The 113021-nt window shown below is 69.1% G+C and carries 108 protein-coding genes (2 of these 108 running past the window's edge); 59 read left to right on the top strand and 49 right to left on the bottom strand.

The features are described 5' to 3' along the window. The 6 genes from ACFYWJ_RS01055 to ACFYWJ_RS01030 all read left to right on the top strand — a co-directional run. Positions 1-623 carry the 3' portion of a helix-turn-helix domain-containing protein gene (locus ACFYWJ_RS01055; RefSeq protein ID WP_355271375.1) on the top strand. Its footprint begins 382 nt before the window's first position, so only the last 623 of its 1005 coding nucleotides appear in the window; its start codon lies off the left edge, out of view; its stop codon occupies positions 621-623. A gap of 103 nt (positions 624-726) precedes the next feature. After that, on the top strand, positions 727-1674 hold the full coding sequence (locus ACFYWJ_RS01050) for an AraC family transcriptional regulator (RefSeq protein WP_355271376.1): 948 nt from the start codon (positions 727-729) through the stop codon (positions 1672-1674). A 135-nt stretch (positions 1675-1809) separates the two neighbouring features. Then, positions 1810-2817 carry an AraC family transcriptional regulator gene (locus ACFYWJ_RS01045; RefSeq protein ID WP_355271378.1) on the top strand — a complete coding sequence of 336 codons (1008 nt, stop codon included), beginning with the start codon at positions 1810-1812 and terminating at the stop codon, positions 2815-2817. A gap of 99 nt (positions 2818-2916) precedes the next feature. Continuing rightward, the gene (locus ACFYWJ_RS01040) at positions 2917-3831 is read left to right on the top strand and encodes a nitrilase-related carbon-nitrogen hydrolase (protein WP_355271380.1); all 915 of its coding nucleotides are present in this window, start codon (positions 2917-2919) and stop codon (positions 3829-3831) included. 154 nt (positions 3832-3985) lie between these two features. After that, entirely contained in the window at positions 3986-4951 is a 966-nt protein-coding gene (locus tag ACFYWJ_RS01035) for a helix-turn-helix domain-containing protein (RefSeq protein WP_355271382.1), read from the top strand. A 222-nt stretch (positions 4952-5173) separates the two neighbouring features. Next, positions 5174-5461, top strand: coding sequence for a hypothetical protein (locus ACFYWJ_RS01030; RefSeq protein WP_355271384.1), 288 nt, complete (start codon positions 5174-5176; stop codon positions 5459-5461). Between the two features lie 6 nt (positions 5462-5467). Here the strand turns inward: ACFYWJ_RS01030 and ACFYWJ_RS01025 are convergent, their stop codons facing one another. Then, positions 5468-5803: a metal-sensitive transcriptional regulator gene (locus ACFYWJ_RS01025; protein ID WP_355271386.1), complete on the bottom strand. Its 336-nt coding sequence runs from the start codon at positions 5801-5803 to the stop codon at positions 5468-5470. Positions 5804-5947: 144 nt separating this feature from the next. Between ACFYWJ_RS01025 and ACFYWJ_RS01020 the strand changes: the two genes are divergently transcribed. Continuing rightward, a complete protein-coding gene (locus ACFYWJ_RS01020) occupies positions 5948-6757 on the top strand; it encodes an S-methyl-5'-thioadenosine phosphorylase (protein WP_355271387.1) in 810 nt (269 codons plus the stop codon). Here the strand turns inward: ACFYWJ_RS01020 and ACFYWJ_RS01015 are convergent, their stop codons facing one another. Then, on the bottom strand, positions 6758-7738 hold the full coding sequence (locus ACFYWJ_RS01015) for a GAF domain-containing protein (protein WP_355271389.1): 981 nt from the start codon (positions 7736-7738) through the stop codon (positions 6758-6760). Positions 7739-7854: 116 nt separating this feature from the next. Here ACFYWJ_RS01015 and ACFYWJ_RS01010 point away from each other — a divergent pair, with 116 nt between their 5' ends. Continuing rightward, positions 7855-8415, top strand: a complete 561-nt coding sequence (locus ACFYWJ_RS01010; protein WP_355271390.1) for an NAD(P)H-dependent oxidoreductase — start codon at positions 7855-7857, stop codon at positions 8413-8415. 4 nt (positions 8416-8419) lie between these two features. Here ACFYWJ_RS01010 and eccE read toward each other — a convergent pair whose 3' ends face one another. Further along, entirely contained in the window at positions 8420-10063 is a 1644-nt protein-coding gene (eccE, locus tag ACFYWJ_RS01005) for a type VII secretion protein EccE (RefSeq protein ID WP_355271392.1), read from the bottom strand. Positions 10064-10146: 83 nt separating this feature from the next. Here eccE and eccB point away from each other — a divergent pair, with 83 nt between their 5' ends. Further along, on the top strand, positions 10147-11634 hold the full coding sequence (gene eccB / locus ACFYWJ_RS01000; protein ID WP_355271393.1) for a type VII secretion protein EccB: 1488 nt from the start codon (positions 10147-10149) through the stop codon (positions 11632-11634). Here eccB and ACFYWJ_RS00995 read toward each other — a convergent pair whose 3' ends face one another. The 3 genes from ACFYWJ_RS00995 to eccD form a co-directional block, all read right to left on the bottom strand. Then, positions 11635-12399, bottom strand: a complete 765-nt coding sequence (locus ACFYWJ_RS00995; RefSeq protein WP_355271395.1) for a potassium channel family protein — start codon at positions 12397-12399, stop codon at positions 11635-11637. A 65-nt stretch (positions 12400-12464) separates the two neighbouring features. Beyond that, positions 12465-13865 carry a type VII secretion-associated serine protease mycosin gene (gene mycP, locus ACFYWJ_RS00990; RefSeq protein ID WP_355271397.1) on the bottom strand — a complete coding sequence of 467 codons (1401 nt, stop codon included), beginning with the start codon at positions 13863-13865 and terminating at the stop codon, positions 12465-12467. Continuing rightward, positions 13862-15328, bottom strand: coding sequence for a type VII secretion integral membrane protein EccD (gene eccD, locus ACFYWJ_RS00985; protein WP_355271399.1), 1467 nt, complete (start codon positions 15326-15328; stop codon positions 13862-13864). The genes mycP and eccD overlap by 4 nt, the downstream gene beginning before the upstream one ends. 185 nt (positions 15329-15513) lie before the next feature. Between eccD and eccCa the strand changes: the two genes are divergently transcribed. The 4 genes from eccCa to ACFYWJ_RS00965 all read left to right on the top strand — a co-directional run bounded on the left by eccCa (position 15514) and on the right by ACFYWJ_RS00965 (position 21794). Beyond that, a complete protein-coding gene (gene eccCa / locus ACFYWJ_RS00980; RefSeq protein WP_355271401.1) occupies positions 15514-19548 on the top strand; it encodes a type VII secretion protein EccCa in 4035 nt (1344 codons plus the stop codon). Beyond that, positions 19530-20996 carry a type VII secretion-associated protein gene (locus tag ACFYWJ_RS00975; RefSeq protein WP_355271403.1) on the top strand — a complete coding sequence of 489 codons (1467 nt, stop codon included), beginning with the start codon at positions 19530-19532 and terminating at the stop codon, positions 20994-20996. Before eccCa ends, ACFYWJ_RS00975 begins: the two co-directional genes overlap by 19 nt. Positions 20997-21119: 123 nt before the next feature. Beyond that, complete coding sequence (locus ACFYWJ_RS00970; RefSeq protein ID WP_355271405.1) at positions 21120-21446, top strand: WXG100 family type VII secretion target; 327 nt, start codon at positions 21120-21122, stop codon at positions 21444-21446. A gap of 42 nt (positions 21447-21488) precedes the next feature. Further along, positions 21489-21794 carry a WXG100 family type VII secretion target gene (locus tag ACFYWJ_RS00965; protein WP_316573568.1) on the top strand — a complete coding sequence of 102 codons (306 nt, stop codon included), beginning with the start codon at positions 21489-21491 and terminating at the stop codon, positions 21792-21794. Positions 21795-21854: 60 nt separating this feature from the next. Here the strand turns inward: ACFYWJ_RS00965 and ACFYWJ_RS00960 are convergent, their stop codons facing one another. The 10 genes from ACFYWJ_RS00960 to ACFYWJ_RS00915 form a co-directional block, all read right to left on the bottom strand. After that, on the bottom strand, positions 21855-23036 hold the full coding sequence (locus ACFYWJ_RS00960; RefSeq protein ID WP_355271407.1) for a hypothetical protein: 1182 nt from the start codon (positions 23034-23036) through the stop codon (positions 21855-21857). A gap of 4 nt (positions 23037-23040) precedes the next feature. Beyond that, on the bottom strand, positions 23041-24270 hold the full coding sequence (locus ACFYWJ_RS00955; protein WP_355271408.1) for a hypothetical protein: 1230 nt from the start codon (positions 24268-24270) through the stop codon (positions 23041-23043). Positions 24271-24285: 15 nt separating this feature from the next. Then, positions 24286-25875, bottom strand: a complete 1590-nt coding sequence (locus tag ACFYWJ_RS00950; RefSeq protein ID WP_355271410.1) for a serine/threonine-protein kinase — start codon at positions 25873-25875, stop codon at positions 24286-24288. Between the two features lie 92 nt (positions 25876-25967). Continuing rightward, entirely contained in the window at positions 25968-27182 is a 1215-nt protein-coding gene (locus ACFYWJ_RS00945) for a hypothetical protein (RefSeq protein ID WP_355271412.1), read from the bottom strand. A 3-nt stretch (positions 27183-27185) separates the two neighbouring features. Further along, positions 27186-28409: a hypothetical protein gene (locus tag ACFYWJ_RS00940; protein ID WP_355271414.1), complete on the bottom strand. Its 1224-nt coding sequence runs from the start codon at positions 28407-28409 to the stop codon at positions 27186-27188. Between the two features lie 11 nt (positions 28410-28420). Beyond that, positions 28421-29611 (bottom strand): hypothetical protein, encoded by a 1191-nt coding sequence (locus tag ACFYWJ_RS00935; protein WP_355271416.1) that lies wholly within the window; start codon positions 29609-29611, stop codon positions 28421-28423. Positions 29612-29842: 231 nt separating this feature from the next. Then, on the bottom strand, positions 29843-31378 hold the full coding sequence (locus ACFYWJ_RS00930; protein ID WP_355271418.1) for a serine/threonine-protein kinase: 1536 nt from the start codon (positions 31376-31378) through the stop codon (positions 29843-29845). A gap of 81 nt (positions 31379-31459) precedes the next feature. Further along, on the bottom strand, positions 31460-32701 hold the full coding sequence (locus ACFYWJ_RS00925) for a hypothetical protein (protein WP_355271419.1): 1242 nt from the start codon (positions 32699-32701) through the stop codon (positions 31460-31462). Next, entirely contained in the window at positions 32698-33912 is a 1215-nt protein-coding gene (locus tag ACFYWJ_RS00920; RefSeq protein ID WP_355271421.1) for a hypothetical protein, read from the bottom strand. The genes ACFYWJ_RS00925 and ACFYWJ_RS00920 overlap by 4 nt, the downstream gene beginning before the upstream one ends. A gap of 78 nt (positions 33913-33990) precedes the next feature. Further along, complete coding sequence (locus tag ACFYWJ_RS00915) at positions 33991-35196, bottom strand: hypothetical protein (protein ID WP_355271423.1); 1206 nt, start codon at positions 35194-35196, stop codon at positions 33991-33993. A 142-nt stretch (positions 35197-35338) separates the two neighbouring features. Between ACFYWJ_RS00915 and ACFYWJ_RS00910 the strand changes: the two genes are divergently transcribed. Beyond that, positions 35339-36655 (top strand): FHA domain-containing protein, encoded by a 1317-nt coding sequence (locus tag ACFYWJ_RS00910; RefSeq protein ID WP_355271424.1) that lies wholly within the window; start codon positions 35339-35341, stop codon positions 36653-36655. Here ACFYWJ_RS00910 and ACFYWJ_RS00905 read toward each other — a convergent pair. Beyond that, the gene (locus tag ACFYWJ_RS00905) at positions 36652-38097 is read right to left on the bottom strand and encodes a metallopeptidase (RefSeq protein ID WP_355271425.1); all 1446 of its coding nucleotides are present in this window, start codon (positions 38095-38097) and stop codon (positions 36652-36654) included. The two genes, ACFYWJ_RS00910 and ACFYWJ_RS00905, sit on opposite strands and share 4 nt — an antisense overlap. A 107-nt stretch (positions 38098-38204) precedes the next feature. Between ACFYWJ_RS00905 and ACFYWJ_RS00900 the strand changes: the two genes are divergently transcribed. The 6 genes from ACFYWJ_RS00900 (at position 38205) to ACFYWJ_RS00875 (ending at position 45293) form a co-directional block, all read left to right on the top strand. Continuing rightward, positions 38205-40739, top strand: coding sequence for an FHA domain-containing protein (locus tag ACFYWJ_RS00900; protein ID WP_355271427.1), 2535 nt, complete (start codon positions 38205-38207; stop codon positions 40737-40739). A 76-nt stretch (positions 40740-40815) separates the two neighbouring features. Further along, positions 40816-42150 carry a hypothetical protein gene (locus ACFYWJ_RS00895; RefSeq protein WP_355271428.1) on the top strand — a complete coding sequence of 445 codons (1335 nt, stop codon included), beginning with the start codon at positions 40816-40818 and terminating at the stop codon, positions 42148-42150. A 177-nt stretch (positions 42151-42327) separates the two neighbouring features. Beyond that, positions 42328-42771 carry a 50S ribosomal protein L13 gene (gene rplM, locus ACFYWJ_RS00890; protein WP_022567307.1) on the top strand — a complete coding sequence of 148 codons (444 nt, stop codon included), beginning with the start codon at positions 42328-42330 and terminating at the stop codon, positions 42769-42771. Then, positions 42768-43283 (top strand): 30S ribosomal protein S9, encoded by a 516-nt coding sequence (gene rpsI / locus ACFYWJ_RS00885; RefSeq protein ID WP_355271429.1) that lies wholly within the window; start codon positions 42768-42770, stop codon positions 43281-43283. Before rplM ends, rpsI begins: the two co-directional genes overlap by 4 nt. Before the next feature lie 165 nt (positions 43284-43448). Beyond that, entirely contained in the window at positions 43449-44786 is a 1338-nt protein-coding gene (glmM, locus tag ACFYWJ_RS00880; RefSeq protein WP_355271431.1) for a phosphoglucosamine mutase, read from the top strand. Between the two features lie 132 nt (positions 44787-44918). Beyond that, a complete protein-coding gene (locus ACFYWJ_RS00875; protein WP_355271433.1) occupies positions 44919-45293 on the top strand; it encodes a hypothetical protein in 375 nt (124 codons plus the stop codon). On the opposite strand, the gene ACFYWJ_RS00870 is transcribed toward ACFYWJ_RS00875, so the two are convergent. Both ACFYWJ_RS00870 and ACFYWJ_RS00865 read right to left on the bottom strand, forming a co-directional pair. Then, positions 45294-45725, bottom strand: a complete 432-nt coding sequence (locus ACFYWJ_RS00870; RefSeq protein ID WP_355271434.1) for a hypothetical protein — start codon at positions 45723-45725, stop codon at positions 45294-45296. Between the two features lie 8 nt (positions 45726-45733). Next, positions 45734-47374: an ABC-F family ATP-binding cassette domain-containing protein gene (locus ACFYWJ_RS00865; RefSeq protein WP_355271436.1), complete on the bottom strand. Its 1641-nt coding sequence runs from the start codon at positions 47372-47374 to the stop codon at positions 45734-45736. Positions 47375-47519: 145 nt separating this feature from the next. On the opposite strand from ACFYWJ_RS00865, the gene ACFYWJ_RS00860 reads away from it, so the two are divergent. The 6 genes from ACFYWJ_RS00860 (at position 47520) to ACFYWJ_RS00835 (ending at position 51980) form a co-directional block, all read left to right on the top strand. Continuing rightward, positions 47520-47711 (top strand): PspC domain-containing protein, encoded by a 192-nt coding sequence (locus ACFYWJ_RS00860; protein WP_355271437.1) that lies wholly within the window; start codon positions 47520-47522, stop codon positions 47709-47711. Positions 47712-47805: 94 nt separating this feature from the next. Beyond that, positions 47806-48114, top strand: a complete 309-nt coding sequence (locus tag ACFYWJ_RS00855; protein WP_355271439.1) for a DUF6802 family protein — start codon at positions 47806-47808, stop codon at positions 48112-48114. A 100-nt stretch (positions 48115-48214) separates the two neighbouring features. Beyond that, positions 48215-48547 carry a hypothetical protein gene (locus ACFYWJ_RS00850; RefSeq protein ID WP_355271441.1) on the top strand — a complete coding sequence of 111 codons (333 nt, stop codon included), beginning with the start codon at positions 48215-48217 and terminating at the stop codon, positions 48545-48547. A 9-nt stretch (positions 48548-48556) separates the two neighbouring features. Beyond that, a complete protein-coding gene (locus tag ACFYWJ_RS00845) occupies positions 48557-50323 on the top strand; it encodes a hypothetical protein (protein ID WP_355271442.1) in 1767 nt (588 codons plus the stop codon). A gap of 113 nt (positions 50324-50436) precedes the next feature. Continuing rightward, positions 50437-50799, top strand: a complete 363-nt coding sequence (locus ACFYWJ_RS00840) for a hypothetical protein (protein WP_355271444.1) — start codon at positions 50437-50439, stop codon at positions 50797-50799. A 62-nt stretch (positions 50800-50861) separates the two neighbouring features. Continuing rightward, positions 50862-51980 (top strand): serine/threonine-protein kinase, encoded by a 1119-nt coding sequence (locus tag ACFYWJ_RS00835; RefSeq protein WP_387160476.1) that lies wholly within the window; start codon positions 50862-50864, stop codon positions 51978-51980. Positions 51981-52001: 21 nt separating this feature from the next. Here the strand turns inward: ACFYWJ_RS00835 and ACFYWJ_RS00830 are convergent, their stop codons facing one another. From ACFYWJ_RS00830 to ACFYWJ_RS00795, 8 genes are all read right to left on the bottom strand, one after another. Then, positions 52002-53894: a hypothetical protein gene (locus ACFYWJ_RS00830; RefSeq protein WP_355271448.1), complete on the bottom strand. Its 1893-nt coding sequence runs from the start codon at positions 53892-53894 to the stop codon at positions 52002-52004. A gap of 3 nt (positions 53895-53897) precedes the next feature. After that, a complete protein-coding gene (locus ACFYWJ_RS00825) occupies positions 53898-54236 on the bottom strand; it encodes a hypothetical protein (RefSeq protein ID WP_355271450.1) in 339 nt (112 codons plus the stop codon). Positions 54237-54258: 22 nt separating this feature from the next. Then, the gene (locus tag ACFYWJ_RS00820; RefSeq protein ID WP_355271451.1) at positions 54259-54600 is read right to left on the bottom strand and encodes a hypothetical protein; all 342 of its coding nucleotides are present in this window, start codon (positions 54598-54600) and stop codon (positions 54259-54261) included. After that, a complete protein-coding gene (locus ACFYWJ_RS00815) occupies positions 54597-55388 on the bottom strand; it encodes an ESX secretion-associated protein EspG (RefSeq protein ID WP_355271453.1) in 792 nt (263 codons plus the stop codon). The genes ACFYWJ_RS00820 and ACFYWJ_RS00815 overlap by 4 nt, the downstream gene beginning before the upstream one ends. Then, a complete protein-coding gene (locus ACFYWJ_RS00810; RefSeq protein ID WP_355271454.1) occupies positions 55385-56557 on the bottom strand; it encodes a hypothetical protein in 1173 nt (390 codons plus the stop codon). Before ACFYWJ_RS00810 ends, ACFYWJ_RS00815 begins: the two co-directional genes overlap by 4 nt. Next, positions 56554-57060 carry a hypothetical protein gene (locus tag ACFYWJ_RS00805; RefSeq protein ID WP_355271456.1) on the bottom strand — a complete coding sequence of 169 codons (507 nt, stop codon included), beginning with the start codon at positions 57058-57060 and terminating at the stop codon, positions 56554-56556. Before ACFYWJ_RS00805 ends, ACFYWJ_RS00810 begins: the two co-directional genes overlap by 4 nt. A 45-nt stretch (positions 57061-57105) precedes the next feature. Further along, positions 57106-57675 (bottom strand): DUF3558 domain-containing protein, encoded by a 570-nt coding sequence (locus ACFYWJ_RS00800; protein WP_355271458.1) that lies wholly within the window; start codon positions 57673-57675, stop codon positions 57106-57108. A 242-nt stretch (positions 57676-57917) separates the two neighbouring features. Then, positions 57918-58367, bottom strand: a complete 450-nt coding sequence (locus ACFYWJ_RS00795; protein WP_355271460.1) for a hypothetical protein — start codon at positions 58365-58367, stop codon at positions 57918-57920. Positions 58368-58439: 72 nt separating this feature from the next. On the opposite strand from ACFYWJ_RS00795, the gene ACFYWJ_RS00790 reads away from it, so the two are divergent. From ACFYWJ_RS00790 to ACFYWJ_RS00780, 3 genes are read left to right on the top strand one after another with little or no spacing between them, the layout of a single operon-like run. Beyond that, positions 58440-59012 carry a YbaB/EbfC family nucleoid-associated protein gene (locus ACFYWJ_RS00790; RefSeq protein ID WP_355271462.1) on the top strand — a complete coding sequence of 191 codons (573 nt, stop codon included), beginning with the start codon at positions 58440-58442 and terminating at the stop codon, positions 59010-59012. Beyond that, on the top strand, positions 59000-59359 hold the full coding sequence (locus ACFYWJ_RS00785; protein WP_355271464.1) for a hypothetical protein: 360 nt from the start codon (positions 59000-59002) through the stop codon (positions 59357-59359). Before ACFYWJ_RS00790 ends, ACFYWJ_RS00785 begins: the two co-directional genes overlap by 13 nt. Positions 59360-59361: 2 nt before the next feature. Then, positions 59362-60240: a hypothetical protein gene (locus ACFYWJ_RS00780; protein ID WP_355271466.1), complete on the top strand. Its 879-nt coding sequence runs from the start codon at positions 59362-59364 to the stop codon at positions 60238-60240. A 46-nt stretch (positions 60241-60286) separates the two neighbouring features. On the opposite strand, the gene ACFYWJ_RS00775 is transcribed toward ACFYWJ_RS00780, so the two are convergent. Next, positions 60287-61144, bottom strand: coding sequence for a dienelactone hydrolase family protein (locus ACFYWJ_RS00775; protein WP_355271468.1), 858 nt, complete (start codon positions 61142-61144; stop codon positions 60287-60289). 36 nt (positions 61145-61180) lie between these two features. On the opposite strand from ACFYWJ_RS00775, the gene glmS reads away from it, so the two are divergent. Then, on the top strand, positions 61181-63061 hold the full coding sequence (glmS, locus tag ACFYWJ_RS00770; protein WP_355271469.1) for a glutamine--fructose-6-phosphate transaminase (isomerizing): 1881 nt from the start codon (positions 61181-61183) through the stop codon (positions 63059-63061). 36 nt (positions 63062-63097) lie between these two features. Here the strand turns inward: glmS and ACFYWJ_RS00765 are convergent, their stop codons facing one another. After that, a complete protein-coding gene (locus ACFYWJ_RS00765) occupies positions 63098-63523 on the bottom strand; it encodes a cupredoxin family copper-binding protein (RefSeq protein WP_355271470.1) in 426 nt (141 codons plus the stop codon). A 69-nt stretch (positions 63524-63592) separates the two neighbouring features. Here ACFYWJ_RS00765 and ACFYWJ_RS00760 point away from each other — a divergent pair, with 69 nt between their 5' ends. From ACFYWJ_RS00760 to tsaD, 7 genes are all read left to right on the top strand, one after another. After that, positions 63593-65032, top strand: coding sequence for an NAD(P)H-hydrate dehydratase (locus ACFYWJ_RS00760; protein WP_355271471.1), 1440 nt, complete (start codon positions 63593-63595; stop codon positions 65030-65032). A 127-nt stretch (positions 65033-65159) separates the two neighbouring features. After that, positions 65160-66296 carry an alanine racemase gene (gene alr / locus ACFYWJ_RS00755; protein WP_355271736.1) on the top strand — a complete coding sequence of 379 codons (1137 nt, stop codon included), beginning with the start codon at positions 65160-65162 and terminating at the stop codon, positions 66294-66296. Continuing rightward, on the top strand, positions 66293-67369 hold the full coding sequence (locus ACFYWJ_RS00750; RefSeq protein WP_355271472.1) for an alpha/beta hydrolase: 1077 nt from the start codon (positions 66293-66295) through the stop codon (positions 67367-67369). Before alr ends, ACFYWJ_RS00750 begins: the two co-directional genes overlap by 4 nt. Continuing rightward, entirely contained in the window at positions 67362-67817 is a 456-nt protein-coding gene (tsaE, locus tag ACFYWJ_RS00745) for a tRNA (adenosine(37)-N6)-threonylcarbamoyltransferase complex ATPase subunit type 1 TsaE (RefSeq protein ID WP_355271474.1), read from the top strand. The genes ACFYWJ_RS00750 and tsaE overlap by 8 nt, the downstream gene beginning before the upstream one ends. Before the next feature lie 65 nt (positions 67818-67882). Further along, positions 67883-68575, top strand: coding sequence for a tRNA (adenosine(37)-N6)-threonylcarbamoyltransferase complex dimerization subunit type 1 TsaB (tsaB, locus tag ACFYWJ_RS00740; protein ID WP_355271476.1), 693 nt, complete (start codon positions 67883-67885; stop codon positions 68573-68575). 29 nt (positions 68576-68604) lie between these two features. Beyond that, a complete protein-coding gene (gene rimI / locus ACFYWJ_RS00735; RefSeq protein WP_218717760.1) occupies positions 68605-69099 on the top strand; it encodes a ribosomal protein S18-alanine N-acetyltransferase in 495 nt (164 codons plus the stop codon). Continuing rightward, on the top strand, positions 69096-70142 hold the full coding sequence (gene tsaD, locus ACFYWJ_RS00730; protein ID WP_355271478.1) for a tRNA (adenosine(37)-N6)-threonylcarbamoyltransferase complex transferase subunit TsaD: 1047 nt from the start codon (positions 69096-69098) through the stop codon (positions 70140-70142). The genes rimI and tsaD overlap by 4 nt, the downstream gene beginning before the upstream one ends. A gap of 31 nt (positions 70143-70173) precedes the next feature. Here the strand turns inward: tsaD and ACFYWJ_RS00725 are convergent, their stop codons facing one another. After that, positions 70174-71688: an Hsp70 family protein gene (locus ACFYWJ_RS00725; protein WP_355271480.1), complete on the bottom strand. Its 1515-nt coding sequence runs from the start codon at positions 71686-71688 to the stop codon at positions 70174-70176. Positions 71689-72051: 363 nt separating this feature from the next. Between ACFYWJ_RS00725 and groES the strand changes: the two genes are divergently transcribed. Both groES and groL read left to right on the top strand, forming a co-directional pair. Next, on the top strand, positions 72052-72351 hold the full coding sequence (gene groES / locus ACFYWJ_RS00720) for a co-chaperone GroES (RefSeq protein ID WP_019045169.1): 300 nt from the start codon (positions 72052-72054) through the stop codon (positions 72349-72351). An 83-nt stretch (positions 72352-72434) separates the two neighbouring features. Further along, positions 72435-74045, top strand: a complete 1611-nt coding sequence (groL, locus tag ACFYWJ_RS00715; protein WP_355271482.1) for a chaperonin GroEL — start codon at positions 72435-72437, stop codon at positions 74043-74045. Between the two features lie 60 nt (positions 74046-74105). Here the strand turns inward: groL and ACFYWJ_RS00710 are convergent, their stop codons facing one another. From ACFYWJ_RS00710 to ACFYWJ_RS00700, 3 genes are all read right to left on the bottom strand, one after another. Then, positions 74106-74357: a hypothetical protein gene (locus tag ACFYWJ_RS00710; RefSeq protein WP_355271484.1), complete on the bottom strand. Its 252-nt coding sequence runs from the start codon at positions 74355-74357 to the stop codon at positions 74106-74108. 1 nt (position 74358) lies between these two features. After that, positions 74359-74976, bottom strand: coding sequence for a sigma-70 family RNA polymerase sigma factor (locus tag ACFYWJ_RS00705; protein WP_355271485.1), 618 nt, complete (start codon positions 74974-74976; stop codon positions 74359-74361). Between the two features lie 125 nt (positions 74977-75101). After that, positions 75102-75395, bottom strand: a complete 294-nt coding sequence (locus ACFYWJ_RS00700; RefSeq protein ID WP_022567299.1) for a WhiB family transcriptional regulator — start codon at positions 75393-75395, stop codon at positions 75102-75104. 713 nt (positions 75396-76108) lie between these two features. Between ACFYWJ_RS00700 and ACFYWJ_RS00695 the strand changes: the two genes are divergently transcribed. The 3 genes from ACFYWJ_RS00695 (at position 76109) to ACFYWJ_RS00685 (ending at position 78705) form a co-directional block, all read left to right on the top strand. Continuing rightward, positions 76109-76852, top strand: a complete 744-nt coding sequence (locus tag ACFYWJ_RS00695) for a hypothetical protein (protein ID WP_355271488.1) — start codon at positions 76109-76111, stop codon at positions 76850-76852. 157 nt (positions 76853-77009) lie between these two features. After that, on the top strand, positions 77010-77588 hold the full coding sequence (locus ACFYWJ_RS00690) for a sigma-70 family RNA polymerase sigma factor (RefSeq protein ID WP_110037079.1): 579 nt from the start codon (positions 77010-77012) through the stop codon (positions 77586-77588). Between the two features lie 109 nt (positions 77589-77697). Continuing rightward, positions 77698-78705, top strand: a complete 1008-nt coding sequence (locus ACFYWJ_RS00685; protein WP_355271490.1) for an anti-sigma-D factor RsdA — start codon at positions 77698-77700, stop codon at positions 78703-78705. Positions 78706-78835: 130 nt separating this feature from the next. On the opposite strand, the gene ACFYWJ_RS00680 is transcribed toward ACFYWJ_RS00685, so the two are convergent. Further along, complete coding sequence (locus ACFYWJ_RS00680) at positions 78836-79249, bottom strand: DUF5319 domain-containing protein (protein ID WP_022567296.1); 414 nt, start codon at positions 79247-79249, stop codon at positions 78836-78838. Between the two features lie 216 nt (positions 79250-79465). Here ACFYWJ_RS00680 and guaB point away from each other — a divergent pair, with 216 nt between their 5' ends. Together guaB and ACFYWJ_RS00670 are read left to right on the top strand one after the other, a co-directional pair. Then, the gene (gene guaB, locus ACFYWJ_RS00675) at positions 79466-81010 is read left to right on the top strand and encodes an IMP dehydrogenase (protein ID WP_355271492.1); all 1545 of its coding nucleotides are present in this window, start codon (positions 79466-79468) and stop codon (positions 81008-81010) included. A gap of 110 nt (positions 81011-81120) precedes the next feature. Beyond that, the gene (locus ACFYWJ_RS00670) at positions 81121-82275 is read left to right on the top strand and encodes a GuaB3 family IMP dehydrogenase-related protein (RefSeq protein ID WP_355271494.1); all 1155 of its coding nucleotides are present in this window, start codon (positions 81121-81123) and stop codon (positions 82273-82275) included. Here ACFYWJ_RS00670 and ACFYWJ_RS00665 read toward each other — a convergent pair. Next, positions 82272-83072, bottom strand: a complete 801-nt coding sequence (locus ACFYWJ_RS00665) for an alpha/beta hydrolase (RefSeq protein WP_355271496.1) — start codon at positions 83070-83072, stop codon at positions 82272-82274. The two genes, ACFYWJ_RS00670 and ACFYWJ_RS00665, sit on opposite strands and share 4 nt — an antisense overlap. 110 nt (positions 83073-83182) lie before the next feature. On the opposite strand from ACFYWJ_RS00665, the gene guaA reads away from it, so the two are divergent. Then, the gene (guaA, locus tag ACFYWJ_RS00660) at positions 83183-84757 is read left to right on the top strand and encodes a glutamine-hydrolyzing GMP synthase (RefSeq protein ID WP_355271498.1); all 1575 of its coding nucleotides are present in this window, start codon (positions 83183-83185) and stop codon (positions 84755-84757) included. Positions 84758-84761: 4 nt separating this feature from the next. Here the strand turns inward: guaA and ACFYWJ_RS00655 are convergent, their stop codons facing one another. From ACFYWJ_RS00655 to ACFYWJ_RS00635, 5 genes are all read right to left on the bottom strand, one after another. Then, positions 84762-84899 (bottom strand): hypothetical protein, encoded by a 138-nt coding sequence (locus ACFYWJ_RS00655; RefSeq protein ID WP_355271499.1) that lies wholly within the window; start codon positions 84897-84899, stop codon positions 84762-84764. 74 nt (positions 84900-84973) lie between these two features. Then, complete coding sequence (locus ACFYWJ_RS00650; protein WP_355271501.1) at positions 84974-85186, bottom strand: hypothetical protein; 213 nt, start codon at positions 85184-85186, stop codon at positions 84974-84976. Next, positions 85179-87080 carry a PspC domain-containing protein gene (locus ACFYWJ_RS00645; RefSeq protein ID WP_355271503.1) on the bottom strand — a complete coding sequence of 634 codons (1902 nt, stop codon included), beginning with the start codon at positions 87078-87080 and terminating at the stop codon, positions 85179-85181. The genes ACFYWJ_RS00650 and ACFYWJ_RS00645 overlap by 8 nt, the downstream gene beginning before the upstream one ends. A gap of 65 nt (positions 87081-87145) precedes the next feature. Further along, on the bottom strand, positions 87146-90982 hold the full coding sequence (locus ACFYWJ_RS00640) for an NACHT and WD repeat domain-containing protein (RefSeq protein WP_355271504.1): 3837 nt from the start codon (positions 90980-90982) through the stop codon (positions 87146-87148). Positions 90983-91065: 83 nt separating this feature from the next. Then, the gene (locus ACFYWJ_RS00635) at positions 91066-91695 is read right to left on the bottom strand and encodes an MspA family porin (RefSeq protein ID WP_355271506.1); all 630 of its coding nucleotides are present in this window, start codon (positions 91693-91695) and stop codon (positions 91066-91068) included. 655 nt (positions 91696-92350) lie between these two features. On the opposite strand from ACFYWJ_RS00635, the gene ACFYWJ_RS00630 reads away from it, so the two are divergent. Then, entirely contained in the window at positions 92351-93643 is a 1293-nt protein-coding gene (locus ACFYWJ_RS00630; protein ID WP_355271738.1) for a PspC domain-containing protein, read from the top strand. Positions 93644-93797: 154 nt separating this feature from the next. Continuing rightward, complete coding sequence (locus ACFYWJ_RS00625) at positions 93798-94439, top strand: response regulator (RefSeq protein ID WP_374104838.1); 642 nt, start codon at positions 93798-93800, stop codon at positions 94437-94439. Positions 94440-94445: 6 nt separating this feature from the next. Here ACFYWJ_RS00625 and ACFYWJ_RS00620 read toward each other — a convergent pair whose 3' ends face one another. Next, positions 94446-94985, bottom strand: coding sequence for a dihydrofolate reductase family protein (locus tag ACFYWJ_RS00620; RefSeq protein WP_355271508.1), 540 nt, complete (start codon positions 94983-94985; stop codon positions 94446-94448). 110 nt (positions 94986-95095) lie between these two features. Between ACFYWJ_RS00620 and ACFYWJ_RS00615 the strand changes: the two genes are divergently transcribed. Next, complete coding sequence (locus ACFYWJ_RS00615) at positions 95096-95779, top strand: TetR/AcrR family transcriptional regulator (protein WP_355271510.1); 684 nt, start codon at positions 95096-95098, stop codon at positions 95777-95779. Here the strand turns inward: ACFYWJ_RS00615 and ACFYWJ_RS00610 are convergent. Beyond that, positions 95763-96893 carry a serine/threonine-protein kinase gene (locus ACFYWJ_RS00610; protein ID WP_355271512.1) on the bottom strand — a complete coding sequence of 377 codons (1131 nt, stop codon included), beginning with the start codon at positions 96891-96893 and terminating at the stop codon, positions 95763-95765. The genes ACFYWJ_RS00615 and ACFYWJ_RS00610 overlap by 17 nt on opposite strands. A 211-nt stretch (positions 96894-97104) precedes the next feature. Between ACFYWJ_RS00610 and ACFYWJ_RS00605 the strand changes: the two genes are divergently transcribed. From ACFYWJ_RS00605 to ACFYWJ_RS00595, 3 genes are all read left to right on the top strand, one after another. Then, positions 97105-97854 carry a hypothetical protein gene (locus ACFYWJ_RS00605; protein ID WP_355271514.1) on the top strand — a complete coding sequence of 250 codons (750 nt, stop codon included), beginning with the start codon at positions 97105-97107 and terminating at the stop codon, positions 97852-97854. 10 nt (positions 97855-97864) lie between these two features. Next, a complete protein-coding gene (locus ACFYWJ_RS00600; protein ID WP_355271516.1) occupies positions 97865-99436 on the top strand; it encodes a DNA polymerase Y family protein in 1572 nt (523 codons plus the stop codon). 100 nt (positions 99437-99536) lie between these two features. Beyond that, the gene (locus tag ACFYWJ_RS00595; protein WP_355271517.1) at positions 99537-100460 is read left to right on the top strand and encodes a sucrase ferredoxin; all 924 of its coding nucleotides are present in this window, start codon (positions 99537-99539) and stop codon (positions 100458-100460) included. Here ACFYWJ_RS00595 and ACFYWJ_RS00590 read toward each other — a convergent pair. After that, on the bottom strand, positions 100440-101660 hold the full coding sequence (locus ACFYWJ_RS00590) for a cytochrome P450 (protein WP_355271518.1): 1221 nt from the start codon (positions 101658-101660) through the stop codon (positions 100440-100442). The genes ACFYWJ_RS00595 and ACFYWJ_RS00590 overlap by 21 nt on opposite strands. A gap of 82 nt (positions 101661-101742) precedes the next feature. Next, positions 101743-102714 (bottom strand): SDR family NAD(P)-dependent oxidoreductase, encoded by a 972-nt coding sequence (locus ACFYWJ_RS00585; protein WP_355271520.1) that lies wholly within the window; start codon positions 102712-102714, stop codon positions 101743-101745. Positions 102715-102846: 132 nt separating this feature from the next. Here ACFYWJ_RS00585 and ACFYWJ_RS00580 point away from each other — a divergent pair, with 132 nt between their 5' ends. The 5 genes from ACFYWJ_RS00580 (at position 102847) to ACFYWJ_RS00560 (ending at position 109148) form a co-directional block, all read left to right on the top strand. Beyond that, on the top strand, positions 102847-103302 hold the full coding sequence (locus ACFYWJ_RS00580; RefSeq protein WP_355271522.1) for a hypothetical protein: 456 nt from the start codon (positions 102847-102849) through the stop codon (positions 103300-103302). A gap of 61 nt (positions 103303-103363) precedes the next feature. Beyond that, a complete protein-coding gene (locus ACFYWJ_RS00575) occupies positions 103364-106882 on the top strand; it encodes an error-prone DNA polymerase (RefSeq protein ID WP_355271523.1) in 3519 nt (1172 codons plus the stop codon). Positions 106883-106960: 78 nt separating this feature from the next. Continuing rightward, positions 106961-107953, top strand: a complete 993-nt coding sequence (locus ACFYWJ_RS00570; protein ID WP_355271525.1) for a M48 family metalloprotease — start codon at positions 106961-106963, stop codon at positions 107951-107953. A gap of 54 nt (positions 107954-108007) precedes the next feature. After that, positions 108008-108961: a DUF4349 domain-containing protein gene (locus tag ACFYWJ_RS00565; RefSeq protein WP_355271526.1), complete on the top strand. Its 954-nt coding sequence runs from the start codon at positions 108008-108010 to the stop codon at positions 108959-108961. After that, positions 108921-109148 (top strand): DUF167 domain-containing protein, encoded by a 228-nt coding sequence (locus ACFYWJ_RS00560; RefSeq protein ID WP_355271528.1) that lies wholly within the window; start codon positions 108921-108923, stop codon positions 109146-109148. Before ACFYWJ_RS00565 ends, ACFYWJ_RS00560 begins: the two co-directional genes overlap by 41 nt. A 3-nt stretch (positions 109149-109151) precedes the next feature. On the opposite strand, the gene ACFYWJ_RS00555 is transcribed toward ACFYWJ_RS00560, so the two are convergent. From ACFYWJ_RS00555 to ACFYWJ_RS00545, 3 genes are read right to left on the bottom strand one after another with little or no spacing between them, the layout of a single operon-like run. Continuing rightward, positions 109152-109559, bottom strand: coding sequence for a type II toxin-antitoxin system VapC family toxin (locus ACFYWJ_RS00555; protein WP_355271529.1), 408 nt, complete (start codon positions 109557-109559; stop codon positions 109152-109154). Further along, positions 109549-109788: an antitoxin gene (locus ACFYWJ_RS00550; protein WP_189030755.1), complete on the bottom strand. Its 240-nt coding sequence runs from the start codon at positions 109786-109788 to the stop codon at positions 109549-109551. The genes ACFYWJ_RS00555 and ACFYWJ_RS00550 overlap by 11 nt, the downstream gene beginning before the upstream one ends. 32 nt (positions 109789-109820) lie before the next feature. Further along, positions 109821-110285, bottom strand: coding sequence for a tRNA (cytidine(34)-2'-O)-methyltransferase (locus tag ACFYWJ_RS00545; protein ID WP_355271530.1), 465 nt, complete (start codon positions 110283-110285; stop codon positions 109821-109823). A gap of 99 nt (positions 110286-110384) precedes the next feature. Between ACFYWJ_RS00545 and ACFYWJ_RS00540 the strand changes: the two genes are divergently transcribed. Beyond that, positions 110385-110711, top strand: a complete 327-nt coding sequence (locus ACFYWJ_RS00540; protein WP_019045205.1) for a DUF3017 domain-containing protein — start codon at positions 110385-110387, stop codon at positions 110709-110711. Here the strand turns inward: ACFYWJ_RS00540 and ACFYWJ_RS00535 are convergent. After that, positions 110704-111345, bottom strand: coding sequence for a nitroreductase family protein (locus ACFYWJ_RS00535; protein ID WP_355271532.1), 642 nt, complete (start codon positions 111343-111345; stop codon positions 110704-110706). The two genes, ACFYWJ_RS00540 and ACFYWJ_RS00535, sit on opposite strands and share 8 nt — an antisense overlap. A 69-nt stretch (positions 111346-111414) precedes the next feature. On the opposite strand from ACFYWJ_RS00535, the gene ACFYWJ_RS00530 reads away from it, so the two are divergent. Further along, complete coding sequence (locus tag ACFYWJ_RS00530; RefSeq protein WP_355271534.1) at positions 111415-111792, top strand: helix-turn-helix domain-containing protein; 378 nt, start codon at positions 111415-111417, stop codon at positions 111790-111792. Between the two features lie 17 nt (positions 111793-111809). Here the strand turns inward: ACFYWJ_RS00530 and ACFYWJ_RS00525 are convergent, their stop codons facing one another. Beyond that, on the bottom strand, positions 111810-112766 hold the full coding sequence (locus ACFYWJ_RS00525; protein WP_355271535.1) for an oxygenase MpaB family protein: 957 nt from the start codon (positions 112764-112766) through the stop codon (positions 111810-111812). 152 nt (positions 112767-112918) lie between these two features. Here ACFYWJ_RS00525 and ACFYWJ_RS00520 point away from each other — a divergent pair, with 152 nt between their 5' ends. Further along, positions 112919-113021, top strand: the 5' end (the start) of a protein-coding gene (locus tag ACFYWJ_RS00520) for a helix-turn-helix domain-containing protein (RefSeq protein WP_355271537.1). 542 nt of this gene lie beyond the right edge of the window; the window shows 103 of its 645 coding nt (coding positions 1-103); its start codon is at positions 112919-112921; its stop codon lies off the right edge, out of view.

The following is a 113021-nucleotide window of genomic DNA, read 5'->3' as shown; positions in this document are numbered from 1 at the left end:
GTTCCTGGTCGCAGGTGGTGGCCCGGGTGCCGCTGTCGGTACTCGGCGAGCACGTCCCGACCGGGCGCGGTGCGCTGCCCACCGCGACGACGGTGCACGCCGAGAGCCCGGCCGGCGTGGTCGCCGGGTTCTTCCGCGATCTGGCCCGCATCCAGCAGAGCGCGCCGGAGCAGGCGGTGGTGCTGGCCGACAACGGGGTCAAGCTGCTGGCCTCGGCGGTCACGCTGGCCGGTGGCACGCTGCCGATCGGGCAGTCGGCGCAGGCGCTGTCGCGGGAACAGGTGCTGTCGTTCATGCGGGCCCGATGTACCGATCCGGCGCTGACGGTGGACGAGATCGCGCGGGCTTGCCTGGTGTCGCGGCGCAGCCTGTACCGCCTCTTCGACGAGGCCGGTGACGGCCTGAGCACGGTGCTGCGGCGGATGCGGGTCGAGTGCGCGCAGGTGCTGCTCCTGCGCGACACCACCCGGGCGACGGCTTCGATCGCGCTCGCCTCCGGCTTCGCCTCCGAGCGGCACTTCTTCCGGGCGTTCCGGGTCGAGACCGGGATGACTCCGGGCGAATACCGCCTGGTCACCGGGCATATGCCCCCGGGTGGCGAGCCCCGGCTCCACACCGCGTGACCCCGCACCTCTTGGGCGTTATGTCCGTATTCCCGTGGCATACTGAGCGCACTCGGAGCCGAGTGACGGAGGGGGCTGAGCGGTCATGAGTCAACGGACGACGGTGGCTGTTCGAGCCGGCGGCGAGCTGTCCCAGCGCGGCGTGGTGGAGCGGTGGGAATCGTTGATGAGCGAGACCTACATTCCGCTCGCCGTCGCGCCGCATCGCACCGAGGTCTTCCGCGGCCGGATCGCGGCGACGGCCTACGACGACCTGCTGGTCACCTCGGTGCAGGCCGGCGCGCAGACCGTCCGGCGCACGCCCCGGCTGGTCGAGGCAGGCGCCGACCGGCACATCCTGGCCAGTATCTACCTGGGCGGGCGCGGGGTGATGCACCAGGACGGCCGGATCGCGCATGTGGACGCGGGCAGCATGGTCTTCTACGACAGCGCGCGACCCTATCGCTGGGAGATCGACGAGGACTTCGACAAGGTGGTGGTCCAGGTGCCGATCGACGCGCTGGCCGCGGTCGGCGCGCCCCTGGCCACGATCCCGTCGGCGGTCGCGCTCGGGCCCGAGCATCCCGCCGCGGCGGTGGGCGCGTACTTCCGCGGGCTGGCCCGCATGCAGCACGGCGACCCGGAGGTGGCCGCCGAGCTCGCGCGCCACGGCGTCGGGCTGCTGGCCTCGGCGCTGCAACTCGCGGCCGGGTCGGTGCCGCGCGGCCCGTCGGCCGCCGAGCTGACCCGCGCCAGGATCCTCGCCTTCATGCGGCGCCGGTTCGCCGACGCCGACCTCACCGTCGATACCGTCGCGCAGCGCTTCGCGATCTCGCGCCGCACCCTGTACCGGCTGTTCGAGGGTGAGGAAAGCCCGGCCCGCCGATTGCTCAGGATGCGTCTCGAACACGCGTGCGAGTTATTGCGCGACGGGCGTATGCGACCGATCGAAGAAGTGGCCGCGGCGGCCGGATTCGCCGCCGAACGTCACTTCTACCGGGCGTTCAACGCGGAATTCGGAATGGCGCCGGGGGAATACCGCGCCGGATATGCGATGTGTTCCGGTCTGTGACCGCCGAGTGGGGCCTGTCACCATCGATCCGTTTCTGAAAAGAATTCTTTTCCGTCGGTGATATCCTCTTCCCAGTCGAGGGGGGTACTCGACGAGTCTTACGTCGTGTGAATACGAATACGACGAGGTGTCCCCATGACAGTCGATGTTCCGGCAGCAGTTGATCGTTCCCGTCTTCCCGGGGTGCTCGCCGTCGGCGCCGACGCCGGCGCCGGGGAACAGTTCCAGCAGTGGGAAGCCATGCTGACGCAGACCTACGTGCCGCTGGCCGCCCGCCCGGCGGGCGCGGAATCGTTCCACGGCCGTATCGCGCACCACGCCTATCCGGATTTCGGCCTGTCCCGGCTGACCTCGACCACCCAGGAGGTCACCAGGACGCGGTCGCTGATCGCGCGGGCCGCGGAGGAGTATCTGCTGGTCAGTATTCACACCGGGGGATCGGCTGTGCTCAGCCAGCACGGCCGCAGTACCCGGGTCGGGGTGGGGGAAATGGTGTTCTACGAATCGAACGCGCCCTACGAATGGCGGGTCGGCGAGGATATCGAGCAGGTCATCGTGCAGATCCCGATGGACGCCGTGCGCCGCAGGCCGGGCATGTCGACGGTCCGGATCCCGACCGCCCGCACCATTCCCGCCGACGGGCCGGTCGCGATCGTCAGCGGGTTCCTGACCGACCTGGCGCGCTTGCAGGATCGCGATACCGTCCAGGCCGCCGCGCTCACCGAAACCGCCATCGACCTGCTCGCCTCGGCGGCCTCGCTGGTGGCGGGCAGGCCGCTGAACCGGCCCGCGGAGAATTCGCTGACGCGCGAAGGAGTGCTGGCCTATTTGCGGGCCAACTACACCGATCCGGCGCTGACGATCGATTCCCTCGCGGCGGCGTGTTTCGTTTCCCGGCGGTCGGTGTACCGCGTGTTCGAGGAGCACGGTGAATCACCCACCGATCTGCTGCGGCGGCTTCGTGTGCGGCGTGCGTGTGGAATGCTGGTCTCCAGACCGGACCTGACGTTCGCTGCCATCGGCGTGGCGTCGGGCTTCGCCACGGAACGGCAGTTCTACCGGGCCTTTCGTCGGGAAACAGGCCGGACTCCCGGGGAGTATCGCCGGTTTGGCACGGACGGTCAGTCGAGTGGCACGCTATGACAGTTTATGTCCGCGCTATCTGCGAGAGAGTGAATCGAACACCTTTCAAGGATTGAGCGACAAGGGGTCACGATGTTTGGTCGGGTACGCGTTGCTGCGGTGCAAGCCGAGCCGAAGTGGTTGAACCTGTCCGCCGGGGTCGAGCAGGCCATCGGGCTGATCGACGAGGCCGCTGACGGTGGTGCGCGGCTGGTCGCGTTTCCCGAGACATTCCTGCCCGGATTCCCGTGGTGGATGTGGCTCAACTCGGTCGATTGGGGCGAGGAGTTCCTCGCGCGCTATCTCGCCAATTCGCTCACCGCCGACGGCCCCGAGTTGCGCGCCATCGCCTATGCCGCGCGCCGCAAAGGGATTCACGTGTCGATCGGGTTCGCCGAGCGCGCGGGTCGTGAGGTGTTCATGTCACAGGCGCTCATCGACGTGCAGGGCGAGATCTCGGTCGCCCGCAAGGGGGAACCGACCGGCCTCGAGCGCACCGTCTTCAGCGCCGCCGACGACGAGGTGCTGGTGCGCGACACCGAACACGGCCGGATCGGCGTGCTCGGCGGCGCCGACCACATGCGCCCCGCGCTGCGCGCCCGCATGCAGGAGGAGCGCGAACAGATCCATATCGCGTCCTGGTCCGGCTTCACCGTGTACTACGGCGAGGGCAAGGAATGGGGTCCGGAACTCAATACCGCGGCCAGCGTGCGCTACGCGATGGACGGCGCGGCCTACGTGATCGCCCCCGTCGCCGTGGTGCCGGTCGCCGGCTGGGAAGTGGTCGACGCCCGCCTGCCCGATCGCCGGCTGCTGCGCGGCGGTGGCGGCGTCTCCCGCATCTTCGGCCCCGGCGGCCTGGAACTGGCCACCCCACTGGCCGAGGGCGCCGAAGGCCTCCTCTACGCCGACCTCGACCTCACCCGCGGCCTGCGCCCCGCCCCGCCCACCTGCGGCGAGCGCGACAATTTCCGGGTACCCAGCGGCCGGGTGGCCCGCCGGGAACCGGTGCGGGCCGAGCTGGCTGGCGCCTGACCGGGCGCACCGCCCGCTGGTCGAAAGAGGCTTGCGCAGCGAGATTTTCGCTGGTCCGGTGGCCTGCGATCGATGGGAGCGGCCGGAACGGACGGGTATCGTTGGTTCGTGCCGAATAGTCGGCCGTGCCGAAATCCGTTCCCGGAGGCTGCCGATGGCCATCGAACCGATGACGGCGGAGTTCGCCTCGGCGACGCCGCACAGCGACGCGTTCGGGCAGTGGGAAGCGCTCATGCAGCAGACCTTCGTGCCCCTCGCCGTCCACCCCTACGCGGATCGCCCCTTCTACGGCCGGGTCGTCACCAGGGCGCTCGCCGGCGCGCCCGACTGTCACCTGACGACGCTCACCGGCCGCAATCACGAATTCCGCCGCGACACCGGCCATATCGCCCGATCCGGTGAGCAGTACCTGCTCGTCGGCATTCAGACCGAGGGCCGCGCCCGGCTCGACCAGGACGGCCGCTCGGCCTTGATCCTGCCCGGTCAGATGACCTTCTTCGACACGTCGCGCCCCTATCGCTGGACCGAGGGGGAGCGGTTCGAGCAGGTGAACGTGCAGGTGCCGATCCGGCTGCTGCGCGAGCTGCCCGGGCTCGGTCAGCTGGCCATGCCGACCGCCGTCACGCTGCCGGCGACCGGCGCGGCCGGGGTGGTCGCCGCCTTCTTCCGCGACCTGGCCCGGCTGCAGCAGGACGCGCCCGACCAGGCCGACCTGCTGGCGCGCGGTGCCGTCGACCTCTTCGGCTCCGCCGTCCTGCTGGCCGCGGGCACCGCGCCCGTCGACACCCCCGGCGCGGCACTGCACCGCGAACACGTCCTGGCCTTCCTGCGCGAGAACTACACCGATGCCGACCTCACCGCCGACGAGATCGCCGCGGCCTGCCACATCTCCCGCCGGACGCTGTTCCGCCTCTTCGACGGTCCCGGCGAAAGCCTGCACACGACCCTGCGCCGGCTGCGTATCCGCCATGCCGAGAAGCTGATCGCCTGCGAGCGGTTCCACGCGCCCGCGGCGGTCGCGTTCGCGTCGGGGTTCGCCTCGGAACGGCATTTCTACCGGGTTTTCCAGCAGGAGACGGGGATGACTCCGCGCGAGTACCGGCGGACCCACCTCGCCTAGCCATCGGCTGGCACTGGTTGTCAGTGGGATGGCGCTGCCGGTCTGTGGATCGGCGCAGTCGCTGCACGACACTGGATCTCACAGGCGAGTACAGGGGAGCGGGGACATGGCGATTCGGGTTCGCGCCGCGGCCGTGCAGGCGGAGCCGACGTGGTTACACCTGCCCGACGGGGTCGCGCAGACGATCGGCCTCATCGAGGACGCGGCGGTGATCTGGCGAACGTGAGACCACCCGACGGCCGGGTCCTGGTGTCGCACAAGCGATCACCCACCTCGCTGGAGCGGGAGGTGTTCGCCGACGGCATCGCGCCGCCGGTGGTGCACCACACGGAGCTGGGCCGCATCGGTGTCCTCGGCGGCACCGATCATCTGTGCCCGGAAAGGCGCGTGGACCTGTGGCGGGAGCAGGTCCACGTCGCCGCGTTCTCCGGTTTCACCGTGTATCACGACGTCGACGACGAGTCGGCCAACCCATGGACGGACGGTCAGGGGTTCATGCGGGCCTGCTGAGGGCGATCAGGAGCGGACCAGGCGCGCGATCGCGTCGGTCGCCTCCTTGATCTTGGCCTCGGCCTCGGGGCCGCCCGCTACGGCCGCGTCGACGACGCAGTGCGAGATGTGGTCCTCGAGCAGGCCCATCGCGACGGCCTGGAGCGCCTTGGTCATCGCCGAGACCTGGGTGAGGATGTCGATGCAGTACTTCTCCTCCTCGACCATCCGCTGCAGGCCGCGTGACTGGCCCTCGATGCGGCGCAGGCGCTTGAGGTAGTCCTCTTTGGCGGTGATGTAGCCGTGGCCCGAATGGCCCGTGTGCTCGCCGCCGGTCGTGGTGTCGGGGGTGGGTGCGGTCACCGGAGGTCTCCTCGCCTGACGGGGTGCTCGGAGTACCGAGCTGATACCCCCCTAGGGTACAGTTTCCGGCGGGAAATGTCAGATGCGGCCGGTGTCGCGGTCCCGGTGATGCGCGCGACCTGCCCGGACGGGAGAATCACCGGTATGAGTTCGCTTCCCCGGCCCGCACTCGCCGTCATCGGCGGTAGCGGTTTCTATGACTTCTTCGACAACGACGCGGTGCACGTCGAGGTCGACACACCGTACGGCGCGCCGAGCGCCCCGGTCGCCATCGGCGAGGTCGACGGTCGCGCCGTCGCGTTCCTGCCGCGGCACGGCAAGCAGCACGAGTTCGCCCCGCACACCCTGCCCTACCAGGCCAACATGTGGGCGCTGCGCTCGCTCGGCGTGCGCCGGGTGTTCGCGCCGTGCGCCGTCGGCAGCCTGCGCGCGGACTGGGGGCCGGGCACCGTCGCCGTGCCCGATCAGCTCGTCGACCGCACCTCGGGCCGCCCGCAGACCTACTTCGACGGCGGCGGCGTGCACGTCTCCTTCGCCGACCCCTACTGCGACGACCTGCGCACCGCCGCGGTGAAGTCCGCCGGTGACGATCTGCGCGTCGAGGATTCCGGCACGATGGTCGTCGTGCAGGGCCCGCGCTTCTCCACCAGGGCCGAGAGCCGCTGGTTCGCCGGGCAGGGTTGGGACCTGGTCAACATGACCGGCCACCCCGAAGCCGTGCTCGCCCGCGAACTCGAGATGTGCTACGCCGCGGTCGCTCTCATCACCGACCTGGACGCGGGCCTCGAGGAAGGCGACGGCGTGCACGCGGTCGACGTCTTCGCCGAGTTCAAGAAGAACCTCGGCCCGTTCAAGGAACTGCTGCGGCGCGCGGTCGCGGCGGTCGACGGCGAGGACACCTGCGAGCGCTGCCGCGTGCACGCCGGGGTGTCGCTGCCCTTCGAACTGCCCTGATCACCGCGCCGGCGCGGTGACCTGCAACTGAGCCAGCACGAACGCGGGCGCCGCGCCGTCGGCGCCCGCGGGCAGCGGCGTCACCTCGACATCGGCGATCAGCCAGCCGCCCGACTCCGCCGCGAGCCGCACCCCGGTCATGCCCGCGCGAGCCGCGCCCGCCAGGATCTCCGCCCTGGCCGCGACGATCCGGGCCCGGTCCTCGGGGTGCGGGATCAGCCGCTCGTCGATCCCGCGCCAGCGCAGGCCGGGCACCGGCTCGGTGACCCAGCGCACCTGCCGGACCTGCGCGGTGTCGAGGATGCACAGATACAGACCCGGCTGGGTGTCGCGCAGCAGCGCGAGCGTGGCGGCCTCGAAGGACTTGGGTTGCGGGGCGATGCTGTCGGTGACGTCCACCGTGAGGCCACGCCACGAGAACCGCTGCGCCGCGGTCCCGTTGCGGGCCGCGACGAACAGCGACCGCGGCCCGGCCGTCGAATGCACGGTCGCGATGGCCGACCAGCGGCTGTCCGGTTCCGAACGGGTCAGGGCGGCAACGATATCCAGCGCGCGATCGAATCGCTCGATCCGCTGGAAGGCTTCGGCGCCGGTGAATTCGAGTGGCACGGAACCGAGATGGGCGCCGAGCCCGGCGGGCCGGGTGTGCACCACCCTGGCCTGCGCGTCGACCCGGAACATCCCGACCCCGAGATCCTCGGTGGGCGCCTGCTCGCCCACCCAGACCTTCACCGCGTGGGTCCCGGCGCCCGGCCAGACCACCGGCTCGGCCCGTAACCGCAACTCCGACCACGGCTGCCGGGATTTCGGCAGCACCCGGTCGACCGGTGTGCCGGAATCGTGGGCGGTGGCGATCATCGGTTGCAGTGCGGCCGGGATCGCGCGCTGATACGACGCCCACTCGCGCGGCGTCGTCCCCGTGCTCAGCATCGACCACGTCGCGCCGAGCGTCTCGACCAGCTGCCACTGCCCGATGATCACCTGTGCTGCCCCCTTCGTTCACTCCCCACCTGCGGATATCGAACCAAATCGCCTGCGCCCATCGTGCCCGATCCGCCGCGCGCCGCGGGGCGGGGGTCCATCGATAAGCTCGCGGTATGGACACACCGTTGCGGTTGGAGGTCGTCGTCGCCAGTACCCGCCCGGAGCGATTCGCGCCCGTGGTGGCCGACTGGTTCCTCGGTGTGCTCGCCGAGCGGCCGGAATTCGAGGTCGGGGTCCTCGATCTGCGTGACATCGCCTTGCCCGTCGAGCTCACCGAGACCCCCGAGGTCGACGCGTTCCGGGAGCGGCTCGCCGCCGCCGACGCCTTCGCAGTCGTCACCTCCGAGTACAACCACGGATATCCCGCGTCCCTGAAAACGGCCCTGGACAGCGCCAAACGGGAGTGGCGGGCCAAGCCGATCGGCTTCGTCTCCTACGGCGGTCTCTCGGGCGGCCTGCGGGCCGTCGAGCAGTTGCGCCAGGTGGTCGCCGAACTGCACATGGTCTCAGTGCGCGAATCGGTGAGCTTCGCCCAGGCCAAGCGGCGTTTCGGCGCCGACGGCAGCACCGACGACCACGCCGCGATCGACGCGAGTGCGCGGATGCTCGGCCAATTGGCCTGGTGGGGACGGACTTTGCGGGCCGCCCGCGGCGCCGACCCCTACCCGGGCTGACCGGTCAGGCCGGCGCCATCGTGCGCTGTCCGCGCGGCTGCCCGATGTAGGTCGCCTCGCGCGGGATCGACACCAGCGTGAGGTTGACCCTGGTCGTCCCGGTGCGCAGCACCACCCGGTTGCCGATCGCGCCCGGCTGGAAGATCTCCAGGTCGGGACGGGAAGCGGGCCAGCCGTTCGGATCGCCGGTCAGGTAGATGGTGGTGACACCGGCGTGCGGCGCCGGGGCCAGCACACCGTCGACGACGGTGGCGGTGAAACCCGCGTCGGACTGGTGCGTTTCGACCGCGATGGTCAGGCGCTCCGGGTTGCCGACCGTGCTGACCAGCTGCTCCCAGGCGTGCGCGCGATCGGTGCGCACAAGGACCCGCTCGCCGACGGCCAGCGCGCGGAACACCAGCTGCTGGGCCAGATACAGCTCGCCGGCCACATAGACCGAGGAGATACCGGCGCCGATGATCCTGGTGGCGACGCCGTTGCCCTCGTCGTCGGAGCCGAGCAGCTGGCCGCAGCCCGCCGACGGCAGGTGCAGCGCGCCGATGACATCGATCGGGTACTCGGTGGTCGGCACGGTGTCGTCCACGCCGGGCACCGCGAGCGGCAGGTGCGCGAGCAGCGCGTCGCGGTGGCGGCCGTTCATCGAGACCATGCCCTTGGTCGTGGTCTTCTCCGGCAGCTCACGCGCGGTCAAACGCCATGCGGCACCGACACTCACCGACTCGGCGTCGCTGCCGGGCCGCAGCCGCACCGCGACCGTCGTGCCGCGCGATGGCGCGACCCACAGCTGGGCGAGCAGGTCCGAGCCGAGCTGCTTGGGGTCCACCGCGCTGCCGATATTGACGGTGTTGCCGATCTCGGCGAACTTCCACCGCTGGGTCAGCGTGCGCGGGTCGAGACCGGCGGTGATCTGCTGGACGGCCTTGCGGATCTCCGGCGCGGTGAGGATGCGAGCGCTGCAATCGGCGTCTTCGAGCGTGCGCATGATCCGCTGGGTGGCGATGGTAACCGCGCGGGACGCGCCGTCGGTTCCGCCGCCGCGCCGGGCCGTCGCGTCGGGGCACTGCACCGAGTCGTAGCTGATCGCGAGCCAGACCGTGCGGTGCGCCGTCGCGGGCAGCGGGCCGAGCAGCGACTCGTAGATCGCGCCCGCCGGTGTGCCGGAGCGGCTGCGGTGCCCGTGGCTGATGATGTCGATGCCGCTGAGCAGGATGTCGTGCTGGTGCAGGCAGGCGGCCAGCTCTGGCAGGGGGAGCAGGTGGGAGGCGTGCACGGCGTTGCGGGCGATCCTGGTCAGCCCGCCCTTGGGCGGCAGCACCTCGACCACGGTGACCACCCGGCTGCCGTCCCAGTACAGGCCGAGCGAGCGGCCGTCGGTGTCGCGGAAGTCGACGGTGTCGCCGAGGGTGTATTCGCGCTTGCCGAGGTAGCGGCGGATCGTGCCGAGCCAGTCGAACACGGTGCGCTTGCCGATCGGGATCAGCGGGATGACCGCGACGACGACCGCAATGCCGAGGGCGGGGAAGGGTCCGAGGCCGCAGACCAGGGCGATGAGCCCGACGGTCAAGCCGAGCACCTGCGCGATGAGCAGCTGCGCCAACGAGATGCGACCGAACAGTGGACGTGGACCAGCACCGGTGTACTCGGCCATTGGTTCCTCCCCCGAATGTGAACAAGTGCTGCCGGGAACTGTACTGTGTTGCCCGGACGAGAGCACTGTTCGGGGGAGGAACCATGCCTTCAAAACCCACTACACGCTGGCAGGTCAGCGGCTACCGCTTCCTGGTGCGGCGGATGGAGCACGCCCTGGTGCGCCGGGATGTGCGCATGCTGCACGATCCGATGCGCGCCCAGTCCCGGGCCTACGCGGTGGGTTTGGTGCTCGGCCTGGTGGTGCTGGCGGGGTGTGGCATCCTCGCGCTGCTGCGCCCGCAGGACAAGATCGGCGACAACAAGATCCTGATCGGCAAGGAATCCGGTGGCGTCTATGTCGTCATCGAGAACGTCGTGCACCCGGCGCTCAACCTGGCCTCGGCCCGGCTCGCCGCCGGTGAGGCGGCCAAGGCCGTGATCGTCAAGGAGTCCGAGCTCGGCAAGAAGCCGCGCGGTCAGCTGATCGGCATCCCCGGTGCCCCGACGTCGCTGCTGTACGACAAGGACGGCAAGGGCCGTCAGTGGTCGGTGTGCGATCAGCTCAAGTCCGACGGCACCGCCGATCTGACCACCTCGGTGCTGGCCGGTTCGCTCGATCTCGGCGACAAGGCCTCGGTGCTGCCGTCGAACAAGGCGCTGCTGGTCAAGGCCAAGGATGATGTCTTCCTCGTCTTCGACGGCAAGCGCGCCAAGGTGAACATGAGCGACCCGGCGGTCACGCTCGCGCTCGGCATCGCCGGTGTCGCCCCGCGCACGATCAGCGAGGGTGTGCTCAACGCGATTCCCGAGGTGCTGCCTGTCATCTCGCCGGTCATCGCCAACCCGGGTGGCGTGCCGACCTACAACGTCAGCGGCCACCGGATCGGTGATGTCGTCCAGGTGTTCAACGCGCCGAACCAGGACTTCGTCGTGCTGCAGGACGGTCTGCAGCCCATCTCGGCCGTGACGGCGCAGATCATCCGCAACTCGGTCAACTCGACGATGGCGGGCACCACCATCCAGAACACCGAGCGGGTGAACGCGCCGGTGTCGCAGGCACTGAAGGTCGACAACTATCCCAAGGAACGGCCGACCCTGGTCACCGCCAAGGACCAGCCGGTCAGCTGCCTGTCCTGGAAGCCGATCCCCGGCGCCATCGACAACAACGACGCCACCGCGCGCGCCGAACTGACCGTGCTCACCGGCATCGACCTGCCCATCCCGGACAAGGCCAAGCTGGTCAGCCTCGCCCAGGCCGACGGCTCCGGCCCCAAGGCCGATTCGGTCTACATCCCGCCCGCCTCGGGCGCCTACGTCCAGACCACCGGCATCGAACCGGACAGCCGTCGCAAGGACAGCCTGTTCTACATCGCCGACACCGGAGTCCGCTTCGGCATCAAGAACTCCGACGCGGTGAAGGCCCTCGGGCTGGAGAACGTGAAGGCCGAGCCCGCACCGTGGCCGATCGTCGGGCTGCTCGCCGGCGGCCCGAGCCTGGGCCGGGAGGACGCGATGGTCGCGCACGACGGCGTCGCCCCCGACTCGGCACCGGCCAAGCAGCCGGTGGCCACCGTCGCCAACAGCAAGTAGTCAGCCGACGGGCGGCGGTTCCGACCGCGCCCGCAATTCGGCGACCTCCGAACGCAACTCGCGCACTTCGTCGACGAGTTCGGCCAGCGTGCGCTCGGCGCGGTCGGTCGCGTCGTCGACGGTCTTGAGCTGCTCGACGACCCAGCTGGTCATGGTGCCGATGGCGAAGGAGATCAGGCCGATGCCCAGCGTCATCAGGACCAGCGACACCAGCCTGCCCTCGGCGGTCACCGGGTAGACGTCGCCGTAGCCGACGGTCGTCACCGAGACCGCCGACCACCACAGCGCGTCACCGAAACTCTTGATCTTGCTGTCGGGCGCACCGAATTCGGCGTCGAAGAACGCCAGGCTCGACAGCAGCAGGATCAGCAGCGAACTGGTGCCGACGAAGGTGACCAGCCGGGTCCGCGGATGCGTCGCCCGGTTGAGCGTGTCGAGCAACAGCAGCGCGGCGCGCAGCAGCCGCAGCGGTCGAAACGGCGGGACCAGCACGACGAGCAGGTCGAGCGGATGCTGGCGGACGAACCGGCGCCGATCGGTGGACAGCCGCAGCCGGACCACGAAGTCCACCGCGAACACCGCCCAGATCCCGATATCGGCCCACACCAGGCAGGCGTCCAGCGTCGGCGAGGCATCGGTGTCGAGCACCCGCCACGCGTACAGCAGCAGGAACAGCACGGCCAGCACCATCATCGGCAGGTTGGTCGCCTGCTCCCACCGCTGTCTGCGGGTCTGCGGGCGCTGCTCTGTGGTCAACGGATCCATGCTGCTACCTGGGTCGACGGGCTGCGCGGAGTGCGCTCGACCAGGACGGTACCGCGTCCGCTACATCAGGTGTCCTCGCGGACGCCGAACCGACGCCGGATCGGGAACGAGGCGAGCATGCCGAGCACGAACAACAGCCCGACCACACCCGCGCCGATCAACCCGACATTCCTGGCCGTGTTGTCCGGCACCGGCGCCGGCGCGGGCACCGCGAGCTGCACCTGCTTGGCCGGTGACGGCTTCTTGGGCGGCAGCGGCCCGGTGACCTCGGCGGTGAGCGCCGCGATCGGATCGACGCTGCCGTACCCGATGTACTGGTTCCAGCCCTCGGCGGGCGCGTGCGCGGTCGCCTGGATCCGCTTCATCACCTCTTTGGCACTGAGCTCGGGGAACCGCGCCCGCACCAGCGCCACCACGCCGGACACCAGCGGGGTCGCGAAACTGGTGCCGCTGATCGGGCCGGTCTGGCCCTGCTGGTTCACCGTTCCGGTCGCGGTGCCGGGTCCGCGCGGGTTCAGCGACGTCATGTTCTCGCCGGGCGCGGCGACGCTGAGCCACGGTCCGGCGACGGTGAACTTCGACGGTGCGCCGTTCGCGTCGATCGAGCCGACGGCCAGCACGTAGTCGTCCCAGCGCGCGGGGCTGACGTTCATCGAGGTCTTGGTCCACGGGTCCGCGTTCGGCTCCAGCGGATCGATCACCGTGTTCGCGGTCTTGCAGGTATCCGAATTGCCCGCCGCGACAACGGGAACCGCGTTCTTCACCTCGACCGCGTATTGCAGCGCGGCGCCGATCGCCCGGTCGTTGACGTCCTTGTTGGTGCCACACCACACTTCGGAGACATTGATGACGCCCGCGCCCATATCGGCCGCGCGCCGGATGGCCGAGGCCATCGTGTTCAGGTTGCCGTAGCCGTCGGGCAGATCCTCGGGCGCCTTGTTCCGGTTGGCGCCTTCCTTCTGATACATCTTGCTGGTCTGCCGGATCGTGAGGATGCGAGCCTCCGGGGCCACCCCGGCGAAGCCCTGACCGGGCACCTGGGTCGCCGCGATCAACCCGGCCACGAAGGTGCCGTGCGCGTCGCAATCCTCGGCGCCGTCACCGGAATTGGCGACGAAGTCACCCGCCGCGATCATGTCGGGCAGGCGATCGTGCCTGCTCACGCCGGTGTCGATCACCGCGATCAATTGTCCGGCGCCGCGGGAGAACTCCCACGCCCGCGCCAGATCGAGGGACCGTTGCGCGTCCGGGATGGCGGGTCCGTCACCACCGGTGGCCACCGTGGTGCACACCGCGTTCGAACCGACCTCGGTCTTCTCCGGCGGCGCGGCCGGATCACCGGCGGGCAGGTTCGCTGGATCGGCGGCGGGCGGCCGGTCGGCCGAGGCGGGCGCCGCGCCCAGCCCGAACGACGCGCCGACACCGAGCGCCACGGCCGCCGCCGCGACGCGCAGGCTCGCGTTCACAGCCCGCGGACGAGGGAGTAGAGCTCGGCGACCCAGAACACCAGCGGCAGCACCGCGGCGACGAACGCGTACTCGAGCAGCTCGACCGCCCGGCGCATCGGCGGCGTCGCCGACTGATTCGGCACGATCAGGCCGATCACCAGCGCGGCGACCAGGATCGCCAGCGCGGCACCGAAAACCACCAGCGGCTGGCGCATTTCGAGCGCGACACCCACCAGCATGATCAGCACGATCGACGCGCCACCCGCGATCAGCACGATCGCCTGTTCGGCGCCCGCGTAGGTGCGGCTGCGGAACATCAGCACCGCCGCGCAGACCAGCGCGAGCGCGATGCCGGGCCAGTACGGGTCGTCCGCGGTCGCGTCGATCGCCAGCAGCGCGCCGACGACGGTGACCAGCGTGGTCGCGGTGACCAGTCCGGCGAGGTAGTTGCGGGCCCGCTCCGACCTGGCGCGCAGCGCGTCCAGGGTGGGCAGCGCGCGGTGGTCGTCCGGGTCGTCCTCGGTCGGGTCGATCGGGGTGCCGGGCGAGGGGACCGGCGGCAGCGGCAGCTTGGCCAGCAGCATCGACACCCGCGGCGACAGCGAGAGCCCCGCCAGCCCGACCGCCGCGACGACGGCGCCGATGGCCTTGACCGGCTGCTCGGTGAGCAGCCCGACCAGCGCCGCCGGAATGACGAACACCGAGGCCGCGGCCGCGCCGATGAACAGCGCGAGGCCGACCCCGGTGACGCGCCAGGCCAGCACCGCGGTCGCGCCGAACAGCGTCGCGCCGAGCAGCAGATGCGCCCAGCCGTAATGATCGGGGACCAGCAGCATGCCCGCGGTGAACGCGGTCGGCAGCGCGCAGCCGCCGAGCACCAGCGCGGCCGAGGTGTCGCCGTACATGCGGCTGAGCACCGTGCCCGCGACCACGCACAGGATCGCGACCAGCAGCGCGAGCGAGCCGGTCACCCAGAACGGCAGTGCGTCCGGGGCGGCGAGCAGACCGAAGCAGCCGACCAGCATGGTGACCGCGGCGAGCACCGAACCGGTGATGCGCGCGGTCTTCGGGGTCCAGCTGCGGTAGTGATCGGCGTCGGCGATCGCGACGTTGTACATGATGTCGTCGAACAGCGGCGTCGGCGCGGTGTGCGAAGCGCTCTCCAGCATGAGGAGTTCGCCGTCGCGCACCCCGTGCTCGCCGAGGCTGAGCGAATTCGAGAACGGCGGATGACCGATGCGCGCGAGCACCCATTCGGCGGGCTCGTAGCGCTCGCCGTCGTTGTCGAAATCATTGGACCGGCTGTGCTGAGCGACCATGTCGACCACGCTCGGAATGACGAGCGCGACCGGCACGTCGACCGGAATCGCCATGTCGACCTGCGTGTGCTTGGCCAGGATCGTCACTCGGGCCAGATCCGGTGCGCGCACAATGCCGCGCGCGGAATCCTCCTCGAGATGATCGAGTCGCGCGTGCGTCAAAACTCCCCCAACTCCGTCTCTACCTCGTGTTTCCGCTCGACCCCTCGGGCGATCGACAGTTTGCGGAACTCACCGTTCGGACAGCAGAATGCCTGACGAACCATACGACATGTCGGCCGCGACCTCTACACTGAGCCCGTCGCGAGGGAAGACAGCGAGTAGTCAAGCAGGGGGAGTCTTCGACCATGAGCACAGTACGGTTCCAACGCCGTGCCCGGCGCGAGATGCCACGCACGCCCGGCGGTGAGGTCACCCTGCAGCCGCCGCCCGAGATCCCCCGGATCACGCCCGGCAACCTGCTGATGAAGATGATGCCCGTCGTCATGGTCGTCGGCATGGTCGGCATGATGGCGCTGATGTTCACCCAGGGCAGCGGCATGCTGTCCAACCCGATGTCGATGATGTTCCCGCTGATGATGATCATGTCGATGGTCACCATGTTCGGCCAGGGCAGCGGCAAGGGCGCCAAGGCCGCCGAGGCCAACGAGGACCGCAAGGACTACCTGCGCTACCTCGACCAGGTCCGCAAGGACGTCGACGACACCGCCAAGCAGCAGCGCGCCGCCGTCGAGTGGAGCCACCCCGAGCCCGGCCTGATCTGGATGCTCGCAGGCACCAGCCGCATGTGGGAGCGCCGCTCCGGCGACAAGGACTTCTGCCACGCCCGCATCGGCCTGGGCGGTCAGCGCCTGGCCACCCGCCTGGTCGCCCCGGAGACCGGCCCCGTCGAAGAGCTCGAACCGATCGCCGCGGTCTCCCTGCGCCGCTTCGTCCGCGCCCACTCCACGGTCCCCGACCTGCCCACCGCGATCGCGGTGAAGGGCTTCGGCACCATCGCCCTCGACGGCGACCGCGCCCAGGCCCGCGATATGACCCGCGCGATGTTGTTGCAGCTGTGCATGTTCCAGGCGCCCGACCAGGTGCTCGTCGCCGTGGTCTGCGGCCCCGACACCGCGCGCGAGTGGGAGTGGACCAAGTGGCTCCCGCACACCCAGCACCCCGACGTCTCCGACGGCATCGGCACCCAGCGCATGTTCTACGGCTCCATCCGCGAGGCGCTGAGCAGCCTGCATCCGCTGCTCGGCAACCGTGTGCGCTACTCGCGTAACCAGCCGAACAACCCGAACCTGGTGCACGTGGTGATCGTCGTCGACGGCGGCCTGCTCGAGGCCGAGGACGACCAGCTCCGCGAATCCGGCTTCGAGGGCGTCACCATCATCGACCTGTGCAATTACGCACCCCGCCTTGCCGTTTCGCGCGGCATCAAGATGGTCGTCGAGGACGGCGAGTGCCTCGGTCGTGGCGCCACCGGCAACCAGGAGCGCTTCGCCACCATCGACCGCGTCAGCGCCGAGCAGGCCCAGCAGGCCGCCCGCCGCCTCGCCCCCTACCGCGCCGCCACCCAGCGCAGCAGCGACGTCGAAACCGACGATTCCGAGACCATTTCGACGTGGTCCCAGCTGATGAGCCTCGGCGACATCGGCAACTTCAACCCGGCCAGCGCCTGGCGCCCGCGCTACGGACGCGAGCGGCTGCGCGTGCCGTTCGGCCTCGGTGCCGACGGCGCTCCGGTCGAACTCGACATCAAGGAAGCCGCCGAGAACGGCATGGGCCCGCACGGCCTGTGCATCGGCGCCACCGGTTCCGGTAAGTCCGAGTTCCTGCGCACCCTGGTGCTCAGCCTGCTCGCCACCCACTCGCCCGACCAGCTCAACCTGGTCCTGGTCGACTTCAAGGGTGGTGCCACCTTCCTCGGTCTCGACGGCGTTCCGCACGTCGCCGCGGTCATCACCAACCTGGAGGACGAGGCCGACCTCGTCGACCGTATGAAGGACGCGCTGGCGGGCGAGATGAACCGCCGCCAGGAAGTCCTGCGCCAGGCGGGCAACTTCGCCAACGTCTCCGAATACGAGAAGGCCCGCGCCGCCGGCGCCGACCTCGATCCGCTGCCCGCCCTGTTCGTCGTGCTCGACGAGTTCTCCGAACTCCTCACCCAGCACCCGGATTTCGCCGAGCTGTTCGTGATGATCGGCCGCCTCGGCCGCTCGCTGCACGTTCACCTCCTGCTCGCCTCGCAGCGACTGGAAGAGGGCAAGCTCAAGGGCCTCGAGTCGCACCTGTCCTACCGCATCGGCCTGAAGACGTTCTCCGCCAACGAGTCCCGCCAGGTCCTCGGCGTCCCCGACGCCTACAACCTGCCCAACTCACCCGGTGGCGGCTACCTCAAGGCCGACTCCGGCGAGATCCAGCGCTTCCAGGCTTCCTACGTCTCCGGCCCCTACGTCGGCGGCGGTTCGCAGCGCGAGGTCACCAGCGCGGGCATCGTCGGCGGCGAGATCGACGTCAACGCACGGCCGTTCAGCGCCAACCACGTCGCCTTCCGCACCTCCGACCGCGTCCCGGTCGCCCCGGAATCGACGTACGAGCCGGAACCCACCGGCGACGACGCCGACCAGATGTCGAACCTGAACATGCTGGTGTCCCGGATCAGCGGCCACGGCCGCCCCGCCCACGAGATCTGGCTGCCGCCGCTCGACGACGCGCCGACTCTGGACCAGCTGAACCCGCGCTCGATCATCACCGGCGAGTACTCGCCGATCGCCACCCTGCGCGCCGCGATCGGCATCGTCGACCGCCCGTACGACCAGCGTCGCGACCCGATGATGCTCGATCTGTCGGGTGCCCGCGGCCACGTCGCGATCGTCGGTGGTCCGCAGTCGGGCAAGTCGACGGCCCTGCGTTCGCTGGTCATGTCGATGTCGATGACCCACACCGCCGAGCAGGTCCAGTTCTACTGCCTCGACTTCGGTGGTGGCACGCTGTCCAGCCTGGAAGGGCTGCCGCACGTCGGCTCCGTGGCCAACCGCCTCGACCCGGACAAGGTCCGCCGCACCGTCGCCGAGATGAGCACCCTGGTCCGGCAGCGCGAGCAGCGCTTCCACCAGCTGGGCATCGAGTCCATGGTCGAATACCGGCGCCTGCGCGCGATGGACCCCAACAGCAGCCCCGCCGCGGCGGGCGCGCACGCCGACCCGTACGGCGACGCCTTCCTCGTCATCGACGGTTTCGGCACGATCCGCCAGGACTACGAGGCACTCGAACAGCAGATCACCAACCTTGCCCTGCAAGGCCTTTCGTACGGCGTGCACGTCGTCATCGGCCTGTCGCGGTGGATGGAAGCCCGGCCCGCGCTGAAGGACCAGATCGCCACCCGCATCGAGCTGCGCCTGGGTGACCCGATGGACTCCGACATCGGCCGCAAGTTCGCCGCTCTCGTGCCGCAGGGCCGTCCCGGCCGCGGCATCACGCCGGACGCGCTGCACATGCTGATGGCACTGCCCCGCGTCGACGGCAGCTCCGACCCGCTCGACCTGAGCGCCGGTGTCGCGCACGCGGTCGAACTGATCGCCCAGCGCACCCCCGGCCGCCCGGCCCCCGGCACCCGCACGCTGCCGGACCTGCTCGACCGCACCGACCTGCTGCGTGGCATGCGCAACTGGCCCGCGGAGGTCGACCGGTCGCGGCCGAACATGCTGGTGCCGATCGGTGTCAACGAGTCCGAGCTCGCGCCGGTCATGCTCAATCTGGCGGATACGCCGCACTTCCTGGTCTTCGGTGACAGCGAATGCGGTAAGACCGCGCTGCTGCGTGGCATCGTGCAGGGCCTCGTCGAGTCGAACGAACCGGCGCAGGCCAAGATCATCCTCGGTGACTACCGGCGCACCCTGCTCGGCACCATCGAGACCAATCACCTGGCCGGCTACGCTCCCTCGGCGGAAGTGCTCACCCCGTTCGTCCAGCAGGTCGTCGGGATCCTCAAGTCCCGCATGCCGGGTGCCAACATCACCCAGCAGGAACTGCGCGCGCGTTCGTGGTGGACCGGCCCCGAGCTCTACCTGATCATCGACGACTACGACCTGGTCGTCACCCCGTCGGGTAACCCGCTCTCGCCCCTGGTCGAATTCATCCCACACGCCAAGGACATCGGCTTCCACCTGATCATCGCCCGCCGATCCGGCGGCGCGTCGAGGGCGCTGTACGAGCCGGTGGTGTCGCGGATGCGCGACGTCGGTTGCATCGGCCTCGTGATGAGCGGTAGCCGCGACGAAGGCCAGCTCTTCGGCACGGTGCGCGCCAGCGCGATGCCGCCGGGCCGCGGAACCCTGGTCACCAGGAACGCGATCGATCTGGTGCAGCTGGCATGGGCACCGGCCTTGTGACCGACATCGACGTCGTGGTCAGCGATGCGCGCGTCTTGGCGCGCACCGCGGCCCGGCACGTGGATGTCGCTCCCACCGTGATGCCGGTGCCGAACGGCATCCTGGTCGGCGCGCCGACCGGCCCATCGCAACCGGCGATCTCGGCGCTGTCGCTGGCCGACTCGGCATGGATCGGCTACGAGCCGCAGCCGCTCGCCATCGCCGCAGCCACCGACGCGGTCGTCGACGATGTCCTCGCCGGCGTCGCACCGACGCCGCCCGGCGCGAGTATCGGTGTCGCGCATCCCAGTTCGTGGTCGACGGCCCGCCGCTCGAGCTTCGCCCGTTCGTTCGGCAGGTACTCGGGTTCGGTCGCGCTGGAGCCGATCGCGTCCCGCGTGGCCCGGCTGCGTCAGCCCCTCGCGACCACCGAGTTCGTCGTCGTCGTCGAGATCGACCCGCTGGCCGTCACGGTGAGCGCGGTCGACCGTTCCCGGGACCAGATCTCGGTCGCGGCCTGCGCGCACGAACCCACCCTGGGCGCGGGCGACTGGAACGACGACGACATCGATCGCCTGGCGGCCATGATCGGCGAGGTCGCCGACGGTTCCAAGCCGACCTCGGTGCTGATCGTCGGCCCGACCGACGATCACCTGCTGGAGCGCCTGCGCGAGTTCGCCGCCGAAACCTGGACCACCCAGCCCACTCCGCTGGTCCAGCCGCTGGCCTTCACCGCCCTGCTACTGCCGCAATCCGGACTCACCGACGACCGGGCACGCCCGATCCCGGCGCAGAACGCGGAATGGGTGGGCACCCTCCGTGAACGCGCCGCAGCCACCGCGCCCGCGCCACGCCACGGCACCGCCAAAATCATTGCCGCAGCGGCGATATCACTGGTGGTCGTCACCGCGGGCATCGTCGCGGTCGTGGCGACCCGCGACAGCGACGCCGACGCGGCCACGGCCACCCAGAGCACGCCGACAACGGTGTCCACCGCACCGGAGCCCATGTCTCCGAAGCCATCGACCACCCAGCCGGCCGCGACGCCCGCCCAGCACACGATGGGCCGCGTGACCTTCGACATCCCGTCCGGCTGGCGCCTCGCCACCGGCTCACCGGCGGACCGAGCCGCGCTCGTTCCGCAGACAGCCACCCCCGGCCGAATTACTGTGACGTACAACACTGTCGCGGAGCAGGCTGGATATGATGAAGTGCTTAGGGACATCACCGCGCGGATCTCGCGCGCCGAGCCCGGGCGGTTCGGTACGCCGGAACGCGATGTGGTGTTCGCCGGGCGCCGGGGGATCGGTTACCAAGAGCTTCCTGGCGACGGTTCCGTCGTCAGGTGGTACGTCCTTCTCGACCATGGCGTCCAGACCAACGTCGGCTGCCAGCACGGCTCGGGAGGATGGGGGACTGTCAGTACTGCGTGCGAGGAAGTGATGCGATCAGTGTCGATCTCGCCGTAGGTTTCGGAAATTTCTCCGAACTTGATGGAACCGAACGCACCATCGGTGCGTCGAACCTAAGTAGAAGGGCTCAGATCGCCAGCAGGGGGGTCTGGTCCACCTTGACCACGAAGGAGCCAGAAGATGGGTTTCAACGCAACTCCTGACCAGATCAGGACGTTCTCCGACAAGATGAACCAGAAGCATGCCGACATCCAGGGGATGATCACCCGCGCCGAGGGGCATGCCAGCGACGTCAACAACCCCTCCTTCCAGGGTTCGGCGGGCCAGGCGTTTCAGTCGTCGATGCAGGAGTACCTCGCCAACGCCAAGAAGCTGAACGACGCGCTGGATCAGGCCGCCGACACGGTGGGCGCGATCGCGGGGAAGATCTCCGACGCGGAAGTCGATAACGCTGCGCAAATCTTGAAGAGCAGCGAAGCTTCCGCTCCCCAGCTGAACATGACCTAAACAATTCTTACCTAGCTCCCCCGACAATCGAGAGGTTTCACGATGGCTGACATCGGTTCAATCAGGTACGACTTCAACGCGATCAACGACGCGGGCGCGGGTCTGCAGTCTCAGGCGCAGAACATCACCACCGCGCTCCAGGACTACGAGAACGAGTTCCAGCGCTTCATCGAAGAGCACTGGTCCGAGGGTGAGGGCTCGACCGCGTTCGCGATCATGCAGACGAAGTGGCAGCAGCAGTCGATGGATCTGAACACGAGCCTTCAGAAGATCGGTGCGACCACTCTGTCCGGCTCCGAGAACATGAAGGCGACCGACGTCGCGCTCGCCAGGATGCTCGAGGGCTGATCGCAACAGAGACGGCGGGTTTGGGCTAGCGCCCGAACCCGCCGTCTCTGTGTTCGAGGTCTATTCGGCGCTCGCGAGAAGCTTGTATTGGGCGGCGGTTCGCTGATAGGTATCTTGCAGGTTGGTACCAACGATTCTTGCCACATATCTGCCCACGACAATCCGGCACTGTGGTCGCAGGTTGCTGTAGGTTTCGTCCTCTGTATCGACGGCGTAGCAAGCTGATGTCGGAATTTCCGGATGCGGTTCCGGTGGCATCAGACCCGTCATATCATGGGCACCGGAGCCGAAAGCGGCTGATAATCTTTCGGCTGCTTTGGCGTCCCGAGTGCGGTAAACGATAGCACCCCCGGCATCTGAAACATAGTCCACGCCGGTATCTTCGAATGCTCGCGACATCTCCAGCGGGCGTTTGGTAGTCGATAAAACTGCGCGTGCGGGGTATACCTGAGGAACGTTGGCCTTCTGGTCGCTTGGCATAGTCCGGCTGAGCATGCCGTCGATATCGAATGGAAGTGTGGAGATATCGTTCAGTGAAGTTCTGTGATAATTGGCCAGCAGGCTCAGCTGTTTGTCGTAGAATTTCTTGACTGTATTCGAGTAATCTGAATGGTCCGGTGGCCGACTGACAGGATCGTCGAGCTCCAGATACATCAGGATATCGTCGCGCACAAGCCAAGAGCGCATCTTTGCGCCGCCGAATGGATCCTGACCCATGATCTTGGTGAGTGCGTCCGCATACCCGGGTATCGCGTAAGTGTCGCCAGGCGTGCGGTCGAAAAGTTTCTGCGCCGCGTTGACGGCATGGGCGGAGGTCTCGAATCGGAGTGTGTAGGTCTCCAGGTTTCGACCAAGAGTTGGCCACTGGCGGCGTTGGCCGAATGTGCGCCATCCGGCGACCAGCCCGGGGGCCTCGTTTGCGAAATCTCTTTCCTTTATTCCGGTGAATTCGAAATATGGCGGCTCGTCGGATGTTACGCGTTGCCGGTAGTTGAATATCGAACCATATGCGAAGCGGTCGTCGTATTCGAATGGGATCGGTGTAAGGCTGGAAATGTTCAGCGCTTCCCGGATTGCTCCGGATTGTGAAGTCCTGACGGATGTGATGTCTACCGGGGTGGTGGGGTAGTTTCCGGAATCCAGCTTCGCGATGTCGATCGAAGTAGTGGAATCTTGGGAATCACCGCAGGCGCTGGTAAGGACGGTGACCGTCGCGAGTGCGACTACCAGAGATTTGCGCATTTCGTCACTCGCATTTCTTCAGAATGGCATACTGTGCGGCTGTCCGTTCCTGCAATGAATGATCAACTTGTGCGGTCGAGTAGATCGAGGTCTCTGTTACCACGGCAACATACCGGTCGTAAACCACTGCGCACATGAGGTCGTATTTTCGGCTAGCATCCCGAACATCCAATCGCAAGCACTGGGCATCGGCGATTCCCGGCGGTGGCTCCAGGGCTACATCATTCTTGCCTCGTCTTGACAGGAAGGTCTGCAACTGAAACGCCGATGCGAGATCTTTGGTGCGGTAAACGGTGCTCCCGCGGCGTGCGATCATATCGACGCCGGCTTCTTCGAACTTTTTGCGGGCTTCGGCTGGGTTTCGTTCGAAATGCAACATTCCGGAAGGTTCGAATGTGCCGTAATCTTCGTCCGATTGAGTCGAGTCGCGCTTAATATCCCAGGCCATAGTGCGGCGCACCAGATTTTCTGGATCGATCGGCCGGTCGAGCACATCATCAAGGGGGATCGGGTGTTGTTGATCAAGTGATCGAGTCTGCAATTCAAGGATCTTGTCGACCGATGCTACGAGCTGCTCTGCGTCGGGAGCGGACGTGCTGACATGAGCCGTTACGACGTAGGGGCCGTGCGCCAACCATGTCACGACCGACTTGTCGTCGCTCATGGACGACTTTGCGTCAGGGTGGCCTGGAGTGCTGACTCGGCGCGGATTTGACGCCATCGTAATCCGGTCGAGTTCGTCGGCTGTCTTTGCGCTCACCGTGTCGGATACAAATCGGAGAACTGCGATGGAGACCGATTTGGGACTGCGAACACTGCCGTTCGATTGGCTAGTTGAGACACCGGTCACAAACTCGACGCTGTTTTTGAAGACTTGTCGGTGCTCGTCGCGTATCCCGCCCACGGTAGGGACGGAGTTCTGGTCGCCGAAAATGCGAGTCTGGCCGGGTATCGCGAGGTCAGGGTCGACATCGATTGGATGTGCGAGGAAATTAAGAAGCCGACGTCCCTCCGCAAGTCGGACTTGCTCCGGTCCTCGTGCTCCGGATTCGATTTCGAACGCGACGGGATCGGTTTGAAAAGGGCCGGTGCGCAGAAGTTTGATGTCAACGCCTGTGGCGCCGGGGACTGGATTTCCTACGATTTCTGATCCGCACCCCGTGCTTGCGGTAGTGACAAGCCCAACGATCAGTGCCGTGCGCAGCCCGGCCATCAGCCAAGGAGATTCGGTCATCGTGAGCGCAACTTTCTATTTCATTGCCTTTGCTATGGCAGGAACGACCTTTTCGATCAGAATCTGTTGGGATTGATCGCTCCATACTTGAAACGCCTGAACGGCCGATGGATCGTCGATGACGACGACGTCTCCCCTCCCGCTGGTCAAGGAGAAGGGGAGCCCACGGAACCCTCCGTTGCCCGCCTGACTGTCGGTTCGGAAGACGATGACCACATCGGTGTCATTCTTGACGTTGTAGTCTCCGACGGACAGGGGGCGAGGCGATTTCTCGTCGCCAACGGCCTTGTACTGCGAGTTGTAGTCGAAATCCAAGTCGCGCAAGAACTTCCACTGGTCACTCGGGTTGAGGACCGCGGAGAGTGACGAGTTGCCGAAGTTGTAGGCGGTGATGGTTTTCCCGCTGAATTCGGGGTGCTCAGTCCGGGCCTGCGCCATCGGGTCACCGCCGCCGTTGGGTGAACTACCGGACTGGGACATCACGAAAATGCCGGTTCCGACCAATGCCGCAACGACCAGTGCGATGAGCCCGGATATCAACAGCTTTCGGCCTCGCTTCGGCCGGTGCGGTGTGGGATTGCGGGCCGTGAGGATGTCATTTTCGGAGACGCCGCCTGTCGGGGGCGCGTAACCGACGATGGAGCGACTCGGGTCGGTGCCCCACTGCTGGGGTACGACGTCGGTGGCGGCGGTGATGGGGCCGTTGATCGGCATGCGCGGGGCGGTGTGGAACCCCTGGGACGCCGGCGCCTGCATCGGGGCGCCGAACAGGGCGTTGTGGGCGTCCTGGATGAATTCGCGGCAGGTGTTGTAGCGGTGGGCCGGGTCCTTGGCCATGACCTTGGCGATGACGTGGTCGATCGCGGGTGGGAGGTCGGGGCGGATGGCAGTGGCGCGGGGTGGTGGCTCGTGCAGGTGGCCCATCATGACCATGGCCGGGACCGTGGCGGGGTAGGGGTTCTGGCCGGTGAGGAGTTTGTAGAGGGAGCAGCCGAGGCTGTAGATGTCGGCGCGGTGGTCGAGCTTGGTGCCCATCAGCTGCTCGGGGGGAGCGTAGGCGACGGTGGCCATGAAATTGCCGGTGGCGGTGAGATCCTGGCCGTCGTCGGCGGACTTGGCGACGCCGAAGTCGGTGAGCAGGACGCGTTCCTCGTCGCCGTCCTCGGCCGCGGCGATCATGAAGTTGGCCGGCTTGATGTCGCGGTGCAGCAGGCCGCGGCGGTGCGCGTAGTCGAGGCCCTTGCCGACCTCGCCGATGATGCGCAGGGCCCGGTGCGCGGGCATGGCGCTGGGGCCCTTGGCGACCTCGGCGGAGGCGTCGGTGCCGTCGACGTACTGCATGGCGATCCACAGCTGGCCGTCCTCGTCGCCGCGGTTGTAGACGGCGACGATGTTCGGATGGTCCAGGCCGGCGGCGAGATTGGCTTCGCGCTCGAATCGCCCGCGGAATTCGGGGTCGGTGGACAGGTCACCGCTGAGCACCTTGAGCGCGTCGCGACGGGGGAGGCTGGGGTTCTGGGCGAGGTAGACGGTACCCATGCCACCGGCGCCGAGTACCTTGATCACTCGGTAGCCACCCACAATTGCGCCGGGCCGCAAGGCCATTCGCGTCTCCTCAATCCTTCGCGCGCCCCGCAGTGCACGTCCCAACAGGGCAATCTAGCAGGTGCTGTCGCACCCCACAGTGCTCGTGCGGGTCAGCTGAACCCGACCAGCAGCTTGTATTGTGCGGCGGCCCGCTGGTGAACGTCCTGCAGGTTGGTGCCGGAGACACCGAACACATATCGGCCGATCACACCGTGGCACGTCGGGGGTGCGTCGGACGCGTACTTCACTTCGGGTTTCGCGTTGAAGCAATTCACGACCGGGAGATTCGGCGGGCTGTCGACCTTCATGTAATCGGTATTTCCGGTCGTTTCGTTGTCCATCGCCGCCCGGAATCGGCCCGCCGCCGCCTCGTCCCGCGTGCGGAACACGGAGCCGGTGTCGAATGCCATGATGTCGACTCCGGCGTCGGTGTAGGCGGGACCCAGGACCGCGGGGTGTTCCTCGAGATGCAGGACAGCCTGCAGCGGATACACCGCTGAGCTGCTGGTTCCCTTCTTCGGGCGCTTCGCCGCCTCGGTGGGCAGCACATGACTCAGCAAGCCCTCGGTGTCGAGCGGCAGTTTGTCGATCTCGTTCAGCGGAGTCGGCGTATAGGCGCGGAGCATGTCGAGCTGCTTGTCGAAATACTTGCGCACGACTTCGGCGTCCGCGGCCGGGTCGTAGGGGAGGCCGATCGGATCGGTGACGTCGATGGACAGCAGCATGTCGCCGCGCACCAGCCAGGCGCGCAGGTGCTGCAGCCGCAGCGGATCGGTCTTGACCTCCAGCTTGGCCAGGCTGTCGGGGTAGTTCGGGATCTGATAGGCCGAACTCGGTGTGCGGTTCGAGAGTTCGGTCGCCGCGAATTTCGCCTGGTCCGGCGTCGAGAAACGCAGGGTGATCGTCGAGACCTCGCGGCCGGCGTAGAGCTGATCCCGGCGATTCGCGGAGCTGTCCCACCCGGCGACGACACCGGGAACGACGGTGTTGAAATCAGTGGACTCGATGCCGGAGCCGCCGAAGTACGGCGGGTCGATCGCGGTGATGTGCCTGCCACCGCTGTAGCCGGTCGCGAAGATGAATCGCGGATCGAATTGGGAGGCGATCGGAGTGGCGGCGCCGATCCGGATCGCCTCGCGCAGGGCGCCCGACGTCGGCACCCGGCTGGGCTCGAGGTCGACCGCTTTCGTCGGGTAGTTACCGGAGTCCAGCTTGGTGACGTCGACGGCCGGTGTCTGCGGTGCGGCGGCATCGGAGCCGCCGCACGCGGCCAACGCGAATCCGAGTGTCAGCAATGCGCTGCTCAGGCGGAGTTTTCGCATCATCGTTCACTCACTCTTCTTCAGGATCGCGTACTGCGCGGCGGTCCGTTCCTGCAGGATGGGGTCGACCTGCAGCGCAGCCTTCGACACGCTCGCCAGCGACATGACAACGGCGACGTAGCGGCCGTAGACGAGAACACAGATCCCGTTGTAGCCACGGTTCGGGTCCTCGTCCTCCATCCGCAGGCACTGGGCGTCGGCGATGCCGGGGGGCGGCGCGAGTTCGGAGTCGCCCTTACCGCGCTTGGCGAGGGCGGTTTGCAGCGTGAACGCGGCCTCGAGATCGCGGGTGCGGTACACGGTGCTGAAGCGCCGGCCGACCAGATCGACGCCGGCCGCCTCGAACGCCTTCCTCGCCTCGGCGGGGTTCCGCTCGAAGTGCAGGATCCCGGACGGCTCGAAGGTGCCGAAGTCCTCTTCGTGGTAGCTCATGCCGTAGGGGTCGCCCGACGGCGATTTCCCCGTCGCCCGCCGCATGATCCCGTCGGGATCGAGCGGCAGGTCGAGCAGGTCGTCCGGGGCGATGACCCGGTACTTGTCGAGAGCGGGAACCTGCAGATCCAGGGTCTTCTTGACCTTGGCGGCCAAACCGGCCTGGTCGGCGGTCTCCTGCGAGATGCTGACGGCGATCACGAAGGGTCCGTGCGCCTGGAAGGCGCTGACCGCCGTGCCGTCCTTGGTCGACCCGTTCGCCTCGGCGTAGCCGGGAATCGTCACCGGCTGCCGGGGCGCTTCGCCGGAGGTACTCACCTGATACATCGCCGTCGCCGCGTTCTTGCTGTCCTGCGCGGTCGCGAAATGCAGCACGCTCAGGTGCAGGCCCTTGGTATCGCGCACGCTGCCGTTCGTGCGTGACGCGGTGACGCCGGCGATGAAGCTGTTGCCGTCGACCGCGGCCTTGAACTGCTCCGGGAGCCCGTCGTCCTTCGACATGTCCGTGCCGTCGGCGAAAACCTTGGTGGTGAGGCGCTTCGTCAGTTCGGGGTCGACATCGATGGGCTGGACGAGAATATTGAGCAGGCGCCGCCCCTCGATCAACCTGACCGATTTCGCCGTGTCGGAGTACTTCAGATCGAAGGCGGTCGGTTCGGTGACCGCCGCGCCGGTTTTCAGCGTCGCCAGGTCGACCGGCGTCATGCCGGGCTCGGCCTGGCCGGAAATGGGCGCCGCGCAACCCGATCCGACGATCAGGATGGTGAGCAGCCCGGCCAGCCGCAGGGTGTTCTTCATCTCGGGCATCCTCATCGGCGGGTGAGCAGAACGTATTGAGCGGCGACCTGCTGATGCAGATCCTGCAGGTTCCCGTCGCGGATCTGCGCGGCGTAGCGGTCCACCTGCAGGTAGCAGATGTAATCGGAGGTTTTCACCTCGCCCTGTGACTCGTAGGTGTTGGCCCGGCACGCGACCGCGTCGGCCAGCTTCGACGGCGCCGCCGCCTCCTTGGAGTCCGCCTCCGGCTTCTTCCACTCGTCGACCAGGGCTTTCGCACCCGCGGCCGTGGTGGATCGGAAGACGACCGAGTCGCCGAAGGTGATCAGGTCGATGCCGTGCTTGGTGAACGTGTTCAGCAGATCGGCGTCCGGATCGGCGAACAGGCTCAGTGCGCCGCGTCCGATGGAGTATCCGTCGGGCTGTGCGCGCACCGGCGCCGACGGATCCGAGGGCAGGGTCCGGCCGAGCAGCCCGGTCGGGTCCAGCGGGACCCGCTCGAGCTGGTCCGACGGGGTCGGCACGAACTTGTCCAGGAGCGGAATCTGCACCGCGAGTGCCTGTTCGACCTGCGCGGTCAGCGAGGGCAGGTCGGGTGCCTTGGTCCCGTCATCGATCTTCATGAAGATCACGTAGCGGTCGTGCACCGTCCAGGAACCGATGGAGGAGACCGACGGCCGCCAGTGCGCGTAGGTCTTCGGGTACTTGGTGATCGAGACGGACTCGTTGTCGCTGTTGAAGGTGAAGTCGTCGTGCTCGAGAATCGGCGCGACGGTTTCCGCGGTCTTGGCGTCGGGGAAGATCAGGACCGAGAGATTGAGGCTGCGGCGCGGCTCGCCCCCGCTCGGACCGGTCGCCCAGGTGTTCAGCCAGCCGGCGACCAGATCCTCGGCGACCTCGTCGAAGGTGTCGTTGATGATGAGCTTGCCAAGGCCCTTGCGATTCAGCACGATCTGCGTGGGATGGACCAGCGATTCCCGGCGATTGTCGTAGACGTAGGCGGGGTCGATCTCGAAGGGCACGGCCACGTAGTCCGCGAGCCGCTGCGCTTCCCACGCCCGTCCCTGGTTCAGGCTCTTGGCGTTTCCGACGGTGCGCGGCTGGGTCTGGTAGTTGCCGAAATCCAGGTCCGACTTGTCCGGTTCGATGCGCGTCGCGCTCCCCGACACCGGTGATCCGCACCCGACCACGGCGGTGGCGACCACGACGGCGACCGCCGCCATAATCGCTCCGCGCGCTCTCGATGCACCACGGTTGAGCAGCACGCTCTCCCCCTCCAACTGACCAACTGATCCGATCGTGGACCGACTCGGACCGAGTCCAAGGCCCACCCTTCCCCGGTGAGCTGGCTCGCGGGCATAGTAGCGCACCCGTCGGCGGCGCTACCACGCCAGCGAGCTGCGCGGATCGGCCGATCCCGCCCTCCCCGGGCTCGAACGACCGCCGCGCGTGCGCTACTTCACGCGGCTCTTGAGGACCGGGAGCAGCCGGGACAGCAGGGTCTGTTCCGAGCTCGACGTCCAGGAGCGCAGGGCCGTGACGCTGATCGGGTCGTCGACCGGGATGACGGTGGCGCGGGAGCCGGTGATCTGGAAGGGGAGGCCGAGGAGGCCGCCGCCGCCGGCTTTGGCGTCGCTGCGGACGGCGAGGATGTAGCTGTCCTCGGCGACGTTCAGCCGGTCGAAGGAGTTGGCGACCGGGCGGGGGGAGGGTTCCTCGCCGGACTTGGTGTAGTTGAAGTTGTAGACGAAACCCAGGTCCTCGAGGAACTTGGTCTGCAGGGTGCCGCCCAGGTAGGTCGCGACCTTGTTGTCGGCGTCGACGTCGACCATCAGGACGGTCTTGCCGGTGAAGGCCGGGTTGTCCTTGCGGGCCTGCTCGAGCGGGCTCAGCGCGGCGGTCGGGACCGCCGTGGTGCCCGAGCCGCCGACCGACGGACTGTCACCGCGGGCGGCCCAGATGCCGATCCCGGCGGCCACCGCGACGACGGCGACCAGCGCGCCGACGGTGAGGACCAGCCGGTTCTTCGAATTCTTCGGTGGTTCACCGGGATTCGTCGCACCGATCGCGGTGACGGCGTTGGGCGACCACTGGGTGTGCGTCTGGATCGGGTAGGTCGGCGCGGTGTGCTGGCCCGTGGGATGCGAGCCGGGGACGAGGGCGGCGGTCGCGGCGGTGGTGAATTCGCGGCAGGTCGAGAACCGCTCGTTCGGGTTCTTCGCCATGGCACGCGCGAAGACCTGGTCGATCGCGGGTGGCAGGCCGGGACGCACGGCGGTCGCGCGGGGCGGCGGTTCGTGCAGGTGGCCCATCATCACCAGGGCCGGTTGCGTTGCGGGATAAGGGTTCTGGCCGGTGAGGAGTTTGAAGAAGGCGCAGGCCAGGCTGTAGACGTCGGCGCGGTGGTCGAGGTGACCACCCGACAGCTGCTCCGGCGGGGCATAGGCGATGGTCGCGAGGAAGCTGCCGGTCTGGGTGAGCTCGGAGGCGTCGTCGGTCGACTTGGCCACGCCGAAGTCGGTGAGCAGCACCCGCTCGTCGTCGCCGTAGGTGTCCGAGAGCAGGAAGTTCGCCGGTTTGACGTCGCGGTGCAGCAGGCCGCGATGGTGCGCGAAGTCCAGGCCCTTGCCGACCTCGGTGGTGATGCGCAGGGCGCGCAGCGGGGTCATCGCGTGCGGGTCACGGGCGAGTTCGGCGGCGGCGTCGGTGCCTTCGACGAACTGCATCGCGATCCACAGCTGGCCGTGCTCCTCGCCGCGGTTGTAGACCGAGACGATGTTCGGGTGATCGAGGCCGGCGGCGAGATTGGCTTCGCGTTCGAACCTGGCGCGGAACTCGGGATCGCGGCTGAGCTCGGGGCTGAGGATCTTGAGCGCGTCGGTGCGCGGCAGGCTCGGATGCGCGGCCAGATAGACCGAGCCCATGCCGCCCGCGCCCAGCTTGCGGATGATTCGGTAGCCACCGACGATGGTGCCCGGGCTCATCGTCATCTCTTTCGGTCTCCTGACTCGTTGCTGTGCCGCGCTCCGGCGGGAGCATACTGGCCGCCCTGTCGACGCGCAGTCCTCAGCTCACCGGCTGTTGGCGAAGACGGCGTACTGCGCGGCCGCGCGTTGCTGAGCGTCGAGGAGCTGTTCGCTGCTGACGATCCCGACGTACTGCTTGTAGGCGAGGATGCAGCTGAAGCGCTTCTTCGCGGCCAGCTGCTTGTTCTCCACACAGGTCGCGTCGGTGAGGTTGGGCGGGGGCGCGACGTCGGTCGCGGTGGGCCAGAGGAACAGCTTCTCGGTGACCGCGCGGCGGGCCGACTCGGTGTCGGGAGTGCGGATTCCGATCGAGCCCCACGAGATGGCGACCTGCTGGGCGTTCATCTTCGTGAGCTGTTGCCCGATGTACTCGCGGTGGTCGGGGAGCGGGCCACCGGAGTAGTGCTGGATGCCGCGCGCGCCGGTGACCAGGTAGTACGAGCTCTCGGGGCCGGTCAGCCCATCGGGGTTGAGCGTCCGCATGAGGACGTGATCGGGGTCCCAGGGCAGGGTCATCAGCTGTTCGTCGGTCAGCGGCGTCGTCGCGGCCAGCGACTCGATCTGCTTGGTCAGCGCCGACTCGGCCAGGGCGGTGAGCGCGGGCAGGTCGGGCCTGGCCACCGACAGCAGGAAGGCGATCACATACGGACCGTGCGGCAACAGCACCCGGACGAACGGCGAGTCCGGACGCCACTGGGCATGTGCGGCAGGGTATTTCGGCAGCGACACAGGCTGGTTGCGCCCCTCCTGCGCGGCGAAGTCGGCGTCGTGGAATTCCCTGGCCGCCGCCGTGGCGCGCTCGGCATCGGGGAATTGCAGGATCATCGTGGTCGCGGTGAACCAGTTGTTGTCCTTCTTGGTCGGCCAGGTACCGCTGGTGGCGACGCTGAGATCCTTCGAGGCACCGCTGGAATGGAATCCGTAGAGCATCTTGTATTTCTGCGCGATGGCCGACATCGCGGTCTCGTTGCCGAGTTCCGACGGCATCAGCCGGGCGTTGTTCGCGTCGGCCCGGTTGCCGTAGATCATCTGCGGATCGATGTCGTAGGCGCTGATCGCGTAGTCGGCGATCCGCATGGCGGCCAGCTTGTACATCTCGTAGAAGGCCGGAATCGGATCGTCGTCGTGGGCATTGGGCGGTTCGGTGGGATACGCGCCGACATCGAGCGAGCGGACATCGATCTCACCCGGCACGCCGGAGCCGGACACGGTGGCACCGCACGCCGTGAGGACGGCGGTCAGCAGGGCGGCGATCAGCACCGTCGCGGTGCGCTTCGGGCTGCTCATCGGGCATTCACCAGCAGGGCGTACTGGGCGGAGATGCGTTGCTGGGCATCGAGGAGCTGGTTCGACCAGACGTAGGCGGCGTAGCGGTCGTAGGACACCGCGCAGTAGAAACGGACAGCCAGTTTCTCCCGGCCGATGTATTCCTTGCACCGGGCGCTCGGCAGATTCTTCGGTGGGTCCGCGGCGGTGAACTTGCGGGTCAGGCCGCCGAGTTCGTCGCGCACCGCCCGCGCGCCCGCGATGTCGCGCGCGCGGTAGACATCCGAGCCGTCGTTGGCGAACAGGTCCACGCCGTTGTCGTCGATCATCTTCGTGGTGCTCTCCGGATCGGAGGAGAAATGCCGTGCGGTGCGGCCCGCGTAGACACCCGGCGGGTTGATCCACGAATCCTCGCGCGGGCGGGGCGCGGTGCGGCCGAGCATGTTCTCGCGATCACGCTGGAGCGTCATCAGCTGGTCGACCGGGGTCGGGGTGAACTTCGCGACCGAGGGCACGATCGTGTCGAGGCTCTTGCGGGTCAGGTCGAGCAGCGCCTGCTTGTCGACTTTCTCCAGATAGATCTTCAGGTAGTCGTAGAACCAGGTGTAGATCACGAGATGGCCGGTGGCGAACCAGGATCCGATCGACTGCTGGTCGGGCTGCCAATGCGCTTTCGCGGCGGGATAACCGGGAATCTCGATCGGCTGATTGTTCGGCGCGTAACCGAAATCGAGTCGTTCGAGCGCGGTTGCCGCGGCGGCGGCTTTCTGTTCGTCGGGGAAGATCATCACGGCATTGACCATGTCGATGCCCTTGTTGTGGCCCGCGGTCTCCGCCGAACTCACGAAACCGCCGATGAAGTCCGGCGCGATCTCGCCGAAACGATCGACCGCCATGATCTTGCCGAGCGACGCCTCGGCATCGATGAACACCGTGGCGATCGAGGAGTTGGTGTGGACGAAACGCGGATCGATGTCGGCGGGCGTGGGGACGTGGTCACCGAGCCGCTCGGCTTCGATGAACCGCGCCTGATCATGGTTCGCGACCGTGCCGACCTGGCGTGGCTGGGTGGCGTAGGCGCCGACGTCGAGGGTGGTGAGGTCCACCGGAATATCGGTCGCCCCGGCTGCCGGGTCACCGGTGCCACAGGCCGCGACGACACCCGCCAGCATCGTGGCCGCCAGGGCGGCACACGCGGTCCTGACTGGTCTCGTGGCTCGTAACACGATCATTCCTCCCCGAAACGATGGTCGGCGGAATACTACGTCACCGAATTCGGGGATGGGGCGGCGCTGGGGCGCGGCCCGGTCTCACAAACTATTCGCGAGCAGGGCGTACTGGGCGGAGATCTTCTGGCGGACGTCGGGTTCCTGGTCGGAACTGACGATGCCGAGATAACGCTTGTACGGGACGTAGCAGCGGTATTTGTACTCCTCCTCGGCGTCGCCCTCGTTGGTGAGTTGCAGGCATTTGGCGCCGGGGATATCGGTGGGGGCTGGCAGGGTGTCGTAGTGGCCCGCGCTGTCGATGAGGCCGGCCATCAAGGCATTGGCGGCGGCCAGGTCGCGGACGCGGGTGATGGAGCCGCCGTCGACGAGGGCGATGCTCTCGGCGCCGGTGGTGTCGACCAGCCGTTGGCGGGTGGTCTGGTCGTCGGCGTTGTTGACCAGGTGGGCGGGGCTGTAGACGGCGAAGGAGTGCTGATCGGGGTGCTCGGCGGCGCGGTCCTGCACGACGGCGCGGGCGAGCAGCCGCTCCGGGTCGATCGGGAGGTCGCCGAGCTTGTCGAACGGCGTGGGGGAGAAGGTGGCGAGCTGGGTGAGCTCGGCGGCGAGGGTCTTGTCGACCCAGGCGGTGAGGTCGGCGGCATCCGCGCGCGGGCGCTGGATGAACAGCGAGATCACGAACTCCTTGTGCGCCAGGAACGCGCCGATGGTCGGCACGTTCGGACGCCAATGGACATAGGCCTCGGGGTATTTCGTCGAGGGGAGCTTGCGGTTGTCCGGCGACACCGCCAGGTCCACGTCCTCGAGCTCGCGGGCGGCGAGGGTGGCCGCCGTGGCATCCGGGAAGCGGAAGACGGCGGTGGTGACGGCGGTCGCGTCGGCGGCCGGACGTTTCTGACCCGACGGATCGGCCTTGTCGGAGCCGAGCGCGGCGTACCCGGTGACGAATTTGCGGTTCTCCAGAACGGGTTTGGAGACATTGGCGACGAAATCTAGCGCCCGCTCCACATCGGGAACCACGGTGCCGCCGCGGCCGTGCGACAGCGACGGATCGATGCGCACGGCGGGCACGACGGCCGCGGACATGCGCGTGCCCTCGACGAGCGCGCCCAGGCTGCCCGCCGTGTCGTCGTAGCTGTGATGATCGGTGGCGTAGGTGCCCGTCTCCAGTCCGCGCACATCGGGTTCCGCGGCGACCGGGGTCCCGGTGACCGCGCAGCCGGTCAGGGCGGCGGCGATCGTGGCACAGCAGAGTGCGGACGCGATGCGGATCTTCGTCGAATAGATCATCGGTGCCCCTTGATGTTCCTCCCGCGGTCCCTTGAAGTTACCGGACCAACGCCGCCCAGGGGGACCTATGTGGGCGGGTTTGCCATAGTCTGGAGGGCATGGCGACGACCCTGCTGTGCAGTTCCGGTGGAGGCCGATACCTGTGAGGGATCGGCAGGTCGAAGTCGTGCTCGGAAGTCACGCTGTCGCGCGGGTCGCGGGCGCGGTGATCGTCGTCGCGCATCGCGGGCACGGCAGGCTCACCCCCGACGACACCGCGGCGGTCGCGCTGGAGTCGCTGGCCGAGCTCGTGCGCGCCGCCGCCGAGGAAGTTCCGGGTGGCCCCGGCGCGGTGGTCGCGCGCGAGGCGACGCGCTGGCTGATGAAGTACGCCGAGCAGATCTCGCCGGGCACGCCGATCGATTTCGGGGTGCTCTCGGCCGCCGACAACGGTGGGGTCGCGATCTTCCTGCACGGTGCGGTGACCGCGGTGCTCGCCGGGGACGGCACCACCGAGTACTACCGGGGCAGCGACGCCGCGTTCACCGTCGACCGGGTGGCGTCCGAGCCGGCCACGGCGGTCGCGCTGTTCGTCGACGACGCCAAGGGCCGCATCCCCGACCTGCCGCCGGAGCGCGGTGTCGGGTGGCTGGTCGAGGGCATCGCGCAGGCGGGCGGCGCCGTGATGTGGTCCAACGGGACCCGCTCCCGGGTCCGCACCGCCGATCCCGCGGCGGGCACCCGCAGGCCACCACCGCCCACCGCCCGGATCGATCGGGAACCGCGTCCGGCGCAAGCGGATTCGCGGCCGGTCGAGCCGCCCGCCACCGGAATGCAGCCGGCGACGTCACTGATGGACGCGGCCACCAGCGCCACCGGACCGGCGCACCAGGCCGTCGACCCGCACACCGCGGAGACCAGGAACGCGGGCACCAACCCGGCGCCCGAACCCGACCCCGACCTGCAGCGCCGGCTCGAGGCGACGGCCAGGTCGACGGTGCTCACCGTCAAGGTGATGGGATTCAAGTGCGCGCGTGCGCATCCCAGCGATCCGCGCTCGGCCTTCTGCACGGTCTGCGGCATGCCGGTCGACCAGACCCAGGCGCTCAGCGAGGTGGTGCGCCCGCCGCTGGGCATGCTCGTCCTCGACGACGGCATGACCTACCTGCTGGCCGCCGACGCGGTGATCGGCCGCGACCCGGAGAACTCCGAGGCCGCCCAGCGCGGGCTCATCCCGCTGCGCGTCGACGACACCTCCGGCGGCATGTCCCGCGCGCATGCCGAAGTGCACCTGGTGAATTGGGATGTCCAGCTCGTCGACCGCGGTTCGACCAACGGCACCCGCACCCGCCTGCCCGGCTACCGCGACTGGATCCGGCTCACCGCGAACCAGCCGATGGTGCTGATCCCGGGCACCGAGGTGATGATCGGCAACCGCGTCCTGCGCTACGAGCCGGCCGCGCCGCCGCCGTTCGGCTAGGAGTACCGCGACAGGCAGGTGGTCTCGCCGTTGAGGACGCCCGCCCGGAAGGCGTCGACCCGGGAGAACCCGCTCGGCACGGTGTTGCCCTCGGTGTCGCTGGCGGCCAGGCCGTCGGTGAGCAGGCCCGACACCGCCTCGTCGAGGTCACCCGCGGAGAGCTGGATGTCGCCCTGGCTGGCCGGGCGGCCGGGCTGGGCCAGCTTGCCGGTGACCACGCCGGACAGGCAGGCCGCGCGCAGGCCGGTCTTCGCCCCGGTCAGCGCCTGGCCGTGACTGCGCTGGACGGCGAGGGTGTAGCGGGAGATGAACACGACGTAGCCGTTGTAGTCGCCGCTGACCTTGACCGGGAGCGGGCCGTCGTCGTCGGTGTCGGCCGAGCCGCGCTGGGCCAGGCCGGGCACGTCGGTGGCGATGACGTTCCTGGCCGGGCAGTAGGTGACCGGTTCGGTCGCCGTGCCGTCCTTGCAGTCGATCTTCGCGCCGGAGTACTCGTAGGCCGGGGCGTCCTTCACCGGCAGGATGGACTGCAGGGCCTTGCTCAGCTCGACCAGGTTCTCCTTGGTGATGGGGTACTCACCGCGGCCCTGGTCGCCGGAGAAGCTCTGCGGCAGATTGCCGCGGCGCTGATCGATCTCCTCGTCGTCGATGCCCTTGCAGCCGCGCGGGCCGTCGGTGAAACCGATCTGCACCGCCGTGACGCGCTCGAAGGCCGAACCGTGCACGCTCTCGGGATCGTCCGGGTCGGAGTCGCGGATCGAAACGGTGGCGGCGAGAACGGAATTCAGGCCGTCGGAGGTGTTGATCGTGAAGTGCTTGGACTTGCCCTCCGCGACGTGGCGCATGAACGCGCCCGCGAAACAGTCGGCCTGCTGTTCCTTGACCAGGACCGGGGTCTTCTTGGTGACCAGCTTGGCCATGGTCTGGATGGCGTGGCCGTACTCGTGCGCCAGCACCATGACCACCGACATCTTCCCGAAGGTCTCGGTCATGGTGGGCAGCAGCATCGCGCGGTCCCAGCCGATGGAGTTGTCGCTGCGGCAGTAGGCGGCGTTGACCAGGTGGTAGGTGGTCTCCTTGCAGAAATCGACCGCCTGGTTGCGCGAGGCCCTGGCGTTCCAGGACACCAGCTTCTCCACCGGCTCGAAGGTCTCGCCGCGGAACTCGAGGCCGAAGGCGTCCTTCCAGTACGCCTGGATGTCGTCGATCGCGTTGAGCGCCAGTGCGTCGACCTCGCCGCCGTCCCCGTTCGACGCGGTCAGCGCCGAATCCGGCACGTTCGGCCGCGGCCCGTTCGGGCCACCGGTGGTCGGCAGCCCGGCCACCTGGAACGGATCGTCGTAGATCGAGACCCCGTGGCCCTCGATCGCCCGCGTGCAGCCGGTGCTCAGCAATGCGCATAGCACGGCGGTGATCGCAATGAGCACTTGGGGTTTCGGCATCTGTCCCCCTGGTCGGCCGGATACTTGTGCAGGTCGATCGCCGGATCGGGACTGAAGCCGTCTCGGGGGCACCGCCGATGTCCGGGCGATGGCATAGTATCCGCTCCATGTCTTCACCGGGGGCGCAGACCATCACCGTGCGCCATGATGGAACCGAACGAGTCTTCGAAGCGAGTCAGCAGATCACCATGGGCCGGGCGCCCGAAGTGACGCTGTTCGTGGACAGTCCGCTGGTCTCGCGCGTGCACGCCACTCTGCGCTTCCAGAACGGCGCGTGGGTACTCGCCGACAACGGCAGTACCAACGGCGTCTTCGTCGACGCGCGCAGGCTGAGCCAGCCCGTCTCGATCGATCGGCCCACACAGGTGCGTCTGGGGGACGCCATCAGTGGGCCGTTGCTGCATCTGGTGCCCGCGGCGCCGTCCTCGCGGCACGCCGCGACGATGCTCGCACCGCCGTCGCAGCCGCAGCAACAGCAACGACCGCCGCAACGTCCGCAGCAGCAGCCCTACCAGCCACCGTCCAGACCGGCGCCGCAGCAGCAGCCGCAACAACCGCAGTACGTGCCGACCTCGCAGCTGCCGTCCCAGCCGATGGCGCCGCAGGACAACATCAACATGACCCGCCGCGCCGACTCCTCGATGCTGCCGCCCGTGCGCAAGTCGGCCTCGACCGAGCCGGTGGCGCGCGGCGATCGTATTCCGCCCGGCGGCCTGAGCATCGGCCGTACCTCCGACAACCAGATCGTCGTCAACGATCCGCTGGCCTCGCGCAAGCACGCGCGCCTGGTGTCCTCGGGGGAGGGCCTGGTCATCGAGGACCTCGGGTCGGCCAACGGCACCTTCGTCAACGGTCACCGGCAGCAGCGCACGGTGCTGCGCGAGCGCGACATCGTCACCATCGGCAACATCGACTTCGTCGTCACCCAGGGCGCGCTGGCGCATCGGCAGAAGCCGGTCGCCGAGCTCGGCCTGACGGTGCACGGGGTCGGGTTCACCGTCGAGGGCAACAAGCAGCTGCTCGTCGACGTCAACATGCAGGCCGGTCGCGGCACGCTGACCGCGCTGATCGGCCCGTCCGGTGCCGGCAAGTCGACGCTGTCGAAGCTGATCGCTGGCAGCACCCAGCCCTCCGGCGGTGTGGTCACCTTCGAGGGCCGCAACCTGCACGCCGAGTACGAGGCGCTGCGCTCCCGCATCGGCATGGTCCCGCAGGACGACGTGCTGCACCGGCAGCTCACCGTCCGCCAGGCCCTCGGCTTCGCCGCCGAACTGCGGCTGCCGCCCGACACCACCAAGGCCGACCGCCAGCAGGTGATCGACGGCGTGCTCCAGGAGCTCTCGCTCACCCAGCACGCCGACACCCGCGTCGACCGGCTCTCCGGTGGTCAGCGCAAGCGCGCGTCGGTGGCGATGGAGCTGCTGACCGGTCCGTCGCTGCTGATCCTGGACGAGCCGACCTCGGGCCTCGACCCGGCGCTGGACCGGCAGGTCATGCAGATGCTGCGCGAACTGGCCGACGCCGGTCGCGTGGTGATCGTGGTGACCCACTCGGTCGCCTGCCTGGACATGTGCGACCAGGTGGTGCTGCTCGCGCCCGGCGGCAAGACCGCCTTCGCCGGTCATCCCGGTGGCGTCGGCGCCGCGCTCGGCACGACCGACTGGGCCGAGATCTTCGCCAAGGTGGCGGCCAACCCGGACCAGGCCTTCGCGGCCTATCGATCCAGGCAGGCGTATGTGCCACCGCCGCCACCGCCTGCGCCGATGCAGCGCGGCAACGCGGGCGCGCCACCGCAGTCGAGCGGGATGCGCCAGTTCAGCACGCTCGCGCGCAGGCAGTTGCGGCTGATCTTCGCCGATCGCGGCTATCTGATCTTCCTGGTGGTGCTGCCGTTCATCCTCGGCGCACTGTCGCTGGTGGTGCCGGGCAGCGACGGTTTCACCGAGGGCCCGCTGATCGCGCAACCGGACGGATCGTTCGCGCGATCCAGTGGCGGTGAGGCGCAGCAGCTGCTGGTCGTGCTCATCCTCGGCGCGTGCTTCATGGGCGCCACGCTGACCGTGCGTGACCTGGTCGGCGAGCGGTCGATCTTCTATCGCGAGCGCGCGGTCGGCCTGCTGCCGTCGGCGTATCTGATGGCCAAGATCGTGGTGTTCAGCGTGACCGCTTTCCTCCAGTCGGCGGTGCTGGTCGGCATCACCTTCCTGGGCAAGAAGGCGCCGCCGGAGGGCGCGCTGATCCCGAACGGCAGTGTCGAGCTGTACTTCGACATCGCGATGACCGCGGTCTGCTGTGTGGTGTTCGGCCTGCTGATGTCGAGTCTGGCCAAGTCCAACGAGCAGGTCATGCCGATGCTCGTGGTGATGATCATGGTGCAGCTGGTGATGGCGGGCGGCCTGATCCCGGTGACCGACCGGGTCGGCCTCGAGCAGGTGTCGTACCTGTTCCCGTCGCGCTGGGGTTACGCCGCGGGCGCGGCGACCGTCGACCTGCGCGAGCTGGTCATCGGCGCGCAGGAGGACCCGCTCTGGGAACACAAGCCGGGAATCTGGATCCTCGACATCGTGCTGCTGATCGTGATCACCTCGATTCTTGCGGTCATCACGTGGAGCCGCCTACGGCTGAAGAAGTCGCAGGCGTGACGGGGGATCGCGAGGTCAGGGCCGTATCGGCGGGCATGCTGCGCGTGTCGCTCGCCGACCGGGCACACTTGAGCCTGTGACCGTTCGAGTTGGGGCCCTGCATCTGGGGTGGGATGTGGTGTCCGTTGCCGCGGGCGGCGGTGAGACCCCGATCCGCCCGGTTCAGGTGGAGGGCACCTACACCCCACCCGCCTATCTGCTCGCCGATGCCGCAGGCAGGCTGCACACCGCAGGTGTCGACCGGCAGCGCCCGGATCTCGGCATGGCGATCGCCGACGTGCGCGACATCCTCGGGCACCCGCAGATCGTCATCGCCGGCGCCACCTGGCCCGCCGAGCTGGTGTTCCGGGCCCGGCTGTACAATCCGCTGGCCGCGGTCGGCAAGTACCTGCGCGGCAAGCCGCAGCTGGTCGCGCTGCCGTATCCGGACAGCTGGCCCGACGAGAAGGTCGACACCTACGCCGCGCTCGTCGAGCAGCTCGACGTGGTGGTCGAGCCGCTGCCGGAGAGCGTGGCCCTGTCGGGCTACGTGCGCGCGCTCGGGCTGGTCTCGCCGCCCAGCGAGCGGCACCGGCACGGCATCGGCGCGACCGGCGTGTACTCCGACGGCCGCGCCCTGCTGGTTGTCGCGGTGCACGGGGACGACGACCAGCCGACCGAATCGGTCGAGGTCGCGGTGACCGCGGAGGCGCTGCGCGACGCCCGCTCGGCCGACAACGTGGTCATCGAGGCGATGGCGGCGGCCCGCTCGATCGGCGCCGACACCTCGACGGTGCTGCTGGCGGGCAATGTCTGCTTCAACGACGCGCTCCGGCTGGCCTTCCAGAACCACCTGGGCCAGCGCCTGCACGTGGCCGACCATCCGATGCACGCGCTGGTGCTCGGCGCGGCGCATCTGCTGGTCACCGAGCCGGAGCTGGACGAGGACGACTATCCCGAGTCGCAGCATCCCGGCCAGGGCTACGCCGCGCAGGTCGGCTGGGGCGCCCCGGCGCCGCAGACCGGTCCGCCGCCGAGTCCAGCGGGCATCGTCGCCGGACCGCCCGCGCAGGCGAGCGGATCGCCGCGGCACGCGCTGGCCGAGCCCGACGACGACGATCGCCGGGGCAAGCTGATCGGCAAGGTCAAGAAGGGCTTCTTCGGCGCACCGGCCGTGCTCGGCATGGTCGCGCTGGCCGCGACGGGCCTGCACGCGGGCACCGCCGGTCCCGCGGTCGCGGCCGAGGGGGAGCGGGTGACCTGCGCGTTCACCCCGTACGCCAACACCGTCCCGCCGGAGGGCATCGCGAGCGCGCGCGGCGGCGGCCTGATCGAGGACAACGCCTGCGTCACCCCGGGCATCGATACGCTGCGCTACCTGATCCCCGGGCCCGCTGGCGCGACCGACCCCGGCCCGCCGGTGGTGATCTAGCCGCTCGCCCGATTGTGGTGGCGTCATGCGTAGCTGGTATCGTTGCTCGCTGGCGTGTGGAACGTCGAACCGTTCGCGGATCGGCGTCTCCTCGATGTCCCGGGTCTCCACCGGCCGCCGGGACGCTCTCGAACCACACCCGTGGCCGGCAACACCGACGACAGACAGGGAACGACTGTGCCTACGTACAGCCCCAAGGCGGGTGACGTGACCCGTAAGTGGTACGTCATCGACGCCACTGACGTAGTCCTCGGCCGTCTCGCCGTGCAGGCCGCTGGCCTGCTGCGCGGCAAGGGCAAGCCGACCTACGCACCGCACGTCGATGGTGGCGACTTCGTCATCATCATCAACGCGGACAAGGTTGCCATCTCCGGCAACAAGAAGCAGGACAAGCTCATCCACCACCACAGCGGACACCCGGGCGGCCTCAAGTCGCGCACTGTCGGCGAGGTGTTGGCGACCCGTCCCGATCGTCTCGTGGAGAAGGCCGTCAAGGGCATGATCCCGAAGAACAAGCTGGGTAACGCGATCGCGGGCAAGCTGAAGGTCTACGCAGGCCCGAACCACCCCCACGCCGCGCAGCAGCCGGTTCCGTTCGAGATCAAGCAGGTGGCCCAGTGACCGCTCCTGAAGAGTTCAACGAAGACTACGACGTGGTCGACGAGACCGTGGTCGAGGTTGTCGAAGACGGCGAAGGCTATGAGGCCGAGTACGTCGAGGAGACCACCTACGCCCCGATCGTGATCGATCGCCCGGTGCAGACCGTCGGCCGCCGTAAGGAAGCCGTCGTTCGCGTGCGCCTGGTTCCCGGCTCGGGCAACTTCGTGCTCAACGGCCGCACCATCGAGGACTACTTCCCGAACAAGGTGCACCAGCAGCTCGTGAAGTCCCCGCTGGTCACCGTCGAGCGTGTCGAGAGCTTCGACATCTACGCTCGCCTGGTCGGTGGCGGCCCTTCGGGTCAGGCGGGCGCTCTGCGTCTGGCCATCGCCCGCGCGCTGATCGAGGTCACCCCCGAGGATCGCCCCGCGCTCAAGCGTGCCGGCTTCCTGACCCGTGACCCGCGTGCCACCGAGCGTAAGAAGTACGGTCTGAAGAAGGCCCGTAAGGCGCCTCAGTACTCGAAGCGCTGATTTACGCACTGCCGACCACCGTCCCGCGCATACGCTAGGTATGCTCCCCCGCGAGAGCGGGGAGGGGCCCGGTCGGCGGAGCTCGTGTGCGAGAGCAGGCTTCCAGCACGGCTGGTCGCCTGCTCTCGTGCTGTATTCGGGGACCTACTACCAGTAGAGGGTTTTATGGGACGGCTGTTCGGCACAGACGGTGTTCGTGGGCTCGCCAACGAGTCGCTGAGCCCGGAACTGGCGATGCGCGTCGCGGGTGCGGCCGCGCAGGTGCTCTCGCGCGGCAAGAAGCGCGCGGTCGCGGTCCTCGGCCGTGATCCGCGGGCCAGCGGCGAGATGCTCGAGGCCGCGGTGACCGCGGGCCTGACGTCCGTCGGTGTCGATGTCCTCTCGGTGGGTGTGCTGCCCACCCCGGCCGTGGCATATCTGACCGGCCTCTACGACGCGTGCTTCGGCGTGATGATCTCCGCCTCGCACAATCCCATGCCCGACAACGGCATCAAGATCTTCGCGGCGGGCGGGCACAAGCTCGACGACGCCGTGGAACAGCGGATCGAAGCGCTGATCACCGAGGGCGTCACGGTGCGCCCGACCGGCGCCGGCATCGGCCGCGTGCGCGGTGACTACACCGTCGAGGGCACCCACGAACGCTATGTCGAGCACCTGCTCGAATCCACCGGCCAGGACCTGTCCGGGCTGACCGTCGTCGTCGACTGCGCGCACGGCGCGGCCTCGGAGGTGGCCCCGCAGGTGTACCGGGAGGCGGGCGCGACGGTGATCGCGATCAACGCCGAACCCGACGGCCTCAACATCAACGACGGCTGCGGCTCGACCCACCTCGACGCCGTCCGCGCCGCGGTCCTCGCGCACGGCGCCGACCTCGGCATCGCCCTCGACGGCGACGCCGACCGGTGCCTGGCGGTGGACGCCGCGGGTGAGATCGTCGACGGTGACGCGATCATGGCCGTGCTGGCGCTGGCCATGCGGGAGTCGGGCGAGCTCGTCGCCGACACCCTGGTCGCGACCGTGATGAGCAACCTGGGCCTGCACATCGCCATGCGCGCGGCGGGCATCACCGTGCTCACCGCCGCCGTCGGCGACCGCTACGTGCTGGAGGAACTGCGCCGCGGCGGGTACAGCCTCGGCGGCGAGCAGTCCGGGCACGTCGTGTTCCCGCGCTACGGCACCACCGGTGACGGCGTGCTCACCGGGCTGCGGCTGATGGCGCGGATGGCCCAGACCGGGCGTCCGCTGAGCGAGCTGGCCGCGGTGATGAGCACCGTGCCGCAGGTGCTGGTGAACGTGCCGGTCAGCGACAAGGCCGCGGTCGCCGTGGCCCCCGAGGTGCGCGACGCGGTCGCCGAGGCCGAGCGGATCCTCGGTGAGTCCGGCCGGGTGCTGTTGCGGCCCAGCGGAACCGAGCAGCTGGTGCGGGTGATGGTCGAGGCCACCGACCCGGCGCAGGCGCGGCAGCTCGCCGACGATCTGGCCAAGCGGGTCGCGGCCGTCTAGCTCCACCTGGCGGGTCGCGCCCGGCCCATCTACTATCGGCATACGCCGTATGGACCTGTGTGCCGGTGGCGCGTGTGCTGCTCGGCGCACCGGATAGTTTGGCGCGCAGCACGATTCGAAGGGGGCCGATTCATGGTGCCGCCGCTGCCTGCCCGGAACTATCGCGACGAGGACCGCTACCCGGTCGAGTACGGCGAGTCCGACCCGTATCACCGCTGCGGCGGGGCGTGCGGCAGGCCGGGGTGCCGTGATGTGCCGCAGGGGTATTCGCACACTGTCCCGATCCGCGACGAGGGCTACGGCCAGCCGGTCGAGCACTACGAGCCGGTCCCCGAACCGACGCGCGGTTATGCGTTCCCGGTGCCGCGGATGCCGCGGTCCCGGTCGTTCATCGTGGTCGTGACGATTCTCTTCGTGACCGGTGCCGCCGGGCTGATCGGCGCGAAGCTCGGGTCCGACATCGACCTGTTCGGTGCCCCGGCACCGGCCGTGACGCAGTCGTTCTGATCAGAACTGGCCGACGGCGAATCCGCTGAACAGCACCAGGAACCCGCCGACCTCGCCCGCCATCAGCCCGTACATCGACAGCCGCAGTTCGGCGGGGATCCGCCCGGCGAACTGGTTGGTGGTGTCGCGCCGCCATCCGTGCAGCGCGTAGCTGGCGATCGCGCCCGCGAAGAACGCCAGGATCACCAGGTCGGCGGTCAGATTGACGATCGTCGGCCAGGCGCTGAGCTCGGTGAACACCGCGAGCAGCACGCCGGCGAAGGAGTACAGCAGCGCCGCGCGATGCGCGATGTCGACATAGACGTGCGCCGCGCCATCTGCCGAGGTGCGGATACCGTGGTACTTCCACACCCCGAGCAGCAGGGCACTCAGGAAGATCAGCCCGGTGACCAGCAGCGTGACGCGGGTGTCGATGCCAAGTGTGAGGTCCATGGACCGTCCTAACCCTCGGTGAGCGACCCGCCCGCCATGTGCCAACGGCGGGTCGCACGAACAGAATCCAGCATCCGGCGATCATGCGTCACCAGAATCAGCGTGCCGGTGAAGGATTCGACCGCCTGCTCGAGCTGTTCGATGGCGGGCAGGTCGAGGTGGTTGGTCGGCTCGTCCAGGACCAGCAGGTTCACCCCGCGCGCCTGCAGCAGCGCCAGCGCGGCCCTGGTGCGCTCGCCGGGCGACAGCGTGTCACAGGCCCTGGTGACGTGCGGGCCGCGCAGGCCGAACTTCGCCAGCAGCGTGCGCACCTCGGCGTCGGGCCAGTCCGGCATGGCGGCGCCGAAGGTGGCGGCCAGCGTGTCCCGACCACGGAACAGTCCGCGCGCCTGGTCCACCTCGCCGATCAGCACCCCGGAACCCAGTGCGGCCGAACCGGAATCGGGCGCGATCTTGCCCAGCAGCAATCCGAGCAGCGTGGATTTGCCCGAACCGTTGGCGCCGGTCAGCACGATCCGGTCGGCCCAGTCGATCTGCGTGGTGATCGGCCCGAGCGTGAAGTCACCGCGCCGCACGACGGCGTTGGCAGCGGTCGCCACCACCGCGCCACTGCGCGGCGCGGTCGCGATCTCCATCCGCAGTTCCCACTCCTTGCGCGGCTCCTCGACCACGTCCAGCCGCTCGATCCGGCGCTGGGTCTGGCGCGCTTTGGCCGCCTGCTTCTCGGTGGACTCGGCGCGGGTCTTGCGACCCATCTTGTCGGAGTCGCCCTTGCCCTTGCGCCGGGCATTGCGCACGCCGTGCTCGAGCCAGTTGCGCTGCATCTGGGCCCGCGCCTCCAAACCCGCCTTGGTGTCGGCGAATTCGTCATACGCCTCGCGCGCGTGCCTGCGGGCGATCTCGCGTTCGGCCAGATAGGACTCGTAGCCGCCGTCGTAGAGCCCCACCTGCTGCTGGGCCAGATCCAGCTCCAGCACCCGATTCACGGTGCGTGCCAGGAACTCCCGATCGTGGCTGATCACCATCAGCGGCACCCGGACGCCCTTGACGAAGCGTTCCAGCCGGTCCAGGCCGTCCAGGTCGAGGTCGTTGGTCGGCTCGTCGAGCAGCAGGATGTCGAAGCGCGACAGCAATACCGAGGCCAGACCAGCGCGGGCCGCCTGCCCGCCCGACAGCCCCGTCATCGGGGTGTCCAGGCCGCCGGCCAGCCCGTCGGTGAGCCCGAGATCGGCGGCCACCTCCTCGGCGCGCTGATCCAGGTCGGCGCCACCTAGTGCCAGCCAGTGTTCGAGCGCGGGCGAGTACTCGTCGTCCCCGCCGTCACCGAGCCGCTCGGCGGCGGCGTCCATCACCCGCTGCGCGTGCGCGACCCCGGTCCGCCGGGACAGGAACCCGAGCACCGTCTCGCCCTCGATCCGCTCCGGCTCCTGCGTCAGATACCCGACCGTCGCGTCCGGCGGACTGAGCGTGATGCTGCCCTCGCCCGCCACCCCGTCGGCCAGCATCCGCAGCAGCGTCGACTTGCCGGCGCCGTTCACCCCGACCAGCCCGATCACATCGCCGGGCGCGAGGGTGAAATCGAGGTCGGCGAACAGCGTCCGCTCGGCGTGGCCCGCGGACAGACCGGTGGCTTGCAATGTCGTGCTCACCGCCTAAGTCTGCCCGTCTCGGGGTCGGACCCCGAGACGGGCCCTCCGGAAATCAGGGTGCGGATGGGTCTGCCGACCGATGCGGGCCGGGGTCCGGTCTCGGCACAGTGGAGTCATCACCGCTTCCCGAGGAAGGCAACACACAATGACTGCCCCCGCCCGCCGCTTCACCCGTTCGACCAGCGACAAATGGATCGCAGGCGTCTGCGGTGGCATCGCCGAGTACTTCGGCTGGAACGCCAATGTCGTCCGCCTGGTCTTCGTGGTCTCCTGCCTGCTGCCCGGCCCCCAGTTCCTCCTCTACCTGGTCCTGTGGCTGATCATGCCCAAGAAGTAAGGCCCGACCGCTCCGGTAACCGCTCGCGGATGACAGGATGGTGGCAACCCCGCCGCGCCGTCATCCGCGAGTTTTCCGTTTGAGGAGGAGTCCCATGGTCACCTCGGGCGACATCCCCGGCCTCGGCCTACCCGACATCGACGCCCATTCCCCCCTGGGCGCCCTCGGCCCGGTCGAGCTCCATTCCCCGTCCCAAGACCTCGACGGTGACGGAGTCGTCGACTCCCTCACCGACGCCACCCCCCACGACACCACCATCTGGTCCGATTACGACCACGACGGTTTCGCCGACCATGTGACCGTGGTCGAGGCGGATGGGGACTACGCGGCCTGGGAGTACCACCGACATCCCGACGGGACGTCGGAGTGGCGCCGAACCGACCAGGGGAACCTGGGGAAGTGAGTGAACTCGGCCCGCCGGTGAGGGAACCGGTGGGCCGGGTCGTGCGTCGAAGTAGGTAGTGCGCCGCTGTGGCGTGCTCGAATCGGCTGAAGGTGGGGGAATGGGCGACACAGTTTCGGGCGGACTCGTGGTGAACCAGGCCGCGATGACGCAGACGGTCAACAGCTTGAAGGACACGGTGTCGACCACCCGTACCTCGGCGAAGCAGGTCGCGACGGCGGAGTGGGCGGCTGCCGACGCCGGACGGGCCTATACCGGCAGCGGACAGAAGATCGATGCTGCGCTGGATCGGGTCGTCAGCTGGGCGAAGGTCTGGACAAGCGCGTCCGAGGGGCTCGCCGACGCGATCGGGAAGGCGGCCGTCGAGTACACGGACGTCGACACGAAAACCGCTCGTGGACTCGACGGTGCCGCGCCGGCACCCGCGAAGTGAGGCGGGGCCATGACGAAGTCCACGAACGAGCTCCTCGACGACGGAGCTCCCGGTCTCCAGTACTTCGAACAGCTGGGCCCGCGCTACGTCGAGGCCTTCGGCGGGAGCTTCAACTTCTACGAGTTCGTGCGGCCGTACGACAACGAGCGCGATATGAACATCACCAAGCTCGATGCCGCCGCCACTGCGCTCCGGCAGTTGTTGACGACAGCTGATTCCAAGATCACCGCTCAGCAGTCGGCTGCCCAGTCGATGCAGACTGGCTGGCAGGGAGCGGCCGCTGAAGCCGCGGCGGGTCAGCTGGGCCGGATCGCGACGATGGCGAGCGAGGACCGCGACGCGGTGCGGAAGTTCGAAGCGGCGTTGACGAAGGCGGCGGCTGAGATCCCCGGGCTCGTCAAAGCCAAGGCTGACACGGTCTCGAAGTTGACCGACGGCGCGGTGGAACTGTACGTCGGGGGGAAGACCAAGAAGATGCCGACGGTCGGTGGATTGGATCCGACCGCGATCGACAGGGTGATCCGGGGAGCCGAGAGCGGGCACATCCTCAACAACGACCTGGACACCATGACAGGGCATCGCAATTCGGCAGGTGCGGAGGATGTGCCGAACAGCGCCAAGGAGATCAAGAACACGACCTCAACGGAATACAAGGACGCGATCAAGGCGATCTGCAAGCGGTGGCTGTCGGTGGTCTTCATGCCTGACTACAACGGCAAGGTGCAAATCTTCAACGATCAGTGCACTACGACGAAGATGGCTGTCGAAACACTCTTCAACGCCGTCGAGACCGCTGCCGCGGGCGTTGTCGAACGAAGCTACCCATCCGTGTCCGGGACCGGTACCGCACCGGTCGAAACCAAACAGCAGCCACAGGGCGACCAGCCGAAGACAACGGGCGACCAGACGACTACGGCGGGTACTCAGTCGGGTGACCAGACGACATCGAACGGCGGCCAGACGACGGCCGCCGGCACCCAGTCCGGCGATACGACGACCACCGGGTCGACCGTCAAGACGACCACCGAAACGAAGGACACCAGCACCACAGACGACGACAGCAGCGACGACGATGATGACTCGGATGCCAGCGAGGCGCTGAGCACGCTGACCTCGACCATCAGCGAGCTCGGCACTACCCTCTCGGAGGCGCTGACCGGCGATCTCGGTGACACGCTTACTTCGGCGATCGAATCGGTCGGCACGTCGATCAGCGATGGCATCGAGCAGATGACCGAGCAGGCGAGCAGCTTGATATCCGGCGAGAGCGCGGCTTCTTTCCAGCTCGGCGACACCAAGGTGAGCATCGAAGCCGGCGAGAACGGGCTGTCGTTGACGACCACCGACGCGAACGGCGGTTCGACGCAATACAAGCTGACGCTGGACGAGAACGGGCTGCCGGTGCTGACACAGGAGTCCACGTCGACCGACGGTTCGACAACCGGCCAGACGGACGACACCTCGGGCGTACTGGGTTCGGGCACACCGGAATCCGGCACGGGGCAGGGCGAAGCCGGTCTCACCGATGCCGGAACCGGAGGCCGCGGCGGCGCGGATGCGACCACTTCCGAGACCCCCGACCTCACGAACGCTCCGGTCACCAGCGAGATCGGTTCGGGCGAGCAGTCATCGGGTTCCGTCGCGGGTGGAGTGCCCGTCGGTCCGCGGTCGACCAAGCAGGAGACCGATGGTGAGCATGTGCCGAGCGTCGAGGATCACCCGGTGAGCGATCCGGGCGACAGCGGCGCGGTTCTCGCCGAGGCGGGACCGCTGTGACTCTGGTGGCCGTTGGCGACCGGCGCACGAGACCGGGAGAATGATCGACCGTGGACTACGCGGCAGAGATCGAGCAGATCGCGGCGGACGCGCGTCGGCGTTCGGCGATGCTCATGGACGAGATCGACGAGATCAATCGCCAGACCTCGCACCGAGCAGAACAGTTCGCCGTCGACGCCGCCGAGCGGCTCCGCGAGTTGGCCGAACAGGAATCCGCGGACGAGGAGCCCGAAACCCCCGAACCGCAACCGGTTCCGGAAGAACCGGCACAGCGAATCGCGCCCGCACAGCCGTTGCCACCGCCCACACCGTATGTCGCGAACCCGAACCTGTCCCCCGAGCAGCAGCAAGCCGAGATCAGGGCAGCGGTTGCCCGGGCGAAGGCAGCCCGGCAGGCCAGATCGACAGTCGCGCCGTCGGATGGTGACTACGACTCCGAGTCCGAGTACTACCGTCGCTCGACCTGGCTGGACTGACTTGGTCTGATCGGGCAACCTGAGCCCGTTCGGCGTTGGCGCCGAGATTGCACGAATCATCAGTGGATGCGGTGGGGGACAGCGTGGCTGAGAACGGTTTCATCGCCGGGTACGAGCTCGAGCGGGTACTCGGACGTGGAGGCATGGGCGTCGTATATCTGGCGCGCCATCCGCGGCTGCCACGATCAGTGGCGTTGAAACTGCTGGACGAGCAGATGTTCGGCGACGAGGAGGCCCGAGCGAGGTTCGCGCGGGAGGCGGACCTCGCCGCGCGGCTGGACCATCCGAATATCGTCGCGGTGCTCGATCGCGGGGTCGACAGTGGGCGGCCGTGGATCGCCATGCAATACGTGCGTGGGATCGATGCTGCGGCGGTGGGCGTCTTCGAACCCGAGCGGGCGGTACGGATCGTCTCCGAGGTCGCGGGGGCGCTGGATTTCGCGCACAACCACGGTGTGCTGCATCGGGACATCAAGCCGGGGAACATCTTGCTCAGCGCACCCGAACCCGGTCGGCCGGAACAGGTCTTGCTGGCTGACTTCGGTATCGCGCGACTGCATTTCGATCAGAATCCGCTGACACAGACCGGGGCATTCACCGCGACCTTGGCCTACGCATCGCCTGAACAACTGGCGGGACTGGCGCTGGACCCGCGGTGTGATCAGTACTCGTTGGCCTGCACATTGTTCGTGTTGCTCACGGGCAGAGCGCCTTTCGCTGCCACGAATCCCGTGGCTGTCATCCAGTCCCATATGTCCGCCGAGCCGCCGGCGCTCTCGGCGCACGGTACCGGCTTGCCGGTCGCACTCGACCCGGTGCTGCGACGGGCGATGGCGAAACGGCCCGCGGATCGTTTCGGGTCGTGTGGGGAGTTCGCGGACGCGGTGCGGCACGCGTTCCGTGTTCCGCTGGTAGTGGGAGCGGAGATGCGGGGTACCGCCACGGTTGTGCGACGGTCCGCGCCGACGGTCGTCGCCCCGGCCCCGGCCGTTCCGGATCGACTCGCGCCGGCCGCGTCGGCGCGCCCCGCACCGGTGAGCTCCGGCGGCCGCCCGAGCTCTCACCGGTCGGCCACCGGTCGCGGTGGGAAGCAGGTGTGGCGGCAGCGTGCGGAGACGGTCGGTGTCGTTCTCGCGCTCGGCTGGATCCTCGCGATCTTCTTGCTGGCCGTCCTGAGCTGACAACCGAACCCGGGGACGAGCTCAGAGCGGGCCTGCCTCCGCCAATTCGGCTCCGGAGTCGCCCACAACCGGCTGCTGACCACCGGGAACAGTGGATGGCAAAGGCTCGTTCTCGGGTTCGGCAGTCCACGACGGGGCCCCGTTGTAGCTGCCCGGGTTGTGCTCAGCCTCCTGGCCTTTGGCGTTGAGCGAGCCCGTGGGATTCGCCGTCGCGCCCGATGACGTCCCGGCGTCTTCGAGACCCGCGGGGCCTTGGCCCGAGGACGTCGAGGGCTCTCCGGTGCCGACAGTGCCGGTCGAGGTGTTGTCGCTGACCACCGGGATGCCGTTCTCGTTCAGAGTGAGGCCGTACTGATGGGTTGTGCCGGTGGAGTCCGTGGTGGTGAGCTGGACCTGTCCGTTTTCGCCGGTCGCCAAGCTGAGAGTGGTTCCGGCGATGTTGAATTCGGTGGACCCGGTACCGCTGAACAGGGTGCTCAACTGCTCGATGCCACTGGTGATCGACGTACCGAGCGAGCTCAGACCGGTGCCGATCGATTCCGCGATGGACTCGGCCGAGGACGATGATCCCGACGTCAGGCTCGACAGTTCGCTGACCACCGAGCTCAATGTGGACAGGCCACTGGAGACCGTGGAGAGCAGGCTGCTCAGATCCGTGGTCGTGGTGTCGTCATCGTCATCGTCATCGTCGTCTGTAGTTGTCGGGTTCGTGGTGCCCGCGGTGGTCGTCTTCGCCTCGTCCGTCGTCGTGCCGCCGGCACCGGTCGAGGTATCGGTTGTGGTGCCCGCCGGGTTGGTCGCGGGTGAGGTGCCAGGTGACTGGGGGTTCGGCTGCTCGGTAGTAGGTGCGGGTGGTGTCGACAGATGCTCGACATTGTTCAGCGCATCGGTGACGACCTTCAGATATGCCTTGACTGCCGTGTCTGTTTCGGTACACAGGTTTGTGTAGGCCCTGAAGTATCCCTCGGCGCTCTCGCGAAAGTGCTTACGCCACTCCTCGCAGAGTGCTTGGGCTTGATCGTCGAAATATGAGGGGTCCATGCCGGCCTTGTAGTCCGTGAGAATATCTTTGGTTCTCACAACCCCGAACGCGCCGTTGTCGGCGAGGATCTCGATGCGATGGCGAGCCTGATCGCCGATGCCGCGGCGGGCCGAAAAATTGATTATGAGAGATACATCATCGTTGCCGCTTGCCGCGTCGTCGTCATCGCGGAGGTTGACCTCTCGTCCGCCACTGTCCCCGTTGGTCATCTCGACACCGTTGATCTTGGTGACGCCGTACAATTTTCCGAAAGCGTTGGCTTTTCGCTGAAGACAGCTCTTGATGCCGTCGACGGCGGCGTTGATAATCTCGGGTAGTTGTCCGATCTCAGTGGCCGCCTCGTTGGACCAGGTGTTCAGTTTGCTCAGTTTGTCCTTGGCTGCTGTCCCGCTGGCGCCTTGCCAGGCTGATTCGAGGGCCTGGACGACTTTCTCCTGATCGTCCTGTGCAGTAACAATCTTCGGCTTTGCCGCTGTTATACGCTGGGCGGCACCGACTAGATTGTTCAAAAGCATATACTCTTGTTTATAGTACGGCTCGTTGATCGCACGTTCGCTTTCGAGCGAAATGCCGCTCGCACCGGCGTCACTGTTCACGCCGCCCGAGAAGGCGTAGCGTGCGGCGACGAGATAGAACCACTTCAACGTCCGATCCGAGAATCCGACGCCGCCGCGATTCAGAATCTGGAATGCGTCGTAGGCGGGGTCGTATGCGCCGGAGTCCGCGGCTATCGAAGCGTTTACACCGACGTCGCTGCCGTCATGTTTGCCGTACCCGGCCCACACTGCCGACTGATCTTGGCCACTTCCATTGACGGTGACCCACGATCCTGCATTGCCGGTACCCAGTCCGATCTTGGATTGATCTGCCACCTGCTATTTCCCCCCTGCGGTCAGATCGCCCTTGTTGTCGAACGACACTTTGTTGATGTCACCGGAGAACTGGGTATCGGTGTATTGCAGGCTGTCTGCGCTATTGGTCAATGCGTCGCCAAATGTGGTGCAAGCGTTCGACCAGTTCCGCACCGCAGTCGTTACATGCTCGAAGCCGGTGACGATTGCCGCTGCCTCGGTCGCGTACGCGTTTCCCAAGTCGCTCTTGCTGAACATGTTTCCCCAGGAGCCTGCGACTGTGGACAGCTCCTGGGCAGTGCTTCGAAGCTTGCCGCCTTGCGCGCGAACGGTGTTCGAGTCGATATTCAGCCAGTCACTCACCGGCAATCCCCTTCACTGTGACCTACACCAGCCATGAATCGCGACCGTATCCCTGGGATCGAGCCTCGTCGACGTCGGTCCAATCCGTCGGCTGCACATAGACTTCCCGGCTGTGGGCCGGTGAGGCCGTCTGCTGCGAGCGCATTCGGTACTCGTACATCAGGCGGTCCCGTTCCTCGCGGACCTCCCGCGCCGCACGTTCCTCCGGCGTCTCGGCGCCGAATCCCATCGCGGCGACTCGCTCGCCGATTTGCTGGGTCGCCTCGTAGGCTTCGCGCTGGACTTGCTCGACACGGTCTTCGATCTGGTGGGTGGCGGCGATGTGCTCGTTGGTGATGCTGTCGATTCTGGCGAGCCAGTTCATCGTGGACCACCGCCCCATGGTGTCGACATGGCGTATTCCTCTTGTTCGTGCAGCCGGGTGAGGGCTCGGTCGATCCAGGTCGTGAAGAGCGTGGTCAGGTCGTTGGCGCCGGCCGGACTCAGCCGGACGTGCTCACGGTTGCGCTGCATGAGGTAGCGGCCGTCGTCGGTGAAATCGAACCAGCGTGCGCTGGACCAGGGTTCCGGGCGATCGGTGACCGGGCCGGTCCGCAGCTGCGCCCAGGCGGAACCGTCGCGAGGGCGGTGGACGAACTTGTCGAATCGCTGCTTCGGCGTGACAGACCAATCCCTCGAGTCCGTCTGCTTCGGCGCCAGGTCATCGAGATGGAACGTTTCGGCCGCAGTGCGTCCGGCCGCGCACTCGGGGACGATCCACGAGAGTCGGCCGGGCAGTTGTTCCGGCCGGAGCAGCCGGCAGCGAATCCGCTCTTCGACTCCCTCGTGGGTGGCCGTTTGCGTCAGCATCACCGCGTGGTGAGGCGTCCGAGCGCCGATGACGCGGTATTCCTTCGCGGTGCCCTTGCCGAGAACGCTCGACTCGCCCAGGATCTCCACCCGCAGCTGCGAGGTGGTGAGGGTGTGGAATGCGAGATCGATCAGCTCGTGTGCATCCCTGTCGTAGCTGCCGTGGACCGTCGCACGATGTCGGTCCACTTCCGCCACCGAGGACAACCGGCTGGTGTAGCCCAGGGGGAAGGGAAATCGGTCGCGACCAGGGCTGTACCAGAGCGCCGCGAAATCGTCCGGCTCCCAAGTCCATTCCGTCATTCGTCCCCGCCGATCACACCGCCGGGCAAGGCTTTCGGTGCTTCACCCAGGAGTTCCTCGGTGTTCTCCATGTTCTTCAACCAGTCCGGAATGTCATGGGTGGACTCGTCGTCTTTCCCGCCACCGCGAGCGCCCGGTGCACCCATACCGCCCATTCCGGCCATGCCACGTCCACCATTGGCGGCGGTACTGCCGAGGCCTGCAGCCGTCATACCGGCCGTCAGCGGGGTACCTGGCATCGCCTTCCCGGGACCGGGGGCGGACGGAGATCCGCCACCCGGAGAGCCTCCGCCGCCGGGCGATCCCGAGCCAGGCGAGCCAGAACCGGGTGAACCGGCCCCCGCGGGGTTGGTTCCGGCAGGTGTGGTCGACGGTGAGTCGGGCGTGGTCGAACTGGGCTCCGTCGAATCCTCGGTTTCGGGATTGTCGGTGCTCGAATCCTCGGTCGAGTCGTCAGTGGACTCGTCGTCAGTAGTGGTCGGATCCTCGGTGGTCGCCGGTTGTTCCGTTTCCGGGGTGGTGGCGCCTGGGGTGGTGGTGGTTGCGCCGTTGGTGGATCCGTTTGTGGATCCGTTGCCGCCGGGATCGCTATCCGGGTCGTAAGAGTACAGAGGGTTGACGGGGCTTATCGCGGCGGGAAGTACCGGGATCTTGCCGTCTGATTCCTTGAATTGGTTGATGTAGTGAGACTGCATCGCCGCCCGGGCATCTGCTTTCTCCTTATCGATCTGTTCTCTCGACCGCGGGCCGTCGGTCACCCAGTCGGCGATCTTTCCGGTCAGATCCCACGTATCGCGTCCATTCATCGGCTCATGAACCTTTTGTTTGGTCATGACGACGGAATTGGCCGACAGGCCCACCTCGGAGGCGAGTGCTGACAAGGCGGGTGATAGCTCCAGCGCGCGAGTCGCGTAGTTCGTGATCGCTGTCCGTGAGGCTTCAGCGGCGTTGCCCTCCCACGCCGCGGAGCTGGAATGCTTGATGCGGGCGGCGAAGTACTCGACGGCGTTGTTCCAGCCGATCGAAAGTTCGTTGTACTCCTGAGCGGACTGTTGCGCGGTGGTCGGATCTAGTGGGTTGAACGAGCGGAAGATGTCCCAGTGCTCGAACTCCTCGGTGTTTTCGCGGAGTGCGTCGGTGATCTTGGTCGGCTCGTTGGTGTGCGTCATGACTGGCCTACCGCGATCGAGATGGTGCCGGGTTCGATCTTGCCCGGCGGGTTCGTGGTGATCGGGCTGGCGGGCATGTTCGCCATCGCGCGGTCGTACTCGGCCGCGAAAGTGGCGTCGGCTTCGCGGTACTTCTGGGCGATGGTGCGGTGCAGGATCTGGATGTCGTCGACGATTTTGTAGTGTTGGTCGAGGATGTCGTAGACGTTGTTGGCGGAGTCCTTGGCGGGGTCGACGATCATGGCTTTGCCGCGGAATCGGCCGACCAGGACTTGCGCTGAGTTCAGGCGATCGGTCTTTTCGCCGAGTCCCCAATTCTCGCGCTCCGATATCCGTTGAGCCCGGAGCTGCAAATCCTCTATTTTAGCCTTGAATGCTTCGCAGTCGCGTTCGATGTAGGCGAATTCGTCGGCGTTCACCACGATATTGTTGCTGAAGCCGACCGTAAGATTCCCGTTCTTGGCCTGTTCGATCAGGCTTGCCAGCGGCGTCGAGTCAGCCATGGTTTCGCTCCCTCCCCGAAGCGTCATCTATTCTGGTGCTCATGGTCAGCTGCCTGCTGCAATCGTTGGAGCCAGCTTCTCGGCCATCGATGTTGCAATGTCGCAGGCGTTCCGGTCCTTCGACTTCCGGCGTGACGGCGGATTCGTTATGCTGATCTCCATCCCGCCGCCTTTCATCTCAACATTGATGTTGCAGTTCTCTGCAGGGTTGCGTGCGGGCATCCAGTAGGTGATCGCCGCGCGGCCTGCGATCGTTGACTGGGTTCCAATGACCCACTGAGAACTCGGACTCTCGCGGATCTGCTGCCCGGTAATCGTGGTCACCGCTACGCCTGCCGCGAATCCGTCACTTTGAATCCAGCTGCAGCCCAGCCACTTGCGCGCGGTGCCCGGACTGTTCCAGTTGTTGTCCTCGCTGCCCTTCTTCAACTGTTCCGCATCTATCACCGACTGCGGCAGGTTGCATCCATCGAACCCGGTCGGCAGGGGAACATCGGTCGATGTCGGGGCCGCGGTCGCCTGGTCTTCCGGCTTATCGGAACCACACCCGCTCACCGCCAGCATCCCCGCGACAGCCAAGCCCGCAACCAGCCTTGTTCCCCGACTCACCTGCACAGGTCTCTCCTACCGACGCCAGCACCCTGCGGGACTCCCCGCCCGATGGGCCACGACACTACCGGACCGTCCGAGCGGCACGAGGCTGCTCATTCGAGGTCGAACCGCAGTGCGCGTAGATCATCGCGACGGACCCGCTCACATGATGATTGGACGCGGAACCAGCCCTGTCGGTTCCCTGCTGGCACCGCCGAGAATCGATTGTGGTGTAGCGCACATCTGGAGCGGGTGCTGTACCTGCATCAACGGGAGTCGCGCCGACGTACCTGCACGACTCGCGGGGTGGCGGATGCGTCACGTCCAGTCCCCGGGTTCCAGATGTTGCGCGCGAGGTCTGAGATCGTCGGCCGGCCTCCGTCGGTGGGGCGAATCTTGACCAGCCCGAAAACGAGGTCGCCGACACTCGCGCGTATCCATCGCGGTAGCAGTACGGAGTTGACGACGATGACGGTCGCTACAGGCAGCACCACGACTGCCAAAAGGACGCCTTCCGGGCTCTGCGGAAGTGCGATCAGGGCCAGGCACGAACCGAGAAACGTTGCCAGCCACAAGCAGGCATCCACCAGACCCGCCATCGAAGCGCGCATCGAACGAGGCGAGGGGTACCTTGGATCTCCCTGCGCGCCATGATATTTCGCGACCTGCCGCTGCGTTGTGCCGGCGGGGTGGTGCTCGGTCTCACCCATGTTCATCGCGCCATTCTGGCACGCGGTAGGGTCGCGCTCACGGGTGGTGAGATTCAGGGTATGGGGAGGAATATTCTCGTGGAGAACAGGCTGGACGAGTCGATCGATCACGCACGCCGGTTCGCGGAACAGCTCGAGAACACGGCCAAGAAATATGACGAGTTGCAACGCTCGATGGTCGCGCTGGCTGTATCCGCGAGATCTGCGGACGGCAGCGTCGAAGTAACCGTGGACAGCAACGGGGTGCCGAGTGCGATCACGCTGGCCGAACCCACTCGCGGAAAGGACCCCGTGGTGGTGTCGGCCGCCATCATGGAATGCATGCGGAGCGCCCAGGCGAAGCTTCGCCAGCAGGTCACGAATCTCGTGGGCGACGTGGTCGGGAACGATGCACCAGCCGCCGACATGATCAGTCGATACGAGCAGCGGTTCCCTGATCCGGAGCCGATCGGCACTCCGGGGGTGCATGACCTCGCGGTACCGAATCCCTTTGTGTCGGAGCGTGCCTACCAGCCGCCGACTGCGGAATCGGTCTATCCGCCACCGCCCGGGCCGAGTCCGAGTCGGAAGCCGAACCGCGACACGGTCGTCGCGCCGGATGAGCCCGATGAGGACGAGCAGTACTACAGCCGGAAGTCGTGGCTGGTCTGATCATGGGGAGTCCTGCTGATTTTTCGATCGATCCGGATGAAGTCCGCGCGCACGCGGCCAAGATGACGAACCTGATGTCGAAGATGACCGCGGCGCTGCAAGCCGCTACTTACCTCGGCTCCGCGGATGACGGGTTCGGTGAGATACCTCGGCCGTTCGTCGAATGGATATACGACGACGATAACGAGACGGCGATCGCCGCGATTCGGAAGTTGGCCGAATCGGTGTCGGTTCTGCCCGGCAAGCTCGAGACTGTGGCATCGACGGTCGAAGACGTGGATGGAAAGTTCCGGGCGAGCTTGGATGGACTGAAAGCCGGGATCGCTGAATCGAATGGGGGTCGGTAGCAGTGGTCGGTTTCGATGACCCGAAGGCGCCTGCGAACGGGCTGCTCGCGAGTGGGGTGGACTCCAACCAGGCGTATTACCAGGAGGACGTGGCACTTCTTTACAACGTAGGCCTCAACGGTGACCAGAAGACAGGCACTCCTGGAGTTCTCAAGGGCACGATCGCCGGTGACGCGTGGGATGTGTACGGCAACTTCGCGTCGGGGCAAGTCGATGCGGCCATGCTCGGCATACTCGGACTGGCAGGCAGTGTCATGGAAGTCGCCTACAAGGTGCTGGATCCTTTCGCCTTCATCGGAAGCCAGGTCGCGAAGTGGATACTCGACCATGTCGAGTTCATGCGCAACGCCTTGGACGAGTTGGCGGGGAACCCGGATATCGTCGAGGCGTACGCAAAATCTTGGACGAAGATCTCCACCGAGTTGACGGCCGTTGCCGCCGACTGGAAGTCCAGCGTCGAGCAGGATATCGACGATTGGCAGGGTGCTTCCGGCCAGCAGTACCGGGTCAGTGCTTCGAGCCTCATCGATCAAATCGATGCCGCCAGCGGCATCGCGGCCACGATGGGCAAGTCGATGGAATCGGTGTCGAAGGCTGTTGACGTCGTGCGCACCCTGGTGCGCGATGTGCTCGCCAACTTGATCGGCGCGGCGATCGGCTGGACGATCGAATTGATCGCAACGAGCGGTGCGGCAGCAGCGCATGTCATTCCCGCCGCCTTGCGCCGTATCGCACGGGACACCCTTACCGTTTCCGACATGCTGGGCGATCTCAAGAAGGTCTTCACCGACATCAAGACACTGATGGAGCCGATCGGCAAGGTCGGCGCGATTCTGACCGGTGGTTCCGGTCTCAACCAGGAGCAACCGCAGCCGGCGTGATGTCGGACGACGCCAGGTTCGTGCCGTCCGAACCCCCTGAGCCGGGCTACTTCCGGATCAGTTTGGCGACCGTGCCGAGGGAGAGTTTGGGGGATTCTTCTTCGACTACCGCTGTGGGGTCGACGAGCTTGGTGTGGGGGAGGTCGGCCTCGGGGTCGGTGAAGGGGGCGTAGGTCTTGTCGCCGAGGAGGGTGTTGAGGAGGTAGCCGGTGAGGAGGGCTCGGGTGGTCTTCTCGGTTTTGTGTTCGTAGCGGCCCGCGCCGAGGGCGGCGAAGAGGCGGCGGCCCTCGATGATGCCGTTGTGGGAGGCGCCGTCGATGGTGCGCAGGAGGGAGGGGCCCGCCCAGGCGGTGGCGAGGGCGCGGGCGTTGGAGTTGACCGAGTCGAGGTCGGTGGCGCCGGCCAGGATCAGGCCGGGCGTGTCGAGCTCGGGGGCGATGTTCTCCGCGGCGGGGGAGGTGGGGGAGGGGAACAGGGCGGCGACGGCGGCGACGCGGCGCTGGGCGGCCGCGATGACGGCGGCGCCGGCGCCCATGCCGTGGCCGGCCAGGGCGAGGCGGTCGGGGTGGACGCTGATGGTGCCGTCGCCGAGGCGCACCTTGCTGACGATGTCGAGCGTGGTGAGCAGGTCGGTGGCGAGGTCGAGGTGTGACGGGATCGGGCCGCGTTCGGTGTCGGGCGCGGCGACGACGAAGCCCCACGACGCGACGTGCTCGAGCAGGCTCTTGTAGTTCTCGGCGCTGGTCAGCCAGCCGTGCGCGAACGCGACGGCGGGCAGGCCCAGCCCGGATTCGGGGGTGAACACCACACCCGGCTGGCCCGCGATGCCCAGATTTCCGCGCAACACCCGGTGGGGGCCGCGCGCGGACAGGGTGCTCAGGAGCGACTTCACAGACACCGACACGGCGAGAAGGGTATCCGATCAGTAGGGTGGAGAACCATGTGCGGAATCGTGGGCTACGTCGGGTACCGGGACGCGCTCGGCGTTGTCGTCGACGCGTTGCGACGCATGGAGTATCGCGGATACGACTCCGCGGGCGTCGCGATCCTCGACGGAAACGGGTCGATCGCGGTCGAACGCAAGGCGGGCAAGCTGGCCAATCTGGAGGCCGAGCTGGGCGAGGCCGGGGCCGAGCGGTTCGCGGGCACCAGCGGCATGGGGCACACCCGGTGGGCCACGCACGGCGCGCCGACCGACCGCAACGCGCACCCGCACCGGGACGCGTCCGGCAAGCTCGCCGTCGTCCACAACGGCATCATCGAGAACTTCGCGCCGCTGCGCCGCGAGCTGGAGAACGCGGGCATCGAGCTGCTCAGCGACACCGACACCGAGGTCGCGGTGCACCTGGTCGCGCGCGCCTACGCCGAGGGCCCCACCGCGGGCGATTTCACCGCGAGCGCGCTGGCCGTGCTGCAGCGCCTCGAGGGCGCGTTCACGCTGGTCTTCACCCATGCCGATCACCCGGGCACGATCGTCGCGGCCCGGCAGTCGACGCCGCTGGTGGTCGGGGTCGGGCAGGGCGAGATGTTCATCGCCTCCGATGTCACCGCGTTCATCGAGCACACCCGCGAGGCGGTCGAGCTCGGGCAGAACCAGGCCGTGGTGATCACCGCCGACAGCTACACCGTCACCGACTTCGCGGGCAATACCGAAGGCGTGGTGACCAGGCCGTTCACCATCGACTGGGATCTCGCCGCCGCCGAGAAGGGCGGCCACGACTACTTCATGCTCAAGGAGATCGAGGAGCAGCCGACCGCGGTCGCCGACACCCTGATCGGGCATTTCGTCGTCGACGAGAACGGCGGCCGGATCGTCCTGGACGAGCAGCGCCTCGCCGATCAGGAGCTGCGCGAGTTCGACAAGGTGTTCGTCGTCGCGTGTGGCAGTTCCTACCACGCGGGCCTGCTCGCCAAGTACGCGATCGAGCACTGGACCCGGGTGCCGGTGGAGGTCGAGCTGGCCAGCGAGTTCCGCTACCGCGACCCGGTGCTCGACCGGTCGACGCTGGTGGTGGCCATCTCGCAGTCCGGCGAGACGGCCGACACGCTCGAGGCGGTGCGCCACGCCAAGGAGCAGAAGGCGCGCGTGCTCGCCATCTGCAACACCAACGGCGCGCAGATCCCGCGCGAGTCGGACGCGGTCATCTACACCAGGACCGGGCCGGAGATCGGCGTCGCGTCGACCAAGGCGTTCCTGGCGCAGGTGGCGGCCAACTACCTGGTCGGACTGGCGCTGGCGCAGGCGCGCGGGGTCAAGTACCCCGACGAGGTCGCGCGCGAGTTCGCCGAGCTGGAAGCCATGCCGAAGCTGATCGCGCGGGTGCTGGAGACCGGTACGCAGGTGCGGGCCATCGCGCGCGAGCTGGCGCACGTGCCGACGGTGCTGTTCCTCGGCCGCCACGTCGGGTATCCGGTGGCGCTGGAGGGCGCGCTCAAGCTCAAGGAACTGGCCTACATGCACGCCGAGGGCTTCGCCGCCGGTGAGCTCAAGCACGGGCCGATCGCGCTGATCGAGGACGGGCTGCCGGTCATCGTGGTGATGCCGTCGCCCAAGGGCCGTCCGGTGCTGCACTCGAAGCTGCTCAGCAATATCCGGGAGATCCAGGCGCGCGGCGCGCGGACCATCGTGATCGCCGAGGAGGGCGACGACACGGTGCGGCCCTTCGCCGACGATCTGATCGAGATCCCGGCCGCGCCGACGCTGTACCAGCCGCTGCTGTCGACGGTGCCGCTGCAGATCTTCGCCGCCGAGGTGGCGCAGGCGCGTGGTTACGACGTGGACAAGCCGCGCAACCTGGCCAAGTCGGTCACCGTCGAATAGCGGGTGCGCGGCCGGTCGCGAGACCGGCCGCCCCGATCACTGGACGGTGATGGTGCCGCGCATGTCCGGGTGCAGGCTGCACAGGTAGCGGTAGGTGCCGGGCTGGGTGAAGGTGTAGGACCATTCGCCCTTGTCGATGATCGGGCTGTTGATGCCCATCGCCTTGTCGCCGATGCCCTGCACGTTGTGCGGGGCCTTGTCGGAGAATTTCCAGGTGACGGTCTCGCCGACCTTGATGGTGGCGTCGGCGGGTGAGTACTTCATCCCGGAGACGTCGACCGTGAGGTTGGTCGGCTTGTGCTCGGTCTGGCTGGTCGTGGTGGTGACCGGACGCGGCTTGCGGGTGGTGGTGGAGGCGGCGTCCCCGGAGTCGCCGGAGCAACCGGCGATCAGCAGGGCGGCGGCCACGACGAATCCGGCGACAACCCGGGTGGATGCGGCGCGGTGACGAACCATCGACATGGGTCTGGAGCGTAGTCTGCGAACGATCGCGGACCTGTCGTGGGCCGCGCGGGCGGCCGGGAGGCGACGATGACGGATCGGCGTGGCTACTTCACCGCCGACCAGGTCAGGGCGGCCGAGGCGGAGCTGTTCACCCGGGTGCCCGCGGGAATGCCGATGCGCCGGGCCGCGTACGGGCTGGCCAATGTGGTGGCCGACGAATTGCGTTCGGGGACCGGCGGAGTCGCGGGCCGGGCGGTCGGGCTGCTGGTCGGCTCGGGGGACAACGGCGGCGACGCGCTGTGGGCCGGGTCGATGCTGGCGCGGCGCGGGGTGGCGGTGCGGGCGGTGCTGCTGAGTCCCGAACGCGCGCATCCGGACGGGCTCGCGGCGCTGCGGAAGGCGGGCGGCCGGGTGGTCGACCGGCTCGACGCGGTGGATCTGGTGATCGACGGGATCGTGGGGATCTCCGGGCGGGGACCGCTGCGCCCGGCGGCCGCGGAGCTCGTTGCGGCCGTGGACGTTCCGATCATCGCGGCCGACCTGCCCAGCGGGGTCGATGTGGATACCGGCGCGGTCACCGGCCCTGCGGTCCGGGCCGAGGTGACGGTGGCGTTCGGGGCGTACAAGCCGGTGCACGCGCTGGCCGCGCCGTGGTGCGGGCGAATCGTGCTGGTGCCGATCGGTTTACGCCTGCCCGAACCCGACCTCGCGCAGCGGGCGGCCGCGGCGATCGGCGCGGACTGGCCGGTGCCCGGCGCGGCGGACGACAAATACAGCCAGGGCGTGGTCGGGGTGTGCGCGGGGAGCGCGAAGTATCCGGGGGCCGGGGTGCTGAGTACCGGCGCGGCGGTGGCGGCGACCTCGGGCCTGGTGCGCTACGTCGGCGACGACACCGAGGTGCTGGCGACGTATCCCGAAGTCGTCGCCAGTCACACGATCTCGGGGGCCGGGCGGGTCCAGGCCTGGGTGTTCGGTCCCGGCGCCGGCACCGATGCCGCGGCCGGGGACCGGCTCGCGCAGGTGCTGGCCACCGATCTGCCGGTGCTCGTCGACGCGGACGGGCTCACCCTGCTCGCCGCCGAACCCGCCCTGGTCCTCGGCCGCACCGCGCCGACCGTGCTGACGCCGCACGCGGGCGAGTTCGCCCGGCTCACCGGCGCCGAACCTGGCCCGGATCGGGTGGAGGCGGTCCGCGCTCTCGCCGAGGAGTGGCAGGTGACCGTGCTGCTGAAGGGACGCGCGACGATCATCGCCGCGCCCGGCGAGCCGACGTTGGTCAGCGACGCGGGTGGGTCGTGGGCCGCGACGGCGGGCTCGGGCGATGTCCTGTCCGGCCTGCTCGGCGCGCTGCTGGCGGCGGGCCGCCCGCCCGCGTGGTCGGCCGCGGCGGCCGCGCGCGTGCACGCCCTGGCCGCCAACCTGGCCGCCTATGACGGGGAACCGGCGGCCGCGCCGATCTCCGCGTCGCCGCTGCTGCGACACATCCGTCCGGCCATCCGCGTCCTGCGGGAGCTCGCCGGCGAATGAGAGCGGGGCCGCCCGCGGCGGTGGTGCCGACGCGGGCGAGATCGCGGCGACCGCTGTCGCGGGACCATCGCCGCGGCGGACGGGCCGCGCGGGGGCAGGTTCCGCGAATCCGGCGGGTCCTGGCAGGATCGAAGCCGTGAATGCGCAAGTGGAGACTGTCATCGACCTGGATGCCATCGCCCACAACGTGCGTGTGCTGCGCGAGTTCGCGCAGGGCGCCGGGGTGATGGCGGTGGTCAAGGCCGACGGCTACAACCACGGCGCGGTCGAGGTCGGGCGCACGGCGCTGGCGGCGGGGGCCACCGAGCTGGGGGTCACCACGGTCGCCGAGGCGCTGGCCTTGCGCGCCGCAGGGATCACCGCGCCGATCCTGTGCTGGCTCAACACCATCGACGCGGACTTCGGCGCGGCGATCGCGGCCGATGTCGAGATCGGGGTGTCCTCGCTCACGCAGCTGCGGGCGGTCGAGCGGGCGGCGCGCGCGAGCGGCCGGACCGCCGTCGTGACGCTCAAGGTCGACACCGGGCTGAACCGCAACGGGGTGTCGGTCACCGAGTATCCGCAGGTCCTGCGGGTCCTGCGCGCCCTCGTCGACGAGCGGGTCGTCCGGTTCCGGGCGATCTTCTCCCACCTCGCGCACTCCGACGAACCGGAGCATCCGATGCTCGACCGGCAGCGGGAACGCTTCGTCGAGGCGATCGCGCAGGCCAAGGAACAGGGCCTCGAGCCCGAGCAGGTGCACCTGGCGAATTCCGCGGCCACGCTGACCCGCCCCGACCTGCACTTCGACCTGGTGCGTCCGGGCATCGCGGTGTACGGGCTGTCGCCGATCCCGGAGCTCGGTGACTTCGGGCTGCGGCCCGCGATGACGCTGCAGGCCGAGGTCACCCTGGTGAAACGGGTGGCCGCGGGGGAGGGCGTTTCCTACGGGCACCGCTGGATCGCGCCGCGCGACACCACCGTCGCGCTGGTGCCGGCGGGCTACGCCGACGGTGTATTCCGCTCGCTGAGTGGGCGTTTCGAGGTGTGGCTGGGCGGGTCCCGGCACCGTAATGTCGGGCGCGTGTGCATGGACCAATTCATGGTCGACCTCGGCGACAACCCGGGCGGCGTGCGGGAGGGTGACCGGGCGGTGCTGTTCGGCGGCGGCGCCGGGCACCCGCACGCGCTCGACTGGGCCAGGCTGCTCGACACCATCGACTACGAGGTGGTCTGCTCGCCGCGCGGCCGGGCCGTGCGCCGCTACGTGGGGACCGGCCGATGACGCGGGGCAAGGTGATCCTGCGCGGCGGCCTGGCGACCGCGAGCCTGCTCGGCGCGCTCGCCGTCGCGCACACGCTGCGCCGGATCGGCGCGCGGGTGCGCTGGCCCGCCGAACGGGACGAGTACCGCGACGAGAATTTCGCCCTGATCGACGAGGACGAGCCGGGCATGGTGATCGCCGACGACGGTGTGTCGCTGGCCACCCGGATCTACGGTGACGAGTCCGCCGAGGTGACCGTCGTCTTCGTGCACGGGTTCTGCAACAGCATGGAGTCCTTCCACTTCCAGCGCCGCGACCTCGCCCGCGAATGGGGCCCGCGGGTCCGGCTGGTCTTCTTCGACCAGCGCGGGCACGGCCGCTCCGGCACGCCGAGCACCGAGAGCTGCACCGTCGCGCAGCTCGGCCACGATGTCGCCACCGTGGTGCGCGAGTGCGCGCCGACCGGGCCGGTGGTGCTGGTCGGGCACTCGCTCGGCGGGATGGCCGTGCTCGCGGCGGCGGCGCAGTTCCCCGAACTCTTCGCGGCGCGGGTGCGCGCGGTCGGCCTGTTCTGCACCGCCGCGGCCGAGGTGACCGCGACCGGGCTGCCGCAGCTGCTGCGGCATCCGGCGATCGACGGGTTCCGGATGGCGGTGCGCACCGCGCCCGCCGTCGTCCAGGTGAGCCGGACCGCGAGCAAGCAGCTGGTGACGCCGATCCTGCACGTCAGCTCGTTCCACGGGCCGGTGAGCCCGACGCTGTCGCGCTTCACCACCATGATGATCGACCGCACGCCCGTGGCGACCATCGAGAAGTTCCTGAAAGCGATTGAGCTGCACGACGAGTCGGCGGCGCTGCCGGTGCTGGCCGACCTCCCGGTGCTCGTCCTCGGCGGCGCGCACGACATGGTGATCCCGTTCCGCAACTCGCGCGCGCTGGCCGCGGCCCTGCCGGGCAGCGAGCTGGTGCGGATGGGCGCGGCCGCGCACATGCCGCACCTGCAGTATCCCGAGGTGACGCTGGACGCACTGGACCGGCTGCTGGCCGCCGCCGGCTTCGGCGGCGCGCGGGGCGGGGAGGCCGTCGGTGGCTGACCCGCAGCAGCGCGTCCTGGCCACGGTCGAGGACACCGAAGCCTTCGGCCGGGAGCTGGCCGCGACCCTGCGCGCCGGTGACCTGGTGGTCCTCGACGGTCCGCTCGGCGCCGGGAAAACGGCGCTGACCAGGGGGATCGCGGCCGGTCTCGGTGTCGCGGGCCGGGTCAGCTCACCGACCTTCATCATCGCGCGGGCGCACAAGGCCGGGCAGCGGCCCGACGGCACGCCCGGCGTCGCGCTGGTGCACGTGGACGCCTACCGGCTCGCGGGCGACCTGGACGAACTCGACGCGCTCGACCTCGACACCGACCTGCACCACGCCGTCGTGGTGGTGGAATGGGGCAAGGGTGTCGTGGAACACCTCACCGAACGGCATCTGCGGGTGCAACTCGCCCGGGAACCGGAATCCGATGTGCGCACGGCCATCTGGGAGTGGATCGAATAACCCGTGGACCGGCGGGCACCGGTGCGCGCCGGGCGCGAAAACCACCCGGTATTGTTGAGACAATCATGCTCGTACTAGCAGTCGACACCGCGACACCCGCCGTTACAGCGGGATTGGTGCATCTGTCACCTGCCGCCGACGCGGACACCCGGCCCGCCGTGGCGACGCTCGCTGCCCGCGTCAAGGTCGACGCGCGCGCCCACGCCGAGGTGCTCACCCCGCAGATCCTGGAATGCCTCACCGAGGCCGGAGTGCGCCGTGACCAGCTCGACGCTCTCGTCGTCGGGGTCGGGCCCGGCCCGTTCACCGGTCTCCGGGTCGGGATGGCCACCGCCGCCGCCTTCGGCGACGCGCTGGGTCTGCCCGTGTACGGGGTGTGCAGTCTCGACGCCATCGCCGCCGAGGCCGCGGGTGAGCAACGCGACAGCGGCGAACTGCTGGTGGTGACCGACGCGCGCAGGCGCGAGGTGTACTGGGCCCGCTACCTGAACGGGGCGCGCAGCGCCGGACCCGAGGTGTGCAAGCCCGCCGAGGTGCCGCTCGGTGACGCCGTCGCGATCGCGGGTTCGGCCGCCCACGTCGACTACTTCGATCTGCCGGTGCTGCCGAGCGAGACGCCGTCGCCCGCCGGGCTGGTGGCCGTCGCCGCGGCCGAGCTGCTGGCCGGTACCGCGCCCGAGCCGCTGGTCCCGCTGTACCTGCGCAGGCCCGACGCCGTCGAGAACAGCTTCCGCACCCTCGACCGGACCGGGGCGTGAACGCCGTGTCCGACTACCGGATCGAACCGATGACGGTGCACGACATCGACCGCTGCGTCGAGCTCGAGCACCTGCTGTTCCCCGAGGACGACCCGTGGCAGGCGGTGTCGTTCCGCTCCGAGCTGGCGGGCGCGCACAACCGCTACATCACCGCCCGCGACGCGAACGGCGCGATGGTCGGCTACGCGGGCATCGCGCTGCTCGGTGACGCCGCGCATCCCGAGGCCGAGGTGCACACCATCGGCGTCGATCCGGACTGTCATCGCGGCGGTATCGGCACCCTGCTGCTGGAGGCGCTGCTGGCCACCGCCGCCGAACGCGGCGGGCCGGTGTTCCTCGAGGTCCGCACCGACAACGCGCCCGCGATCGCGCTCTACGCCAAGCACGGTTTCCACATCATCGGGCTGCGCAAGAACTACTACCACCCCAGCGGCGCCGACGCGTACACCATGCGGCGGCCCGAACTCACCGTGGCGGCCGACGAATGGGCCGCGCGCGGCAGGCAGGACGAGGTGCTGTCGTGATCGTCATGGGCATCGAAAGCTCGTGCGACGAAACGGGAGTCGGCATCGTCCGGCGCCACCCGGATGGTTCGCTGGAACTGCTCGCCGACGAGGTGGCCTCCAGCGTCGACCAGCACGCGCGCTTCGGCGGCGTGGTCCCCGAGATCGCCTCGCGCGCGCATCTCGAGGCGATCGTGCCCGCCATGCGCCGGGCGCTGGCCGCGGCCGGGATCAGCAAGCCCGACGCGCTCGCCGTCACCATCGGTCCCGGCCTCGCCGGTGCGCTGCTGGTCGGCGTCGCGGCGGCCAAGGCCTACGCGGCCGCCTGGGATGTGCCGTTCTACGCGCTCAACCACCTCGGCGGGCACGTCGCGGTGGACACGCTCGAGCACGGGCCGCTGCCGCCCGCGGTGGCGCTGCTCGTCTCCGGTGGGCACACCCACCTGCTGCAGGTCACCGATCTGGGCTCGCCGATCACCGAGCTCGGCAGCACCGTCGACGACGCCGCGGGCGAGGCCTTCGACAAGGTCGCCCGGCTGCTCGGCCTCGGCTACCCCGGCGGCCCCTACCTGGACGCGGCCGCCAAGGACGGGGATCCGCGCGCGATCGCGTTCCCGCGCGGCATGACCGGTCCGCGCGACGCGCGCTACGACTTCTCCTTCTCCGGCCTGAAGACCGCGGTCGCCCGCTATGTCGAGGCCGCGCAGCGCCAGGGCATCGGCCCCGATCAGCTGCCGATCCCCGACATCGCCGCGTCCTTCCAGGAGGCGGTGGCCGATGTGCTGACGATGAAGGCCGTGCGCGCCGCGACCGATATCGGTGTCGACACGATCGTGCTCGGCGGCGGCGCCACCGCGAATTCGCGGATCCGCTCGCTGGCCGAGGAGCGCTGCGCGGCAGCGGGATTGACCCTGCGGGTGCCCAAGCCGCGGCTGTGCACCGACAACGGGGTGATGATCGCGGCGCTCGGCGCGCATGTGATCGCGGCGGGCGCGCAGCCCGCGGAATTGACGGTCGCCACGGATCCGGGTCTGCCGGTGTCGGTGAGCGCGCTGCGCGGCTGAATCGCCGGTAGGACCGCGGGTCCCGTTCCGGCTAGTCGATGAGCTGGAGCGGTGCTTCGCTCGGCGTGCTCGCGGCCGGCGGGATCGGCAGCAGGCTCTGGGCGGGCCGCTGCTGGCTCGGTGAGGTGTTCGGGGTGGACGGCCGCTGCTGCTGCCTGCCGCCCGACGACCCGCTGTCGATCGGGCCCAGCGGGGACTCCGGGTAGGGGATCTGCGGCAGGTTCGGATCGGGCCGCAGGGTCGGCGCCGTGGTCGACGGCGCGACCTGCCCCGGCGTCGGTGGCGGGGGCGGCGCGATCAGCGGCGTGGTCGTCGTCGGGACCTGGGTGGTCGGCACCTCGGTGGTGGGCGGCGCGTTGGTGACGCCGGTGCGGTCGGTGCTCTCGCGATTGGCGGGTGTCGGTGCCTGCTGCGGCACCACGGGTAACGGCGGCTGCCGCACGGTGCTGCTGGTGCCCGCCGGGGTGACATCGGCGGGGTCGGGCGAGACCGCCTGCACGCCGTAGCCGATCACCAGGCCGACCACCACGACCGCGCCCGCCAGCGTCCCGGCGACCTTGGTGAAGGTGCTGTTCGGGGCGTCGCCCAGCGCGGCTACCTGCAGGGCCGACGGCGCCGCCGCGTCGGCGACCAGCGCGGCGCCCTTGGCGATCACGGCTTCCGGATCGGGCACGGTGATGACGGGCACGTCCAGCCTGCCGTGCAGCGTCTCGACGACGGCGGGGATGTTGGCGCACCCGCCGATCACCGCGACCGCCTCGGGATACTTCGGCGCCCGGGTGAAGACCGACGCGGTGAACAGCGCGATATTGCGCAGCAGCCCGCCGATCAGCTCCTCGAAGTCGGAGCGGGTGAGCTTGAGCGGCTGCCCGGCCACGTGGTCGATGGTGACCGCGGGCGCGATCGACAGGTGCTCCTTGGCCGCGCGGCCCCGGTTGGTCAGGGTGCCGCGATTGGGCCTGGTGCCCCGGCGGGCGTAGTGCAGGTCGACGAGGTGGTGGTAGATCAGCTCGTCGATGGCGTTGCCGCTGAGCGTCGGGGTGCGCTCGGTGTGCAGGATCGTGCCGTCGGCGTAGTCGACGACGGTGACGGTGAGCCCGGTGGCGCCGAGATCGACCACCGCGACGGTGGCGTAGCGGTCGAGCAGGCCGGTGTCGCGTAAGTAGGTCATCGCGGCGGTGCCCTCGGGCACCAGCCGCAGATCGCGGTGCCGGGTGGTGGCGGCCCGGATGGCCTGGGCCTGTTCCCGGTTCCGGAAGGCGACGGCGACACTGGTCGGTGGGCGCGAACGGGCGGGCTCGTCCCGGCGGTGCGCGCCGGAGGAATAGCGCCCGAGCGGTTCGCCCGCCATGGCGGCGCCCTGGGTGACGGGCAGCTGGGTGGTCATCAGCTCGATCGAGGACGACACGAGATCGCCGAGATCGGAGTGGGCCGCGTCGGCCGAGACGACGCGGTAGTCGAAGCTCTGCTCACCGGCGGGACCGGTGGCGACCAGCGCTGAGCACACCACCTCGTTTCCGGCGGAAATGCCGAGGGATGTTCGCATGTTCACCTCCCTTCGAGCGTGGATGGTTCTGTGATGCCGACCATCTCGAATGGAACGCTATACATATCCTTTCACAGCCTGTTATGCGAACGTTACAGATTGTGGCAAGCGATGTGAAGATCACTGGCGAGTGTGGGCGTGTCGAAAATGCGACATTGGCAGAACCCGGCCTTGAGCGCTGGCACTCTCACGTATAGAGTGCTAGTCGGCACTGTGTAGCTGTGCTTGTGCCAGTCGACTACTGGGCAGGGGTCCCGGCACCCGCGACGACGGGGCGAACGCGCAGAGTCGCAAGCTGACCGAAACCCGGTCCGGGACAACAGTTCCGGACGACCGAATTCCCCTGAAAGTGGAGGGCTCAACGTGGCGAGCGTGAACATCAAGCCGCTCGAGGACAAGATCCTCGTCCAGGCCAACGAGGCCGAGACGACGACGGCCTCCGGCCTGGTCATCCCGGACACGGCCAAGGAGAAGCCGCAGGAGGGCACCGTCATCGCCGTCGGCGAGGGCCGGATCACCGAGAAGGGTGACCGCATCCCCGTCGACGTCAAGGAAGGCGACGTCGTCATCTACAGCAAGTACGGCGGCACCGAGATCAAGTACCAGGGTGGGGAGTACCTCATCCTGTCGGCGCGCGACATCCTGGCCGTCGTCACCAAGTAGGCCAACGCCGCATACGCGTTCCGCCCCGGCGTCGTCTCGCGACCCGGGGCGGATTGCGTTCTCACACAGGAGCTGAATCCTCTATGGCAAAGCAGATCGAGTTCGACGAGAAGGCTCGCCGGGCTCTGGAACGCGGTGTCGACAAGCTCGCCGACGCCGTCAAGGTGACCCTCGGTCCCCGTGGCCGCCACGTCGTGCTGGCGAAGGCCTTCGGTGGCCCGACCGTGACCAACGACGGTGTCACCATCGCGCGTGACATCGATCTCGAGGACCCCTTCGAGAACCTCGGCGCCCAGCTCGTCAAGAGCGTCGCCACCAAGACCAACGACGTCGCGGGCGACGGCACCACCACCGCGACCGTGCTGGCCCAGGCCTTCGTGCGCGCGGGCCTGAAGAACGTCGCCGCGGGCGCCAACCCGATCTCCCTCGGCCAGGGCATCGCGCTGGCCGCCGACAAGGTGTCGGAGGTGCTGCTCGCCGCGTCGACCCCGGTCTCCGGTGAGCAGGCCATCGCCCAGGTCGCCACCGTCTCCTCGCGTGACGAGGAGATCGGCGAGATGGTCGGCAAGGCGCTGACCACCGTCGGCAAGGACGGCGTCGTCACCGTCGAGGAGTCCTCGACCACGCAGACCGAACTCGTCATCACCGAGGGTGTGCAGTTCGACAAGGGCTACCTCTCGCCCTACTTCGTGACCGACCCCGAGACCCAGCAGGCCGTGCTGGAGGACACCTACGTCCTGCTGCACCGCGACAAGATCAGCTCGCTGCCCGACCTGCTGCCGGTGCTCGAGAAGATCGCCGAGTCCGGCAAGGCCGTGCTGATCATCGCCGAGGACATCGAGGGCGAGGCCCTGTCCACCCTGGTGGTCAACTCGATCCGCAAGACCCTCAAGGCCGTCGCGGTCAAGGCGCCGTTCTTCGGTGACCGCCGCAAGGCGTTCCTCGACGACCTGGCCGTCGTCACCGGTGGCACCGTGATCAACCCCGATCTCGGCGTCACCCTGCGCGAGGCCACCATCGAGCAGCTGGGTCAGGCGCGTCGCATCGTCGTCACCAAGGACGAGACCGTCCTGATCGACGGCGCGGGCACCGAGGCCGACGTCGCCGCCCGCAGCGCGCAGCTGCGCCGCGAGATCGAGGCCACCGATTCCGACTGGGATCGGGAGAAGCTCGAGGAGCGGCTGGCGAAGCTGGCCGGCGGCGTCGCGGTGATCCGCGTCGGCGCGGCCACCGAGACCGCGCTCAAGGAGCGCAAGTACCGCGTCGACGACGCGGTCGCGGCGGCCAAGGCCGCGGTCGAGGAGGGCATCGTCCCCGGCGGCGGCACCGCGCTGGTGCAGGCCGCGACCGCGCTGGTCGAGCTGCGCGACTCGCTGACCGGTGATCAGGCCGTCGGCGTCGAGGTCGTCCGCAAGGGCCTCGAGGCGCCGCTGTTCTGGATCGCCACCAACGCCGGTGTCGACGGCGCCGTCGTCGTCAGCAAGGTCGCCGACGGCAAGGAGGGCTTCAACGCCGCCACCCTCGCCTACGGTGATCTGCTCACCGACGGTGTCGTCGATCCGGTCAAGGTGACCCGTTCCGCCGTGGTGAACGCCGCCTCGGTCGCGCGGATGATCCTGACCACCGAGAGCGCCATCGTGGACAAGCCGGTCGAGGAGGCCGACGACCACGGGCATCACGGTCACGCGCACTGAGCCGGACATGACGAAGGCCCCTGGACCGCGGTGCGGTTCGGGGGCCTTTCGTTTCGCGCGCTAGCTGGCTACCGGGGGCTCTTCGGCGTCGATCGCGGCCAGCAGGCGCGCACGCAGGGAGGGGGGAGGAGGGGTCGGTGTACTCGCACCGAGTTCGGCGAGAACCGTGCGGGTGCCCCGGATCTCGTGGAGGAACTCGGTACAGAGGACGGAGTCTTCGGTATCGATGATGGTCTGGATCGCGTGATGGTCTTCGTCGTCGATCAATCCGAGCGCGACGGTGTGCGCGAGATCGATCTGGGCTTCGTTCATCTCACGTCACCCCCAAACTTTTCTTCAGTCGTGTCAGTCCGTCCCGAATACGGGACTTGACGGTCGGTAGTCCGATGCCGAGGTGCTGAGCTACCTCCGCATAGGTGCGCCCGCCGTAGTAGGCGAGCGAGATCGCCTCGCGCTGCGTCTCGGTCAATGTCGAGAGCCCGCGCTGGACGGCCTGTTGTTCGAGTCTGCGTTCCACCTCCTCCGTGACCTCGTCGAATTCGTTGCCGAGCACCCGGATCCCGTAGGCGACTTCGCGCTGGGTGTGGGCTTGCTCGGCACGAACCCGGTCGACCGCTCGCCGGTGCGCCAACGTCATCAGCCAGGTCACCGCCGACCCCTTGGTGGGGTCGAAACTCGTTGCGGTGCGCCAGATCTGCAGATAGACCTCTTGCGTGGTCTCCTCCGCGTACCCCGGGTCGTGCAGGACCCGCAGGATCAGGCCGAAGACGCGCGCAGACGTCCGGTCGTACAGTTCGGCAAAGGCTTGCTGGTCGGACAGGCCGCATCGTTCCAACAGTGCAGCTAGCTCGACTCCTTCGGCCGCGCGTGCGGTAACCGCAGAATCCACGCTCGGTGGGAAGGCTTCGCTTCGGAACCCATTCTGTGTCATCGGTCACGAATGTAGCCCGCGGCTATGACCTCCCTCCGCCCGGGGGTGCCTTGTTCGGGTGCCAGCTGTTTGCTAGAGATTCGGCACGCCACGCCGGGCGGATGGGAGTTGATTTGCCGAAGTATCTAGACGGCCATACGGCGCCGGTTGCGGCGCGCGTGCATCTCGCGTTCGGTCTCCGACATCCCGCCCCAGATGCCGTACGGCTCGCTCACCTTGAGCGCGTGGGTACGGCACTGCATCAGCACGGGGCAGGCCCGGCAGATCTCCTTGGCGCGCATCTCGCGCGCGGTGCGGGCGCGGCCACGTTCGCCGTCGGGATGGAAGAAGACCGCGGAGTCCTGGCCGCGGCACGAGCCGCGCATCTGCCAATCCCAGACATCGGCGTTCGGGCCGGGAAGGTGAGTGGGCATGGGCATGGTGAACTCCTTGTGGTGCGAGCTCGTCAGCGTTGTCGAGCGACGTGGTGCGGCAGGTCTTCGTGCCACCTCGCGCGGAGATGGCCGGCTCGACGGTGCCTGACGGTGCCGTAGGTGGTCGCTGCAATTTCGCGCGGCGCCGACCCCGGCGATGAGCTACGTTAGGTGCACGCGGGAATTTCCGTCAATAGTTCGACGCATTGGTACCGCAAATCCGCAACGCTGAAATTTAACCTGCGCACTGTTTACATTTCATGCCCGGTCCGTTCATACTGTTCGGTTGGCTATGGCCGGGTCCCAGCGTGGTGCTCGCGGCGTACGGTATTTCCCCAGGTCGCGCCAGGCAGAGCCGGTTTCGGCCGACAGAGCCGCCGGTCGGGCGGGTGTTGCGGGTCACAACGGGGGTCGTCCGTGGACGGGGTGCAGATGGCGTAATCGGGGCGCCGAGGTTAATTGCGCGAAACGCATGTGAATTCGAAACTTTGCGGTAGTGGAGTCGGCGGGCGGAGATTTACCTGATGGCAACATGCACCGCCGATGGAAAAGCTGATCGGTAGCTGTGCCGGGACCGTGGTGACATATCACGAGAACGGCCCGGCGCCCGTGGCGGCTACAGTCTCGGCGTGCAGACAACGGCTTCACCCGCGGATATCGGTTCCGAAATACTCGTTTCGACTGCTTTCGGGCCCACCCCCGGCGCTGCCGCTGCGGAGTTGCCGACGCCGGCAACCCCCCTGGACAGGTGGTATCGCGCGGTCGCGCTCGGGGCGCAGGGGCGCTACGCCGCCGCCAGGGCGGAACTGTCGACGCTGTCCCGCGCGCGGATCGATCCGGCGCTGCGCTCGCGCGTCGAGAGCACCCGCGGCTCGCTGCTGCGCCAGCTCGGCGGGCACGCCGCGGCCGCGGCTTTCGACGGCCGCGCGGCGACGCTCGCCCTCGGCGCCGCCGGAACCGACCGCGCCGAGGCGCTGGCCGACGCCTACACCGGCCTGGCCGCCGACGCCCTCGGCACCGGCAGGCTCGCCCTGGCGCGCAGGCTGCTCGGCCGGGTGGAACCGCTGCTGGCCGACGCGCCCGCCCGCTGCGCGGTGCGCTGGCACTGGGTGCGCGCGGAGACCGCGCTCGCCGGTGGCGCGGCCGCGCCTGCGCTGCGCGACGCCGAGACCGCGGTGGCACTGGCCGCCGCGCTGCCGTCGGCCCGGCACCGGGTGAAATCGGCACTGCTCGTCGCCGCCGCGACCGCCGCCGCGGGCGACCCGGCGGGCTCGGCGCTGCGCGCCCGCGCGGTCGACGCCGACTGCGCCGAACACGGTCTGCTGCCACTGCGCTGGGCCACCGCGATGCTGCGCGCCGGGGTGTGCGACGAGCCCGAAGCGCGGGTCGCCGCGGCCGAAGCCGCAGATCATGCGGCCCGGATCCGCGGGTGGGGCGGGGATTTCACGCTGCCGTCCTCGTGACCCGCTCCCGGTGATCTTCCTGAGAGGTCTCATAGAAGGGACCAGGCCCGCTGGCGGGTGATCAACGGGTCGCTATTGTTAGTTCCGTTCCGCCCCTTCGGTGGAAGCTCGGTCACATTGGACCGCGCCACTCGTAACGCCAGGAAAATCTCTGACGATGACGCATATGGGCGAAGAGTTGGACCTCGCCGTCGCTGCGGCTGCGCAGGGCGACAGGACTGCTTTAGCTCAGGTACTGGAACTGATCCGACCGCTGGTAGTCCGCTACTGCCGGGCCAGGATCGGTGCCGCGGAGCGCGGGCAGCTCTCCGCGGATGATGTTGCGCAAGAGGTCTGTTTGGCTGTGATGACCGCCCTGCCCCGCTATCAGGATCAGGGTCGGCCCTTCATGGCCTTCGTATACGGAATCGCTTCGCACAAGGTCGCCGACGCCCATCGCAACGCCGCCCGTAACAAGGCGGAGGCGATGGCCGAAGTACCAGATGTCATATCCACCGACCAGGGACCGGAGCAGCGAGCTCTCGACTCGGAGACGAGCAGGCAGATGAACACTCTGCTGGCCACGCTCCCCGAGAAACATCGGGAAATCCTGATCCTGCGCTTGGTCATGGGTCTGTCAGCAGAGGAAACCGCAGTCGCCGTGGGCAGCACGGCGGGGGCGATACGAGTAGCCCAGCACAGGGCACTCGCGAAACTGAAGTCACAAGTGGCGAGGGCAGGTGAAATGTATGGCTAGGGATGGCGAGCGCGGTCGAGGCGACCGGAAGGTTTGGCGTGGGTCGCACGACAGCGGTCCCTACGCCGCCGAGGATGCCGGTGATTCCGGTCCGGTCGACATTGCGGCGGTGCGCAGCGACGATGCGCTGATCGACGCGATCGCGAGCGACGGCCCGGTGCGTACCGACAGCCCCGAGGAGTTCCAGCTGGCGTCGTTGCTCGCGGATTGGCGAGCTGACCTGCTGGCCGAGCCGATGCCCGCGGGTCCTGATCTGGACACCGTGTTCGCGGCGGTCAACCAGGAGATCGGCGCGCGGCAGGTTCGAGTCGGAGCTTCCTCGCGCGGACGTCTACGGCTGGTACGCCCCCTTCTCGGCGCGGCCGCGGCACTGGCCGTGGTCTTCGGCGGTATCACAGCGTTCTCCTACAGCGCGGCACCCGGCGATCCGCTGTGGCGCGTCAAGGAGGTCGTGTTCAGCGAACAGGCGCAGTCGACCGTCGTGGCGCGTGCCGACGACGATCTGGTCGCCGCGCAGAACCTGCTCGAATCCGGTAATCCGGAGCAGGCGCGGGCCCGGCTGGAACAGGCTTCGGCCACCGCGAGCCAGGTCAACGACCAGGGCAAGCGGGAGGATCTGGTCGCCCGCTGGAACCTGCTGCGTGACGAGCTGGCCAAGCGCGCACCGGAGATCGCCGCCCAGCTGGCACCGGTGGCGCCCACCTCGCCCGGACAGACCAAGCCGACCTCGCCGTCGCCCGCCTCGCCGTCGACCAACCCGGGCAGCACCGCTCCGGTGGCGCCGACCGGTCCCGGTGGGACCACCGATCCGTCGTCCGAGCCGCCGGTGATCATGCAGACGCCGGGTCCCGGTTCGGAGACCAAGCCGGTCGTTCCGCCGGTCACCACCGAGCCCACCGAACCCACGGTGCCGCCGGTGACCACGGTGCCGACCACGCCGCCCCCGGTGACGGTCGACCCGACGACGCCGCAGACGACCATCGCCGTGCCGCCGCCGGTCACCGTGCCGACGGTGGTTCCGACGTCGGCACCCGCGCCGCCGACGGTGCCGCCGACCCTGCAGACGCCACCCGCCTTGACGATCCTGCCCGCACCGCCCGCCGTGCCGTCATCCTGATCGTCCCGATCCACGACGAAGGCCCCGAACCTCAGGTTCGGGGCCTTCGTCGTTGTGTTCGCGGATGCCGTGCGGCATCGTCCCCCGCGCACGCGTGACCGGAGCGGGGGAGCGACGCCGCGCGGGCGGCTCAGTTGTCGAAGCCGTCGAATCCGTCGCCGTGGAACGCCTCGTTCATCGAGGCATCCGCGTAGCCGCGGCAGTAGTCCCAGGTGACGTACGCCTCGGGCGTCGGGTCGTAGGCGGGCTCGTGCGGACGGACGGTGCCGTCGACGAGTAGCTGGAGCAGGTTCGCCCGCAGCATGTCCCAGTCGTGGTAGTGATCTTGCCGACAATCCTCGCAGCTGACGACGAGCCCGCGGATGCCGCGATGGGCCAGCAGGGCTTCGTAGACGGCGAGGTCGGCGAGATCTTCCTCGACCGCGAGGCGCTCATGAGGATCCAGCGGCTCACCGGGCTCGATCGCATCGAGCGCGGCAGACGGGTCGGAGGGGTCTCCGGCGAAGGGATCCGGCGGCAGGCCAGGTGGTAGATGGTCACGCACATCCCCACGGTACGCAGTACTTGGTGGTCTGCGCCAGCGATGCACCGGGCAAGTTTGCCGCGGGGCTCACTTCACAGGCGTGTTCGCCCGCCGGATACCATGGAATGCAGGCGTCGGCGAGCTTGTTCTCACCGACCATCAATCATTTCCGCTCAGCACCGTCGCGCTGCATCTTCGGCGTCGGTTGCTACCGACGACCAGGAGGGGTCGATCCGAATGAGTAATCCCGTGTCGGGCGAACGAATCGCGGTGCGCCCTCCTACGGGTGGCGACGATCCGACCAAGATCGCCATGCTCGGCCTCACGTTCGACGACGTGCTGTTGCTGCCTGCCGCCTCGGATCTCATCCCCAGTTCCGTCGAGACCTCCAGCAGGCTCACCAGGGAGATCACCCTGCGCACCCCGCTGGTGAGTTCGGCCATGGATACCGTCACCGAGGCCCGCATGGCCATCGCGATGGCGCGGGCCGGCGGTATGGGCGTGCTGCACCGCAACCTGTCGGCCGCCGATCAGGCCGCCCAGGTGGAGACGGTGAAGCGCTCGGAGGCGGGCATGGTGACCGACCCGGTCACCTGTCGTCCCACCGACACCCTCGCCGAGGTCGACGCCATGTGCGCCCGGTTCCGCATCTCGGGCCTGCCCGTGGTGGACGAGACCGGCGCGCTGGTGGGCATCATCACCAACCGGGACATGCGCTTCGAGGTCGATCAGGAGCGCCGCGTCGACGAGGTGATGACCAAGGCGCCGCTGATCACCGCCCAGGAGGGCGTCACCGCCGAGGCCGCGCTGGGTCTGCTGCGCCGCCACAAGATCGAGAAGCTGCCGATCGTCGACGGCAACGGCCGCCTGCGCGGCCTGATCACGGTCAAGGACTTCGTCAAGACCGATCAGTACCCCAACGCCACCAAGGACCGCGACGGCCGCCTGCTGGTCGGCGCCGCGATCGGCGTCGGCGAGGACTCCTGGTCGCGCGCGATGACGTTGGCCGACGCCCAGGTCGACGTGCTGATCGTCGACACCGCGCACGGCCACCAGTCGCAGGTGCTGCAGATGGTCGCCAAGGTCAAGGCCGAGGTGGGCGACCGCATCCAGATCGTCGGCGGCAACGTCGCGACCAGGGCCGGTGCCGCCGCGCTCGTCGAGGCGGGCGTGGACGCGGTGAAGGTGGGTGTCGGCCCCGGCTCCATCTGCACCACCCGCGTGGTCGCCGGTGTCGGCGCGCCGCAGATCACCGCGATCCTCGAGGCCGTGGCCGCGTGCAAGGCCGCCGGTGTTCCGGTGATCGCCGACGGTGGCGTGCAGTACTCCGGTGACGTCGCCAAGGCCATCGCGGCAGGCGCCTCCACCGTGATGCTCGGCTCGCTGCTCGCCGGCACCGCCGAGGCCCCCGGCGACCTGATCCTGGTCAACGGCAAGCAGTTCAAGAGCTACCGCGGCATGGGCTCGCTCGGCGCCATGCAGGGCCGCGGCCAGGCCAAGTCGTACTCCAAGGACCGCTACTTCCAGGACGACGTGCTCGCCGAGGACAAGCTGGTCCCCGAGGGCATCGAGGGACGCGTGCCGTTCCGCGGCCCGGTCAACCAGGTGATCCACCAGCTCGTCGGCGGCCTGCGCGCGGCCATGGGCTACACGGGCTCGCAGAACATCGAGCACCTGCAGAACGCGCAGTTCGTGCAGATCACCGCGGCGGGCCTCAAGGAGAGCCACCCGCACGACATCACCATGACCGTCGAGGCCCCGAACTACACCGGGCGCGGCTGAGTACAATAGATGCGTTTGTGCGCCGGGAGGTACGCTCCCGGCGCACAGCCATGCGGTCGTCCTGACCGCGACAACGCGCGCACACGCGCGCCCGAACACAGGGAGCAACTGTGCGCGACATGGTGGAAATCGGAATGGGCAGGGTCGCTCGGCGGACCTACGAGCTCGACGACGTGGACATCGTCCCCTCGCGGCGGACCCGGTCGTCCAAGCAGGTCTCGCTGGCCTGGCAGCTCGACGCCTACCGGTTCGAGATCCCGGTGCTCTCGCACCCCACCGACGCGCTGGTCTCCCCGGAGTTCGCGATCGAGCTGGGCCGCCTCGGCGGTCTCGGCGTGATCAACGGCGAGGGCCTGTGGGCCCGGCACGCCGATGTCCAGGACAAGATCGACCAGCTGATCGATCTCGTCGACAAGGGGGGTTACGAACGCGCGATCTCCCTGCTGCAGGAATTACACGCCGCGCCCATGCAGCCCGACCTGCTGGCGGCCGCGGTCGCGCAGGTGCGCGCGGCGGGCGTAACCACCGCGGTGCGGGTCAGCCCGCAGAACGCGCGGGCGCTGACCCCGGCGCTGGTGCAGGCCGGCGTCGACCTGCTGGTGGTGCAGGGCACCATCATCTCCGCCGAGCACGTCGGCGACGGTGAGCCGCTGAACCTGAAGACCTTCATCGCCGAGCTGGACGTGCCGGTCGTCGCCGGTGGCGTGAGCGACCACCGCACCGCGCTGCACCTGATGCGCACCGGCGCCGCGGGCGTCATCGTGGGCTACGGCTCCTACCCGGGCGCCACCACCACCGGTGAGGTGCTCGGCATCGGCGTGCCGATGGCGACCGCGATCGCCGACGCCGCCGCGGCCCGCCGCGACTACCTCGACGAGACCGGCGGCCGCTACGTGCACGTCATCGCCGACGGTGACGTCGCCACCTCCGGCCAGCTCGCCAAGGCCATCGCCTGCGGCGCCGACGCCGTGATGCTCGGTGTGCCGCTGTCGGTGTCGGCCGAGGCGCCCGGACGCGGCTGGTACTGGCCCTCGGCGACCGCGCACCCCTCGGTGCCGCGCGGCTCGTTCCTGCCGGTCGACGAGTCCTGGCTGGACGGCGCCGACGGCACGGTGACCCGCCCGAACCTCGAGCGCGTCCTCTACGGCCCCTCCGACGACCCATTCGGCTCGCTGAACCTGGTCGGTGGCCTGCGCCGCTCGATGGCCAAGGCCGGCTACTCCGACCTCAAGGAATTCCAGAAGGTCGGGCTCAGCGTCCGCTAACGCACGTGGGTCAGCGAGACCCGCTCGCGCAGGAACCGCGCGATCGCCGCGTTGACCGGTTCCGGGTGGGTCATCGTGACGGCCAGGCGGGCGCCATCGATCTCCAGGAAGGTGGAGGCGGTGAGCCCGTCGGCCAGCGTGCGGGCGCGTTCGCCCGCGATGCCGCTGTGGGTGGCGTGGATGATCAGCGCGGGGCAGGTGATCTCGCGCAGCCGGTCCAGCACCGAGTCGCGCCCGAGCAGGCAGCCGACGGCGGCGTCGAGGCCGTGGTGCGCGTCGCAGACCCAGCGCTTGGTCCAGACGTCGCGGTGCCAGGCGTCGTCGCCGATCAGCCAGTCGGCCAGGCGGTCGGCGGCTTCCGCGCGTGACCCCCTGTCGTGCCATTCGTCGAGGAAGCGCTGGGTCGCGGTGGACTGCTCCCTGGTCGGCCCGTGCGCCTCGGTGCTGATGAGGATGAGCGCGGCGACCCGCTCCGGGGCGACCAGCGCGGTCCGCAAGGCCGTGAAGCCCCCTTGCGCGGTGCCGCCGACCACGGCGCGTTCGGCGCCGATGTCGTCGAGGACGGTCAGCGCGTCGCGCGCGGCGGTCCAGTACGTGAACGGCAACCGCTGATCCTTGGTGCGGCCGTGCCCGCGGGCGTCCCAGGCGACGATCCGGAATTCGGGAGCCAGGCTGGCCTGCTGCGAGGCGAACATCGTGCGGTCCATGAAGAATTCGTGGGCGAGCAACACCACCGGCCCCGTGCCACCGCTGTCCTCGTAGTAGATGTCGGCATCGATCGCGCGGGCGAATGGCACGAGGACGAGGATAGCCAGGTCGACCGGGTATTGCGCAATGTTCTCCCAACGCGTGTGCGTGCACCGATGCCCGCTGCTCGGCCGTCGTGCGCCGTCACTAAACTGTCCCGGTGGCAGAAACTCAGAGACCGGTCCTCGTCGTCGACTTCGGCGCACAGTACGCCCAGCTGATCGCTCGCCGGGTGCGCGAGTCGCGCGTGTTCTCCGAGGTGATTCCACACACCATGACGGTGGAGGAGATCGCCGAGAAGCAGCCGCTGGCCGTCATCCTGTCCGGCGGCCCTTCCAGCGTGTACGCCGAGGGCGCCCCGCAGCTCGACGCGCGGCTGTTCGACCTGGACGTGCCGGTGTTCGGCATCTGCTATGGCTTCCAGGCGATGGCGCAGGCGCTCGGCGGCACGGTGGCCCACACCGGCACCCGCGAGTACGGCCGCACCGAGCTCAACATCGACGGTGGTGTGCTGCACGGCGGCCTGCCGACCATCCAGCCGGTGTGGATGAGCCACGGTGACGCCGTGACCGACGCCCCCGAGGGCTTCGAGGTCACCGGCACCACCGCGGGCGCGCCCGTCGCCGCGTTCGAGGATCGCGCCCGCCGCCTGGCCGGTGTCCAGTACCACCCCGAGGTGCTGCACTCGCCGCACGGCCAGCAGGTGCTGAGCCGCTTCCTGCACGAGCTGGCCGGCATCCCCGCGCAGTGGACCCCGGCCAATATCGCCGAGGCGCTGATCGAGGACGTGCGCGCGCAGATCGGTGACGGCCACGCCATCTGCGGTCTGTCCGGTGGCGTCGACTCCGCCGTCGCCGCCGCGCTGGTGCAGCGCGCGATCGGTGACCGCCTCACCTGTGTGTTCGTCGACCACGGGCTGCTGCGGGCTGGCGAGCGCGAGCAGGTGCAGCAGGACTTCGTCGCCGCGACCGGCGCCAAGCTGGTGACCGTCGACGCGGTCGACAAGTTCCTTGGCGAGCTGAAGGGCGTCTCCGATCCCGAGGAGAAGCGCAAGATCATCGGCCGCGAGTTCATCCGCTCCTTCGAGGACGCGGTCGCCGGCATCGTGCTCGAGGAGGGCGCCGCCGCCGGTGCCGCCCCGAAGGTCGAGTTCCTGGTGCAGGGCACGCTCTACCCGGACGTCGTCGAGTCCGGCGGCGGCACCGGCACCGCGAACATCAAGAGCCACCACAATGTCGGCGGCCTGCCCGACGACCTCGAGTTCGACCTGGTCGAGCCGCTGCGCCTGCTGTTCAAGGACGAGGTCCGCGCGGTCGGTCGCGAGCTGGGCCTGCCCGAGGAGATCGTCGCCCGCCAGCCGTTCCCCGGTCCCGGCCTGGCGATCCGCATCGTCGGCGAGGTGACCGCCGACCGGCTCGACCTGCTCCGCCAGGCCGACGCCATCGCCCGTGAGGAACTCACCGCCGCCGGCCTGGACAAGCAGATCTGGCAGTGCCCGGTCGTGCTGCTGGCCGACGTGCGCTCGGTCGGTGTGCAGGGCGACGGCCGCACCTACGGTCACCCGATCGTGCTGCGCCCGGTGTCGAGCGAGGACGCGATGACCGCGGACTGGACCCGCCTGCCCTACGACGTGCTGGAGCGCATCTCCACCCGCATCACCAACGAGGTGGCCGACGTCAACCGCGTTGTACTCGATGTGACGAGCAAGCCGCCGGGCACCATCGAATGGGAGTGACGCGCTAGGCCGGTCGCTGTGGCGGCGTCACCTGCGTGAGCAGCAGTCTGCCGAGCAGGAAGCCGCCGGGCGGCCGGTGGGTGGTCGGCGGCAGCGTCTTCGCCAGCGGAGTGGGCTGCCGGTCTACTGGGGATTCGTCCATTGCCGTTGTCCTCCAACAACAATGGCCCGTCACGGTGACGGGCCATTGTCGTGTCTCAGGTCGGTGTGCTTTCGTCAGTGCCGCTTGCGGCGCGGGGAGATCGTCAGCAGCAGGCCGATGACGATCGCCGCGATCACCACACCCCAGCCGATCGGCAGGATGCCGCCGTTGTCGGGGGTCGGTGCGCCGAGCAGCGCCCAGATGCTCAGGGCCAGGGCGATCAGGCCCGTGCTGAGCAGGGAGAACGCCGGTCGGCGGCGGGTTTCGGTGCTGGTCGGATCAGCCACGGGTCACCTCCACGTCACCCAGGTGCATCTTGATGTGCAGGTCGAGGACCGGGGCGCCCGGGGTCTGCGGCCCGCTCAGGCCTTCGACGCAGGTCGCGTCGGCCACCCGGATGTCACATGTCGTGTTCACTGTCATCCCTTCGGGCAGGTGCACTTTCGCGTCACCGATGTTCACCGCGACCTCGACGCTGCGGGACTCGGTGAGGTTCAGGCCACGCAGATCCAGCGTGCCCGAACCGATGTCGAGGGCGTAGCGCGGCTGCAATTCGGTCACCGAGGTCGGTGCCCAGACGCGTTCGCCGATGGCGCCGTTGTTCTCGAAGTCGATCGGCCCGATCAGCGAGGCCAGCAGCACGAACCCGGCCAGCGGCGCGGTCAGTACCAGCAGCCCGTAGCCGCGCCGCAGGAACGCGCCCGCGATCAGCCCGAGTCCGACGACCGCGAGCGCGAACGCCGCGATCCGCGCCGGTGTCATCCATTCGACGCCGCCGGCCGCCGCCGCGCCGGCCAGCGCGGCCGCCAGGATCGCCAGCCCGATGGTGATCGGGGTGAGCCGCGACCGCGGTCGCTTCGGCGGCGGTGGCGGCACCTGCACCGCGTAGCGCGGCGCCGCCTCGGGCAGTTCCCAGGCCAGCGGCGCGATGCCGAGCGGATCGATGCCGCTGGGGACCTGCGCGCCGGTGCGCGGGAAACCCGGTGTGGGGGAGGGCAGGTCCTTGCTGAGGACGGCGGTCGCGCCGAGGGCGGGGTCCTGGATCGGCTCGGGGGTCGCCACCTCGGGCGAGCCGTCGCGCTTGTCGAGATCGATGGTCATCGTGGGATCGCTCGAGTCCACGGGGATCAGATCGGTCGCCGTGGCGCGCGGCGCGTCCGCGTCGGCCTCGCGGTCGGCTGCCGTGGCGCGCGGTGCGTCCGCGCAGGCCTTGAGGTCGGGCGATGCGGTGTCCGAGTCGGCGGGAGGCGCCGGGGTGGCGTCGTCGGCCGGGATGGTCGAGGCGGTGTCCACCACGATGGCGGCGGATTCGTCCGTCACGACCGCGTCGACGATGTCGGCGGAGTCGGTCGAGGTCGGTGCGGGAGCCTCGGCTTTCATCGTCGCTGAATTCGACTCGGGTGCGATGGCCGCCGAGCCTGACTCGGGTGCGGTAGCCGCCGTGGCGTCTGACGGCGGTTCGGTGGTGGTCGCCGGGGCCACGTCCTTGTGCAGGACGATCGTGTCGGTGGCGTCGACGCGCAGTAGCGGCGTGGACTCCGCCGTGTCGGTGCGGGTTTCCGCGCGGGGCGGCACGGTCGCGGCCGGATCGGGGACGTAGGCGTCCGGCAGTTTCGTGTAGGGCGTGTACATGCCGGTCGGCGGGACGTCCGGGATGTAGGGGTAGCCGCGGACCGGTACTCCGGTCGGATAACCCGCGGCGGGATAGCCTGCCGTGCCCAGTGATTCGGCCCGGACGGTGTCGAAACCGGTGGGCAGCTCGGGATGCCGGATGTAGAGCATCCACCAGCCCGCCAGCATCAGCCCCATGCTGACCACCCCGGAGCCGCCCATCCCGAGCCCCACCGGACCCATGGTCGACACCGCGATCGCCAGCGCGACGATCAATACGATCGTCTTGGTCTGCGAATGCGTGCCGCGCGCGTGATCGGTCAGCGCCTCGGCCGCCGACGCCTCGTTCCCCGCGGAACTCAGCACCAGCCACGCGAGCAGGTACAGCACGATGCCGGCGCCACCGAAGATCGTCGACACCACGAACGCCACCCGCAACAACACCGGATCGACGCCGTACCGCAGCCCGAACCCGGCCGCGACGCCGGCGATCGGCCCCTGCCGCGGCAGCCGGACGGGCCGCGTATGCCACATCTGCTGGATCTGGTCACCGAAGCTCGTTCTGCTCATGTCCTCCATGGTGTGCTCGACCAGCCCTTTCGCACATCGGGGTGAACCCTGAGGTTTGCCCGGGTTCAGGAGCAAGGTGGGACGTACGGGACATTGGGGAGCTGGCGTTTCCAGACCTGTTCGGTGAGGATGTCGCCGGTCGCGGCGCAGATCCGGTCGGCTACCCGCTCCGGGACGAGGTCCCACATCCCGAACTGCCCGCTGTCGGTGACGACGGCGAGATGGTCGCCGTCCGGGTGCAGGGTGGAGAGGCGATTGCGCACATCGTTCCGCCCGATCGGCGCGCTGATGAGACGCGGGGCCCGGGGATCACCGATGTCCCACAGCTCGGTGGTGCGGTCGCTGCCCGTGATGGCCAAGGTGTGGTCGGACGCGGTCGACAGCGTGATGATCGGGGTGCTCTCGGTGCGGATCGGTGCGGTGAGCCGTTCGGGTTCGGTCTCGGTTCGCCACACCTCGAAGGAATCGGAACCGGCGAGGATGGCGGTGTGGTTATCGGGCAGGTCGGACAGTTTGAACAGGTCGGTCTGCCCGCCGGGTTCGGTTGTTCCCATCAGCGTCGGGCGGTGCGGGTCAACGATGTTCCACATTTGGGCCGCATAGGGCTTCTCGGTGACTTGCTGGTCGTAGACGATCACCTCGAGGCGCGTGCCGTCCGCCGACAGCGCGTTGACGAACACCTGGCCTGCGCCATCGGTCGGGAGAATCGGTGTCTCGCCCCGGACCGGTGCCAGCCGATCGCTGACATCCCATATCCGGACCTCGTGCGAATCCGAGGTCACCATGCGCCCCGCTCGAACGTCTGACTGTACGACGTACCCGGTGGGCCAGCCGGCCAGTGGCCTCGGCTGCCGGGAATCCGCCAGATCGAAGACGAGTCGGTGGCCGGACGGCTGGTCCTGGATCGACAGCGTGCGACCGTCGGGGCTGAGCTCCGGGCTGAAGCGATTCGGCCCGCCGGGAACGGTCGACAGCCGGGTCGGGTGCGCGGGATCGGTGGTATCCCACACGGCCATGGCGCCGGCCAGATCCGCGATCACCATCCGGTTCCCGGCCTTGTCGAAGACCGGCGACAGCGGCGAGCCGGGCGAGACATCCACCAGCGACGACGGCAGCGTCCACACGGTCAGGGCGCCGTTCCTGCCCGCCCCGGCCAGCACTGGTGTGCCGGACAGGAAGGTCAGCGACCGCAGCCCGGTGGCGCACAGTGATGCCGGGCCCCGGTCACACGATCCCGGGCTGGTCGACAGCATCGGCGCCGCCTGCACCGGGTGGTCCGGGTCGGTGATGTTCCACAGCCGCCCCGCGTTCGCCGAACTGGTGACGAGAACGGTTCCGGCATCGTTGAAGTCGATCGAACCGAGCGTGCTGTCGTCGGTGTGGATGGCGCCGAGCCGGCGTGGCTCGGCACCCGCGATTCGCCAGAGATCGACCCGACCTGTTCGCGCCGGGTTCGTCTCCGTCGGCCCGTAGACGGCGACTGCCAGGTCAACGCCGTTCGGGCTGAACGCGAAGTCGCTCAGGTAGGCATCGGGCGCGGTCGATATCGGTGCTCCGACCGGGCGGGGGGTTCGGGGGTCGCGGATGTCCCAGAGCTGGATGCTGTCCGCGACACCGGTGTCGAAGGCAACCCGTCCTACCGCGAGCAGCTTGCCATCCGGGCTGAACTCGATGAGGTGTGCCTGTGAGCGCGCCTCGGGCAGGGCCACCCTGGCGGCGCGTGTCGGGTCGGCGCGGTCGCCGATCCGCCAGAGCGTGAACGAACTCTCACCGGCTTCGGCGAGCAGCGTGCCGTCCGGCGCCGCGGCGATCGAGTTCCGCTTCTCGGTTCCCAGGCTGTGCCGGAGCCGCGGGGATTCCGGGTCGGCCAGATCCCACAGCTGCAAACCGGCCGGGCCGTCGGTGACCGCTTCGGTGCCGCGCGGCACGAAGATCAGCCGGTCGACCGGAACCCCGAATTCCCCGCTGATCTTTCGCGGCCGGGCGGGATCGGTGGTGTCCCAGAGCAACACCTTCCCGTCGTAGTCGAGTGAGGCGAGCATGCCGTCGCCCGAGCGCGCCACGAGTGCGTTGATATCGGTTGCGTGGCCTGGCACGGAGGTGGCCAGTGGTAATTCCTGGGTGGTCAGCAGCTGCGCGCGGGTCGACGGGTCGGGCCGCATCCGGTAGGCGGCCAGGGACAACTGCGCCGACAGCGACGGATCACTCGCTCTGGTCCGCTGCGCCGCGGCGACCAGTTCCGCGTAGTCCCGATCCGCGGTGCGCTGGTCGGCGAGCTTGCCGCGGTCCCAGGCGACGACACCGGTGCCGAGGAGGGCGACGACGATCATCGCGGCGCCGATGCGCCAGCGCTTGCCGAGGCGGGCGGAGCGGCGTGCGGCGTCGAGGAAGGCGCGGGAGCGGGGACTGGTGGTGCCGTTGGCATGCTCGGTGGCGCTGTCGAGGCGGGTGCCGCGGTAGAGCAGGGCGGGATCGTCGGTGGTCTCCCATTCGGCGGCGTCGGTTTCCAGGCGCTGGCGGACGAGGTGGCCGACGCGGTCGGTGGCGATCCAACCGCGCAGGCGGGGCCAGGCGGTGAGGACGATCTCGTGGGTGAACTGGACCGAGTCGGCGTCGAGGGCGACGAGCCTGCTGGCGGCCAGGACTTCCAGTGCCTCCGCAGTGGCCTCGGGGTCGGTACCGCGGGAGAGCAATTCGCCGCGGTCGGCGGTGCGGCGGGTATCGCGTGCGTCCTGCCCGACGGTGACCAGTGCGCCGAGCAGGTCCTGGGCGGCCTCCTGCTGGACCGGGGTCAGCTCGCTCCACGCCAGCTCGGCGGTCTCGGCGACCGAGCCGGCCACCCCGCCCGCGGTGCGATACCCGGCGACGGTGAGTTTGCGCCCTTCGCGCTGCTGCCAGGTCGCGGCCATCACGTGGGAGAGCAGCGGCAGCGAGCCGGGATCGTAGGCGTCGGTGTCGGCGTGCGCGCCCAGGCCGCGCAGTTCGGTGAGAACCAGCTCTTCCAAGCCCTGCTCGAGGGTGAGTCCGGCGGCGGTCGCGGGCCCGGTGACGGCCCGCGACACCTCGTCCATCGACATCGGGCCGAGCAGATAGTTGTTGCGCCGCAGGCTGTCCCGCAGCACGGGGTGGTGCAGGCAACGTTCGTAGAAGTCGGCCCGCAGGGCGAGCACGACCGTGAGCGGATCGGCGGCACGGGTGGTCAGCTCGGCGAGTGCGGTGAGGAAGGCCGTGCGTTCGGCCTCGTCCGGACACAGGGCGAACAGTTCCTCGAACTGGTCGACGACCAGGACGCGCGGCGCGTCGGTGTCGACGGCGGCGAGCGCGGCCATCGGCGCGGCACCCGGGGTGATGGTGGCCGAGGGCAGGTCGAGGGCGGGGCGAAGGCCCGCGGCGAGCAGCGAGGACTTGCCCGCGCCGGAGGCGCCGATCAGCACGACGATGCCGGTGGCGGCCCGGACCAGGTCGACGAATTCGGTGGTGGCCTGTTCGCGGCCGAAGAACAGGGCGCGCTCGTCGGCGCGGAAGGCGCGCAGGCCGGGGTAGGGGCAGGTGTCGCCGTCGGTGGCGGTGGCCGTCCAGGTCACCGATTCCTGCCAGAGGCGGCGCCATTCGTGCGGGTCGGCGAGGCGGCGGGGGAGGTCACGCTGGGCCTTCTCGGTCAGCTCGACCAGCGTCAGGATCACCGGCAGCAGCGATTCGAAGCGGGCCGGCACGTTGCGCCCGGCCTTCCAGTCGCTGATCCGCTGGGCCGACGGCGTGCCCGACTGGGTATTGCGCATGCGCCGTTCGGTGGCGGCGGCGACGCGGCGCAAGGTCGGATTGCCCGCCGCGGCATAGAGTTCGGCGAATCGCTGCGCGAAAACCGCACGCGGCGACGAAAGTTCCGTCTCGTTGATGGTCAAAGAACCCCCCGTTCGGTGAAAACGACCGAGGGGAATGATATTTGGTGCATCGGGACCCGGCGCGGCGCCGGGTCCCGATCCGGTCAGAGGAACATGGTGTCGCCGAAGACCGAGTTGGTCGCGCTCACCTGCGGCGTGGTCGCGGTGACCGTGGCCCAGGAGTAGATGTTGAGCGGACCGCCGCAGTCGCCGACCATCAGATGGAAGTCACGGTTCACCAGGTAGGTGGTGCCCGCGCCCAGCGGCATGCTCCCCACATCGATTTTCTTGATCTCGCCCGGCGCCAGCGACAGGCTCAGATCGAGCCCGGCCGAGATCGACGGACCGATGTCGGCCGAGACGTCCGGACCCGAGGAACCGAAGCCGATGCTCGCCCCCGCGCCGACCGAGATCCCGCCGTCCAGCCCGACCGAGAGGGTCACCTCGACCGCGCAGGCGACGAGATAGCCGGATTCGAGCGTGCCGGTCGCCCCGGCGGGCGGCGTCACGTACGCGGTGTTGTCGAGGAACACCTCGCGGTTGGTCGGCATGGCGTTGAGCGCGGGCACCTGCCGGTAGGACTGATCGGTGTGGCCGAGGGTCAGATCGAAGCCCGCGGGTCCGTGATAGGTGGTCTCGTGTGGGGCCATCGGTGTCGCCGACGCCGTCGGCGTGATCCCGACGGTGGCCAGTGCGATGGCCGTGGCACCCAGCACGGTGGTGATGATTCTCAATGTTCCTCCCCTGCAATGAAGGCCGCGAATTCCGGCCTGTCATCACGGTAGGAATCCGGCCTGAGCCGGGTCTCGGGGTGAACCCTCGAATGAGCTGATAATCGCTGGTGAGGATGCCGTGACCGGTTGTCCGGTCCGGCGGCGAGCGCGTCGGCGACCCGTTCGTCAGGGCTGGGCGTATGCCCAGGTGAGACGTGTTTTCTGTCCGGACCGGACGGCATCGGCCCAGGTCGGCGCCTGATCGCCGGCCTCGGGGCGGAGATCAGGGACTTTCCTGATGTCGGCACCCACTCGCGCGTGCCAGTATCGAAGCATGGATCCGTCTGTTCCCACCCGTGCCGCCGCCCCGGGGCCCGCCGCCCCGTACGGGTACGGCGCCGCACCGGGGAGCAACGTCGTACCGGGGAACGCCGCGCCGCCGCCGAACGGCGCACCCCACTACCCCGGCGGCCCCGGCGCCGCGACGAATCCCGGCGGGCACCGGCAGCCCAAGGGCCCGCAGCGATTCGTCGCGCGGGCGCTCGGCAACGGTCAGGCCGTCTACGGCACCCCGCACCCCTACGTTCCGCCGCCGCAGTATCGGCCCCCGCCCGGTTACTACCCCGGGTACCCGACGCAGTCGGGGTACGGGGTGCCGCGTGGTTACCGGCCGGGCATGCTGCCGACGCCGGGGCCCGAGCCCGTCGGCGCGCCGCTGCCGCAGACCCCGCGACTGGTCCGCCGGACCGGTGGCCGGGTGGTCGGTGGTGTCGCCGGTGGTCTGGCCGATCATCTCGGCGTCGACGTGTTCAAGGTGCGGATGGCGTTCGTGCTGCTGTCCGCGCTGGTCGGCGCGGGCCTGGTGGCCTACGGCCTGCTGTGGATCTTCACCCCGGGCGGCAACGACGCGGCCAAACCGACCGGCGACGAGCGCAGGCAGGCGATCGGCCTCGCCCTGCTCGGCCTCGGCCTCGCGGTGACCGTTGGCTGGCTGTTCCAGGGCACCGCCGCGAAGGTGATCGCCCCGATCGTGGTGGTCGCGGTCGGCGCCGCGCTGGTCTGGCGCGAGTACGACGTCGCCGCGCCGGGTCCGCGCGCGCTGTTCGGGCTGCCGGCGCGACCGTCGGTGGTCACCTGGTCGCGGATCGTGGCCGGGGCGACGCTGATCGTGGTCGGGCTCGGCGTGGTGGTGCTGGCCAGGATCGATCTGAGTTCGCTCGGCTCGGCGTTGATCGCGGTCGCGGTCACGCTGGTCGGCGCGGGGCTGCTGACGGTGCCGCTGTGGCTGCGCATGGTCCGCGCGCTCAATGCCGAGCGCGGTGCCCGCATCCGCAACGAGGAGCGCGAGGAGATCGCCTCGCACCTGCACGATTCGGTGCTGCAGACCCTCGCGCTGATCCAGCGGCAGGCCGAGGACCCGCAGGAGGTGCTGCGGCTGGCCCGCAGCCAGGAACGCGAACTGCGCAAATGGCTCTTCGACGACACCGCCCCCGCCCAGTCCAGCCTGGCCGCCGCGCTGCGCACCATCGCGGGCGAGGTGGAGGATCAGCACGGCGTGAAGGTCACCCCGGTGACCGTCGGCGATGTCGCGATGGACCCCGGCGACACCGGCGCGGGCCTGCCCAAGGAACACTTCACCGCCCTGCTCGGCGCCAGCCGGGAGGCGCTGGTCAACGCGGCCAAGCACGCGGGCGTCCCGGAGATCGACCTGTTCGCCGAGACCGAACCGCACCAGGTGAGCATCTTCGTCCGCGACCGCGGCGCCGGGTTCGACACCGCCGCCGTGCCCGCCGACCGGCGCGGTGTCGCGAAATCCATCTGCGCCCGGATCGAGCGTCGCGGCGGCACCGCCGTCATCGACTCGACCATCGGGCGCGGCACCGAGGTGCGCATCGTGATGCCGCGCTCGGACTCCGGCACTACGGACGCGGACCCGGCCGCCGACGCGCCGGACCCGTCCGAGGTGTGAGGCTCCGCGCCGACCTGGGCGGCGGATCCTGTTCGGCCACGGGCGTTTCGCGCCCTGCCGCCGGGCTCTCCCGCCTCGGTCCGAACCGATATTCACGGTCGTGTGGTACCGATGAGAACAAGTCGATCGCCGGTGGGATGAGAGTGAGCTGTCAGTGAGTGTTCGGGTGTTCCTGGTCGACGATCACGCGGTGTTCCGGTCGGGCGTGCGCGCCGAGCTGAGCCGCGAGACCGATATGGAGGTCGTCGGCGAGGCGGGCGCGGTGGCCGAGGCGGTCGCCGGGATCGATGCGGCGAAGCCGGATGTGGTGCTGCTGGACGTGCACATGCCCGACGGCGGCGGTGTCGCGGTGCTCACCGGGATCGCCGACGGCCCGGTGTGCCTGGCGCTGAGCGTGTCCGACGCCGCCGAGGACGTGATCGCGGTGATCAGGGCGGGCGCGCGCGGGTATGTCACCAAGACGATCTCCGGCGCCGAACTGGCCGACGGCATCCGCCGCGTCGCCGGCGGTGACGCGGTGTTCAGCCCCCGGCTGGCCGGTTTCGTCCTCGATTCGTTCACCGGCCGCTCCCCGGTCCCCGAGCCCCCGCTCGACCCCGAGCTGGACTCGCTCACCCCGCGCGAGCTCGAGGTGCTGCGCCTGCTGGCCCGCGGCTACACCTACCGCGAGATCGCCGAGACCCTGTTCATCTCGGTGAAGACGGTGGAAACCCACGCGTCCAACGTGCTCCGCAAGACCCAGCAGTCCAACCGCAACGCCCTGACCCGCTGGGCCCATCGCCGCCGGATCGAGTGAGGGCGGCTATTTCGCGGGGACGTAGATCTGGTTGAGCACGCCGGAACCGAACGCCTCGGCCGAGGCCAGCTTCAGCTCGACCTGGCCGTCGAGCTTGTCGAACCAGCGCGCACCCTTGCCCAGCACGACCGGGTGGACGAACAGCTGCAACTGATCGAGCAGGCCCGAGCGCAGCAGGGACTGGACCAGGGTGAGGCTGCCGGTGATGGCGAGGTCGCCGCCCTCGGAAGCCTTCAACGCCCGCAGCTCGGCGTCGATGTCGCCGGTGACGATCTCGGTGTTGTTCCAGGTCGCTTCCGTCAGCGTCGTGGTGACGACGTACTTCTTCTGGTTGTTCATGAAACCGGCGAACTCGTCGTCGCTGGTGGGCCAGTGGGCGGCGAACTCCTCGTACTGGACGCGACCGAGCAGCATGGCGTCCGAGGTGGCCATGCCCGCGCCGATCGCGGCGCCCATCTCGTCGTCGAAATAGGGGAAGTGCCAGGTCTCGGGGGCCTCGGCGACGCCGTCGGCGGAGACGAACAGGCTGGAAACGATCTTGCGCATCGGATTCTCCCTTGGGGTGTACCGTACAGTACGGTTCTGGGTGAACTGAACAGTACGGTACACTCTTTGGGGTGTCAACAGATCCGCGAATCCGACATCCGGGAGGCCCGATGCCCCGCACCGAAACAGCGCCCGATCTCGTGGAGGGCAGCGCTGCCGAACAGGCGCGCCGCCGGATCATGGAGGCGGCCATGGAGGTGTTCCTGCGCGACGGCTACCTCGGGGCCAAGACCGACGAGATCGCCAAGGTCGCTGGTTCGTCGAAGCAGACGATCTACAAGCGCTTCGGCAGCAAGGACAAGCTGTTCGAGGAGATCGTGTTCGACCGGCTCGGCGGGATCGACCAGGTCTTCCGGGAAGCGATCGGCGAACTCGCCTCCGCCGACGACGTGGAGACCACGCTGCGCATGGTGGCGCACCGGTTCGTCCATCTGCTGACCCGGCCCGCGCAGCTCCGGGTGCGGCGGCTGGTCATCGCCGAGGCGGGCCGCTTTCCCCAGCTGGGGCGGGCGTACTTCGAAGCCGGACCCGAACGCGTGCACGCCATGCTGGCGTCGTGCTTCGCCCAGCTGACCGAGCGGGGCCTGCTGCGGACCGTCGAACACGAACTGGCCGCCAACCACTTCACCTGGCTGGTGGTGTCGGTGCCGGTCAACAAGGTCATGTTCTGCGGTGACGAAACCCGCTTCGGCGACGCCGAACTCGATCACTACGCCGACGCGGGCGTGGAAGCGTTCCTCGCGGCCTACCGGCCACCGGCGACGACGGCCCGAGGCGCTACATCACCGCGATGATGATCGCGATCAGGATGACCAGCCCGATGAGCACGCCGGCGCCGATGGCCAGCGGCGCGCCGTTGGGCAGGTTGTCGACGAAGCTGCCGGTGCGCTGCTGCGGCGCGGCGGGCGCGGCCAGCGGGGCGCGCTGCGGGCGCGGCAGCGGGGCGGAATGCGGGCTGCGCAGGCCGCTGGCGGAGTTGCGGGCGGCCCAGGAGGGAATGGTGCCGTCCTCGGTGCGCAGCGGCACGCCGAGGATGTAGGCGGCGGTACCGGGACCGAAGGCGGCGGTGAGGATCTCGTCGCGCGCCTGGGCCATCGTCGGGCGGCGCTGCGGTGCCGGTTCGAGCATGTGCAGCAGCGGCTGGGTGAGGATGCCGCTGCGGCTGGGCGGGATGATCCGGCCCATCGCGGCCCGGGTGACGACATCGTTCTCGTCGTCGTCGAAACCGAATGGCGGCTGCCCCTCCAGCGCGGTGTAGAGGGTCGCGCCGAGCGAGAACACGTCGCTGGCCTCGGTGGGCCTGGCGCCGCGGGCGACCTCGGGCGGCAGGTAGGCGGGGGTGCCGGTGATGGTGCCTTCCGGGTCGTCGCCGTGGGTGTCGCCCGCGCCGCGGGAGATGCCGAAGTCGCTGAGCTTGGCCTTGCCGAGATCGGGACCGCGATCGGCGACGAGGATGTTGCCCGGCTTGATGTCGCGGTGCACGATGCCCGCCGCGTGCGCGGCGGCGAGCGCGTCGGCCACCTGCGCACCGATCTGGGCGACCTCGACCGCGGGCAGCGTGTCGAACAGCGTGAGCGCCTTGGCCACGCTGCGCGAGGGTAAGTACTCCATGACGAGCCAGGGTTCGCCCGCCTCGATCACCACGTCGTAGACGGCGATCGCGTGCTCGTGCGACAGCTTGGCCGCCACCCGGCCCTCGTGCACGATGCTGCTGCGGATGCGCTCGGCCTCGGCCTCGCTCAATCCGGCCGTGGAGAGCACCTGCTTGATGGCGACTTCGCGGTTCAGCAACCGGTCCGTCGCGAGCCAGACCGCACCCATGCCACCGCCGCCCAGTTTCGACTGCAGGCGGTAACGACCCGCGACGAGGTAGTCGGGGCCGATATGGGGACGAGCACGTTCGGTCACGGGTGCGAGGGTAGTCGAATATGCCGATGACTGGCCGGTATCACGACGCGCGGGTATAAGGGGCCCCGCTGTGGACACGGGCCGGGGGTGGGTGTCACCCTGGTCGCGATCGAACGTATATTCGAATACGATCGATAGCTGAAACGGTGCTGCCGTTCCGGCGCTGGGCGGCTCTCCGCTCGCGGGTCCATCGTGGAAGTAGGTGGTGTTGATGGGTTCGGATGCGTTGTCGCCCGAGGGGGCGGCCCGGGCGCGCACGCTCGACGAACTGCGCAGGCGGATGGCCGCGGTGCCGGGCCGCGGCGAGTCAGCCACCGCTCATATCCCTCGTGAGCAGTCACTACGCCGTGATCTGCTGCCCGTGCCCGCCCCGCTCGCCGAGCTGTTGCCCGACGGCGGACTGCCCAAGGGTGCCGTGGTCGCCTATACCGGCGCGCACTCGCTGCTGTCCGGTCTGCTCGCCGCGGTGACCGGCGGCGGTGGCCACGCCGCGGTGGTCGGGCTGCCCCGGCTGGGTTTGCTGGCCGCCGCCGAGATGGGCGCGCAGCTGTCCCGGCTGGCGGTGATCGCCGACCCGGGCCCCGATCCGGGCGAAGTGGCCGCCGTCCTGCTCGACGGCCTCGATCTGGTCGTCCTCGGGCTCGACGGCGTCGCCGTCCCACCCGCCCGCTGCCGGGTGCTCGCCGCCCGCGCCCGCAACCGCGGCGCCACCCTGGTCGTCGCCGGCGGCACCTGGACCAATCCGTCGCTGCGCCTGGACACCCGCGTCACCGGCTACCGCGGTCTCGGCGCGGGCCGCGGCCGCCTGCGCTCGGTCTGCCTGGACGTGCGCGTCAGCGCCAAGGCGGGGCCACCCCGGCACGGCCGGATAGACCTGTGCGCCAAGGCCGGTCGCACCGAATGGCTCGCCCGCGAGGCGGAGATCCGCGAGGCGGCCGACGTGCGGGAGGCCGTGTCGTGACCGGCCTGCGATGACACGGGCGGAGCGCGTCCTGGCGCTGCTGTGTCCCGACTGGCCCGCGGTGGCGGCGGCCGCGGCGGCCGGGGTGCCCGCGGATCGCCCGGTGGCGGTGCTGCGCGGGAATCGGGTGGTGTCGGCGTCGGCGATCGCCAGGGCGGAGGGTGTGCGCGAGGGCGTGACCCGCAGGGAGGCGCAGTCGCGCTGCCCCGATCTGGTTGTCGCCCAGGATGATCCGGACCGGGACGCCCGGCTGTTCGAATCGATCGCGGGCGCGGTCGACGCGACGGTGCCCGGTGTCGAAGTGCTCCGCCCGGGACTCCTCGTCCTCGGAGCACGCGGCGCCACCAGGTTCTTCGGCTCCGAGGAGGCCGCGGCGATCCAGCTGATCGATGCGGTGGCGGTGGCGGGCGCCGAGGCGCAGATCGGCATCGCCGACGCCCTGTCGACCGCCGTGCTCGCGGCGCGGCGGGCCGCGTTCGTCCCGGTCGGCGCCGGTGCCCGCTATCTGGCGCCGCTCCCGGTGGCCGAGCTCGCCGCCGAACCCGCGCTGGCGCCACCGGAACGCGCCGACCTGGTCGACCTGCTGCACCGCCTGGGCTTGCGCCGCGTCGGTGACTTCGCCCGGCTCACCCCCGCCGACGTCGCCTCCCGCTTCGGCGCCGACGCGGCGCTGGCCCACCGCGTCGCCCGCGGCCTGCCGGAGCGGCCGCCCTCGGCGCGGCGGCCACCGCCGGAACTGGCCGTCGACCTCGACTGCGATCCGCCGATCGACCGGGTCGACGCCGCCGCCTTCGCCGGGCGCACCCTCGCGACTCGGCTGCACACCGCCCTCACCGCCGCGGGCGTCGCCTGCACCCGGCTGGCCGTCACCGCGCGCACCGAGGCGGGGGAGGAGCTCTCGCGGATCTGGCGCTGCGCGCGCCCGCTCACCCCGCCCGACACCGCCGACCGCATCCGCTGGCAGCTCGACGGCTGGCTCACCCACCGCGATCGCCCGACCGCCCCGATCGTCACGCTGCGGCTGGAGCCGGTCGAGGTGGTCGCCGCGGGCGCGCTGCAACTGGGCCTGTGGGGCGGGGAGGGCGAGGAGACCGAGCGGGCCCGCCGCGCGCTGGTCCGGGTGCAGGGCCTGCTCGGTGGCGAGGCGGTGCGCGTCGGCGTGCTCAGTGGCGGGCGCGGGCCCGCCGAGCGGATCACCATGATCGCCCTGGGCGACGAGCTCACCCCGGCCGCCGACCCGTCCCAGCCCTGGCCCGGCCGGCTCCCCGAACCGGCGCCGACGCTGCTGCTCCTGCACCGCCCGGTCGTGCACCTGACCGCCGCCGACGGCACCGCCGTCGAGGTCACCGACCGCGGCCTGTTCACCGCCGACCCGGCCCGGCTGCGCTGGGGCCGCAGGCAGTGGGCGCTGCTCGGCTGGGCGGGCCCGTGGCCGGTGGACGAGCGCTGGTGGGCCGCCGCCGAGCAGGCGGGCCCGGCCGCCCGCGCCCAGGTCCAGCTCGACGCCGAACCCACCGAGATCAGGGCCGTCCTGCTCGTCTACGACGCCGCCACCTGGCACGCCGAGGGCGTCTACGAATAGCCGAACACAGGGTGCCCTTACCGGCGGGGGCGGGGGCGGTTCTACAGTGAAACGACGCCTGTTCCGGATCGGCCGGACGTCGGTCGCGGAAGGAGCCGTCATGAACCCGTTCGAGAGCATGTCGTGCTCGGTCGCCGCGACGGACCTGTCGCTGCTCGGCACCGCGGCGCACGTCACCGGCTGGCTGTGCGTCGAGCATCCCGGCGCCTGGGGCCACGACGTGATCGGCGACGAGGTGCTCGGCCCGGAGATCACCGCCGAACTGGCCGCGCGCACCACCGCGGCGAAGGTCCGGCCCACCCTCATCCGCCGCCCCGGCCGCAACGAGTTCACCGGCACCCGCACCGTGCTGCTGGTCAGCTCGCGGCCCGAGGGCTCCTGGTGCGAGCGGTTCGAGATCACCGACCTGCGTCAGCTCTTCGACATCGACCTGCACCTGGTCGACGGCCCGCCGCCGGGAATCGGTGTGCGCGTGGACGATCCGCTGGTCCTGGTCTGCGCGCACGGCAAACGCGACCAGTGCTGCGCCCGGCTCGGCCGCCCGATCGCCGCCACCATGGCCGCCGCCCATCCCGGCCGCGTCTGGGAGGCCTCGCACACCGGCGGTCACCGCTTCGCCCCCGCCGTCGTCCTGCTCCCGTCCGGCCTCACCTACGGCCGGGTCGACACCGCCGCCGCCGAGGCCGCGCTCGCCGCCGCCGACACCGGCGCCGTCTCCCGCACCGGGCTGCGCGGCCGCAGCTGCTACGACCCGATCGGTCAGCTCGCCGAAGTCGCTGTCCGAGAACAGTTCCCGGCGCTGCCCGCCGACGCGCTCGTCGTCGAGCCCGAGCCGAGCCACACCGACGACCCGACACTCGCGGGCGCCGCTATCGTCACCCACCGCGACGGCCGCCGCTGGCGCGTCACCGCCCGCACGGTTCCCGCCCCGCCCCGTCAGGCCAGCTGCGGCGGCGCGCCGAAACCGGCCACCTACCTGGAAACCGTGGCGGTGGAAGAACTGTCAGTGCAGGCGCACCGGTAGCTCGGTCAGCCCGCGGATGAGCGTGCTCGTCTGATAGCGCGGATCGTGCGCGCCGGGGGCCAGGGTCAGCCCGGGGAAGCGGGCCAGCAGCGTGGTGAAGGCGATCTCGGCCTCCAGGCGGGCCAGCGGCGCGCCGACGCAGAAATGGATGCCGTGACCGAAGGCCAGGTGGCCGCCCGCCGCGCCGTCGACCCGCAATTCGTCGGGGTCGGGAAAACGCCGCGGGTCCCGGTTGGCGCCGACGAGCGCGACGTGGACGAACTCGCCCGCGGGAATCTCGATGTCGCCCACCGTGATCGGCTCGGCCGTCACCCGCTCGGTCGACATGTTCACCGGGCCGTCGAACCGCAGGAACTCCTCGATCGCCGCGGGCACACCGGCCGGATCGGCGAGCAGCGCCCGCCACTGCGCGGGCGCCCGCAGCAGCGCGAGGGTGCCGTTGCCGATCAGGTTGACCGTGGTCTCGTGCCCGGCGACGAGCAGCAGGAACGCCATCGCCACCAGCTCCTGGTCGGTGAGCCGGTCGCCGTCGTCGTCGGCCAGGACCAGCCGGGAGAGCAGATCGTCGGCGGGCCGCTCCTGCTTGGCGCGCACCAGTTCCGAGAGATAGGTGTGCATCGCGATCGCGGCGGCGGCGCCGTCCTGGGTGAGCCGGTGCACGCCGACGAGCAGCCGGGTCCAGGCCTGGAAGCGGTCGCGGTCGGCGAACGGCACCCCGAGCAACTCGCAGATCACCGCCACCGGCAGCGGATTGGCGAAGGCGGCCATCAGGTCCACCTCGTCCGCGTCGGCGAACCCGTCGAGCAGCGCGTCGGTGATCTCCTGGACGCGCGGTCGCAGCACCGCCACCTGCCGGGTGGTGAAGGCCTTGTTCACCAGCTTGCGCAGCCGGGTGTGGCCGGGCTCGTCGGTGTTGAGCATGTGATCCGAGAGCACCAGCGCCCGGCTGTCGACCAGCGTGCCCGTCCGGCTCGCCATGGTCGCGGCGAGTTCCGCGATGCCCTTGTGCAGCCGCGAGTCCGCCAGCAGCCCCCGCCCGATCGCGTAGTCGACCACCACCCAGCGCACGATGTTGTCCGGGAACCGGACCCGATGCGCGATTCCCCGCTCGCGCCAGCGCCGATAGTAGGAATGCGGATCGTCGTAGAAATCGCTGCCGATGGTCTCGACCGTCGTAGGGCCCGAGTGATTCGCCGCCATGATCCCAGGCTACGCCGCCCACGTCGCCGCTAAATCGAACGCGTGATCGAATCCTATTGATACACAGTACTTTTGGCGCGACTCACCAGTGTGTACCGGGTACCCATCGCGCGGCGCGTCGGAGGGCGCTGCCGGTGGCCTTGCGCGCGGGCGACTTCGGTTTCGGCGCGGGATCCGGCGCCGTCGGCTCGTCGGCCGGTGCGGCGGACCCGACCGATTCGCCCTTGGCGGCGGGGGAGTCGGGCAGCGCGCGGTAGTAGCGGTGCAGGATGCGGTCGCGGAGCCTGGGGGTGAGCAGGGCGCCGTATTCGGCGAAGGTGCCGAGCGGGACATCGATGCGCTTGGGGCGCTCGGTGAGGGCCCGCACGATCGTGGCGGCGGCCCACTCCGGTGATTCGGAGGGGCCCTGGTCGCCGCTCGGGGTGATCATCGGGGTGCGCACCAGCGGCATGTGGATGGTGGTGAAAGTGACGCCGTCGGCGAGGGTTTCGACGGCGGCGACCTCGGTGAACTTGTCCAGCGCGGCCTTGCTGGCGAGGTAGGCGGAGAAGCGCGGGGTGGCGACCTGCACGCCGGCGCTGGAGATGTTGACGATGTGGCCGAAGCCGCGTTCGCGCATCTGGGGCAGCAGGGCCAGGGTCATCCGCAGCGCGCCGAAGTAGTTGACCGCCATGGTGCGCTCGAAGTCGTGCATGCGATCGGTGGAGCGGTGGATGGCGCGCCGGATGGAGCGGCCCGCGTTGTTCACCAGCATGTCGACGTGGCCGTGCTGATCGAGGATCGCCGCGACGGTCGACTCGACGGACTCGGCGTCGGTGACATCGCACTGATAGCCGTGGGCCCGGCCGCCCGCGTCGACGATCTCGGCGACCACGGCGCCCAGTTCGTCACCGCGGCGGGCGAGGAGGAAGACGACGGCGCCCTTGTCGGCGACCGCCAGCGCGGCGGCCCGCCCGATCCCGGACGACGCGCCCGTGATCACGACATGACTGCCGGCCAGATCGCGCCGCCGCCGACCGCGACGACCCTGCGCACCGGGAGAAACCTGTGACATCACTGCTCCTTTGCAGCTCGTTCCCTCGAACTTACTCCAAAGTAAGTTCCGGGACCAGGTCTGTCGAAAAACTCGAAAATATGTTCGAACGCCTCTCGCCAATGTTCGAACATATGTGCGATACTTGGCCGCATGGCGGACGATCGGATGGCGGATATCTATGCCGCGGTGCGGCTCGGCGGTGGCGACCCGGATGCGGCGCGCGCGGCGCTGACCAGGCTCTGGGACGAGGTAGGGGAAGGCGGCGACCCGTTGCATCGCTGCGTGATCGCACATCACCTGGCGGATGTGCAGGAGTTGCCGGAGGGTGCGCTGCTCTGGGATCAGCGGGCGCTGGCCGCGGTGTTCGGGCCGGGCATCCCGCTGGACGAGGGGCTGCGCGGGTTCCTGCCCTCGCTGTATCTGAACCTGGCCGACAGTCACCGCCGCGTCGGCGACTTCGACATGGCGCGGATGCAGCTGGCCATCGCGCGCGGGCACCTGGACGTGCTCGCCAACGATGCCTACGGCGCGGTGATCCGGTCGGGTCTCGGGCATGTGGAGGCCGCGCTGGAGTCCAGGTCGATGGAGCGTTTGCCCGCGAGTTGAGGGGTCGGGCAACCGCGATCGACGTGGGAGGTGACGCGGGGGTCGGGAGAGGAGTGGGCTGGTGGGCTGGAGCAACGGACCGCCGACCTGGTCGGAACTGGAGCGGGTGCTCTCGGGCAAGCCGTCCCGCCGTCCCGCCGAGGAGATGCATCCCGGCGACGGTGGTGACAGCCCGGCCTGGTCGCGCAAACGCGGTGCGTACGAAGCGCACCCGGTCGACCGGCCCGCCACGCCGACGGTGCCCTTCGCCGAGCTGCACGCCCACTCCGCCTACAGCTTCCTCGACGGCGCGAGTCAGCCGGAGGAGCTGGTGGAGGAGGCGGTGCGGTTGGGGCTGGAGGCCCTCGCGCTCACCGATCACAACGGGTTCTACGGGACCGTCCGGTTCGCCGAGGCGGCCAGAGAATGGGGAATGCCAACGGTTTTCGGTGCCGAACTGTCACTGGGAACCGATGCGGAGGCGGCGCCTGGCCGAGGGGATGCGGTCAGGCGCCGTTCTGTTCCCCGGGGCGGTCTACGGCCGATCGGCGACCCGGAGGGCGCGGCGGGCGGACACGAGAACGCCCCGGACACACTGCCGCGCACGGGAACTCCCGACCCGCACGGGCCGCATCTGCTGGTGCTGGCGCGCGGGCAGGAGGGCTATCGCACGCTGTCGCGCCAGATGTCGGCGGCGCACATGGCGGCGGGGGAGAAGGGCGTCCTGCGCTACGACCTCGACACGCTCACCGCGGCCGCGGCCGGGCACTGGCACATCCTGACCGGGTGCCGGAAGGGGCAGCTGCGCCTGGCCGTGGCACAGGATCTCCACGCGGGCGATACCGCGCTCCCGAAAGCCGAAGCGGCCCTGCGGGAGCTGATCGAGCGCTTCGGCGCCGACCGGGTGAGCGTCGAGCTCACCCACCACGGCATCGCCACCGACGACGAGCGCAACGACTACCTGGTCGCGCTGGCCGATCGCGTCGGGCTGCCGGTCCTGGCGTCCACCGGCGCGCATTTCGCCGCGCCCGCCCAGCGCCGCCGGGCCATGGCGCTGGCCGCGATCCGGGCCAGGAGCAGTCTCGACGCGATGGCGGGCTGGCTCCCGTCCACCGGCGGCGCGCATCTGCGGTCCGGCGCGGAGATGGCCGCGCTGTTCGCCGAGCACCCGCAGGCGGTGACCAACGCGGTGGAACTGGCCCGCGAGTGCGCCTTCGATCTGCGCCTGATCGCCCCGAAGCTGCCGCCGTTCGACGTCCCCGCCGGGCACGACGAGGACTCCTGGCTGCGCGAGCTGAGCTATCGCGGCGCGGCGCGGCGCTACGGTCCACCGGAGCGGAATCCGAAGGCGTATGCGCAGATCGAGCACGAGCTCGCGGTGATCCAGAAGATGACCTTCCCCGGGTACTTCCTGGTGGTGCACGACATCGTCGCCTTCTGCGAGAAGAACGACATCCTGTGCCAGGGCCGTGGCTCGGCCGCCAACTCCGCGGTCTGCTACGCCATCGGCATCACCAATGTCGATCCGGTGCGCAACAATCTGCTGTTCGAACGGTTCCTGTCCACCGAGCGCGACGGGCCGCCCGACATCGACGTCGACATCGAATCCGACCGGCGCGAGGAGGCCATCCAGCACGTCTACGCCAAGTACGGCCGCGACTACGCCGCCCAGGTGGCGAACGTCATCACCTATCGCGGCAAGTCCTCGGTGCGCGATGCCGCACGGGCGCTCGGGTTCTCGCCGGGGCAGCAGGACGCCTGGAGCAAGCAGGTGAGCCGCTGGTCGGGGGTGTCGGCGGAGCAGGGTACCGATATCCCGGCGCCGGTACTCGAACTCGCGGGCGAACTCGACGGCCTGCCACGGCATCTGGGTATCCACTCCGGCGGCATGGTGATCTGCGATCGGCCGATCGCCGACGTCTGCCCGGTGGAGTGGGCGCGGATGGCGGGGCGCAGCGTGCTGCAGTGGGACAAGGACGATTGCGCCGCCGTCGGCCTGGTGAAGTTCGACCTGCTCGGTCTCGGCATGCTCTCGGCGCTGCACTACATGATCGACCTGGTGCGCGAGCACAAGGGCGAGACGGTCGAACTGCACGCGCTCGATCTCGCCGAACCCGCCGTCTACGAGATGTTGCAGCGTGCCGATTCGATCGGGGTGTTCCAGGTGGAGTCGCGCGCGCAGATGGCGACGCTGCCCCGGCTGAAGCCGCGCACCTTCTACGACCTGGTGGTGGAGGTGGCGCTGATCCGGCCCGGCCCCATCCAGGGTGGGTCGGTGCACCCGTACATCCGCAGGCGGAACGGGCTGGAGGAGCCCCGCTGTGATCATCCGGCGCTGGAGAATTCGCTCGCCCGCACGCTCGGGGTGCCGCTGTTCCAGGAACAGCTGATGCAGATGGCCATCGACGTGGCCGGGTTCACCCCCGCCGAAGCCGATCAGCTGCGCCGCGCCATGGGCTCCAAGCGCTCGCCGGAGAAGATGGAACGGCTCAAGGACCGCCTCTACCAGGGCATGCGCGACCTGCACGGCATCACCGGCGCGGTCGCCGACCGGATCTACGAGAAGCTCTACGCCTTCGCCAATTTCGGCTTCCCGGAGAGTCATTCGCAGAGCTTCGCCTCGATCGTGTTCTATTCGTCCTGGTTCAAGCTGCACCACCCGGCGGCCTTCTGCGCCGGACTGCTGCGCGCCCAGCCGATGGGCTTCTACTCCCCGCAGTCGCTGGTTGCCGACGCCCGGCGCCACGGTGTGCGCGTGCACGGACCCGACATCAACGCCAGCCTGGCCGAGGCCACCCTGGAGAACGCGGGCACCGAGATCCGGCTCGGGCTGGCCGGGGTCCGGCACATCGGCGCCGATCTCGCCGATCGCATCGTCGCCGAGCGCGGCGCTTCGGGTCCGTACACGTCGATGCTCGAGCTGACCGGTCGCGTGGAACTGACTGTCGCGCAGGCGGAATCGCTGGCCACCGCGGGTGCGCTGGACACTCTGGTCGACGCGCGGTCCCGGGGTGGCGCCGTGGTGCCTCGCGTCGAGGGTGTCACCCGACCGGAGGAGCCACCGGTCACCGACCGCGGCAGCAGCGTGCGCCGGGCCGCGCTGTGGGCCGCCGGGGCCGCGGCGCGGGAGCGTCCACACCTGCTGCCCGGCACCGGCCCGACGACCGTCGCCCCGTCCCTGCCCGGCATGAGCGCACTCGAGCTCGCCGCCGCCGACGTGTGGGCCAGCGGCATCTCGCCCGGCAGCTATCCCACCGAATTCCTGCGCGCGCACCTGAACTCGCTCGGCGTCGTCCCGGCGTGCGACCTGCTGCTGGTCGAGGACGGCACCCGCATCCTGGTCGCGGGCGCGGTCACCCATCGTCAGCGGCCCGCCACCGCGGCGGGCGTCACCTTCCTCAATCTGGAAGACGAGACCGGCATGGTCAATGTCGTCTGCTCGGTCGGCCTCTGGGCCCGCTACCGCCGCCTGGCCCAGAACGCCACCGCGCTGCTGATCCGTGGCCGCGTCCAGAACGCGGAAGGCGCGGCCAGCGTCCTCGCCGACCACCTCGAACACCTCGACCTCACGATCGCCGCCCGCTCCCGCGACTTCCGTTGATCAGCAGCCGAATCGATGCCGGACATCCGGGAGTCGCTGCGGTATCAAGGAAGTGAGGCCATCGAGCGTGGGGGCCACATGTCGAACTCCGAACCGAACAGCCTGTCGGTGACGTACCGGCAGGGCTACCGCTGGGCCGCGGCGGAGCTGCTCGCCTCGCTACCGTCGCTGGTGCTCAGCGGCTGGCTGCTGGTGGGAACGGCCGCGCTGCTGGCGAACTGGGTCGCGGTGCTGGTCCTTGGGCTGTGGCTGGGGTCGGGTCCGCTGGTGCTGTGGTGGCGCCGGCTCGTGCTGGCGGCGATGGCGCAGTGGTCGGCGCAGCACCTGCCGGACGAACACGACCGGGTGCGTCGCGCGTGGGTGAACGTCACCGCCACCGCGGGTCTGCCCGTCGACACCGCCAGGGTGTGGGTGATGAACTCCGGTGCGGTGAACGGCGCCCTGCACTCCGGCGGACAGCTGTCCGTCACCCGGCAGGCCGTCGACACGTTTACCCAGCACCAGCTCGAAGCGCTGCTCGCCCACGAACTCGGGCATCGGCTCCAGGGCACCGCGACCTGGCGATACGTGATCTGGTGGTACCGAAGGCCGTTCGAATGGCTGGTCCGCGCGCTCTTCGCGCCCGCCGACCTGCTCATGGGACGGGCGCTCCCGCGCCTGACGGTCACCTCGGACCGGGTGATCGCGTCCCTGCGCTGGTCGTACCTGGGCCTGGTCACCGCGACCACACTCCTCGCCGCCCCCGCCGTGCTGGCTTACGGCTGCGCGGCCTGCCTGGTCTTCGTGGCCTTCGCCCTGCTCCTCGGCCCCTGGACCGCCGCCATCGCCCTGAGCGTCGCCGCCCTCCAACTGCTGATCCGCCCCCGGCTGTGGCAGCGCGGCGAATACCTCGCCGACCGCGTCGTCGCCGACCTCGGCTACCTCGCCGAGTTCCGCGTCGTCCTGCACACCCTGCACCACCACCCGAACAACCCCACCCGCTCCGGCGAGGTCCCCACCCTCCTCTCCACCCACCCCCACCTCGACGCCCGCCTCGCCGAACTCGACCGCTACACCACCCGCACCCGCTGACCTAGAGATCCGCGGGTGCGCCCGCTCGGGCGGTCGGCGGATTACGCTGCGATCATGCGCAAGCTTGCCGTGGTGATGATCGGGGTGCTCGGGCTGCTGTTCCTGGCCGGGTGTGGGGACGATGCGGGGAGCGGGGGACCGGCCGATCAGGCGTCCTCGCCGACGGTTTCGGGGCCCGCCGCGGCGGTGGCGCCGGGGTTTCGGGAGGGGGCGCCGGCGAAAGAGAGTCCGGCGCCGCCGGATTCGGACCGGAAAGAGGTGATCACCGGGTCGGTCGATGTGACCTCGGGTGATCCGATCGGGGCGGCGGCGGAGGTCACCGAGCAGGTGCGGGTGCTCGGCGGGCGGATCGACAGCCGCACCGAACAGCCGGGGACCGACGACCGCACGCCGCGCGCCGTGCTCAGTGTGCGGGTGCCCGCGGACAAGACCGACGCCTTCATCACCGGCCTCGACGGGGTCGGCACCGTCACCAGGGTGAGCACCAATCGCGACGACGTCACCATGCAGTGGCAGGACCTCGACGCCCGCATCAGCGCCCTGCGCGCCTCCGTCGACCGGTTGCGCGCGCTCATGGCGGGCGCGACCAACACCGCCGACCTGATCGCCGCCGAGGAGGCGCTGGCGAGCAGGCAGGGTGAACTCGACAGCCTCACCGCGCAGAAGCGCTCCCTCGACGACCAGGTCGCGCTGTCCACGCTCACCATCACCTTCACCGCCGACGACAAGGACGCCCCCGGCGACCCGGACAACTTCTGGGACGGCATCGTCGCCGGCTGGAACTCGCTGATCGACTGGCTCCAGGACGCGATCGTCTTCCTGGGCAAGGCCCTGCCGTGGCTCGGCTTCCTCGCCGTCCTCGGTGGCGCGATCTGGCTGGTGCTGCGGACCGCGCTGCGCCGTCGCCGCCCCGTCGCGAAGGCCCCTGCGGCCGCGCCCGCCGCCGGACCGAAGGAGGAACCGACCGATGCCGACCGTCCGGGCGACGATCAAACCGAACAGCCGTAAAGGTCCGCTGGTCGAAGTCGCCGACGACGGCACCCTCACCCTCTACGTCCGCGCCCCGGCCGTCGAGGGCAAGGCCAACAAGGCCGCCATCGAACTCCTCGCCGACCACTTCGGCGTCGCCAAGTCGGCGGTGCGGTTGACCGGCGGCGCCACCTCCCGCTTCAAGCGCTTCGACGTCGACGGCTGACGCTCAGTCGATCACTTCGACCCGGCACGGCAACCCCGGCGCCTTGCTCAGCCGCGCGTCGCTGGTGAGCAGCGGCACATCGAGCCGTGCCGCCAGCGCGGCATAGAGGCCGTCGTAGAACGTGATCGTGTGGCGGAGCAGCCAGGCCTGCTCGCTGAGCCAGCCATGGTGGGCATACCGCCGATCCACCATCGTCGCCAGCATGCGCAGGCCGATCGTGGCGGTATCGGGGTCGATCAGGCCCTTGCGCTCATGGCGGCGCAGCACATTGCCGACCTCCGCATCGATGAGATGCGGCGCGTGACAGGTGCTGGTCTCGATCAACCGCCCGACGGCGATCCCGACGGCATCCTTGCGCAGCAGCGCTGTCGAGGCGGCCGACGCGTCGAGCACATACTCGTCACTCGCCACGGGCGTCGTCCAAAGCGCTCAGGATCGACTCGCGGTCGGCGCCCGCGCTCGAATCGCGCTCCAGCGCTTCGCGAATGGCCGCCATCGCCTCGGTCTTCGAACGGCGACGGGCGGCCGCGATCAACTCACGTCGCATGTACGCCTGCAACGACATGCCCTCGGCTTCGGCGCGTCGGCGGAACACCTCGGCGTCCTCGTCGGGAATGTCCCTGACCTGGATGGTAGCCATAGCGCTATTTTAGCGCTGAAACAGCGCCGGAGCTACACCGCGCCGGGGAAGTCGAGTTGGCGCCAGGCCTCGTAGACCGCGACGGCGGCGGCGTTGGACAGGTTCATCGAGCGGCGGCCGGGCAGCATCGGGATGCGGATCTGGTCGGTGATGTGGGGGTCGGCGAGGACCTCGGCGGGGAGGCCGGTGGGTTCGGTGCCGAACAGCAGGGCGTCGTTGTCGCGGTAGGCGACGTCGGTGAAGCGGGTGGTGGCCTGGGTGGTGAAGGCGAACACCCGGCCGGGTTCGATGGTCGTCAGCGCCGTCGTCAGGTCGGGATGCACCGTCACCACCGCGAGGTCGTGATAGTCCAGCCCGGCCCGGCGCAGTTTGGCTTCCGAGAGGTCGAAGCCGAGCGGTTCGATCAGATGCAGCGCGCAACCGGTTCCCGCGGCCAGCCGGATCGCGTTGCCGGTGTTGGGCGGGATCACGGGGTTGTGAAAGATCAGGTGCAGCACAGCGCATCACTCTGTCATGCCGGGCGCGCGCGCTCGGCTCGCCCCACCGATCGGGCGCGGGGCGCCCGCCCGGCGAGCGCGTCTGGAACAATCGGGGCCGTGAACAAGGCGGAGACGACCGGGAAGCATCGGGTCGTGCGGTTGAGCGCGGGGGAGCAGTACCTGCGCAGTCACCTGCCGATGACCGTGGTGAGTGCGCTGATCCTGGTCGCGGTCGTGTTCGTCGCCTGGGATCGGTGGCGGCGCGGGGCGATCATCTTCGGCAGCGCGGCCCTGGTGGCCGCCGCCTTCCGGCTGTGCCTGCCGACGGTGCAGGTCGGCCTGCTCGCCGTCCGCAGCCGACCGTTCGACGTGGCCACCCTGACCGCGCTCGGCAGCGCCATCGTCTTCCTCGCCGCCACCATCAACACCCTCGGCGTCAGCTGAGATAGCGCTCGGTGAACACCGCTCGCTCCCGCGGCCTGCGGCCGGGGTGCGGCGGCGTGCCCGTGCCGTAGCCGACGGCGACCAGCACCGCGATCGCGGGCTCGGCGTCGGCGTCGATGCCGATCGCCTGCTTCACCAGCGCTTCGTCCCAGCCGTTCATCGGCGCGGAATCGAGCCCGAGCCCGGTCGCGGCGAGCATCACGTAGGTGGCGGCGATCATCACGTTCTTCACGGCGTTCTCCCGCAGCAGGCCGCGCTCGCGCATCGAGTGGTAGTCGGCGCGCGAGTCGAACTTCGCCAGGAACTGCTCGTTCCACGCCCCGTTCCGCGTCGCCTGCTCGGCGATGTCGGCATTGGTCCCGGTCCAGGCACCCGGATCGGCGACGAAGACCAGCACCGCGGGCGCCTCCAGCGGCTGCGGCTGACCGAACGCCGCCTCCGACAGCGCCGTGCGCCCCGCCTCGCTGGTGACGACGACGATCGAGCGGTCCTGCATGTTCCAGGCGCTCGGCGCCTGCACGGCCAGGTCCAGCAGTTCGTCGAGCAGCGCGGGGTCGAGCGGATCGGGCCGGTAGTGGCGGACGGTGCGGCGGGTGCGGATGGCTTCGGTGACCGAAAGTGTCTGTGTGCTCATGATTCCTACTATCGGAGAGTCACTCTCCTTTGGGAAGTAGGCACCTTTTTGTGCGTTAGACTCGGCGAGGTGCGCACGATTCACGAGGCCACCGGCCTGCCCGCCGACGTCTACTCGGCCAAATGCCCGACCCGCGAGATCCTCGATCACATCGCGGGCAAGTGGACGGTGCTGATCGTCGACGCCCTCGCCGACGGCACCCTGCGCTACACCGACCTGCGCAGGCGCATCGACGGCATCTCGCAGAAGATGCTCACCCAGACCCTGCGTCAGCTCGAGCACGACGGATTCGTCGCGCGCACGGTGTATCCCACGGTGCCGCCGCGGGTCGAGTACACCCTCACCGAACTCGGGCACAGCCTGCGGGAACCGATTGCGGCGCTGCGGGAGTGGGTCGAGACGAATATCAACCGGATCGAGCGGGCCCGGCGCGCGACGGCTTGCTGAGGCGCCGGGCCTGTCGGTCAGGCGGACTCGGTGACCCGGTGTTCCCACAGGCTGCGGGTGCCCGCGCTGCCGTAGCGCTCGCGGGCGTCGGCCGGGCTGATCGTCGCCGGGGTGCGCGGCGTGCCTGCGGCGGTGTGGGCCGCCAGGATCTGCCCGGTCATCTTCGCGACGAACGGGCTGGCCAGGATCAGCCCGCGATTGCCACGGAGCGCGGTGGCCCACACGAGGGCCTTCCATGGGAGGCGGGCCGACGCGTCGACGATGCCGGGCAGGTCGAACCGGCCGAGCTTGCGCATCCAGGCGGGCAGCGTGGAGATCGTCGCCAGTGACAGCACCCGGCCGCCGACGGCGAACGTCATGCCCTTGTCCGCCGACGGCCACAGCAGGAAATGCATGGCCCGCACGGCCCGTTCGCTGACGCACAACTGCGGCCGGACCCGCGCGAAGTAGGCGCGCACCTCGTCGCGATTGCGCGGCACATCCTCGGGTTTGCAGGTCTGGAGCTCGGCGGCGATCACGCACTCGGCCCAGTACCGGTCCTCCTCGGCGGGGCTCAGCGGGCCGGGGCCGAACATCTCGTAGGCCTTGAGGACCGAATGCCAGCCGGTGACGTGGATCCACAGCTGCGAGTCGGGATTGTTGGCGCTGTAGCGCTTGCCGCTGATCGGTTCGATGCCCGTCATCGGCGCGTGCACCTTCATCAGGTGCTCGGCGGCCTGGATGGCGGTGCGGCCGTCGCCGAGCGCGACCAGCAGGAAGTAGGACAGCGTGTGGTCCAGGCGGGTGGCGGGATTGTCGTAGATCCCGTGCGAATCGGCCACCGCGGCGGTGAGGAACGGATCGAAGTGCTCGAGCGTCACCGCGCGCTGGAAGCCGATCAGCGCGGTCGGCGCCGCCCACACCTTCCAGGTGGGGGAATCCGGCCCGAAGAAGCCGTAGTCGTCGCGCCGCAGAGTCGACGGATCGAATGCCATTGCACCTGCTCCTTTGCAGTTGCCGAGGACGTCCCTCGCGCATGAATACAACACCACCGTAGCAATCACGCGAAGTGAATACAACGGTTGCGTAGGATTGATGCCGGGAGCCCGCGGGCGGGGTATCGTCCAGACGACGACAGGAGGAGCGCGTGACCGCGACGCAGGAACAACGACCGCGGCGCCGCTATGCCCCGCGCCTGCCACCGCACGAGCGCCGGGCGCAACTCCTCGACGCCGCGTTCACCGTGCTCG

The sequence above is a fragment of the Nocardia sp. NPDC003269 genome, from assembly GCF_042888005.1.
Lineage (GTDB): Bacteria > Actinomycetota > Actinomycetes > Mycobacteriales > Mycobacteriaceae > Nocardia.
The sequence above is the reverse complement of the archived record's forward strand: the minus strand, read 5'-3'. Positions and strand labels throughout refer to the sequence as shown.

Coding starts and splice junctions, on each gene's coding strand:
- ACFYWJ_RS00535 (WP_355271532.1), bottom strand. CDS start 111,345: ATGAGCACACAGACACTTTCGGTCACCGAAGCCATCCGCACCCGCCGC.
- ACFYWJ_RS00795 (WP_355271460.1), bottom strand. CDS start 58,367: ATGAACATGGGTGAGACCGAGCACCACCCCGCCGGCACAACGCAGCGG.
- ACFYWJ_RS01020 (WP_355271387.1), top strand. CDS start 5,948: ATGAGTTCGCTTCCCCGGCCCGCACTCGCCGTCATCGGCGGTAGCGGT.
- ACFYWJ_RS00630 (WP_355271738.1), top strand. CDS start 92,351: ATGCTGCCGACGCCGGGGCCCGAGCCCGTCGGCGCGCCGCTGCCGCAG.
- ACFYWJ_RS00920 (WP_355271421.1), bottom strand. CDS start 33,912: ATGATCGTGTTACGAGCCACGAGACCAGTCAGGACCGCGTGTGCCGCC.
- ACFYWJ_RS00700 (WP_022567299.1), bottom strand. CDS start 75,395: ATGCCCATGCCCACTCACCTTCCCGGCCCGAACGCCGATGTCTGGGAT.
- ACFYWJ_RS00525 (WP_355271535.1), bottom strand. CDS start 112,766: ATGGCATTCGATCCGTCGACTCTGCGGCGCGACGACTACGGCTTCTTC.
- ACFYWJ_RS00810 (WP_355271454.1), bottom strand. CDS start 56,557: ATGACGCACACCAACGAGCCGACCAAGATCACCGACGCACTCCGCGAA.
- ACFYWJ_RS00875 (WP_355271433.1), top strand. CDS start 44,919: ATGGTGCCGCCGCTGCCTGCCCGGAACTATCGCGACGAGGACCGCTAC.
- ACFYWJ_RS00975 (WP_355271403.1), top strand. CDS start 19,530: ATGGGCACCGGCCTTGTGACCGACATCGACGTCGTGGTCAGCGATGCG.
- ACFYWJ_RS01035 (WP_355271382.1), top strand. CDS start 3,986: ATGGCCATCGAACCGATGACGGCGGAGTTCGCCTCGGCGACGCCGCAC.
- guaB (WP_355271492.1), top strand. CDS start 79,466: ATGAGTAATCCCGTGTCGGGCGAACGAATCGCGGTGCGCCCTCCTACG.
- ACFYWJ_RS00820 (WP_355271451.1), bottom strand. CDS start 54,600: ATGAACTGGCTCGCCAGAATCGACAGCATCACCAACGAGCACATCGCC.
- ACFYWJ_RS00965 (WP_316573568.1), top strand. CDS start 21,489: ATGGCTGACATCGGTTCAATCAGGTACGACTTCAACGCGATCAACGAC.
- ACFYWJ_RS00690 (WP_110037079.1), top strand. CDS start 77,010: ATGACGCATATGGGCGAAGAGTTGGACCTCGCCGTCGCTGCGGCTGCG.
- ACFYWJ_RS00905 (WP_355271425.1), bottom strand. CDS start 38,097: ATGCCGAAACCCCAAGTGCTCATTGCGATCACCGCCGTGCTATGCGCA.
- ACFYWJ_RS00945 (WP_355271412.1), bottom strand. CDS start 27,182: ATGATGCGAAAACTCCGCCTGAGCAGCGCATTGCTGACACTCGGATTC.
- ACFYWJ_RS00855 (WP_355271439.1), top strand. CDS start 47,806: ATGGTCACCTCGGGCGACATCCCCGGCCTCGGCCTACCCGACATCGAC.
- eccE (WP_355271392.1), bottom strand. CDS start 10,063: ATGGCCGAGTACACCGGTGCTGGTCCACGTCCACTGTTCGGTCGCATC.
- ACFYWJ_RS00565 (WP_355271526.1), top strand. CDS start 108,008: ATGCGCAAGCTTGCCGTGGTGATGATCGGGGTGCTCGGGCTGCTGTTC.
- ACFYWJ_RS00815 (WP_355271453.1), bottom strand. CDS start 55,388: ATGACGGAATGGACTTGGGAGCCGGACGATTTCGCGGCGCTCTGGTAC.
- ACFYWJ_RS01010 (WP_355271390.1), top strand. CDS start 7,855: ATGGACACACCGTTGCGGTTGGAGGTCGTCGTCGCCAGTACCCGCCCG.
- ACFYWJ_RS00915 (WP_355271423.1), bottom strand. CDS start 35,196: ATGATCTATTCGACGAAGATCCGCATCGCGTCCGCACTCTGCTGTGCC.
- ACFYWJ_RS00950 (WP_355271410.1), bottom strand. CDS start 25,875: ATGGCCTTGCGGCCCGGCGCAATTGTGGGTGGCTACCGAGTGATCAAG.
- groL (WP_355271482.1), top strand. CDS start 72,435: ATGGCAAAGCAGATCGAGTTCGACGAGAAGGCTCGCCGGGCTCTGGAA.
- ACFYWJ_RS00940 (WP_355271414.1), bottom strand. CDS start 28,409: ATGAAGAACACCCTGCGGCTGGCCGGGCTGCTCACCATCCTGATCGTC.
- ACFYWJ_RS00595 (WP_355271517.1), top strand. CDS start 99,537: ATGAACCCGTTCGAGAGCATGTCGTGCTCGGTCGCCGCGACGGACCTG.
- ACFYWJ_RS00960 (WP_355271407.1), bottom strand. CDS start 23,036: ATGCGCAAATCTCTGGTAGTCGCACTCGCGACGGTCACCGTCCTTACC.
- ACFYWJ_RS00850 (WP_355271441.1), top strand. CDS start 48,215: ATGGGCGACACAGTTTCGGGCGGACTCGTGGTGAACCAGGCCGCGATG.
- ACFYWJ_RS00995 (WP_355271395.1), bottom strand. CDS start 12,399: ATGGATCCGTTGACCACAGAGCAGCGCCCGCAGACCCGCAGACAGCGG.
- ACFYWJ_RS00585 (WP_355271520.1), bottom strand. CDS start 102,714: ATGTCACAGGTTTCTCCCGGTGCGCAGGGTCGTCGCGGTCGGCGGCGG.
- ACFYWJ_RS00600 (WP_355271516.1), top strand. CDS start 97,865: ATGACACGGGCGGAGCGCGTCCTGGCGCTGCTGTGTCCCGACTGGCCC.
- ACFYWJ_RS00550 (WP_189030755.1), bottom strand. CDS start 109,788: ATGGCTACCATCCAGGTCAGGGACATTCCCGACGAGGACGCCGAGGTG.
- ACFYWJ_RS00930 (WP_355271418.1), bottom strand. CDS start 31,378: ATGACGATGAGCCCGGGCACCATCGTCGGTGGCTACCGAATCATCCGC.
- ACFYWJ_RS00900 (WP_355271427.1), top strand. CDS start 38,205: ATGTCTTCACCGGGGGCGCAGACCATCACCGTGCGCCATGATGGAACC.
- ACFYWJ_RS00840 (WP_355271444.1), top strand. CDS start 50,437: ATGGACGAGATCGACGAGATCAATCGCCAGACCTCGCACCGAGCAGAA.
- eccCa (WP_355271401.1), top strand. CDS start 15,514: ATGAGCACAGTACGGTTCCAACGCCGTGCCCGGCGCGAGATGCCACGC.
- ACFYWJ_RS00570 (WP_355271525.1), top strand. CDS start 106,961: ATGTCGAACTCCGAACCGAACAGCCTGTCGGTGACGTACCGGCAGGGC.
- ACFYWJ_RS00605 (WP_355271514.1), top strand. CDS start 97,105: ATGGGTTCGGATGCGTTGTCGCCCGAGGGGGCGGCCCGGGCGCGCACG.
- ACFYWJ_RS00590 (WP_355271518.1), bottom strand. CDS start 101,660: ATGGCGGCGAATCACTCGGGCCCTACGACGGTCGAGACCATCGGCAGC.
- glmM (WP_355271431.1), top strand. CDS start 43,449: ATGGGACGGCTGTTCGGCACAGACGGTGTTCGTGGGCTCGCCAACGAG.
- eccB (WP_355271393.1), top strand. CDS start 10,147: ATGCCTTCAAAACCCACTACACGCTGGCAGGTCAGCGGCTACCGCTTC.
- ACFYWJ_RS00710 (WP_355271484.1), bottom strand. CDS start 74,357: ATGAACGAAGCCCAGATCGATCTCGCGCACACCGTCGCGCTCGGATTG.
- ACFYWJ_RS00870 (WP_355271434.1), bottom strand. CDS start 45,725: ATGGACCTCACACTTGGCATCGACACCCGCGTCACGCTGCTGGTCACC.
- ACFYWJ_RS00860 (WP_355271437.1), top strand. CDS start 47,520: ATGACTGCCCCCGCCCGCCGCTTCACCCGTTCGACCAGCGACAAATGG.
- ACFYWJ_RS00760 (WP_355271471.1), top strand. CDS start 63,593: ATGACGGATCGGCGTGGCTACTTCACCGCCGACCAGGTCAGGGCGGCC.
- ACFYWJ_RS00765 (WP_355271470.1), bottom strand. CDS start 63,523: ATGTCGATGGTTCGTCACCGCGCCGCATCCACCCGGGTTGTCGCCGGA.
- ACFYWJ_RS00655 (WP_355271499.1), bottom strand. CDS start 84,899: ATGGACGAATCCCCAGTAGACCGGCAGCCCACTCCGCTGGCGAAGACG.
- ACFYWJ_RS00925 (WP_355271419.1), bottom strand. CDS start 32,701: ATGAGCAGCCCGAAGCGCACCGCGACGGTGCTGATCGCCGCCCTGCTG.
- tsaB (WP_355271476.1), top strand. CDS start 67,883: ATGCTCGTACTAGCAGTCGACACCGCGACACCCGCCGTTACAGCGGGA.
- ACFYWJ_RS00620 (WP_355271508.1), bottom strand. CDS start 94,985: ATGCGCAAGATCGTTTCCAGCCTGTTCGTCTCCGCCGACGGCGTCGCC.
- ACFYWJ_RS00750 (WP_355271472.1), top strand. CDS start 66,293: ATGACGCGGGGCAAGGTGATCCTGCGCGGCGGCCTGGCGACCGCGAGC.
- ACFYWJ_RS00845 (WP_355271442.1), top strand. CDS start 48,557: ATGACGAAGTCCACGAACGAGCTCCTCGACGACGGAGCTCCCGGTCTC.
- ACFYWJ_RS00560 (WP_355271528.1), top strand. CDS start 108,921: ATGCCGACCGTCCGGGCGACGATCAAACCGAACAGCCGTAAAGGTCCG.
- ACFYWJ_RS00805 (WP_355271456.1), bottom strand. CDS start 57,060: ATGGCTGACTCGACGCCGCTGGCAAGCCTGATCGAACAGGCCAAGAAC.
- ACFYWJ_RS01045 (WP_355271378.1), top strand. CDS start 1,810: ATGACAGTCGATGTTCCGGCAGCAGTTGATCGTTCCCGTCTTCCCGGG.
- ACFYWJ_RS00645 (WP_355271503.1), bottom strand. CDS start 87,080: ATGAGCAGAACGAGCTTCGGTGACCAGATCCAGCAGATGTGGCATACG.
- ACFYWJ_RS00955 (WP_355271408.1), bottom strand. CDS start 24,270: ATGACCGAATCTCCTTGGCTGATGGCCGGGCTGCGCACGGCACTGATC.
- ACFYWJ_RS00970 (WP_355271405.1), top strand. CDS start 21,120: ATGGGTTTCAACGCAACTCCTGACCAGATCAGGACGTTCTCCGACAAG.
- ACFYWJ_RS00580 (WP_355271522.1), top strand. CDS start 102,847: ATGGCGGACGATCGGATGGCGGATATCTATGCCGCGGTGCGGCTCGGC.
- ACFYWJ_RS00615 (WP_355271510.1), top strand. CDS start 95,096: ATGCCCCGCACCGAAACAGCGCCCGATCTCGTGGAGGGCAGCGCTGCC.
- rimI (WP_218717760.1), top strand. CDS start 68,605: ATGACGGTGCACGACATCGACCGCTGCGTCGAGCTCGAGCACCTGCTG.
- ACFYWJ_RS00935 (WP_355271416.1), bottom strand. CDS start 29,611: ATGGCGGCGGTCGCCGTCGTGGTCGCCACCGCCGTGGTCGGGTGCGGA.
- ACFYWJ_RS00725 (WP_355271480.1), bottom strand. CDS start 71,688: ATGCGAACATCCCTCGGCATTTCCGCCGGAAACGAGGTGGTGTGCTCA.
- glmS (WP_355271469.1), top strand. CDS start 61,181: ATGTGCGGAATCGTGGGCTACGTCGGGTACCGGGACGCGCTCGGCGTT.
- ACFYWJ_RS00705 (WP_355271485.1), bottom strand. CDS start 74,976: ATGACACAGAATGGGTTCCGAAGCGAAGCCTTCCCACCGAGCGTGGAT.